Genomic DNA, 115,343 nt, shown 5'->3' on the forward strand with positions numbered 1-115,343 from the left:
CCTCGGTGGTTAGTAAGTTGAACAGGCGTAAGTTAAGTTTAAGTGAAACGAACCACAGAGTACACAGAGTTAACGGAGGGGGAATCAAGGTTTGAAAAAAGTGATCCGTAACCCTCTGTGTCCTCTGTGTCCTCGGTGGTTAGTAATCAGTGGTTAATAAAAGGAAACGAGGTGATTTTATGCTGAGGATTGAGAATCTGCATAAACAGTTTGGCGATTTAGCGGCTGTTGACGGGCTTAATCTGCAGGTCGGGCGAGGGGAGACCGTTGTTATGATGGGGCCGTCCGGCTGCGGGAAATCGACAACCATTCGTACGGTCAACCGGCTGGTTGAGCCGGACCGCGGCCGGATTATGTTTGGCGATATCGATATTACCAAACTAAATGCCGATGAATTAATGGCAGTCCGGAAAAAAATCGGTTTTGTATTTCAACAGTTTAATCTGATTCATCGACTGACAGCCCTGGAAAATGTTATGCTGGGACTGGTTATGGACGGTATGCCGCGGGAAATTGCCCGGGCTAAGGCCGGTGCGGCCCTGATCAAAGTCGGTCTGGACAAGCATTTTCAGCATAAGCCTGGTGAAATGTCAGGCGGTCAGCAGCAGCGGGTGGGAATCGCCAGAGCTTTGGCTTTTGAGCCGGAGCTCATGCTGTGGGATGAACCGACGGCTTCACTTGATCCCATTTTAGTCCGGGAAGTGCTGGTCGTCATGGAGGAACTGGCCAAATACCGGGCCAGCACGATGCTGGTAGTAACGCATGAGCTGTCTTTTGCGTTGCACGTGGCTGACCGGATTGTATTGATGAATAAAGGCCGGGTTGTGGAAGAAGGCGTTCCGACCCAGGTCTTTGTCAAGCCGCAGTCCTCAATTGGCGAGCAGTATAAGGAGCTGATCGAGTATCAGATGAATACCAGCGCCCTGACTCTGGCCGGCAAGCGCATTGCCTAGTATTTTTATCATTTCCCCTTGCAGGAACTGCTAATATTTTGTAGAATAGACAAAGGTTATCATGTCAGGAGGATTTTCATGCAGCATCAAACTACAGTCGGCAGGGCGGTTACGTATACCGGCATCGGGCTTCATTCCGGGCGGGATGTAACCATTACCTTAAATCCCGCTCCCATTGATACCGGAATTATTTTTGCGCGGGTTGATCTGCCCGGTGCGCCGCAGGTGGCGGCCACAGCCGGAAATGTTACTGCTGCAATGCGGGCTACAACCTTAGAAACCGGGTTGGCCAAGGTATTTACGGTAGAGCATTTGCTGGCTGCGTTTGCCGCAATGCAGGTGGATAACTGTCGTGTGGCAATTGATTCAGTAGAACCGCCGGTCGCAGATGGCAGTTCATTGCCCTTTGTTGAACTTATCCGGCAGGCGGGCCTTGCGTCTCAACCTGCTTTGCGGAAGTTCATACGGGTCAATACAGCTCAGCTGGTACGGCATGAAGATAGATTTATTGCAATATTGCCCTACGATGGATTTAGAATCAGCTTTACTTCAGTTAACCCGCATCCGTTATTGGGCGTGCAGTTCGGAGATTATGAAATACATCCGGACGCTTTTATCCGGGATATTGCACCAGCCAGAACCATTGGCTTTATGCATGAAGTGGAGGCCCTTAAAGCCCAGGGCTTGGCCTTAGGCGGAAGTTTGGAAAATGCGGTGGTGTATGATGACAAGACGGTATTAACCCCGCTGCGTTTTGCCGACGAACTGGTACGGCATAAAATACTGGACGTCATTGGCGATCTGGCGCTGGCCGGCTGCTTACGCGGCCATGTGGTGGCCGTCAAATCAGGCCATGCGTTAAATACGGCGCTGGCTCAAAAAATATTAGCTAGTCAACAAGCAACCGTTAACGGTTGATGTGTAATTTGCGAGGGAGTTGAATATGATAATGCTATCGGCGACTGAAATACAAAAAATCATTCCACACAGGTATCCAATGCTACTGGTTGACCGTATTCTTGAACTGGAACCAATGAAGCGGGCGGTAGGAATAAAGAATGTTACGATTACCGAACCTTTTTTTCAAGGACATTTTCCCGGGCAACCAGTAATGCCGGGCGTACTCATTTTAGAGGCTATGGCTCAGGTTGGAGCGGTAGCCACGCTTTATCCGGCGGAGAACCGGGGCAAAGTGGCGCTGTTTGCCAGCATTGACCGGGTAAAATTCCGTAAACCGGTAGTGCCCGGCGATCAATTGCGGATGGTAGCCGAACTGATTAAAATTCGCGGCGGCATGGGTAAACTATGGTGTGAAGCATTTGTTGACGACCAATTGGTAGCCGAAGGTGAGCTAATGTTTGCTATGGGCTGATAAAAAGGCTTTTTGTTGAAAGAAGTTGAAAAATAGTTATAAATGCCTGTAATAATGAGAAATATTGCGTTATTTCGGCAAAATGACTGAATATGGTAAAAAATGACCTGTTAAAATTAGACTGACCGGCTGGACTATATATACAGATATTGATCCATAAGGCTGGCTTCAAGCTGCGGAAAGGTTATTGCACTGAATCCGGCCGGTGTGATCCAGGTCTAACCATGCTTGACAGTGTTTCCGAAGGACGTAAATCCTGTAGACCGGTTTAGGTAATGGATAAATGATAACTTATACTACTAGTTTGATCGTTAGGTAATGAAAATTACCGCGTTTAGAAGGAGTTGATATGCTGATGAAACCGGAAAAGGTTGTGATCGCTTTACGGAAGATACATGAAACAGCGGTCGTTCACCCTGGCGCCCGCATCGGCAAAGATGTTGAAATTGGTCCCTATGCTGTTATCGGTGAACATGTCCTGATTGATGACGGAACAAAAATCGGCGCACATGTGGTCATTGACGGCTGGACCAGTATTGGTAAGAATTGTGAGATTTTTCCGAGTGCTTCGATTGGCTCTGAACCGCAGGATTTGAAATTCCGCGGTGAAAAAAGCTATGTTTTTATTGGCGACAATACGAAAATAAGAGAATTTGCCACCGTGAACCGGGCGACCGGTGAAGGTGAGGAAACCCGTGTTGGCTCCAACTGTCTGCTGCAGGCTTATACTCATGTGGCCCATAATTGTGTTGTTGGCAATCATGTGATTATGTCCAATGCAGCCACTTTGGCCGGGCATGTTACGGTGGAAGACCGGGTAGTGATTGGCGGTCTGGCCGGTGTACACCAGTTTGTAAAGATCGGCCGCAACGCAATGATTGGCGGTTTGACTAAAATTGTTCAGGACGTCCCGCCGTTTGTCATTGTTGACGGGCACCCGGCCAAGGTATCGGGCCTCAACAGTGTCGGCATGTCCCGGGCGGGCATTGGCGCGCCATCCCGCAGCCTGATTAAGAAAGCTTATAAGCTGTTGTATCGCTCAGGCTTAAGCCTTGCTCAGGCCATTGCAATGATTGAGCAGGAAGTCGATTCCTGTGAAGAGGTCGAACATTTTCTGCGGTTCCTGCGTAATGCCGAACGGGGGATTTGCAGGGGTCGCAAAGCGTCCGGCGATTAGACGCTTGTTGCAGCCGGTACCGGAGGGAGAACTGTTCATGGAAAAAATTGGTTTATTGGCCGGCGTCGGAAGATTGCCGGTAGAATTTGCCCGTGCCGCTCGCGGCATGGGCTTTGGCGTAATCGCGGTGGCCGTGGTGCCTGAGGTGGATGAAGAACTTCAGCAGGTTGCCGATAAAACCGTACAGCTCAATATTGGTGAACTGGACCGGGTCATTCGCGTGTTGAAGGAAGAAGGGGTCAGTCAGGTCACGATGTTGGGCAAAGTAACGAAAGAATTGCTGTTCAGCGGTTCGGTCCGGCTCGATGACCGGCTGCAGAGAATGTTTGCCGCGCTGCCTGATAACCGTGATGATACGATCATGCTTGGCTTGGTGCGTGAATTGGCGTCTGAAGGGATTGGCGTTTTCGATCAGACGGCTTTCATCCGTTCGCTTATGCCTGCGCCTGCTATTTTGACCAAGCGTGAGCCTTCGGCCGCGGAGCGGGCTGATATGGAGTTTGGCTTTAACATGGCCAAAGCCATTGGCGGTCTTGATATCGGTCAAACCGTTGTTGTGAAAAATCTGGCGGTTATGGCGGTGGAGGCCATTGAGGGAACCGACGCCTGTATTTTGCGGGGCGGCCGGCTGAGCTGTGGCGGGGCTACCGTGGTCAAGGCCGCCAAACCGGATCAGGATCTCAGGTTTGATGTACCGGCCGTGGGGGTAAACACAATTCGGGCAATGTGTGAAGCGCAGGCCAAAGCTCTGGCGATTGAAGCCGGCAAGACACTTTTGGTTGACCGGGATAAAGTAATTAAAATTGCGGATGAATGTGGAATAACTATTGTTGCTATGTAAATATTAATAACAAGAACGCGAAGGGCGCGGAGGATGTTTGTCACTGAGCGTCTTCGCGTTTTTATCTATCCTTAAGGCAAACTATTGTTTCATTGTATTATGGCGTTTATGGAGGAAGATTATGGTCAAAGTCATGATTTCGGCGGGCGAGGCGTCAGGCGATTTACACGGAGCCAGTGTAGCCGCAGCGTTAAAACAACTCCAGCCAGGCATCAAGCTGTTGGGTATGGGGGGACAGGCTATGCGGTCAGCCGGAGTGGATATTGTGCATGACATCGCCGATTTAGGGGTGATTGGCTTTGTCGAAGTAGTAAGAAATTTGCCCAGATTATTTAAGCTCCGCGACAGCCTTGTCGAAGTGATGCGGCTGGAACGACCTGACGTGCTGGTGGTTATCGATTATCCCGATTTTAATATGCGCCTGGCCGAAAAAGCCGGACAGCTGGGCATTCCGGTAGTTTCCTATATTAGTCCTTCCGCCTGGGCCTGGCGGAAGGGCCGGGCGAAAAGTGTCGCCAAAGTGGTAACCCGCCTGGCGGCAATATTTCCGTTCGAGGCCGATGTTTACCGGGAAGCCGGCGCCAATGTTGCTTTTGTCGGTCATCCGTTGTTGGATATTGTAAAGCCGGAAATGTCCCGGCCGCAGGCCTATGCTTTTTTTCAGGCCGAGCCATCCCGTCCGGTCGTTCTGCTGTTGCCGGGCAGCCGTACGCAGGAAATTGGCAGTTTGCTGCCGGTAATGCTGGCAGCCGGCGAGAAGATTGTCGAAGCAGTGCCTGGTTGTCAGTTTTTTTTACCGCTGGCCTCGACAATTTCCCGGGAAATGCTGCAAGATATTTTAAATAATTCCCAGCTTAATGTTACAATAACGAATGAACGGACCTATGATTTAATGACCATTGCCGATGTCGCCATTGCGGCTTCAGGCACTGTGACGCTGGAGGCGGCGCTGTTGGGCCTGCCCAGTGTGGTTGTTTACAAGGTTGCGGCTTCCTCGTATTGGCTGGCTAAATTGCTGGTGAAAATTCCTCATGTCAGTTTACCGAATATTGTCGCCGGCCGCCGGATTATTCCGGAGCTGCTGCAGGCCGACGCCAACGCCGGGGGCATTGCCCGCGAGGCGCTGGCCATACTGCTGGACCCGGCTGAAAAAAGACGCTTGCAGCAGGATTTGCAGGAAGTACGGTGCAAACTCGGTGAACCGGGTGCAGTCGAACGGGTTGCTAAAGTTATTCTAGAGGTTGCAGCTGCCCAGCCAGGAGGCGCCAATGAACACTTATAAACGTCTAATCAGTTATATTAAACCTTACTTGCCGCGCCTGGCGGTAGCCATTGTCTGTATCATTGCCGCCGCCAGCGCTAACTTATATGTGCCGTGGGTCATTAAGGAAGTTATTGACAAGGTGCTGGCCGAAAAAGATATGATGATGCTCAATGCCATTGCCGCCGCTATTGTCGTGGTTTATCTGCTGCGGGGAATCTTCTATTACGGTCAGACTTATCTGATGTCTTATATCGGACAGCGGGTAGTCATTGATATCCGGCAGGCAGTTTACCGCCACATGCAGCGGCTTTCCCTGTCTTATTACGAAAAAAGGAAAACCGGCACCATGATGAGTTACATCACCAATGATGTCGCCGCGCTGCAGGGCGCACTGGTCGAAAGTGTGATTGAGATGGTAACTGAGGCGGCTATTTTGCTGGGGTCACTGGCAATGATGTTTTACCTGCATTGGAAACTGACGATGTTAACCCTGATCACTCTGCCGATGGTCGGGGTAACCATCAATTTATTTGGCCGGAAATTGCGGAAAACCAGCGCAGTAATGCAGGAACGGGCCGCCGATATCACTTCAGTGCTGCAGGAAACGATTTCGGCGGTCAGAGTGATAAAATCTTTTGTCCGTGAAGAATACGAGAGTGAACGGTTTGGGCGGGAAAATTTTTCGAATTTCCGGGCGCAAATGAAAAATGCCCAGCTCATGGCTACGTTAACGCCCGTTATTGAGTTTTTGGCGGCAATCGGCGTTACGGTGATCATCTGGTATGGCGGCTGGGAGGTCATTAACGGCAGCCTGACGGCGGGAGCGTTAATCGCCTTTTTGGTCTATACGGTCAATTTGTCCAATCCGATTAAACGCCTGAGCCGGGTCTATGGCAATATTCAGAAAGCGATGGCTGCTGCTGAACGGGTTTTCGGCGTATTGGATACCGTACCGGAAATTCAGGATATACCCGGCGCTGTGGAACTGCCTGTGATTAACGGCGAGGTGGCCTTCCACCATGTCACTTTCGAATATAAACCGGGCGAACCGGTGCTCAGTGATATTTCGCTGACGGCAAAACCGGGCCAGATGGTAGCCATTGTCGGGCCAAGCGGCTCCGGAAAAACGACCATTGCCAACCTTATCCCGCGTTTTTACGAGCCGGTGGACGGCTATATCAGCATTGACGGCACTGACATTAAAACAGTGAAACTGGATTCGCTGCGCCAACAGATTGGCATGGTGCCTCAGGAAACGGTGCTTTTTAACGGAACGGTTTACGACAATATCTTATATGGAAATCTTATGGCGGCTTATGATGAGGTAATTGAGGCTGCCAGGGCCGCTAACGCCCATAAGTTTATTATGGATATGCCTGACGGCTATGACACGCAAATTGGCGAGCGCGGCTCCAAACTATCCGGCGGCCAGCGGCAGCGCATTGCGATTGCCCGCGCCATTTTAAAAAATCCCCGGGTGCTGATCCTGGATGAAGCAACCTCGGCCTTGGATACGGAAAGTGAAAAACTGGTGCAGGAAGCGCTGGATCAGCTTATGCTTAACCGGACTTCTTTTGTCATTGCCCATCGTTTGTCAACCGTTTTACGGGCCGACATCATTCTGGTGATGGAAGGCGGCAAAATTGCCGAAAGGGGCACCCACGCCGAATTGTTAAGGCTGGGTGGTATCTATAGCAAGCTCTATCAGGTGCAGTTTAACAGCAAGAAAGATGAATGATGACGCAAGGTACTAATTAGAAAGAGGTATCGTCAATGCATTTTTTATATAACTTGGTGGTTATTCTGGTTGTTATACTGGCGATGCCGGTTTTTCTGATCAGGACAGTCCGGGAAGAAGGCTTTTGGGAGCGGGTACGCCAAAGTTTCGGTTTCTTGCCGGAGGAAGATCTCGCGCCTGTGGCGAACAAGGACTGCATTTGGCTGCATGCCGCCTCGGTAGGCGAAATTGTCGCCGCCAGTCCGATTGTGAAGGAATTCCGCCGGGAAATGCCTGATACACCCATTCTGGTGTCGGTGGTAACTTCCAATGGCTATGCTATGGCCAAAAGGATCGTGAAAGATGCCGACAGTATCATTTATTTTCCGCTGGATCTGCCCTGGCTTAGTTCAAGTGTGGTCAAGCGGATCATGCCCAGGGTCTTTTTGCCTGTGGAGACGGAATTATGGCCGAATTTCCTCAAAGCAGCCCGCAAATACCGTATTCCGGTGATGATGGTCAATGGCCGCATCAGTGATAAAAGCGTAAAACGGTATCATTATCTGCGCAGTGTGTTAAAAGATATGATCGGCACTGTAGTCACCTTCTGCATGCAGTCGAAAATCGACGCCGATCATATTATCCGGCTGGGGGCTGATCCGCAGCGGGTCGTCATTACCGGCAATACGAAATTTGATCAAACCTATACCGATGTCAGCCAAGCCGAAAAACAAGCGCTGCTTGCTTCCATGGGGCTGGCTGATCATTACCCGGTCCTTGTCGCCGGCAGTACGCATAAGGGCGAGGAAGAGGCTGTGCTGGCGGCGTTTGTTAAAGTCAGGGAGACCTTCAGCGATGCCCGGCTGGTTTTAGCGCCCCGGGAAATTTTACGGGCTGATGAACTGCAAAGCCTTGCCGAAACCTATTGTTTAGCCGCCGGAAAGCGGACAGCGGTGCAGCAGGCCTGCAGCCATGAGCATGACGTGATTGTTTTAGATACCATTGGTGAATTGGGCAAGATCTATAGTCTGGGGGACATCATTTATGTCGGCGGCAGCCTGGTGCCGCGGGGCGGACATAATATTTTGGAGCCGGCCGCTCACGGCAAACCGATTATTGTCGGGCCGCACATGTTTAACTTTAAAGATACCTATGCGCTTTTTTCCGGCCGGTCGGCTTGTCTTACCGTCAACAACGCCGCCGAGCTGTCGGAAAAAATCACCTTTTTGCTGAACAATGACGGCGCCCGCCAGGCCATGGCCCGGGAGACCCTGAACATTATCGGCGAAAACAAGGGGGCGGCCAGCAAAAGCGCCGCACAGTTGAAGCATATGCTGGTCAAACTGGACAACATCAAATCCGGTCCCCGCCTGGAGCATATCCTGCGCAAGCGCGAGGCTGTGCAGACCTATCTGTATGCAATGATTCATGGCGCACAGCCTAGTTTTATCAGTGATATCCTGTTATCGTTGCTGTACCTGCTGTCGCTGCTTTATGGCTACGGAGTTTCGCTGATGCTGGCCATGTACAGGCATGGCCTGATCAAACAGCATCAGCTGGGCTGCCGGGTCATCAGCCTGGGCAATATTACGGTAGGCGGCACTGGAAAAACGCCGACGGCCCAGCGCCTGGCTGCGGTCATCCGGGAGATGGGCTACCGGGTTGTCATCCTGAACCGCGGCTACCGGGCCAGTTGGCAGGAAGACGTGGGCCTGGTCTCCGATGGCGAAAAAATATACATGTCGGTGTCCGAGGCTGGCGATGAAGCCTATCTGCTGGCGAAAAACGTGCCCGGCGTACCGGTGGTCATCGGACGGGACCGGACGGTTACCGGTGAATATGCCGTCAGCCAGCTCCGGGCCGATGTTGTTATTCTGGATGATGGCTATCAACACTGGAAGCTGGCCCGGGATATTGATATTGTACTGATTGATGCGCTGAATATTTTTGGCAACAATTATCTGCTGCCGCGCGGTACGCTCAGGGAAGAACTGAAGAACCTTGACCGGGCCAGCGTTTGCCTGCTGACCAAAGTTGATCAGGCGGCGCCGGAAGCCAGGAACCGCATTCGGGATACCATCGCCAGCTATAATGAAGACGCCTTAATTGTTGAAAGTATCCATAAACCGCAGCGCTTTATCGAAATCGCCGAATGGCACAAAGGTCTGCGCTGCCATAATATTTCGCTGGAAACGGTCAGCGGCCAGCCGGTTTTTGTTTTTTCCGCCATTGGCAATCCCCAGTCTTTTGAACAATCGGTCTTGGATATCGGGGCTCAGGTGGCGGACAGCCTGCGCTTTCCCGATCATTATGACTATAAGATGGCCGAGATGCAGGAAATGATGCAGCGAGCGGTGGAAATTGGCGCTTGCGCCCTGGTTACCACCGAAAAAGATGCGGTAAAGATTCCGGCTGAATTTATTCACTCCAACCGGCCGCTGCCTCTCTATGTCCTGGGTATTGAAGTATGCTTCCTGGAAGGGCAGGAACAACTGATGGAATTGATTGAAAATACCATGAAGCGACCGGTTTAACCGCAAAGTACCCGAAGTAAGCAAAGGGACCGCAAATAACGGGGCGATTTGAGCGCTTCGGGTTGATCGGGGCTTTTACGGTATTACAGGAGGTTTTTCGATGAATATTCTTTGTGTTATACCAGCCCGCTATGCGTCTACCCGGCTGCCGGGCAAGCCGCTGCTGGATATTGCCGGCCAGCCGATGATTCAGCGCGTTTACGAACGGGCCAAACAAGCTAAACGTCCGTCAACTGTGCTGGTGGCGACCGACCATCAGGCGGTTTACCGGGCCGTAGAGGCTTTTGGCGGGGCGGCAATGCTGACTTCACCGGAGCATCCCACCGGGACCGACCGGCTGGCGGAGGTGGCTGTCAGCTTTCCGGCGGCCGATATTATCATCAATGTACAGGGTGATGAACCATTAATCGAACCGCAGGTGATCGACGACCTGGCCGCCGCTTTTGACGATGACCAGGCTTTGGCAATGGCAACGCTGATGACTCCCCTGAGCGAAGCCGAACAGCATAATCCCAATGTGGTAAAAGTTATTACCGACCTTAAAGGCTACGCCCTTTACTTTTCGCGCTCACTCATTCCGTATCCCCGGGTAAGGCTGAATGACGCACCGGTATATAAGCACCTGGGCCTTTATGCTTACCGCCGGGAGTTTCTGCTTAAGTACGCCCGGCTGGCGCCAACGCCTTTAGAAAGTGTAGAATCACTGGAACAGCTGCGGGCGCTTGAGCATGGCTATCGAATTAAGGTCATCAAAACAGACTTTCAGACGGTTGGCGTAGATACGCCCGAGGATCTGGCGCTGGTGAACAAGCTGCTGAGCGGCAAAGGCGGGTAACCGGCGTCAAGTAGGCGCAGGAGCGCAAAAAGTTTGTGTCCTGCGGGTACTTTGCGGTTCAGCCGTTCCACGCTTTTCCATTCAATATTAAGGAGGTTTTTCGAATGAATACCGTTAATATCGGCTCTATCACGGTGGGAGGCAGACAGCCGGTGGCGCTGATTGCCGGACCCTGCGTAATAGAAGGTTATGAACGTTCCCTGAAGATTGGCCGGGCGATTAAAGATATCGCCACTCGGCTGGGGATGCCTTATATTTTTAAAGCATCCTTCGATAAGGCCAACCGCTCTTCTTACGCTTCATTTCGCGGCCCCGGCCTGGAGGAAGGCTTAGCCATTCTGCAAAAAATCAAACAGGAGCTTGGCGTGCCGGTTGTCAGTGATATTCATGATGTTTCCCAGGTTTCAGCCGCCGCAGGTGTGCTGGATATTTTGCAAATCCCGGCTTTTTTGTCACGGCAGACCGACCTGGTGTATCAGGCGGCCCTGACCGGGAAAGCCGTTAATGTAAAAAAAGGTCAGTTTTTAGCGCCAAACGATATGAAAAACGTCATTACCAAGATGCGCGAAGCCGGTAATGAAAACATCCTGCTGACCGAACGCGGCGCCAGCTTTGGTTATAACAATCTGGTGGTCGATATGCGCGGCCTGGCGATCATGCGTTCTTTTGGCTATCCGGTGGTATTTGACGCCACGCACAGCGTGCAGCTGCCCGGCGGGGCCGGCACCAGCTCGGCCGGACAGCGCGAGTTTGTCAGCTATCTGACCAGGGCTGCTGTGGCGGTGGGCGTTGACGTCCTGTTTATGGAAGTCCATGACAACCCGCCGGAGGCCCTGTGCGACGGACCCAACATGCTGTATGTCGACCAGCTCGAGGATCTGCTGCGCGACGTACTGGCCATCGACAATGTAATCAGACGGCATAAATAAAACATGGACGAACCACAGAGTACACGGAGTACCCAGAGGGAACGTAAAACCCGGTGCGATAATTATCGCACCAAATCTTTCGTTAACCCTCCGTGACCTCTGTGACCTCTGTGGTTAAAACAATGATTTAATGATTAATTAATAAGGAGGTTTTCTTTTATGATTATTGAACAGGCAAGACAAGTGTTGAAAACAGAGGCTGCGGCGATTGAGCGGCTGATTCCGCTGATCAACGGACAATTTACGGCAGCAGTTCAACTGATTCTGGAATGCAAGGGCCGGGTGATCGTTACCGGGATGGGCAAACCCGGTTTGGTGGGCCGGAAGATTGCCGCTACGATGGCCAGTACCGGTACGCCGGCTTTTTTTCTTCATCCGGCGGAAGGCATTCATGGCGATCTTGGCATGGTAACCGCCGAGGATGTCGTGCTGGCTTTATCCAACAGCGGCGAGACCGGAGAGATTGTCGGCATACTGCCGACGCTGAAGCGCATTGGAGTGCCAATTATTGCCCTTTGCGGTCAGGCGGAATCCACTTTGGCTAAAACGGCCGACATTTTTCTTGATGTCAGTGTTGAGCAGGAGGCTTGCCCGCTGGGGCTGGCGCCCACTTCCAGCACGACGGCAACGATGGCCATGGGCGATGCCCTGGCGGTGGTGTTATTGGCTGAGCGCAAGTTCACCCGGGAAAATTTTGCTCTGTACCATCCCGGCGGTTCACTGGGACGCAAGCTGTTATTGACGGTCGAGCGGGTGATGCACAGCGACGAGGATAACCCGGTTGTCACCCTGGATAAAACAGTCAAGGAAGCTTTGTTTGTGATGACCGCCAAGGGGCTTGGCGCTACCTCGGTGGTGGATGATCAGGGCAAACTGACCGGTCTGGTGACCGATGGCGACATCCGGCGCGGTCTGGAAAGAGGCCATGAGTTTTTGGATAAGCCGGTGACCGAGCTGATGACGAAAAATCCCCGGACCATTACCGCCGATAAGCTGGCGGCTCAGGCTTTGCATGTGATGGAGAAAAATAAACCCCGTCCAATTACAGTATTGCCGGTGGTTGACGGGGAGGAGCGGGCAATTGGTATTATTCACCTTACTGACTTATTACGTCAAGGAGTGGTATAATGGATAGTAAGACCCGGGCCCGCCGCATTAAACTATTGATTTTTGATGTTGACGGGGTATTGACCAACGGCCGGATTATCATTGGCCGGGACGGTGAGGCCGCCAAGGAATTTTACGCGCAGGATGGCCTGGGAATTGCAATCGCTCACCGGGCGGGTCTTAAAACTGCCATCATTACCGGTCGCACAAGTGACATGGTTCGCTTGCGCAGTACGGAACTGAAAATAACCGATGTTTATCAAGGGACAATGAGCAAAACAGCAGCCCTGCAGGAACTGGCCGCCAAATATCACCTGAATTTGGCTGAAATTGGCTATGTTGGCGATGATCTTATTGATCTGCCAGTGATGGTTCAGGTCGGTTTGGCTTGTGCGGTGGCGAATGCCGTTCCCGAAGTCAAGGCCAGGGCCCACTATATTACCGGCAGCGCCGGCGGCAATGGCGCGGCCCGTGAAGTGATTGAGCTGATTTTAACCGCCCAGAATAAGTGGGCCGGGATCATCGAAGCCTACACCTGTTCAGTACCGGCTGATTCAGCGCAATAACCGGACGCTTGATCACACATCAGCATGAGAGGAGGAGGGTGCGTGCAATATAAAATTCTAAAATTGCTCAGCTATCTGATCTGTTTATTGCCCTACCGGCTTATTTTACTGCTGGGGCAGGGGTTTGGCCGGCTTTATTACCGTATTGCCGCCCGTCAGCGTAAGCGGGCGGTTGCCCAGATGCAGGAAAGTCTTCAAATCTCCGCTGAACAGGCTGAACGTATCGCGGTTAACCTCTTTGAAAATCTTGGCCGTACTTTCATGGAAGTCATGTATATGCCGGCATTTACCGCCGAAAAAATGAGACGTTATGTTACTGTGGAGAATAGGCATTATCTGCAGGAGGCTTTGGCTGAAGGCCGCGGCGTAGTACTTTTAACCGCCCATATCGGCAATTGGGAATGGCTGGGGGCTGCGCTGGCAATGTTAGGCCTGCCGATCACCACGGTCATTAAACGGCAGCCAAACGATCAGCATACGCAGATCTTGAACGAATACCGCGAGATGGCGGGCATTGAGGTGTTCGCCAGCGGGACAAGCGAGCTTGTCAGCGCCGCCAAGGCCCTTAAAAAAGGCAAAATCCTGGGGTTTTTAGCCGATCAGGATGCGGGGCAGCATGGCGTGTTTGTCGATTTTCTCGGCAAACCGGCGTCAACTCCTCTGGGGCCGGCGGTCTTTGCCAAGCGGTTCAGAGCACCGGTTGTACCGGTATTCATTGTTCGTGAGCCGGCCGGCGGCCACAAAATACTGGTAAGCCAGCCGCTGTATTATCAGGACACCGGCAATGAAGCGCAGGATCTTTACCGGATTACGGAACAAATGACCGGGATTATTGAAGCGATGATTCAACAATATCCCGATCACTGGCTGTGGTTCCAAAAACGCTGGAATACGCCGCCGGAAGCTGTAAAAGCCTCTGAGCAGCAAACCGCTGCCGCGGCCCGGAGAGGACAGGGGGCATGAGAATGAAGAAAGCCTATCTGCTGATTGCCTGCCTGGCTGTGGCGGCAGGGCTGGGCCTGTACTATTTCTTGCAGGATGAAGCGCCGCCGGTTCAACAGCCGGAGCCGGTTCAAACCACCAGCAATATCGTATATTCCGGCAATTCTATTGTGGAGGAACAGGATGGCAAACGGTTATGGGAGCTAAGCGCCGGAACCATTGAAATTGATCCCGCCGCCAATCAGGCCAGGATGAATGATTTGAAAGGCGTATTTTATCAGGACAATGGCGGTAAGCTGGAGATTGTTGCCTTGCAGGCGGTATATGATCATAAGAGCAGGGATATCACGATGAATGGTCAGATAAAAGCGACAACAACCGATGGGGCGGCTTTTACGGCCGGCAAAGCCCGCTGGTCAGGGGCTGACCGCCGCTTTTACGGGTCGGGCGGCATCATGATGACCAGAGATGATACCGTTATTGTCGGCGATCAAATGGAAAGCGATGTCGATATGAACAAAGTAACCGTAACCGGCAATGCCCGTATTCGTAAAGGAGGTGCCGGCAATTGAAGCTTGGCAGACTATTATTGGCTTTGATCATGGCTGCGGCAATGGCGATGCCTGCTGCTGCAGCCCAGCCTCAGCCGGTGGAAATGGCGGCTGAGGTCATAGAATATAATTCAACAACCGGCATTATGACCGGCACGGGCGGCGTCCGGTTCACCCGGGACGGGGCCGTGCTTACCGGCGCAGCAGCGACCTATAATACCCGGACCAAAGAAGGGCATGTTACCGGCGGCGTCAAAATGGTTCAGTCTGACGCAGTTCTGACAGCGGAGGAATTGCGGTCTTATGACAATAACCGCATCACTGCCAGTGGCGGAGTGCAATTAACCAAGGGAGAGAGCGTGCTGACAGGCCCTCAGCTGGACTACTACACCGATAAAGCTTATGCAGTGGTCAATGATCAGGCCCGTCTGGTGATGCAAGACGGCGTCATGACTGCCGGTAAGATTGAAGCTTATTTGGATGAAAGCAGAATTACCGGGACAGGCAGCGTTCATATCGTTAGTCAGGCCAGGCAGCTTGATGCCACGGCTGATCAGGCGGTTTACTATGGCGCTGAACCCGCCAGGGCGGTTCTGACCGGCAACGCCAGGGCGGTCCAGGAAGGCAATATCTTAACCGGCAATAAATTGACGATTTATCTGGACAACCAAACGGTAAATGCCCAGGGCCGCACGCAGTTGGTCATCCAGCCGCAGTAAACCGCATGGATTTACACTGAAATGAGGAACAGGCCATGTTTATTGAAACACATCATCTGATCAAAACGTATAAAGACCGTAATGTGGTCGATGGCGTCAGCATACGAGTGGACAAGGGTGAGGTGGTTGGCTTATTGGGACCGAACGGCGCCGGTAAAACCACTACCTTTTATATGATCGTAGGGCTGGAGAAACCGGACAGCGGCCTGGTGTGCATTGGCGGCGAAGACGTTTCCGATATGCCGATGCACAAACGGGCCAATTTTGGCATTGGTTATCTGCCGCAGGAAGCGTCGGTATTCCGGAAGCTTACCGTGGAAGATAATCTGATTGCCATTCTGGAGACAACCGATTTAACGCCCAGCGGCTGCCGGGAAAAAGCCGCCAGTCTGCTGTATGAATTCAATATTGCGCATATCCGGGAACGAAAGGGCTCAGAACTGTCGGGCGGCGAACGCCGCCGGGTGGAGATCGCCCGCTGTCTGGCGACAGACCCGTTATTTATTCTGCTGGACGAGCCATTTGCCGGTGTCGATCCCATCGCTGTAGCGGACATTCAGGCAATTATCGGCTATTTGCGCCAGCGGGGTATCGGCGTATTGATTACCGATCATAACGTTCGTGAAACACTCAGCATTGTTGACCGGGCCTATATCCTTAATGAAGGCCAGATCCTGATTGAAGGGGACAGCGCTACCATTGCCGCCAGTGAAACAGCCCGCAAATTCTACCTCGGCGAAAATTTCAGCTTATAACAATGTTTGAAACAGGAGTACCCGCAGCAGTCTGGAAAAGGTCCGCTCCGGCATCAACCCGCTGCGGCCCAGGCGTACTTTTTACCGCAGCTCTTAACCTCACGATTATGTGCAGAGGAGAAAACAATGCGTATATTAGATAAATATATCATCAAAGAATTACTGGGACCGTTTGTTTTTGGCATTTGCGCCTTTTCCAGTGTGTTTATTGGAACCAGCACCTTGTTTAAAATAGCCCAGTACATTACCAAATATGGCGCTTCGGTTACGGCTGTTGTCAAGCTGTTCTTTCTCAGCTTACCCAATATTGTTGTGCTGACTTTTCCAATGTCAATGCTGCTGGCGGCGCTTCTGGCATTCGGCCGGCTGAGCGGGTCCAGTGAAATAACGGCGATGCGTTCAGGCGGTATCAGCTTTTATCGCTTAACTGCGCCGGTACTGATCGTAGCATTGTTTGTCAGTCTGTTTGCGGTAGCGTTTAATGAGTTTATTGTACCAAGAGCCAACACGGCCTATAACCACATTGTCCGGTATGAGATCGAACGGAATACCGCGCCGAAGTCCCAGGAGCATATTATTATTAAAGAGGTAAAAGACGGCAACATTGAGCGGCTGATGTACGCCCGCAAGTATGACGAAGCGACCAATACGCTGCAGGCAATTTCCATTCAGGAATTTGAAAACGGCAACATTGTCCGGGTTCAAAATGCCGAAACCGCGCAATGGCAGAACAGCCACTGGATTATGTACAACGGTACAATTCATGACCTGTCAACCGCAGGCAATCTGCAGCGTACCATGAAATTTGAGCAGCAGGTTATGCCGATCACCAAAAATCCAACATCAATCAAGCGTGAACAAAAAGATGAGTCTGAAATGACGATTAAAGAACTAAAACAGCAAATCAAGGTGCTGCAGAGCGAGTATGTAAAGAGCAGCAGCTATGAGATAGAATTACAGCAACGGGTATCCATTCCGCTGGCCAGCTTTGTTTTTGCCCTTATCGGGGCGCCGCTGGGCTTGCAGCCGCAGCGTTCCAGTTCCTCCATTGGCCTGGGGCTAAGCATTATCGTGATTTTTATCTATTACAGCATTATGACCGTTACCTCAGCCTTAGGGCAGGGCGGCGCGCTGCCGGTCATAATTGCCGCCTGGATACCCAATATCACCGGCGTTATTGCGGGCTGTTATCTGATGCGCAAAGCAGCCCGGTAACCCCGTAAACAAGCCGGCCGGCGGGAAGGTTCCGGCGGCGGCTCCGTAAGCGAACATTTTGTCAGTAGAGGAGGAGTGTACTGTGTATGGAATCGTATTAATTGCTGTGCTGGCTGTTATGGGCGGAGCCATTGCTTATATCGGCGATAAGCTTGGCACCAAAGTTGGTAAACGCAAGCTTTCCATGTTTGGTCTCAGGCCTAAGCATACTTCGATCATTGTTACCATCATTACCGGTATACTGATTGCATCCTCTACCCTGGGGATACTGTCACTGGCTTCCCGGGATGTCCGGACGGCTTTGTTTGGCATGGAGGAGTTAAAAGAACAACTTTCCAGCCTGTCACAGGAAGTTCTGGCTAAGAATGTGGAGCTGGAAGCCAGCCGCAAGGAACTGGAAGCTAAAACAGCCGAGTATTCTACTTTGAATACCAAAATTAAAGAAACTGCCGCCAAGCTTTCGGCAATTACCGCCGAGCTGTCCGCCGTCAGCGCTGAGCGTGACCGGACGGCCGCGGCCTTGGCGCAGGTGCAGTCCGATTATAAGACTGTGCAGGGTGATTTGAAAAAATCACGCCTGCAGATTGGGCAGCTGCAGACGACCAAGAAAGAACTCGATGACCGCGTAGCCGAACTGAATGAGGCTAAAACGGTTCTGGAAAAAGATGTAACCCGGTTAAATGATTTAACAGCCAAGCTAAATAAAGGGATTCAAGTGGTCCGGGAAGGCGATATTATTTACCGGGCGGGGGAAGTGCTGTCAACTGCCGTCATTAACGGCAACGACGCTAAAGAGAATATTACGGCAAACTTAACCGGCGTTATTCTGAAAACCAATCAGGATATCCTCAACCGGCTGGGCGTGGAAGACAAGCAAACGGAAGCCCTGTGGATCGCGCAGGCTGATTTTGATCAGGCCGTGTCAATCATTGCCGGTAATAAAGAGGATGTTATTGTCAGAGTCTCTTCAGTGGGCAATATTGTTTATGGTGAGCCGGTGATTGGCCAGATTGAGCTGTTTTCGAATAAAAGAATTTATGAGAAAGACGAGGTCGTTCATTCCGAAGTAATGAATGCCGGCCGTACCGCCAGTTCGGCTGAGGAAACCGTGCTGACATTTTTGCAGAAGGTGAATGCCGCGGCTATTCAGGATGGCATTATCGCCGACCCCATCCAGGGAACGGTAGGGGTAATGAGCGGATCCGAGTTATACGGCACAATCAATCGTGTGAAACGCTATTACGGCAAGGTTGAGTTAACCGCTGTAGCCCAAAGCGACACCTATGTTGTTGGGCCGCTGAAAATTGATATCCGGGTCAAAAGTGTCCAGTAGTTAAGCGGCCTCAGCACTGTCCTTAGTAAATGAAGGCAGTCTCTCTGGCGCCAGCAGAGCGCAAATGTAAAATGCCGTCAGGCGTTTTTACATTTGCGCTTATTCATTTTGCCCCGCAGCTTCCGGCGGCATAAAGTGGGCATTGGGGCTGCCCAATTCATTCCAGCAGAGGCAACCATAGTCATTGCTGGGCACCTGGATATGAAGCTTAGGCTGCGGAGAGCTTTGCTTGCAAAATGCCTTTAATTATGTAAACTATAATAACAATGTTAATATAGTTGCCGCGTGACCTTTATGCTTTGGTTATTAAGGGTTATGGAAGGATTTGCATAGCTGATAACAGCAGGAATTTAGAAAAAGTTAAAGAATTATGTATAGTGTAAAAGTCATATGGCGACACGCAGAACTGATCCGGAGAGGCGATCAGCTGCAGCTGCCGGATAGACCTTTTCACCACTGCATGACTGAGTAGTCAATCTTAGTGAAACGAAGTAATAATGGCAAAATTTACACGGGGCTTTGCAGCAGGACTATCTGAAGAACTATAGAATTATGTAAATATCAAATTTTTTTTGATATTGCATGACTGGATAGTCAATAGCTATTATAGCTGGGAAATGGTAAAAAATACACTAGCGTATACAGCAGGAATATCAAAAGTCATGCAGAATTATGTAAACTAAACCTGCGAAAAGCTGCAGGGGCATCAGTGGTTGGAATGAGCAACCGGAACTTATGAGGAAACGTGGATACTCATCAGCAGTCTGGTTGACGCCAGCCCCTACAATGCCGGTGACGAACACCAGCGCAAATTAATTACCTTAAGGGGGAGCTTCCAGATGAAAAAGAGACTTCTAAAAGTAGCTGTTACCACTGCACTTACTGTAGCATTTGCTGTACCGGCCTTCGCCGCGTCAGCCAATCCTTTCTCCGATGTACCGGCGAATCACTGGGCTTATGATGCTGTAAATAAATTGGCGCAAGCCGGTGTAGTTGACGGTTATGCCGATGGTACATTCAAAGGCGACAAAACAATGACCCGCTATGAAATGGCGCAAATCGTAGCCAAAGCAATGAACAAATCGCTCAATGACGATCAACAGGGAACCGTAGACGAATTGTCGCAAGAATTTGCCGCAGAGTTAAACAACCTGGGTGTGAAAGTCGACAGCTTGCAGGAACAAGTAGACGACATGGTTAAAGTATCCGGTGATGCCCGCGTTCGTTACTTTGCAGCTGAGGATGCCGGCGACAACACCGATTTCCGGGCCCGCGTAAACTTTGACGGTAAAATCAGCGACAACCTGAAATTTAATGCCCGTCTGACCAGTGGAAACATGAACTATGACGGCGGCAACGGCGATGCCGGTATCAATACAGCCAACGTAACTTTCGATGCCCTTGGCCTGACCAATACCATTGGCCGTCAGGATGTAATACTGGCTGAAGGTTATCTGTTTGACACCCAGATGAACGCTGTCGCCACTGAAATCGGCGGCCTGAAACTGGTAGCCGGCAATACCGATGCCAACCGCATCTACGCTGCCGAGTACGGCTTCAATGCCCTTGGCACTGACTTAGTGGCCGACTACTACAAAAATGACACTGCCGATCAGGAAATTTATGGTCTGAGCACTGGCTTTAAATTAACCAAAAACCTGGCCATCAATGCTTCCTACTATGACAATAACGACGCTGATGCAACTGCTGTATCTTACGGCGTAAAATTGAACAAGCTTGGTCTTTCCGCAACTTATAGAGATGTTGAAGCCGGCGCTTACACTGGCTTCGGCGCTCTGGCCAACGATCAGCAGCCGTCTACTTTAGAAAGCGGCTTCAAAGGAATGGAATATGCTTATGACAGAGCGTTGGACAGAAACACTGCGCTGAATGTTAAATACCAGGACTTCGAAGATCAAGACGGTATTGATTTAGGCGCCCGTACCCAGGCAACCGTAAGCGTGAAATTCTAGTTCCCGATTTAGACTTAAACCCCTGCCGCTCCGGCAGGGGTTTATTCTGCTAAAAGCATTGCCTGTCCCAATCGTGCTATGGTAAAATAGCAGCAGGGAGCGTGAACGGAATGGAAGTATTGTTAAAGCAGATACTGGCGGAAATACAAGGGCTGAAAGCAGATGTACAAGAGTTAAAAGCAGATGTGCGGGAGCTGCAAACAGATGTAAAAGAGTTGAAAACAGACGTACAAGTTTTGAAAGCGAATGTGCAAGTTTTGCAGGCAGATGTGCAAGGTCTGCAAACAGTAACGCATCAGTTGCAGGATGGTCAGGCAGAGTTAAACTTGCGGCTGACTAATGTCGAAGGCCAGATTGGTGAAAATAGCGCCTATATTAAGGCCGTATTGCACCGCTCGGAAGAACTGGACGCCAAGTTCGACGGCTTGCTCAATACCACGGCTACCCAAGAATCCCTGGCTGTTTTGGCCAGCAAGCGTGATATCGCTGAACTTGACGCCAAAATCAATGTGAAGTTTGAACTCCTAAATGCCCGTATCTTCAACAACGAGACTGACATTAAGCTGCTAAAAGCAGTTGAGTAGGAATAAATTGCCGGCATTAGAATATACTAACCATAGATGGAGGTTGTACTGTGAAAGAAGTTGTTGTAGCGGTCGACCCCGGTCGCGAGAAATGCGGCATAGCGGTAGTACATAAGGATAAAGGCGTACTGTATAAAGCGATTGTCGACACAGCAGAGCTCGCGCAAACAGTCCGCGCGGCCATGCAGGACTATGCTGCGGGAGTGGTGGCGCTGGGCGCCGGAACCTCCAGCAAAAAAGCCGGCGCTATGATCAGCGCAGCCAATAAGACAATCCAGATTGCTTTGGTTGATGAATACCGGACCACTGAGGCGGCCCGCAGGCGTTACTGGCAGGAAAACCCGCCAGGCGGGCTGAAACGTTTCATTCCCGTATCGATGCTGGCGCCGCCGGTGCCGGTCGATGATTATGCCGCTGTTATTATCGCCGAAAAGTATTTGTCGCAGCGACAGGCAGCCGCCAATATACTGTGAATTAAGTATAATATTAGGGAGAAAAGCCAGCTGTCCGAAAAAAATTATAAAAAAATAAAAAAAAGAAGGAATTTTGTAGCCGGCGAAGAATATATTACCATGTAACAATATAGGTATCCTAACTGTAAAAACTATAATAGTTCTTGCAGTTTTGATAAATTTAGTGAGTACTAAGAACCGTGTGAGCTGAGGAAACGTGGATACTCGCAGCACCTTCTTAGGAATAGCTAAACAAAAATCAACCAAAAAACTAAGGGGGAAATTCTAATGAAAAAAAGATTAGCCGCTGCAATCACTACTGCACTGGTAGTCGGCGTAGCCAGCACTACCTTTGCTGCCGCAAATCCATTCGTCGATGTTCCTGCAAAACACTGGTCCTATGACGCTGTGACCAAATTGGCCCAAGCCGGTATCGTTGACGGTTACGGCGACGGCACCTATCGTGGCGACAGAACCATTACCCGTTACGAAATGGCGCAAATCGTGGCCAAAGCTTTAACCAAAGCTGACCGTGCTGACGCTGAACAAAAAGCAGCTCTTGACAAACTGGCTGTGGAATTCGCTGCCGAATTGGATAATTTAGGCGTACGTGTAGCTAAACTGGAAGCCAACCAATCCAAAATCAAATTGACCGGCGATGTTCGTCTGCGTTTTGTAGATGATAAACTGAATGACAAGTCTGCTTTTGCGCAACGTTTCCGTTTGAATTTGAATGCTGATGTAAATGAAAATACCAGCTTCTATGGACGTTTTGTTGGTTTGAATCACAATGAAACCGGTTCAAGCACAAAAGATGGCGCATTCGTTGCTGATGCCGCTTTAACTACAAAGAATCTATTTAACACAGGCTTGACTTCAACTGTAGGTCGTTTCAGCCAATACCTCGGTTCAACCGGCCTGCTCGCTGACACCACCGGCGGCGTTGATGGTTTGAAACTGTCTGCCGGCAATACATTTAAAGTAACTGCAGGTATTGCTGATGTTAGTGAACGTGCTGGTTTTGACGCCGATACCTGGGGCACAGATGAAAAAGAAGTAGTATTTGCCGAAGCCAAGTATGATTTAAGCAAAGCTACCAGCGTTACTGCTACTTATTTTGCACAGACCGGCAGCTATGACAGCTTTGATATCTTCGGCGGTGGGTTTAAAAGCAAACTCAGTAAAAACTTTGCGATTGCCGGAGATTACTACAAAAACTCTTCTGATGTAAATGACGGGCAAAAAGCGTGGATTGCTCAAGTAAACTATAAGGGCGCTAAAGCCGTCAATCCTCAAAGCTGGGGTCTGGGAGTCGCCTATCACAAAATTGAAACCGGTGCAATCCCAACCGGCTTAACTACTTCGTCGGTACCTTTGGCAGATTCGAACGATAATGGTCTGAAAGCTTGGACCTTAAGTGCTGATTACACTTTATCCAAGAATATTGTTTTACAAGCATTCCAAACGTTTGATACTAAATATACTGACGGCGGGGATGCCGACGATTATACCAGAGCTCAAATTAACTTCTTATTCTAAAAAATTATTAAAAAGATCCGCTTTTATAAGCGGATCTTTTTTTTTAGAATCTAGAGCTGATTCAAGCGAGTCTGCCTAATTAAGTAAGAAAGACATCAGAATTCTGTTTACCGAAATGATCGTATAAAACAGACCTTTCAAAATGCATCTCTTTTTGTAAGCACTGTTTTCTTTCTGTCCTTTTGTAAAGCAAGCTAATGGACACAACTGTTATAGTGAACTGACGCCAATGATCATACTTACTTTTGTTAAATAAATATTAAGAAAATTTCTTATATTAGCAGGGATTTCGGATTTTTCATAGAATCTCCAAACAGAGAAAATTTAACAGAATGTTAATAATACCACATTTAACTTCTAACATTAAACGAACAAGCCGGTAGGACTGTGATTGAGTACACAGGGACTGCAGCCCGGATAAGGAAACGTGGATACTTGTCTGCATTGGCTGGCTGAACTGTGTTATCAATAAATAAATTGCTCTAATTTAGGAGGGTAACACATGAAAAAGAGATTGCTTGCAGCAGCGGTTGCTGCATCCCTGACACTCTCGCTGAGCGCGGCATTGGCTGCGCCGGTCGAGTTTGACGGAGAGGTTGAAGTGCATTATCAATGGGATGACCATGACGCTGACGGCGATGCCGAAGGCGCCCGCAACACGGTGATTTTAAATGCGAAGACCGCTTTAACGGAAAACATTGATTTTTATACCCGCTTTGCGGCCCAGCGCTATCATGGCGATGATATTACCGCCGATTTCAACACCAGAAATGGCACGCGTAAATCAACGGCCACGATTGATCGCTTTGGCTTCATTTTAAAAAGCGATGCCGCGACTTACAACCTTGGCCGCCAGGGCGCTGATCTTGGTCCAAACGCCTTGTTGTACAGCACCAGCGGCAACATCGGCAGCAGTACCACATTAGTGGACGGTTTAACTGCCGACGCCACTGTAGGGGCTACTGCGCTGAACTTTATTGCAGGCCAGGAAACCGATACGGAAAACAATGTGTATGCGCTGCATGCGGCCTATAATCTGAATGATGCCTGGACCGTTGGCGGAACTCTGGCCAAATATGATAAAGACGCAGCCGGTGAGAAGGATACCAATCACTGGGGCCTAGATACGGCCTATACGAATAAAAACATCACTTATTTTGCCGAATATGCCAAATCCAATGCCAATGACAACGACAAAGCGTTTGTTGCCGGCCTCAGTTATGAGCTGGATGACAAAAATTCTTTTGGACTGGCTTATGCTAAAGTAGAACAAAATGGCGATATGGGTGGAAACACCGACTTCGATAATGGTTATAAGGGCTTGTATTTTAGTTATGACCATAAGCTTACTGACAATACAACACTAAGCTTTGCCTACTCTGATCTAAAAGATGTTGATACAGATGATAAATACAATTATGTTGAAACTACCGTTAATTTTGCTTTCTAAAACTTCACGTAAAAAAGGCTTCCTATTTCTAGGAAGCCTTTTTTTATTGCCGCTAAACCGGAAAATTTCCTTTACGTACCTAAACCAGTGTCAGCTATGTACTAAATTTTAACGTCAATTACGGCGGACAGGCCGACACCGTTCACTCGGGAGAAGTTTACGGGGTTTTTGCTGTCAATCGGAATAAGTGCTTTCACCCGGAATTGCTTGCCATTGAAGTTTCCTTCCACCTGGAGCACAGCCTGCGTTTTATCAACTAGCTCCTGCGGTCCGATGACCTGAGCAGCGCCAATATAGCCGCCGCTGCCTAAGGTCACAATTGGTACTACTTTGGTAGCGTAATCATGACTGCCGCCATGCTTAAAAGTCAGAGTATTGACAAAGTTATTTAACGGAGTCGCAAACTTATCAACCAGGAAGCCGATACCGCCGACTTTTAAAATATCTCCAACACTGAAGGCATTGGTAGCTGGAATTGCAGCAAGCGATAAGAAACATACTAACAATAAGCCCACAATCAGACGTTTTTTCATGGTTTATCTTCCTTTCCCAGGATAGTATAGGATTATCCTGACACAATTGTACCATAAATTGACTGGTTAGTCCAACACGAAGTTTTATTTACCAAAATGTTTTTATTGTATTATCAGATATGATATTATTACTGAGAGGTTTGGTATTAAAGGCAAGACTGCGCAGCATTAAGTTATATTGAGAAGGTGCCGTTAGTGAAAAGTAAACATTTTGTAACAACATTGAATCCAATTTCGAAAACCTGCTTATTTCTATTGCTCCTTTTAATTCCAGTGGCGTTTTTGCTGCCGGCGGGGTGGGGGCGGGAGAATCAACCGGTAGAAAATATACAAGTGCTGGTGCTGCTTGCGATCGGTGTGGTGATGTACAGGGCTTATCGCTCCGGCGCCGGTTCTATGGCGACGAAAAAACTGATTTTGTGGGCGATTCCTCTGCTGGGCATCGTACTTTTGCGCGAGCTAAGCTGGGGCCGGGTTTTTTACCCAGATGGCAGTGGCGGCTTTTTGCCCCTGGAAAAAGTGTATTTTGGCCATTATGTTTATCCGGCTATTGGCGCAATCGCTATTGCCGTAGTTGCAGGGATTTTCCGGCAGAAGCTGCACCAAGAATTTGTGCGCTGGTTTAAATATGGAAAATTCCCGCTGGTCGACATTTTGCTGATTGTTGGTTGTTTCTTTGCCGCTGATTTTATTGAGCATAGTAAAATCTTCCGCGGACAACGTCAGGAGTTATTTGAGGAACTATTGGAATTGGTGATGTATATAGCTGTCATGAGCCTGTTTTTTAATCTCGGCTTTAATAAGGATATGCAGCCTGCCTCCCTGGAGTCTGAAGCTGAGAAGAAGTAAAAAGCAGCCCTTTGGTTTTTGATCCTGCCATCCCGATGGCAGGATTTTGTATTTTCATCCCGAAATATAGCAGTATCAGACTTTAGTTTGTTATAGGAGGTTATTTCATGTTGCGCAAGTTGATGATCTGCACTTTACTAATGACGTTTTTACTGACTTCGTTGGTATCAGCTCAGAGTTTTCAGGAATTAACGGTTTTAGATAAGACCACAGCCGCCGAAAAGATTATCTATGGCAGTGACCAGACTGGCTCGTTAATTGAGCGGGCGAATAAAATGGAACAGGATCTTTTTGGCGATACCACTTCGGACGCACTCACCGCCAGGCTTGATATAATCTATGCCTATTTGACTGAGAACTCATCAACTTCGCCGTCTTTTCAGTCCAAAGTTAACGCGGTGGAGTGGACGATCAATCATAATGTAACTGCTCAGCCGGCAAAAAGCAAAATTGAAAATATGGAGCTTACGCTTTTGGGGAATTCCGAAACGGGAAATTTAGATGACCGTGCCGATAAGCTGGCCCAAATAGCTTATCCCGGCGGACAGATCAATGTAAGCCCGACCACGGTATATCAGGATACGCTTATTAAGATAAAAACAGTAACGGAACTGGACAGCCGCAAAAACCGCGTGGGCGATTCGGTTGTTTATCAGACCGCCGAAGATGTATCGTCCAACGGTCTGCTGGTTATCCCCCAAGGCACGCTGGGAAGTGGAAAAATAACCAAAGTACGTCAATCCCGCAATTTTGGCCGTGATGCGGTTCTCGAAGTCAGCTTTGACGATATCACCGCTTTTGATGGCAGCCTGATTCAAACCGAAATGGGCGATAAGGCGAAGGAAGAAACCAAATCACTGGTTAAAGCGGCCGGGGCATCCGTTGCCGGCATAGCCCTGCTGGGACCGATCGGTGTTGTGGGCGGCGCGTTCATTCGGGGATCGGATATCACCATTCCTGCCGGCACTGAATTATATATTCAGGTTAAGGCTGATGCCAGTGTGTATGGATTACAGATTGACTAGCCAACCAAACCGGTAACCGTATTGCTTTGAAACTGCTGTGAAAATCTCCCGCTTTGACGGGAGATTTTACTTTTTTTGCTCTCTAAGCCAGCTCAAAGAATCATGGTATATACTCTAGAATTGCAGGTGAGACTAATTTTTGTAAATAGTTCTTTGCCAGTAAGGCGACGCACGAAGCCGGGCGGGAAATATCGCGCCAAGAACACGGAGGATTTGGACTTGGTGAACTACTAGATATTGCCGTAGCAATTTGGGCAGGAAAAGCGGTATAATTGTAGAATAAAGTCTATTTGAATAATACTCAAAAATAAATTGCTGCACGAATAACCGCAGGAAATAGCCTGAGATAGTGAAGGAGAAGCTATGAATAACGCCAAAAAATATCTGTTGGGATTATTGGCTTTGATTGCTGTAGTCAGTACCGCTTTGCCGGCCGGCGCGGCTGATTCAAATACTGCTCCAGGTCAGGCTCCCATTGTTTTTGAGGGTGATGACCTGTCCTTTAGTGAGCTGACCGGCGAAGTTTTTGCCAAAGGCAATGTCAGAATTCAGAAGGATCAAATGATAATAACCACGGAAGAGCTGCGCGGCAATACCAGACAAAGCCAGGTCTGGGTGGATGGCCTGGCGCAGGTTTCAGAGCCGGGGTTAAATCTGGCGGTTAACGGAGTTGATTATAATTACCGGGACCGGACCGGTACAATGGCTGGTGTCAGGGGAACCATCGACAAAGAAAATATCAGCGCTCAGAATATCCATCTGGCGCCTGATGAGTATATTCTCTATAATGGCACAATCACCAGATGTCCGGCCAAAGTGCCTGACTATCATGTCAGTGCGGATAAAATAGAGGTATGGCCTGGCAATCGGATTGTTGCCCATAATGCCAGGTTCTGGATTAAGGATAAAGTAATCTTTGTTTTACCGAAGTACCAGAAATCACTGAATTCGGAAGCCGCCTCAGAATCAAGCTTCCCCCGTCTGGGGTATGATTCCGACAATGGCGTAATGATTGCCCAGTATCTGGAGTTTCCGCTTAACGATCATTTAGCGGTTTACGGCGATGCGGCCTATTACAGCCGAAGCCATTTCAAACCCAAAGCCGGGCTGATTAACCGGGAGAAAAATTACACTGCCAGCATTGACTGGGGTTATGCCGAAAACTCGGATAATGACTGGGTCAAGAAAGAACCGGAATTTGCCTTTAAATTAAATCCTTACCGGCTTGGGCATTCGCCTGTTACCGCTAACTTTTTCGTAAGCGCCGGTAAATGGATTGAGGGTGATATTTCCGGCTGGCGGCAGGACTACAACTTGTATTTCAGGCATGATCCGATCAAACTCAGCGATAGGTATACGTTGAATTTTGGCGCCGGGTTTGAAAAGATTAAGTATGGCTATGACAAATCGACCAATGATATCTGGAAATATGATATCAAACTGAAAGCCAAGCCCAATGACCGTTTGGAATGGTGGACCGGCTACAGCTATCGGGACCAGTCCGCGACCAATCTTTATAAATATGACGAAATAGATACGCCGAAGGAATGGACGACCGGGTTTATGTATAAAGCGGATAAACTGAACAGTCTCGGCGTCGAAGTGAGCTATGACGTTGAACAAAGCAAGGTGGAAGACATCGACTATACCTGGCGCCGGAATCTGCATTGCTTTGAGGCCGATATTATCTACCGGGCTGAGCGGGATCAGGTAAAAATCAGGGTGTCAACGCTGGAATGGTAAAATGCTCAAAGGAGTCTTGTACTTGGATAATCTTCTTTTTAAAATAATCAAGGGTTTTCAACAGCAAAAGATTATGGTTGTTGGCGATATGGTGGCCGATGTTTACCTGGAAGGCCGGATTGCCAGAATCTCCCGGGAGGCCCCGGTATTGATCCTGGAGCACGAGTCCGAAACCGTTCTGCCTGGCGGCGCGGCCAATGTTGTTCATAACGTTACCACGCTCGGCGGGCAGGTATATGCGGTCGGCGTGGTTGGAAATGATGCGGCCGGCCACGAATTGATCAGAGTGCTGGCCGGTAAGTCGGTCGACACCGGCGGCATCATTGTTGATGATCTGCGGGCAACAATCACCAAGACCAGAGTTATGGCCGGCGGACAAGCCACCGTCCGGCAGCAGGTGGTCCGGGTTGACCGGGAAAGCAAAACAGCGCTGGATTCAGCGGCCGAGGCCAGGCTGCTGGCGTATGCGGAAAACATTCTGGCCAAGATGGCGCTGGTTGTGATCAGCGATTACGGCGGGCATACGGTTACCAACAATATTATTGAATATCTGATTCAGCGGTGCAGGCAGCTGGGCATCCCTTGCATGGTCGATTCAAGGTATAATGTGATGGCCTATAAGGGTGTGACAATTGTCAAGCAAAATGAGTCGGAAGCGGCTGCGGCTATTGGCCTGAAAAATCTGGATGACGATGGGATCATTACTGCCGGGCAGGCCATTCTGACCCAATTGGAGGCCGACGCTGTACTATTGAGCAGAGGTCCTGACGGAATGACCCTGTTTGAACGTTCGGGCCGCTATACGCACATTCCGGTTAGCAATAAAAGTGAAGTGTATGATGTTACCGGGGCCGGCGATACCGTAGTGGCCGCCGCCGTCCTGGCCTTAGCGGCCGGCGCTTCTTATCTGGCCGCCGCCCGGCTGGCTAATTTGGCCGCCGGGGTAGTTGTCCGCAAACCAGGGACGGCCACCGCAACGCCGGAGGAATTGGTCACCGCGATTGGAGAGCAGCATGAAAATTTTGAAGTCTGATCAGCTTGCCGCTGCAGTTGCCGCAATGAAAGCCGCCGGTAAGACCATTGTATTTACCAACGGCTGTTTCGATATCCTGCATGCCGGACATGTGCGGTATTTAACCGCAGCCCGTAAATTGGGCGATTGCCTGGTTGTCGGCTTGAACAGCGACCAGTCGGTGCGCTGTTTGAAAGGTCCCAACCGGCCGGTTAATCCCCAGGAGGACCGGGCTGAAGTGCTGGCTGGCCTGTCTGCTGTGGATATTGTGACAATCTTCGAAGAACAGACTGCCGAAGAACTGGTCAGGCGGATCAAGCCGGCAGTTTATGTCAAAGGCGGCGATTATCAGGAAGATCAGCTGCCTGAGGCGCGGCTGGCCGCGCAATATGGCGGGAAAACGGTACTTATTCCGGCTGTGCCGGGACGTTCCTCCAGTAATATTATTAAAAAAATCAAGGGGTGAGCAAATGCCCTTTCAGCATATTCTAATTGTAAAGCTCAGTGCAATTGGCGATGTCATTCATGCTTTGCCTGTTGCGCAGGCGTTAAAACAGTGTTATCCCGCTTGCCGGATTACCTGGATTGTTGAAAAGCCGGCGCTGGATTTACTAACCAGTCATCCGGCCGTTGATGAGGTGATTGTTTTTGAAAAGGCCAAATTCAAATCATTGCCGGGAGCGCTGACCAATATTCCGGCGTTTGCGGCCCGGCTGCGCCAGTATCAGTTTGATTTGGTTTTGGATTTGCAAGGCTTGTTTAAAAGCGGGATGATTTCTCTGCTGAGCGGGGCGGCGACGCGCCTGGTTTATGAAAATGCCCGGGAGGGCAGTCAATTGGTCAGTAAACGCATCAGTGGAGCAATGTCCGGCAAGCACGTGGTCGAGCGTTATTTGGATGTTGTGCGCCATCTGGGCTGCGCGGTAGAAAAGCCGGTGTTTAATATTGGCATTGCCCAGGAACAACAACAACAGGCCCGGCAAATTTTTCAGCAGGCCGGTTACCGGAACAAGGAGCCTTATATTGTGATGGCGCTTGGCGCAAATTGGCCCAATAAAATCTGGCCTGCCGAGTATTTCGCCCTCCTCTCCGACCGTATCTATGACCGGGGCCTGGTGCCGGTCGTAACCGGCGGGCCTGGTGATGGATACCTGCTGGAGCGGCTGCTGCAATATGCGGCTGTTCCGCCAATTAACCTGATTGGCAAGACTTCCCTGCCGCAGCTGGCGGCGATTATCCGGGGGGCGCGGGCCTTTGTGGGCGGAGATACCGGACCTATGCATCTGTCGGCGGCGCTGAATACCCCCACAGTGGCGTTGATGGGTCCTACAGATGCTGAGCGCAATGGTCCCTATGGCGAAGGCCACAAGGTTCTGCTGGCGAATCGCGCCTGTATCGGCTGTTGGCGGCGTAAATGCGTCAAAGGGGTGGATTGCCTGGCCGCCATTAGTGTCGAGGCGGTATCTGCGGCGTTAGAGCAGCTTTTCTGTAGGGAGGATGCGGAGGGTTAGATGAACATTCTAATACTTTTTTCCCAGCCCTGGAAGGTTGGCGGCGCGGAAACGCATGTCCAGGCCTTCATCCAGGGGGTATACGGGGAGCATGAGGTTTCTCTGGCGGTCAATACAGGCAGTGATCCGGTCCGCCTGCAGGAATTGGGAGAGCGGTTTCCCCGGTTGACCATTCTGACGATTCAGGCCAGAGGCATAAATATTTTCCGCTGGGCGGCGGATATTGTGAAATTGGCTAAACTGCTTAAATCGCAAAACATTCAGATTATCAGCGCCCAGCAGCGGACAGCCGGGTTATGGTCCTGGATTTTAAGGAAACTGACCGGCGTTCCGTTTGTTGTCACTATGCACGACTCCTGGCACCGGGCCATGGGCAAAAGGTACTATGGCGCGCTGTTCGACCGGATGATTGTTGTCAGCAGCAGTCTGGCTGAGCGGCTGCGGTCCGACTTTGCCATTGCCCCTGATAAAATCGTGCAAATTCATAACGGCATTGATTTCAGCCAGTTTATTCCGCTTGATCAACAGCAGGCCCGGCTGAAACTGGGGCTTGACCTAACCTGCAAGCTGATTTTGCATGTCAGCCGGCTTAGCTCCATTAAAGGCGCGGTAGCCCTGGCGATATTGGACAGCATTCCCCGGCTTGCAGATTATTGTCAGACGGCCAAGCTTGTGATTATTGGTGAAGGCCCGCTGCGGGCCGAACTGGAACAGCGGGCATTGGCAGTAAATAAGAAATATGATAATATAGTTGAAATAAAAGATTTTACGACCGATATTGTGTGCTGGTACTCCGCCGCCGATTTGATTATCGGCGAAGGCCGGGTGGCCATTGAGGCTTTGGCTTGTTTAAAGCCGGTTGTCGCCATCCGCAACAGCGAATTTTTTTTCGGGGCGGTCACGGCTGATAATATTCATTCCGCAATGGCAGTCAATTTTGACGGCCGGAATTTACCGGTCAAGCCTGAGCTGCTGGTCCGGGAAATTGCGAAAGGCTGGCAGCTGACGGCCGATTGCCGGGCTGAGATCCTGCAGGCCATTCAACAGCAAATGAGCATCCCGGTGATGACCGCTCAATATCTGCAGGTGTTTCGGAAAACACTGGCGCCTGGTGGCAATAGTGTTAAAAATGAGTCTTGCTGACTATAGAGTCAGGCGGTTGCTGCCAGAAAAATGGCTGCCTGGTTAACTTGGATTGAAGGGAGTTCAAATATGATCAAAACAGCAATCGTTGTTACGGCCAAATTATTGGAACGAATCGTTTATCTTTTGGCAGGCTGGCTGGTTATTATTCCGCTGACTTATCTGATCCCGAAAGACAATAAACTGATCTTGTTCAAAGGTACTTCCAATAACGTTAAATATCTCTTTTTCCATGCCTGCCGGCAACCGGCCGCTGACGGCGCAAAACTGTATTTTATGACCAGGAACAAGCAGCTGTCCGGGCAATTTAAAAAATACGGTTTGCCGGTATTGGAGTATCCCAGTTTACATAGTTTTTGGAAAATGTTCCGGGCCGGTACTTATATTGTGGATAATCACATTTCGCCATTGAATTATTATATTTTCTATCGCATCCACAAGGTACAGTTATGGCATGGCATTGTGGTCAAAAAAGTTGGCCCGTCTTCAATTAAAGGCTTGAAAAAGCTGCCGCCCAGCTGGCTGAAAACACTGGGTATGAAGCTGGTCTTTTATCCGACCTATGATGCTTTTATTTCCAATTCAGAGTTTTGCACCAGGGAAATTTTTGGTCCTACTATTAAAGCCCGCCGGTTTTTAGACTACGGCTATCCCCGCAACGATGTTTTGTTTGGCAAACCGTCTGTCGCCGAGCCGTTATGGGGAACGGATGAAATAAGCAATCAAAGGATCGAGAGCTTTAAAGCCAAGGGCGGTCAGGTGGTATTATTTTCACCCACCTGGCGGGATACCGGCGGGGAGCTTATTTCCGATCAGGCGGTTGATTTGGCAGGCTTAAATGCGTTTGGCGCTGCACACAATATTTTGTTTGTGTTCAAATTTCATCCCTCAACCCGGAGCGGGGCTGTCATTACAGACTATTCCCATTGTATGGAATATATCAAAGGGCGGGATATTTATCCGGTCATGTCACTGATTGATCTGATGATTACCGATTATTCCTCGATTTATCTGGATTATCTCCTGTTAAAAAAACCACTGGTCTTTTTTCCGTATGACTATCAAAAATATACCGAAAAAGACCGCGATCTTATTGTTGACTATGAGTGGTTTACACCGGGGCCCAAATGTTATACCCAGCCCGAACTGGAGGCTGCCATTGCCCGCCTGCTGGTGGAAAAACAGGATGATTATACGGCCAGAAGGCAGGAAATCCTGGATGTTGCCTGCACCTATCAGGATGGCAATGCCGCGGAGCGGGTTTGGAGCTTTATTAAGGAACAGGCGCGGCTGGACAGCCCCCGGCCGGTTACGACCGGGCGCCTGACCGTGCGAGGCCGTGAAGAGCATGCCTAATACAGCGCCAATTCTGATGTACCACCGGGTGGATGTGGTATCAGATAATCGTAATACGGTAGCCCTGGAGCAGTTTCGCCGGCAGCTTCAATTTTTACATGACAACGGTTATACAACCATCAGCATGAAAGCGCTGTATGACCATCTGACGGCAGACACGGCGCTGCCGGCCAAGCCGGTGCTGCTGACTTTTGATGACGGTTATGAAGATAATCACAGACATGTATTGCCGTTATTGCAGGCCTATCGGATGAAGGCCATTGTATTTCCTGTTGCGCAGTGGGTAGGCGCAGCCTGCGGCTGGAAAAAAAATCCGGCTGCCGAGCGGCTGATGAACTGGCGGCAGCTGCAGGAATGGCAGGCCGCCGGCCTGGAAATTGGCGCCCATACCTTTTCGCATGGGCGTCTTAGTACAATGACGGATGAGCAAGTGGCGTATGAACTGCGGCAAAGCAAAGCCGTCCTGGAGGAACAGCTCGGCCGGCCTGTGGATTTTTTATGCTATCCTTATGGCGATTTTGACGCCAGGACCGGGCAGCATGCCGAGCAGGCCGGCTATAAGGCCGCTTTAGGCATATTTAATGGTACCGGGCAGACGCAGCGGTATGCATTGCCGCGCATTGGCGTGTCGTCCCGGACGGCGCTGTGGGAATACCGGTTGAAGGTTTCAAAACTATGGAAGGCTTTTGTTGCCGCCCGCCGGCTGGAGGGAAGCGTAAAAAATATCTTCCGGTAAGGAAGCCTGGCTGGTACGTTCAACGGCAGGCCGGGGGCAATAAAAAGTACTGAGGAAAATGAATGGATACATTGAAAGTTTTGCTGGTTGTGCCGCGGCTGAATATCGGCGGCGCGGAATCATATGTTATTACAACCGCTCTGGGCCTGGCTCGCCGGGGGATGCAGGTGGTTGTCGCATCCTGGGGCGGTAAATTGGCGGGGCTTTTGGCCGAAGCGGGCATTGCCCACTACCTGGTTCCGGTGCGCTTAAGCAGTTATCTGACCTCGCTGATGCTGGAATATATCGTTAGAAAGCACGGGATCCAGCTTATTCATGCCAATTCAGCCGCCGCTGGTTATGCCGCCCTGCAGGCAGGCCAACGGCTGCATTTGCCTGTAGTCTATACTGCTCATGGCGTTTTCGGGCATGAACCGAAAGAAATGGTCCTGGCCCAGGCGGACAAGATTATCTGCGTAAGCAATTTTCTCCACCGGCGTTCGCTGGAAAAAGGGGTGGCGGCGGAAAAACTGGTTACTATATATAATGGGATTGATTTAACTAAGTTTGCGCCCCGGCCGGCTGAGACGGCTATGCTGAGACGGCAGCTGGGGCTGGGCGAAAAGGACTTTGTCATCGGCATGGTTTCCCGGATCAAAAACCTAAAGGCCAAAGGCCATGGGGATCTTTTGACCATGCTGGCCAAATTCCAGGGGCAGCAGCCTGACTGGCGGGTGCTGGTCGTAGGCAAGGGCAATGGGCTGCGCCGCTTCAAAGCCGAGGCCCGGCAGCTGGGGGTGGGCAATCAGATCTGCATTGCCGGCCACAGCACCGAGGTGCCGCAGCTGATGCAGGCGATGGACGTACTATTGCTGCCGTCTGATTTCGAAACGTTTGGACTGGTGCTGGTAGAAGCCATGGCGATGGCCAAACCGGTAATTGCCTATGCCGTCGGCGGCACGCCCGAAGCAATTGAGGATCAGGCTACCGGATTTTTAATACCCAAGGGCGATATTGACGCCATGTACGGAAAATTAAACCTGTTGTATGAGCAGCCGGAAGTGGCGGCGGCAATGGGCGACACAGGCGTAAGCCGGGTAAAACGAATGTTCAACAGTGACCAGATGCTTGATCAGCTGCTGGCTGTTTATGCCGAGGTGTTACAGGCCAGGCAGGATAAAAATTAAAGGGCTTATGCTTTCGGCTGAAGGGATCTGCTTATGAATAATGTATTTCTTGTTGGTACGCCCCTGCAGCTGCTGGCGGCCTATATTATGGCCAGTGAGCTGTTTGGTCAGGCGACGAATCAATTGCTGCTGATTCATCCTCAAAAGGACCAAATCTGGCGCAGCAGTGATTCGCTGCGCACCATGACGGAGGACCAAGCGGTCTGGCGTCAGGTCATTAGCCGCGACAAGTGGCTGAGCGGCGATTATATCTGGCGGTATCCCCGGGCAATGAAGCTGCTGCAGCAGCGGGTGCTGTCCTTTGGCAAAGTGGATAACGTCTATCTCGGATCAGATAAGATTATTCAAAATCAGCTGTTCGTCGAACTGCTGGGCTGTAATTCTTATGCCCGGATTGATGACGGCATTTGGTCTTACCACAACCGCGACCGGCGAAAACTTAGCAAACTGTGGCAGCTGGCCCGGATCAGTTTTTTTCGCAGTATCGGCGGAATTAGCGGCAATTTGCAGTACAACCTTGGCGGACTGGGCCATGGCCTGGCGGCTACCGCCGATTATCTGTTTAAACCGCAGCTGCTGGAAAGGCCTTCGCCCAATGCCGTCTGCCTGGAACGGAGTATGGTGCAGCGGGTTATGGCAAGACTTGTTGCCGGGATGAAACCCCTGCCGGCCATGTCGGCCGGTAATTGCCTGTTGTTTTTAGGCAGTACCTTTGTTGAGCGGAAAGTGATCACCGGACAAGAGGAACAAGCGATGCTTGGTGATATTTCCCGGCTGGCGCACGATTACGGGCTAAGGCTGATTTATAAACCTCACCCCGGCGAATCGTCCGCTAAAATAGCTGACTATAGCGGCCGGTTCCCCGCAATGACCATTGTTCCCGGCAAGGATCCCATTGAAGTCCTTTATGCCAAATACAGCAGCCTGAGATGGGCGGTAAGCATTAGCTCGTCCGGCTTGCTGTTTGCGGATGTATTTTCCGAAACTATCACGCCAATTGCGCTGTTTAAGCTGTATGCAGTGAGTACAAATGACCGGATCTTAGCGCGAATGATGGATAAGGCCGGTGTAAGCATTCCGGACAGTATCGGCGAATTGCGCAGGATGATCGGTGGTCAGGCAGCTTGTACGTAAATATAATTTCCTAATACCGTTTAAACTAACTCCAGCGGGCTTATGCCGTAATTTGCGTAAGGAGTGAGTGCTTGTGGATACGATTCATATCGGCTTATGCATTGATGAACAATACGCCCAGCATGCCGGCGTGACCATGGAATCGGTTTTATACAATAAAAAGTCGCGGAATCCCGTGGCCTTTCATATCATCAGCGACAGCCTGTCCGCCGGGACCTGCCACAAGCTGCGGCAGATTGCCTGCAAGTACGGGGCGGAGGTATTCGTTTATCCTGTCGCTGCGCAGGATTTTGCTCAGCTGCCGGTAAGCCGGCATATCAGCAAAGCGACCTATTATCGCTTAACCATTGTCGATATTGTACCGGCGGCAATTGAGAAGATCATATATCTGGATGTTGATTTACTGGTCCGCGCGGATATTGCCGGGTTATGGAACGCCGATATTTCCGGTTACCTGGCCGGAGCGGTAGTGGATAGCGGGATCGAAGCGGTTGACCGGCAAAAAGGCTTGCGGAAAATTCTCGGAATGCCGCCGCAGGAGCCTTATTTTAATGCCGGGGTATTATTTATCAACGCTGAGCGGTGGCGGGAAAAACGCACCGGGGCTGAAGTCATCCGCTATATTAACGAAAACGCCGGCAGAATCGTTTTTGCCGATCAGGACGGCCTAAATGCCGTGCTCTGGGGAAAATGGCTTGCGCTTGATCCCAAATGGAATGTCTACCGGTTCTTGTTCAGAGTCTATTATAAGCTGAGTAAGGAAAAGCAGGCGCTTAGCCAGGCTGTCGTCCAGGCGCTTAAAGACCCTGGCATCGTTCATTTCACCGGGGCGCACAAGCCCTGGAAAAATGGCTGTACTATGCCTTATGTGAATGAATATTATTTTTATCTGGCGCGGACGCCCTGGCAGGGCTTTCAGACTCCGCAGCCCGCGCTGCGGGAGAGTTTAAAAGCGTACCGCTGGAAACTCCGCCGGATTTTCTTTGATTTTCTGGACCGGTTTCAGGTCCTGGCTTAGTACCGTAAGGAGTTCGCTGTGAAAAAAATTATGATATTTACACCGGCCATAGCCGCGTCCAATATTGGTGATGAAATTATCTATGAAGCGTGTGATAAGGTAATCAAATCCCTGTATCCTGACGGCTTTTATGTCAATGTTTCAACCCATCTGCCGCTGGATAGCTGGCTGGAGCAGTTTCAGGACGCCGATTTGAAGTTTGTCGCCGGTTCAAATTTGCTGGGCCGGCAGCGCTGGCGTAAACGCAGCCAGTGGAATTTGCATCTGTCTGCGCTTTCCTGGGCAGCGCCCAGTATTTTAATGGGCGTAGGCTGGCACCGCTATCAACGGAAAAGCACCGCCCTGGTCAGCAAATATGTCTATCGCCAGGTCTTGTCCAGGGACTATATCCATTCCGTAAGGGACAATTATACCCTGGAGAAGTTAAAAGAAATCGGTTTTGACAATGCGCTGAACACCGGATGCCCCACGATGTGGGGCCTGACGCCGGAACATTGCCAAACAATACCGCTGAAAAAAAGTGAAAAAGTCCTTACAACAGTAACCGACTATCATCAGGATCCGCAAAAAGATGCTGATATGCTCGATGTCCTGACCAGAAACTATCGGGAAGTTTATGTATGGCTGCAAGGCTATCATGATTATGATTATTTACAGGCGCTGCATGTTTTGGATAAGGTTAAAATCGTTCCGCCTAATTTAGCGGCCTATCAGTCGTTTTTGAACAATGAGCAGGTCGATTACGTTGGTACGCGACTGCACAGCGGTATCAAAGCGCTCCAGTGCGGGAAAAGAACGGTCATTATTGGTATTGATAACCGGGCCAATGAGAAACAGAAAGATTTTAACCTGCCGGTGCTGCGCCGGGAAAATATCACGGAGCTGGAAGCTCTGATCAATACAAGCTTTATAACGCAAATCCATTTGCCGGCCGAGCACATTCAGCAATGGAAAAATCAGTTTGCCCAGGGGCAAGGTTAGGATGATTTGGTGTGAGACTGTTACTCGTTTTACTAGTTCTGCTGATCATGAGCACGATCTTTTATTTTTCCAGCATTCCCGACCTGCATTTTATCGATCATGAGGCTCTGCCGGCCTGGCTGAAGTCCTGGATCAACCAATATTCACTGAAGCTGGGCGGAGAGGGCTTCTTTTCTTATACGCTCAGCCTGCATCCCGACTTTATCCTCCATAAGCTTGGCCATATTGCTCTATATGGCCTGCTGGGCAGCTGCTTGTTTCTGGCGACCAACAGATCGGTAGGCTGGAGCGTATTTCTTACAATAATCTTTGCGGTAAGCGATGAGTTGCATCAAGGCTATGTTCCCGGCCGGAGCAGCCGGTTCGGGGATGTGGCGTTGGATGTGGCCGCAGCGGTCCTGTCTATTTTACTGATCCGTAAGCTTAGGCAGAAATAATGGTCTGACAACTAAGAGTAGTACCTTGACCGAATAGGAAATGGTTGAACGATTGTCGAACTAATGAGGAAAGAGCAATGGCAAGGAGTAACTGACGAATGTTTGATCTGCATATTCATATCATTCCCGGCATTGATGACGGGGCTAAAGACGAGAAGACCACGCGCGAAATGCTGAAAATTGCCGCCGCCCAGGGTACAACCCATATGGTGGCAACGCCCCACGTCATTGAGGGGGACTGGCTGCCGGACTGGGAAACGATTCTCAGCCACTGCGAAAATCTCCGGCAAGCGGCAGGAGACCTGGGCTTGAATTTAACACTGTATCCCGGCGGCGAAATTGCCATGAGCATGGATATCCTGGACTTGATCAAAGGCCCCGGCCCTTATTGCCTCAATGGCGGGCGGTATCTGCTGGTGGAATTTCCCGCGGCTGAAATTCCTGATTTTGCCGATGACTTTTTCTTTACCCTGCAAACCCGCGGGGTTACCCCGGTAATTGCCCATCCGGAACGGCATCCGGTCATCGCCCGGCAGCCGGAGCGACTGGCCCAGTGGATCAACCGGGGCATCCTCACCCAGGTCAATTGCACCAGCCTGGCGGGCAAGATGGGGGAGCGTACCAGGCTGACGGCTGAGCTTTTAGTAGCCAATCAGATGATCTATAGCCTTGGCTCGGACGCTCACGGCCTGCGCACCCGCAATCCCGGCATGCGGGAAGGCGTTGCCAAGCTGGAAGCCCTGCTCGGATCGGCCGGAGCCCGCCGGATTATGTATGAACAGCCCCTGGCAATCGTCAACAGCCAGGAGGTGGCCATCCGGGAGATCAATCAGATCGTTCAACAGTCCAGGCCTAACCTGCTGACCCGCTTGATCCGGAAATATTTTTAGGACAGTCGTGTTACACTGTGGGAAAATGTCGGGAAATAGTTGAAAATAGTGAAAAGTTTCTCTTTCCAAATGTTAGGCTAAATGATAAAATAAAACTAGGACTTTAGTCGCGTGTTAGGAAAAAGGTCCTAGCGACTGATTTGCCTGGGGGTTAAGGCAAACGACTACCCTCTTGATGTATTTAATATCATTTCTTCAGGAGGGGTCATATGGATAAGTTGGCACAAATTCAACATTTGCGAATTCAGCTAGGCGCCCTGGGGTATCATGATTTTCAGATTGACAGCATGATAAAAGAAGAAATTGGCACTGCCAAGCTGACGGGGCTTTCAGAGGAACAATACGAGCAATGCATTGAAACTTTGCAAGGCTATATCGAATTTGCCAGCAAATGTCAGAAGAAGAAATAAAACGCAAAGGGTAAAGTAACCCATCTTACCGTGGTACAGGTGGAAGGGTTACTTTATTCTTTTTGTTCCGATGTTATTAAGACGAACTGCATTTTCTTTATTGTTTTGAAGTTCTCTCATGTATAGGGATAACAGTAAATTTTACACCGTTTATCTATGTAAAAATTATACTATTTTCCATAATTTTCTAAAGAAATTCTAATAAACTTTATGTACGATAAAAATCTAACAACAGGGTAATGCAGCTTTTAAGCACCCTCTCGCGCCAGTCGTACATCTTTACATAAATTCCATTTTTTGTCGGCTTATCCGCCTCCTAAATATGGGTTTATGGGATTTATTTGTCATTTTAGCAGGAGAGAATGATTTTGTTGACGAATAATAAGTTACAAATAATGTGAAATGGGAGGATTGGCGTGAAGTATTTTGTCAAGTTGACTCTGGTCGTTTTCGCACTTATGTTTAGCTGTTTGCCTGCCAATAGCGCTATAGCCCAGGAGTACAAGCTGGGGGCTAACGATATTTTGACTATTGGCGTGTGGGGTTATGAAGAACTAAAGCTGGAGGAATTGGCGGTGCGCCCGGATGGAAAAATTGCATTTCCGCTGGTAGGCGAAGTTGAAGCCGCGGATAAGACGGTAAGTGAGCTAACCGATGCTTTGACCACCGGCTTGTCTGTTTATGTCAAAGAACCAATTGTAACCGTTAATATTTTAAAATTCCGGACAACCAGGGTCTATGTGCTGGGCGAAGTCCAGAAGCCGGGAATGTATGAGATTGAACGAAGCCACAACCTGCTCGACGCCATCGGCATGGCCGGCAGCTATACCAAGAATGCCGCCAAGAAAAAAGTCCACATTATCCGCCAGGATAATTCAGCTGAACCGATCAAAGCCAATCTGTTGAATATCCTGACCAAAGGCGATATGTCGCAGAACTATACCTTACATGACGGCGATGTTGTTTATTTAAGCGATAATGGCCGAATCGATTTCGCCAAAGATATCTTGCCATGGATTTCCGCAACTTATCAGATCAGTGAAACACAAAACAACTAGTTGAATGACAGCATGGAGGGTAAATCGTGGACGAAACGACTCTGGACTTAAGAGATATTCTAAAAACTTTGAAGAAACGCCGGAAACTTATTGGTTATATCTTTGTCGGATTTGTAGTGCTCGCAGCATTGCTCAGCTTTCTCTGGCCGCCGACCTATGAATCGGAAACCAACCTGCGAGTAAAGCAGCCGCAAGGTCTGGCCGATTCGCTGTTAAGCAGTCTGCCGACAGGCAATGCATCAGCCACTAAGCAGCTCATGTCGACTTATGCCGAAATTCTGAAAAGCCGTACTGTGGTGCAGGAAGTGATTGATAAGACCCAGGCCGATAAGGAAGAAATTCCGGATTATGAGAATATGCTTGACCGAATTACTACTCAGCCGGTTAAAGATACCGAAATTCTTAGGGTAAGGGTTACGGCAAAAACGCCGGAAGAGGCCCAACTGGTGGCTGATACACTGGTCAATACATTCAATGCTCGTTTAAGCTTTTTGACCAGATCGGAACAAACTGTTGTCCGCCAGTTCATTGGGGAACGTCTGCAGGAGTCCAAGGCCGACGTGGAAAAGGCTGAGGAGGAACTTCAGAAGTATAAAACCGAACAAAAAATTACCGATCCGGATGTTGAAACCAAGGCTCTGGTCGACGCTTTGACTGAGATCAATAAGCTGGCGGCGGAGAATGCCGTAACCATGGCCGCTGCCCAGGGCAAGCTGGCCAGTACCCGGCAGCAGCTTGGGGCTGAGAAAGAAGGCTTTATTGCCGATAATCCTTTAATTCAGCAATATAAAACCAAACTGGCCGAACTGGAAGTCAGTCTGGTGGAACTTACAGAAAAATATACCGAGCAGCATCCGCAGGTCAAAGCCACCAGGGCGGCTATCGGAGAAACCCAGGCTAAGCTGGCGGCTGAGGTCGGCCGGGTAATTACGGCCGACGCGCCGTCTATGAATCCAATCCATCAGGGATTGCTGCAAAGCCAGTTAATGGCTGAAGCGCAAATTGCCGCATCGACCGCCCAGCAAGTAGCCATTGTTGCAATTGTCGAACAAGGGCAAGCCGATCTTGGTAAGTTGCCGGTCAAGGAACAGGGCTTAGCCAAAGTGATGCGGGATGCGGAGGTAGCCAGGGAAATTTATGTTATGCTGGCTAAGCGCCATGAGGAAGCCCGGATCAGTGAGGTGATGCAGCCAACCGATATCCAGGTGATTGATGTGGCGACACTGCCGGACGAGCCGATCAAACCGAAGAAAGCGCTGAATATTGTCATTGCTGCCATTCTGGGTTTGTTTGCCGGGCTGGGAGCGGCCTTTATTGTAGAGTATTTGAATAAATCGATTCATACCGTTGAGGATGTCCGTCAATATCTTGACCTTCCTGTGTTAGGCAGTATTCCTCATTTTGACAATGAGTATAAAGAGTCTGAACCAAGCTTCTGGGATAAGCTGAAACAATTGTTATCTACAAACTCGCAAAGGGGGCAGAAACGCGATGTCTAATAAGCGCCGACTTATTGTTCAGGAACAGGCCAAGTCCCCCATTGCCGAGGCTTACCGCACCTTGCGAACCAATATCCAGTTTTCCAAAAGCGATGGGGAACTTAAAGCAATCATGTTCACCAGCTCCGGTCCTGGCGAGGGGAAGTCAACCACTACCTCCAACACGGCGGTAGCTATGGCCCAATCCGGCAAACGGGTCATTCTGATGGACTGTGACCTAAGAAAGCCGGTTCAGCACAAGATTTTCACAAAACGCAACAAAGGGGTTACCAATGCGCTGGTGGAAGAAGTCAATCCGCTGGATTTACTGCAGGAGACCGAAGTGGATAATTTGCTGCTACTCCCCAGTGGGCCTATACCTCCTAATCCTTCTGAATTACTAGGAACTGTCCGCATGCAGGAGATTGTCGAATGTTTAAAGGAAAACTGTGATTTGCTAATTATTGATGCGCCGCCGGTGGTGGCGGTTACCGACGCTTCGGTTTTGGCCGCTAAGGTCGATGGGATTGTCCTTGTCGTTAATGCCGGCAGCAACCGGCCGGAAATGGTGCAAAAGGCGAAAGAATTATTGGCTAAGGCCAAAGGCCATATTTTAGGCGTTGTGTTGAATCGCGTGGAGATTGAAGAGGAACATGCGTACTATTACTATTATTATGGTAATGAGAACAAAAATGCAAAATGAGGAGTGAGTGGAGTGTCATCTAGTAATCCCGATTTTCCAATTCGACAAAAATCTCTATATGATATTTCAGTTGCAAGTCGTATTGGAAGATGGCTTGCTCCATTGATGCTAATTGTAGCAGATTATCTAGTAGTAGTTTTAGCATTATTGACTGCCTATTATTTTCGCGATTCTTTTTTGCGTACGCTGTTTCCTGGTTTAAGTCCATTAACCGTACCATCTAAGTATGTGTATATAATCATTCCATTAATCTACTTGGGCTTGTTTTTATATGAACGTTTATATACAAAGCGTCTTCCTTTTTGGCAATCTGCAGAGTTGGTTTTTAAAGTATCGCTGTTTACTATGGCAATTACAACAGGATTGTTATATTTTTCTGGCACAGCAAAGGAAATATCTCGAATATTTATTATTTCAAGTTGGGTATTTAGTTACCTATATATTGTATCTGAAAGATATTTGCTGAAAAGACTGCTGGTACATATTGGTTTGTGGCAAAAACCTGTGGTGGTAATCGGCGCCGGTAAAACTGCGGAACTAATTTCGCAGGTATATGCTGACGAACCAGGTATGGGCTATAAAATTGTTGGTTTAATTGAAGACAACTTTAAGGAAAGACCTTTAATAGGAAAATATTCTCTTTTAGGCAACTTCAATAATGTCGAAGAAGCTTTGCTTAAAAGTGGTGTAAAGGATGTCATCATAGCTGCTCCTGGATTGGAACGGGGAAAAATGGTCGAATTGGTTTATCGCATTCAACCACTAATTAAAAATATAACTATTGTTCCTGATTTGTTTGGAGTACCAATGGCGAATATTGAGGTTGAAGCCTTTTTTAATCAGAAGGCAATCATGTTTAAAATACGCAACAACATGGCAAGAGGGTACAACCGCTTTCTTAAAAGGACTTTTGATTTAACCGGTAGCTTAATTGGTGGACTGTTGATACTCCCGGTTGTTTTGGTTATCGCAGTCCGTATATATTTGGATTCACCAGGGCCGATTATATTTGCTCATAATAGAATTGGCTTCAAAGGTAAAGTTTTCCCTTGCTATAAATTTCGTTCAATGGTACCAAATGCTCAAGAAGTGCTTGATAAATACCTACAAGAAAACCTAAGTGCGCGTGAGGAATGGGAACGTGACTTTAAATTGAAGGATGATATTCGTATAACTAAGATTGGTAATTTTCTCCGAAAAACTAGTCTTGATGAACTGCCGCAATTATTAAATGTCATAAAAGGTGAAATGAGTCTGGTCGGACCACGCCCAATCGTTAAAGAAGAGATTGAAAAGTACGGGCAATATATTAATGATTATTATTTAATTCGACCCGGGATGACTGGGTTTTGGCAAGTTAGTGGTCGAAATGATGTCGATTATAATTCCAGAGTTCAAATGGATTCATGGTATGTGCGTAACTGGTCATTATGGCAGGATATAGTCTTGCTTTTTAAAACTATAGTCGTTGTAATAAAAGGAAAGGGAGCATATTAATATAGATAGTTAAGTGAAAATATGGATAAATAATTTTATGATTTTGACTTGGAGTGCATATGCAAACATCTAAAGTTTATATCATTATTTTAAATTGGAATGGTTGGCAAGATACAATTGAGTGTTTAGAAAGTGTTTTCCGAAGTAATTACCCTAATTTTACGGTAATTGTTTGCGATAACGCATCCATAGATAATTCATTGGATAAAATTAAACAATGGGCAAATGGACATATACAGTCATATGTTACAGATGACTCTAAAATATCACTCTTGACTACACCTCCTATTAAAAAACCTCTACCTTATGCCGAGTATACACGCATTCAGATAGATCAATGTGCGGTAGATAATGAGGAAAATTCACCTTTAATTTTAATTCAAACAGGTTCTAATCTTGGTTATGCTGGTGGTAATAATGTTGGAATTCGATATGCATTAATTCAAAATGATTTTGAATATATTTGGCTTCTCAACAATGATACGGTAGTTGATTACACAGCATTAGCCCAGCTTATAAAGCGGATGAAAAATAAACCTAGTGCAGGAATATGTGGTTCTACATTATTATATTATGACAATCCAGATAAGGTACAGGCATTAGGCGGTGCCCGATATAATAGATGGTTGGGGACAAGCAAACATATAGGTGCACTTGCTAACTTTGAATCTTTAAATATTGATTGCATTTCCGTAGAACGAAAAATTGACTATATTGTAGGTGCTTCTATGCTGGTGTCAAAGAAGTTCCTTAATGACGTTGGATTAATATGTGAAGATTATTTTCTCTACTTCGAGGAAATTGATTGGATTACTCGTGGCAGGGAAAACTTCGAATTAGCATATGAATATCAAAGTATTGTATATCATAAAGAGGGAAATAGCATTGGCTCCAGCAATGACTTTAAAGAACGAAGCTTTACGTCTGATTATTATGCAATTAGAAATAGACTTATATTTACTAAAAAGCATTTTAAGTATGCACTAATTTCTGTTTATATTGGTTTAATACCGACGATCATGAATCGTATAAAACGAAAACAGTGGAATCGAGTGACCATGATTTTTAAGGTTGCGTTAAATGCGCTAAAGCCCATTACTAAATATTAAAGGATACTATCTTGCATATGTATTAAAAATGAGGAGTAACTATGAGCAAAGTTAATGGTACAAAAAAGAAAGTTTGTTTGGTGAGTTGGTTTCAGTCTCATAATTATGGAACAAATCTTCAAGCGTATGCACTCATTAAGGCGCTAAATAATTTAAATTGTGAATGTATTTTGAATGATTTTGTTTATAAGAATATAGATTTCTTTAATATTAACTGGGTTTGGATCAAATTTTGTCAAAAACTTAATTTAAAGAAGAAAAACATTCTACATAGAAAATTAAGAAAAAGTGTCAACTCTAACTTTAGTGATAGGTTAGATAGGCGAGAAAACTTGTATAAAAAATACATGTTAGATAATTATAAATTTGCTGGAATCAAAAATAAAAAGGGACTATTAAAATTATGTGAATGGGCAGATTATTTTATTTCAGGAAGTGATCAAGCATGGAACCCATATTATTTGAACCGTTGCTATTTATTGGATTTTGTTAATGATTCTACCCCCAAAATATCGTATGCTGCCAGTTTTGGAGTTAATGCTTTGCCAGCTTGGTCAAAATCAACTTATAAAGATTTGTTAAATAGGTATAAAAGTATTAGTGTCCGAGAAAAGCAAGGTATCTCAATAATTAAGAACGTGGTTGATCATGAAGTGGAGCATGTTGTAGATCCTACGCTACTAATCACACGAAGAGAATGGCAGAATTTTGCTTTAAATGCAGTAATTAAGGAAAATGTTAGAAACCTAAAAGAAGGATATATTCTTTGTTATTTTGTTGGCGATAAAGAACAGTATTGGAAACATGTTGATGAAATAAAAAATATGACAGGATTGACCCTAATTGTTATTCCGCTTTGTTTAGAAACCTTTTTTAGGAAAGACCAAATTTATATTGAAGTTGGACCTTATGAATTTGTGTGGTTAATAGAAAATGCATCAATTATTTGTACAGACTCATTTCATGCAGTAGTTTTTTCACTTATTTTTAATAAAAATTTCTATGTATTTAAACGCTTCTTAGATGATAATAATGAATCTCAAAATTCAAGACTATATAGCTTATTGGAAATTCTTGGATTAGAAGATTATTATGTAGATCCAAATAGCAATTGCATTAGTCAGATTAAAGGAATTGAGTATACAATTATAAATAAAAAATTAGAAGATATGAGAAAGCGTTCTCTGATGTGGTTGAAAAATGCACTTGATATTGATGTTAATTGAGTATTGTAACTTGGAAACTTTAAAAAGTAAATTTAACTTTTTAATAAAAGATGGCTATGATTTGTCATTTTATACGTAATTTTTGTTTAATGCAATGTTTTTGTATAATTAAGAAAGTATAGAAAATAAATAATTTTATCTATGAAGGAATGAATGGGCACCTATGATATGTAAAAAAAGTATATGTACAGGTTGTTCGGCATGTTTAAATATTTGTCCAAATGATTGTATTGAAATAAGGGAAGATGAGTATGGTGAAACCTATCCTCAAATAAATGATAGTTGCATTAACTGTAATTTATGTAAAAAGATATGCCCAAATAATAAAGAGGTTTTAATGAATGCTCCCCGAAAAGCTTTTGTTTCATGGAGAAAGGATGAAATAAAAAGTTTAAGTAGTTCATCCGGTGGTATTGCGGCAGTTATGGCCGAAAAAATTATACATGAAGGTGGAATTGTTTATGGGGCAAGTTATAATAAAGAGTTGGATTTAGTTTGTACGAGAATTTCAATTCTTGAAGATTTAGAAAGACTTAAGGGATCAAAATATGTCCAAAGTACAATTGGATATATTTTCAGGGAAATAAAAAGTGATTTACAGAAAAATTATAAAGTTTTATTTATATCAACTCCATGTCAGGTAAGTGGGCTATATACTTATCTAGGAGATACAGAATACGATAATTTATTGACTTGCGATTTAGTTTGCCACGGCGTTTCCCCAAATAAATATTTTAAAGATGAGGTTTTGTATCTAAAGGATAAATATAATCTTAAATATGTTCATGAAGTGAAATTTAGAGGGATTTTCGATTTCTGCTTTACATTATGGAATGAGAATAATGAATTATTGCTTAAATTATCTTCAGGAATTGATTATTATTTTATGCCATTTTTAAAAGGAATAAATCTTAGAGAATCATGTTATAGTTGTATTTATGCTCAGGATAAGCGGGTAAGTGACATTACGTTAGGAGATAGTTTTCAGTCAATTAAAACAAAACTTCAAATTAGTCGAAAAAAATCATCAAACGTATTAATAAATACTAATAAAGGAGAAGAACTTTTTGATTCTATTAAATCAGAATTATTCGTAAGAAAGTGTAATACTGAGGATATTATAAAAGATAGCATTAGCTTACAATGTCCTTTCCCAAGACATCATAAGTCGAAAATTTTCAAAGATAATTTTCAAAGATTTGGGTACTCAAAAGGAATTCGAAAAACTATAGGTAAGGGAATTTTAATATGTCATATAGAAAGAATAATTGGATATTTTAAGCGAAATTTTTTTAGTAGATTTGCTAAATATAATAAATGAGGCAGCTTAAAGTGAATGAGAAAGCGAAAACTTTTCTTGAAAACTTTTCCTATACATTTGTTTCAACTTTAGTTTCATTACTTATTTCTACTTTAGTAGTGATCATTTTACCTAAATTGTTGGGAATACAAGAGTATGGTTATTGGCAATTGTATTTATTTTATGCCTCATATGTTGGGATGATGCAATTCGGATGGAATGATGGAATATATTTAAGATATGGTGGCAAGGAATATTCTAAATTAGATAAGTCGTTATTCTTTTCACAATTTTGGCTACTAGTTATTTCACAGCTTCTAATCGCGTGTTTTATAATTATTATTACTTTTAGTCTTGTTAAAGAGTTAGAAAGACAATATATTTACGTTACGGTAGCTATATGTATGATAATAATGGGTATTAGAGCTATGCCTTTGTTGATTTTGCAGGCTACAAATAGAATTAAAGAATATGCCAAAATAGTCATGGTTGATCGAATATCATATTGTTTTTTAATTACTGCTTTTTTGTTTCTAGAAATTAAAGAATATAAATTAATGATTATAGCTGACCTAATTGGTAAGTTGATTTCTTTGTTATACTCTATGAATTTTTGTAAAGATATTGTGTTTCGTGGAATTTCAACATTTTACTTTGATTTTAGAGAAATTCTAGAAAACATTAAGGTTGGCATAAAGTTGACATTTGCCAATATAGCAAGTATTTTAATCGTTGGTATAGTTAGATTTGGGATAGAATATTCGTGGGATGTAAAAACTTTTGGAAAGATTTCACTTTCTCTTAATGTATCTAATTTTATAATTATATTTATAAATACTTTAGGAATAATTATGTTCCCTATATTAAGACGGACTAATAAAAAAAATCTATCAGGGGTATATGTTATGATGAGAGATGTCTTGATAGTAATTTTGTTAGGGCTTCTTACTATATTTTATCCACTAAAACTTATTTTAATGTCTTGGTTACCACAATATATTGATAGCTTTATGTATATGGCATTAGTTTTTCCTATGTGTTTATTTGAGGGAAAAATGGCATTACTTATAAATACATATTTAAAAACATTGAGACGAGAAAACTTTATGTTAAAAATAAATATAATTTCCCTTATTTTGAGTGTATGTATTACGATTATTACTACAGGATTGTTAGTAAATTTAAACTTAGCTATAGCTTCAATTGTTTTTCTATTAATATTTAGATGTATAGTGGCTGAAATTTATTTATCTATACTTCTTAAAATTTCATTATATAAGGATATATTAGTAGAATTATTTATGACATTAATCTTTATATTGGTAGGATGGTTTATAAATTCTTGGCTTACATTTTTTATATATGCATTATCTTATCTAATATTCTTAATTACAAAACGAAAAGATACTATTAGTGCAATCAAGAATTTAAGATTATTGATGAAAGTTCGTGAAACTCCCATTAATTGAGCTTTTTTTTATGAGTTTACCATTTGATAATATATGGCATAAACTATTATGTAGCTGCAGGAGTTAATATGGAAACAATTATAGGGTTATTTTGTTTTGGATTAAGTATTTTAATTTATTTACTATTAAAGGGTCGGTTTTCTTTTCTTTTACTTTGGCCGTATATAATATATGGTTTCGGTTTAATTATTGCAATGTATTCACTTGAAACAGGGTCTCTAGATTTCAGCAATATGTTAGACGAGCGCTCTATAGTTTTAAGCATGTATTATATGTTGAGTTTTCTAATAATAATTACTTTGATTGATTTTAAATTTTTATCAAGTAATATGATAAATAAAACCATGGATCCAAGCAAATTAGCGACTATAAAAAGAATTGTAGACTCTCCAATTTTTTTATGCTATTTATTTATACATATAATTGCCTTTTTAATACTTTATTATTTAAGTTATAGATCAGGAGAATTAAATATTGGAGATTACAATTATTCTGAACTTGAGATGCTAAGGTATTGGGGGCCAATAGCCTATTTAAGTGAAAATATTGCTACATTATTTTTGTTGTTTATATCGCGAATGATGATATATGAAAAGTGGACTAAAAGTAATTTATTAACAGTTATTCTATTTTTAATATTTATAGTGTTAAGACTCTCAATGGGAACACGTATGTTTATTATTAAAATAATTGGTGTTACACTAATAATGTTTTTAATACGTTATAAGAAATATTGGAAAGTCAGTCTATTTGCAACTACTACATTAATAGTTGGTAATATAGTTGGTTATATAAGATCCGGCAAAGCACTTAGTGAATTTGATATTAGTCAGATGTTTTATTCACTTAATGTAGAAGCGTACTTTAATGATTTAACACTAATTGTTGCAACAAACGCTTTAGCACAGGAGAATTTTATTTATCAACCTGGTATGTTATTAGCAATACCTTTATATAGTTTACCGCGATTTTTAGTAGACAGGAATGAATTTATAAATTTGCTTTATGATAGAAATCTTATGCTGCCTTTTTTAAGTTCGGCAATTGAATCAGTATCACCGGTAGGAGCAATGTCTTTTTTAGCAGATGCTATATATGCTTTCGGGGTATTTTACTGGATTTTTTTGATGATAGTTTTTACTTTGATTTTATCATATATTGCTAAACTAAAAGGATCATTGCAGTATTTTATATGTTATTTGTTAGGTGCAGCAACTCTAAATCTGTGGAGGGATTCTTTTTTTATAACTTTTAAGATTGTATTTATTCATGGGATAATGAATATTTTATTATTATTAATTATTATAAAATTACTTAGTCGACCAATTAAGCAAAAGAATGATAGTTGTTAAAAAAATAAAGGTGTGATTTTCTTAAAATGACTGAAAAAATATATATTAATTTAACTCGGATAGGGAAAAATGGTTCTGGATTATTCAGATATTCAGATAACTTTATAAACTGTATTAGTAAAAACTTAAAGAATAGTGATTTACATATTATTCACGCGGACAACTTTAAATTTAGCAAAGCTAAATCTGTTAGTGTACCATCATTTATATCTAATACACCTAGTGTTTCTTTTCTTAGACCAATGCTATGGTACATATATTCGTTTGTATTATTTCCCAAAATAGATGGGCGGGTAATAACTACAACACATCATGTGGTGCCTGGGGTCAAGAAACAAATAATCACAATTCACGATTTGCGTCCGTATTTTTATCCAGATAGTTTTCTTCAAAAGGTGTATTTTCGTTACATATTGCCCTATAAAATTAAACAGGTTGATGGTATTATAACAGTTTCTAATACAACAAAGGATTTAATTGTAGATTGCTATAAGGTAGATCCATGTAAGGTTTGCGTTGTTTCTAATAGTGTAAATATTACACAATTTAAACCCTCAAATAATATTAAAAATATAAATCCTTATTTGTTGATGGTTGGAGCGACATGGCAGCATAAGAATGCACAAGAAGTTATCGAAATGTGCGAAACATGGTCACATAAATATGAATTGAAAATTGTGGCTAATAGAAGTGCGTATATTGATGGTCTTAAAAATATAGTGAATAGTCGAAAGTTGAACGATAGAGTCGAGTTTATTGAAAGATATATAAGTGAGGAAGAACTTGTTGAATTATACCAAAATGCAAAAGCGTTGGTATACCCTTCTCTGATGGAAGGATTTGGAATTCCTCCTATTGAAGCTATGGCATGTGGTATCCCGGTCATTGCATCAGATATAAAGGTTTTTCGTGAAATATGTAAGGACATACCGATATATATAAAGAATGGTAATAAAAAAAGCTGGTATACTGCCATTGAAATGTTAGATGATTTTTCAATTATTAATAATAAAATTAAGTCTGGCTTAGAAAGAGCAAATTATTATAGTGATGAACAAATGGATACTAGTATTATTAAAGCAGTACAGAATATATGGAATGATGTTAAACTTTAAATAAGGCTGTAGATAGGCTAAAAGCTAATTATCTGAGGTGAATATGAAAAAAACAGCAGTTATTATTCCAACATATAATGGAGGGAGGATTTTTAAAGATTTATTAACGTCATTAAAGCAACAACGACACCAACCGCTTTATGTAATAGTAATAGATTCGTCGTCTTGCGATGGTACGGACAAATTAGCTGAAAGCTTTGGTATAAATGTCATAACAATTTCTCAAGCTGATTTTAATCATGGTAAAACAAGGCAAAAAGGTGTTGAGATATGCTTACAAGCAGAAATTCTCGTTTTTCTTACACAAGACACAATCTTTACATCTAATAATTCTTTAGGTGATATTATTAGGTGTTTTGATAATTCTAAAATAGGTGTTGCTTATGGACGGCAGTTACCACACAAGAATGCTAGTCCACTTGGGGCACATGCGCGCTTCTTTAATTATCCCGAGAAAAATGAAGTAAAGTCAATGGACAATGCAAAAAAATTAGGAATGAAAGCAGTTTTTATTTCTAATTCTTTTGCGGCATACAGGAGAGAGGCTTTAATTGCCATAGGGGGATTTCCAACACATACAATTCTAGGTGAGGACATGTATGTTGCAGCAAAGATGCTACTAGCAGGTTGGAAGATAGCATATTGTGCAGACTCTTCTGTATATCATTCACATGACTACAACCTTTTGCAGGAATTCAGAAGATATTTTGATATTGGAGTTTTTCATGCAAAAGAGTCTTGGATAAGAGATCAATTTGGCGGGGCAGAGGGTGAAGGATTCAAATTTATATTGTCAGAAATGAAATATTTATTAAATAATAATAAATGGAAATTTATACCTTCTGCATTTATTCGAACGGGACTTAAATTTATGGGTTATCGACTAGGCCTAGGAGAAAAAAAAATACCTATAAGTATCAAAAGGCTTTTTAGTATGCATTCAAATTATTGGAACTCTAATATAAGAAGTGTGAAGAGTAAGTAATTCCTATATTTAGTAATTGGGAAGGGGAAAGAATTTTGTGAGGTCTTTAATAGTTACCGGCGGAGCTGGTTTTATTGGGAGTAATTTTGTCCGTTTTATTTTGAACAATTCTGATATCCATATTGTTAACTTAGACAGGCTTACATATGCAGGTAATTTAGACTCATTACAAAGTTGTGAAAGTAATTCACATTACACATTTGAAAAGGGAGATATCTGTGATAGTGGGTTTGTAAAGAATTTACTAACTGAATATCAGCCTGATGCAATTATTCATTTTGCTGCGGAATCTCATGTTGACCGTTCTATTGATGGACCGGCAACCTTTATTCAAACCAATATAAATGGAAGCTTTAATCTTCTTGAAAATGCAAAACAATATTGGTCTAGCTTGGAGGACACGATGAAAGCCCAGTTCCGCTTCATTCATATTTCCACCGATGAAGTATACGGCTCATTAGGGCCATCCGGCTATTTTACCGAAGAAACCCCCTATGCCCCCAATTCACCGTACTCGGCATCCAAAGCGGCAGCGGACCACTTAGCCAGAGCTTATTATCACACCTACGGCCTGCCAACAATTATCACCAATTGTTCAAATAATTACGGGCCCTATCATTTCCCTGAGAAATTAATTCCGCTAATGCTGCTCAATGCGCTGGAAGGCAAGCCATTGCCTGTCTATGGCAATGGCCGGAATGTCCGGGACTGGCTGTACGTCGAGGATCACTGCCGGGCGGTTTTAAGGGTGTTAGAGAAGGGGAAGCCAGGAGAGAAATACAACATTGGTGGTCGTAACGAAAAGACCAATCTGGAAATTGTTCATACGTTATGCGATATTTTAGATCAAAAACGTCCCCGTGTTGACGGTAGATCATACCGGGAGCAGATTGCCTTTGTTTCGGACCGGCCGGGCCATGATCTGCGTTACGCCATTGATGCTGCCAAGATTGAACGCGAATTGGGCTGGGTTCCGGCGGAAACGTTTGAAACCGGCATTGTCAAGACAGTGGACTGGTATCTGGCGAATTTAGACTGGTGCCGCAGAGTGACCGACGGCAGCTACCGGCGGGAACGGTTGGGCAGCGGCAAGTGACGGGAGGCAGAGCAATGACGATAAATAAAGGCATTATTCTGGCCGGCGGCTCGGGTACGCGGCTGTACCCCATTACCAAAGCGGTGAGCAAGCAATTAATGCCGGTGCATGACAAACCAATGGTGTATTATCCGCTGACCACGCTGATGCTGGCTGGCATCAGGGATATACTTCTGATTACCACGCCTGAGGATCAGGACAGCTTTGTCCGTCTGCTGGGCACTGGGGAGCAGTGGGGGCTTAATCTGTCCTATGTTGTCCAGCCCAGCCCGGATGGTTTAGCGCAGGCCTTCCTGCTGGGTGAGGCGTTTATCGCCAACGAAAGCTGTGCGCTGATTCTGGGCGATAATATTTTCTATGGTCATAACTTCAGCCAGTCCTTGCAACAGGCGGCGCAGCAGGCGCAAGGGGCGACGGTGTTCGCTTACTGGGTGAGGGACCCGGAGCGTTACGGCGTGGTGGAATTTGACGCCGCCGGCCAGGCGGTAAGTCTGGAGGAAAAACCGGCAGCGCCTAAATCCAACTATGCAGTCACCGGGCTGTATTTCTATGACCGGCAGGTGGTGGAGCTTGCCAAATCGCTGAAACCTTCGGCCCGGGGGGAACTGGAGATTACCGATTTGAACCGGCTGTATCTGGAGCAGGCCAGCCTGCGGGTGGAAACGCTCGGGCGCGGCCATGCCTGGCTGGATACCGGAACCCACGATTCGCTGCTGCAGGCCGCCAACTATATTGCCACCATTCAGGAGCGGCAGGGATTGATGGTCGCCTGCCCGGAGGAAATTGCTTACCGGATGGGCTATATCTCGCGGGATGAGCTGGCGAAGCTGGGGGCGGTTATGCGGAAAAACGGCTATGGTCAGTATTTGCTGCAGCTGGCGGGAGAAAGATAACTTCGACTAGACTTAGGAGTGGTGGTTAAGATGAAGGTCATACCGACGAAACTCGAAGGCGTTCTGATTGTTGAACCGAAAGTATTTGGCGATGCGCGTGGTTTTTTTATGGAAACCTGGCGGCAGCAGCGTTATGCGGAGCTGGGGATCAAAGAACCGTTTGTCCAGGATAATCTGTCTTTTTCCACGCGCGGCGTGTTAAGGGGCCTGCACTATCAGCAGCCCCATCCGCAGGGCAAGCTGGTGTCGGTGATTCAGGGCGCGGTGTTTGATGTCGCGGTGGATAGCCGGTATGGCTCGCCCACGTTCGGCGAGTGGGTGGGTGTCGAACTTTCCGGCGACAACCATCAGCAGCTATGGGTGCCGCCAGGCTTTGCCCATGGCTTTTGCGTGCTGAGCGACAGCGCCTATTTTACCTATAAATGCACCGACGTTTATACGCCTGCCGCTGAAGGCGGCATTATCTGGAATGATCCCGATATCGGCATCAAATGGCCGATCGCCGATATACAATTATCAGACAAGGATACAAAGTATCCCCGGCTGGCGGCGGTTGCGCCGAATCAATTGCCGGAATACCGGAAGTGAGCAGAAAGGGAAAGGACGGCAGCTATGCGAATATTGGTAACAGGAGCTAACGGTCAACTGGGCCGGGAGGTTGCCCGGCAGGCGGGTGACCATGAGCTGGTGCTGGCCGACCGCCGCCGCCTGGATATTGCCGATGAAACGGCGGTGCGGGCGTTACTGCGGGAGATAAAGCCGCAGGCGGTCATTCATTGTGCGGCTTATACCAACGTGGACGGAGCGGAGAGTGATGCCGACGGTGCTTTCCGGGTGAATGCCGCCGGTGCGAGGAATATCGCCGCCGGGTGTCTGGAGCAGCAGGCCCGGATGGTCTATGTCAGTACCGATTACGTGTTTGACGGTCAAACGGCGGCTGCCTACCGGGAGTTTGACCCGGTCAATCCGCAGACGGTGTATGGCCGAACCAAATTTCAGGGCGAACAGCTGGTGCGGCAGATCCTGGGGCGGCACTATATTGTGCGCACCGCCTGGCTGTATGGCGACGGCGGCAATTTCGTCCGGACGATGCTAAAGCTGGCTGAAGAGTGCCAGGAACTGCGGGTGGTTGCTGACCAGACCGGGACGCCTACTTCGACGGTTGATCTGGCCAGGGTGATTTATCAACTGCTGGCCAGCGATGCTTACGGGACCTATCACGCGACTTGCCAGGGACACTGTACCTGGTACGAATTTGCCTGCGAAATCTTTAAACAGTCCGGCAAGAAAGTCCGGGTAACGCCGGTCGCCAGCGGGGAGTTTCCCCGTCCGGCCAAACGGCCGGCCTATTCGGTACTGGACAACTATCTGCTGAGAATGACCCTTGGCGACCCGATGCGCCAGTGGCAGGCCGCGCTGCAGGAATATTTAACGCTGGTCTGACGATACGTAACAATATTGAGGAGGCTGAAAGAATGCTGTGGAAAAAGCTGTTGCTTGCCGGTCTGATGACCGCAACCCTGTCGTCAGGCGTCCAGGCTGCGCCGTCTGACTTTGTTTCACCCAATGTGCCATTATCCAGCCCGTTATATGATTATATCGAAAAGTTTGACGGTTTGGGCTATCTCCGGTCAATACCGGATGGCACCAAGCCTTACAGCCGGATGCAGATGGCCCAGTGGCTGACCGAAATTCAGGCTGAGGTGGAGCAGCGCCCCCTGCCCGGATTTTTGGCGGGCATGAAAAGCGAGCTGGAGCGGGAACTGGCTCCGGAACTGCAAGTGCTGGCCGGGGAATCGTCCGATATGTCGCCGGCGCTGAAGGAAGTACGGCTGGAATTGAGTACCTATGACGGTGATTCGCTGCGATACCGTATGAATGCAAGTAGTGGACCCCGAGCCGGCTATCAGCCTCTGAATGGCAATAACAACGGTTATCGTTACGGGCAGGACGGCAATATCATCGGCTCTGCCCTGATTACCGGCAAGCTGGGTGAAGATCTGGCTGTCGCGCTGGAGCCGCGGTTTAGCTATGATGACGATCAGCAGGGCGACGCCGCTCTGACCAGCGGCTATATCAAAACCAGAATTAACGGCACTGCCGTACAGGTGGGTAAAGACCCGGTCTTCTGGGGTCATGGCGCGACTGGTTCTTTAATTTTAGGCAATAACATGACGCCGCTGACCTCCATTCAGTTTTCCAACCTTGAGCCTTATACCAGCCGGGGCTTCTTTCGTTTCCTCGGTGACATGAACTTTACCGCCCTGTATAGCGAGCTGGAAAGCAACCGGACCAGGTTGAACGAGAATGAAGTGGACAACCCTTCGTTTGTGGGCTTGCGGGGCACGTTTACGCCGCAGCGAAACTTTACTTTCGGTTTGTCATTTACGTCCATGCTGGGCGGCAAAGGGAAAGGACTGAGCAGCGGCGATTATGGCGACTGGCTGTTGGGCCGCAATTCCGATGCTGCAGAGGACAAATGGAACAACATTGCCGGGCTGGACTTTAAAGTGCGGGTGCCGAAATGGAATGGCATTCAGATTTATGGCGAGCTGTATGGCGAAGATCAGGCCAACTATCTGCCGTCCAAAATTGCCGAGCGGGTCGGCGTTTATGTCCCCCGGCTGAATAAGGACGGCGCCTGGGATATGAAGGTGGAGTACGCCCATACCAGCAACTGGTGGTATGGACATCAGCTCTATACCAATGGCTATGTTTATAAAGGCGACATCATTGGTGATCCGCTGGGCCATAACGCCAGTCAGTATTATATTCAGTTTGGCCGTCATTTGGACAAGGACAGCAAGATATCGGTCAATGCCAACTATCTTACCCAGGACCGGGATGCGGCGGTCCAGCAGAAGGTCAAAGCTTTATGGCTGCAATATGAGACCAAGCTGCGGAACCAGGTCTTTTTGGACAGCCAGCTTGGCATTGCGCGGATCGATAATGCCAACTTTACCGCTGGCAGCGATGAAACCAATCATTTTGCCGGCGCCAGCGTACGGTGGTTATTTTAACCCAGCAATCCCACGGAATTACATTCTTTCCCTTTTTGAACTTAAAGGACAATAAAACTTGCCGCTAGAAAAGAGCATTATGGCAAGAAATAAATCCAGTTTAAGTTTAGAGGAGAATGAACAGTGATTAGTATCATCATGCTTGTACACAATGCCCCGTTATATACCGCGCACTCTTTGAAGACGCTCAAACAAGCGGGCGCTGAGGATTGCGAGCTGATCGTTTTAGACAATGCGTCCGGGCTGAAAACGAAAAAACTGCTGACAAACATGCAGCATAGCGGCTACATCGATAAATTGGTATTCTTAAATCAAAATACCTTATTTGCTAAGGGCAATAATATTGCCGCCAAACTGTGCAGTGCAAATAGCCGGTATATTCTTTTATTAAATTCCGACGTGGAGATCAGACATAAGGCCTGGTTAAAAACGTTACTGGATCTTCATCAGCGCGGGGCGACCGCTTTCGGGGTATGTGACGATTATCCCTATACCCGGGGCGACGGCTATTGCTTTCTCATCGACCGGGATTTATATGACACGTACCAGCTGGATGAAGAATTTGAGTGGTGGTGGTCTGTCACCAAATTACAGGCGGAATTGCTGAATGCTGGTCATCGGGTGGCGGCCGTGCGCAATCATGAACGGCTCCTGTATCACTACGGCGGCAAGTCCGGCCGGGCCTGGAAGAATTCCAAAGGCATGCAGGTCGAGGGCGAAACGGTCGTAAAGTGGTTTAAGGCAAATAGCATTATGCTGATTGATTCGGTGGCCACGGATGAACAAGGCAGCATTTATCAGCCGTATGCGCCCATTAATATTTGGCTTAAGCTCCAAAAATTCCGGAAAAGCGCTTCAAAACGGTTAAGGAGCTGCTTGAAAAAGGAGAATTAACCAATGAAGATTATTATTTTGGCCGGCGGGGGCGGCTCACGGCTGTTTCCGCTGTCGCGCACGTGTTATCCCAAACAATTTTTAAATATTGGCAACGAGCAGTCTTTATTGGTGCAAACAGTGCAGCGGTTTCTGCCGCTGGTAAAGCCTGAGGACATTGTGGTAATCACCAACCAGGGTTATTTGCATCATGTCAAAGCTGAATTAGCCGCCTGTCAGGCTGAGGCGGCGCATATTGTACTGGAACCGGTGGGGCGCAATACCGCCCCGGCCATTGCCCTGGCCGTTCGGTATTGCCTGGATGAGTTGAAGCTGGATAGTGACGAGGTATTGCTGGTTACGCCCTCCGACCATATTGTCCAGGGCAGCAAGAGCTTTATCGAAACCGTGCGTAAAGCGGCGGGGCTGGCGGCAGCCGGTAAGCTGGTTACATTCGGAATCAAGCCGGATAAACCGGAAACCGGTTATGGTTATATTCAGGCCGGGTCAGCCTGCCAGGGCGGTTATGTGGTGCAGGCTTTTCAGGAAAAGCCTGACCGGGCGACTGCCGAAAAGTATCTGGCCGCCGGGAACTATTTTTGGAACTCCGGCATGTTTGCGTTTTCCATTGATTGCATTATGCAGGAATTGGCCAGCTATCAGCCGGAAATAGCTGAGCTGGCCGCAGGCGGCTATGCCGGACTGCTGGCTGATTTCGCCGCCCTGCCGAATATTTCCATCGACTATGCGGTGGCGGAAAAATCAAACAATGTGGTAACCGTACCGCTCACTTCCTATTGGAATGATATTGGTTCCTGGGATGCCATTTATGAGGTTCTGGACAAAGATGAGCAGGGCAATGCCGTACACGGTGATTGTATGCCGGTTGATTGTTCCAATACCCTGATGCTGGGCCGCAGCCGCCTGATTGCGGGCATTGGGCTGGAAGACCTGCTGGTGGTGGAGACCGACGATGTGATTTTGGTGGCCAAGAAAGGCGAGTCGCAAAAGGTAAAAGCTCTGGTCGAAAAACTTAGGCAGCAGGGACGCAAGGAAGCCAATGAAAACACCACTATGTATCGCCCGTGGGGCAGTTATACGGTATTGGGCGAGGGTCCGGGCTATAAGATGAAAAAGATTACGGTCAGCCCGGGCCAGCGCTTGAGTCTGCAGCTGCATTATCATCGCAGCGAGCACTGGATTGTAACCGGGGGCGCGGCCAGAGTGACCATTGGCGAAGAAGAGAAAATGGTGCATGAAAACGAGAGTGTGTTTGTGCCGCAGTCGACCAGGCACCGGCTGGAGAATCCGGGCCGGATACCGTTGGAGATCATTGAGGTGCAAAACGGCAGCTATCTGGAAGAAGACGATATTGTCCGGTTTGATGATATTTACGGGCGGGTATAGGAGCGTGGAGATGCAATTGTTACGCAATGCCTTTAAGGCTTATGATATTCGCGGCAAGGTGCCGGAAGAACTCAATGAGGAAATGGCTTACCGGATTGGCCGGGCGTTTGTGGCTATTTTCAAGGCCGGAAAAGTGGCTGTCGGTCATGATATCCGACTGTCCGGCCCGCTGCTGCGGGCGGCTTTGGTCAGAGGCCTGACCGAAGCGGGCTGTGATGTTGTTGATATTGGGGTATGCGGCACAGAGCAAATTTATTTTGCAACCGCTCACTGGCAGTTAGATGGCGGCATAATGATCACTGCCAGTCATAATCCGCAGGAGTATAACGGCATGAAGCTGGTCCAGGCCGGGGCCCGGCCGGTCAGCGGCGACAGCGGGCTGAAGGAACTGGAGGAAGCGGTGATTGCCGGGGCGTTTCCCACGGTACCCACGGCGGCAGGCCAGGTCAGCCGCCGGGAGATCCTGCCGGAATATATCCGGCATTTGCTGGGGTATGTGGACAAGGCGGCGTTAAAGCCGCTGAAAGTGGTGGTCAATGCCGGCAATGGCGCGGCCGGACCGGTCATTGACGCTTTGGAGCGGCAGCTGCCCTTTACTTTTGTTAAAGTCAATCATGAGCCTGACGGCAATTTTCCCAATGGCATTCCCAACCCTTTGCTGGTCGAGAACCGGGAAGCTACGGCTAAAGTGGTGCGTGAAACGGGAGCCGATATTGGAATTGCCTGGGACGGCGATTTTGACCGCTGCTTCTTATTTGATGAAACCGGCGCTTTCATTGAGGGCTATTATCTGGTGGGTTTTCTGGCGCAGGCTTTTTTACGCAAACATCCCGGCGCGAAAATCGTTCATGATCCCCGTCTGACCTGGAACACGATTGAGGTTGTCACCAAGGCGGGCGGTATTCCCATTCAGAACAAAACCGGTCATGCGTTTATGAAGGAACGGCTGCGCCGGGAGGATGCCGTATATGGCGGGGAGATGTCGGCCCATCACTATTTCCGCGATTTTGCCTATTGCGACAGCGGTATGATTCCCTGGCTGCTGGTACTGGAGATCGTGAGCCTGTCCGGCAAACCGCTTTCTCAATTGCTGCGGGAAAGGGTAGCCTGCTATCCGGTCAGCGGCGAAATCAACCGTCAGGTAGCGGAACCCGCCGCAGTGATCAGGAAGCTGGAAGAAATTTATGCCCCGGCGGCGCTGGTTGTTGATTACACCGACGGGGTCAGTATTGAATTGGCCGACTGGCGGTTTAATGTCCGCATGTCCAACACCGAACCGGTATTGCGCTTGAATGTGGAATCACGCTGCGATGAACGGCTGATGCGGGAAAAGACGGCCGAGCTGCTGGCCTTGATTCGGGAGACGCGGGTTTAGAGTCATTGACCAGGTGGACTGATAAGCGGCAGGCTTTCTACGTGAATTGCCTAATGGCAAAAAAGAGCAGAACCTGAAGTATCCTGATACTCAAGTTTTGCTCTTTTTACAGCTCTTTTTAATTTAAGGATGCTGAATCACCGCGCCGAAACGTGAATAGGTTCAATTGTACTCTTGTGGCGGGCTCGTCATTTGCAGTTTAGTTACTGCTTAAAAACAACGTTGCATTTGGACAAGAAATCGCCGCTCTGGGTATTGGCGGCAAGCAGCCGGTCGGCATCGGCCTTGCTGATAATTAGATTATTGTCATTATCACGCAGTCCCCAAGCTTTTATGATCAATGGTTTTTTTCCGGCACGCGAAAGACCGGCATCTACCTGGTAAATATCTTCTGCTGTGGCGGCATAGTCAACCATACCATAAGAAATTGCAAACTGGGGGTCAATATTCATATGGCCATAGATTGCCCGCCCGGTGTCGTCATAAATAACCGGGGAGAAGGTACGGTTTAACGGCAAGCCGGCGGTTTCAACAACCAAACCTGTATAGTCTGCCGGAGATGAGCCGGAGGCGGTTTCGCCGGGGGCAGCTGGCCTTACAGCGTCAGAACTGGGAACCGGCAGTGGCTGACGGGGCGTGTGTTCCGTAATTGTACCGATTACGGCTTGGGAAACATTCGGGTACATTGGGATAGCCAGGGTGACTTCCCAGATATCGCCGCCCAAATCCTTACGGTCAATTTCAATTGCGCCTTTAATAACACCTTGAACAGAAGTGATAATTTCGTCTTTAATCAACTGATTATTATGAATAATTGTTGTAGATAATACATTAGCGCCTTGAATGGCTTCTAACAAATTTCTTTGGGCAACTACTTTGGCGGCAGTAAGGGCCTGGCCTTTTCTTAAGACCGGACTTTTACTTCCTTCAGCAGGTGCACCGATGCCTTTGGCAATGATTACTTTTTGGCTCCAGTCAATATAAGCGCCACTACCGGTGGCAGGACTGACACCAAATGTGTCAACGGCAGGGCTTGTCTCATTGACTGTGATATTTACAGTTGCAGCCCCTGTTAGGAGCGGGAATAGCATAATCATGAAGGTTAGAAGCCCTGTAAGTACAAACTGTTTTTTCTGCATCATTTTAGCCTCCATTTTTTAGAGTGTGTCAATATACTATTGATACGTGAATTGCACTGTTTGATACAGCTGTAATTGCTAAACCTGGTAAGCTGATTTGTTTCAAAGCATTGGCTAGTGTAAGGGGAGTTCCGGTGTAGTCCAGATCGATTTTAGCCGTTCCATTATTATAATCACGGATATAGGCTTTTTTAACTCCCTTTATGTGTTCCAGTTCTTTTATCAGCAGAGAGATTTTGGAAAAACTGGTCGCATGAAAAACCGTTAGCTGTATCCCTGTTTCAGTACTACCGGCATAGGCCAGCAGTTTCTCTATCATGTAGTCACCCATAAGTTCGCCGGCATTGTTCAGTGCTTTTTTGGCAGCCGTAAATTCGGTAATGTCGGCCCCGCCTGCATGAAACCCCTGGGCTGCGACAATTTCACCGGTGTCGGCTTTAATTAATTTTGCTTCTACCCGGGCCCGGCAGGAGTGCATGCCGCTATTTCCAATGTTGCCTGCATACTCGCTGAATGCTTCTCCCACCAATAAGTAATCGACATTGTAGCTGGTTGCCAGTGCAATTGCTTCACTAGTTTCGCCGCGGGTTAGTGATTTAATGACATTTGTGTAACGAATTGCCTGTATTTGTTGTGGATCAACAACACGGGAAAAGCCGGCCTCGGTTAACTTGCGAATGACAGCAGTTTCTCCTGCCGGATCGGGAATCCTGGCCGTCAGGTGGAATTCGGGAATGATAACCGCAATCCTGGGGTCTTGCAGGCTGTGTTTGATCAAATTAAGGCGCTGCAGTTGGGAAACCAGCGCGGAGTTTGGGGTGGTGTCAACATTTGCTTTAATTGTAACTGTAGTGCCATCGAAACTACGGTTTTCACTAAGAATTTCGAATCCGTTCACATATCCTTTGGAATTAGTATAGATTTCGTCTTTGACCATACGCATGTTTTTTACGAGTGTTTCGGCGCTTACTAAGGTTCCAACGGTTTGCTCCACTGCATTACGGAGCGCGTCATTAATCGCTTCCTCACGGTTTAGTCCAAATCCCTGTACGGAAACTTCTTTGGCCATTGCTGTGGAGGCAAGCAGCCCTGTCAACAGCATAATTACCAGCAACATCATAAACTTTTGCTTCAATTCACTCACCACTAACTTTAATTTATTTGATTCTTCTTACTTTATCTCCCGGTTTTATGGCTTTCGCTGCCGATTCTTTAAGTTTCCCTGTCGCAGTAGTTGCTTCGGCGCCGGTGATCGTAAATGAAGCCAGATCAGTTTTTTCTATCGCCACAAGAGCACCGGTAAGCGGGTGGTAGATGGGATTTCCTTCACGCATGATGAGGTAGGTTTGACCGGCTTCCACACCATGCTCACGGCCAAGATCAATCATTACTTTATCGCCCTGGACTAAGATTACTATGCCTTCTAACGGATTAATCTCATTTATTTTAAAGGCAATTGCCTCAATGGCTCTGCGAGCCGCTGCCGTAAATACAGAAGGATCCAAGCGGGGATTGCTGTTATTCCCCGAAAAGGCGGCCGATTTTTTGCCTACTGTCTGATCGGCGAAAATTATCGTTCCGGTTTGGGCGTCGATCATTCGTACCGATACTACGACTTTGGCTTTAGTTGAAAAAAAATCCTGCTCAACGCCTGCTTCCACTATAGTGCCGGTTACCAGGTAGTCTAATCCTAACAGCTTGCCAATCTGTGCAGCTGATTGTCCATCAATAATACCGCTGGCGCCGCGTACTTGTTCCTTCAAAAGTGCATCCAGCCTGTTTCTTTCTACTACTTCATAGTTTTTGTTTTGTACAAGTTCAGCAATCAGAATATCCGATATGCCCCGTCCCATCGTATAATCGGAAACTTGTGAGGCGTTTTCGAAAGACACTACTCCAATACGTTTTTTTGCAGCTTCTGCAGCCAGGGGATTGATCACTTGTGATACGCAGAATACGAAAAATAAAATCATGGATAGAGTGCAAATACGTGCTGTCTTCATCGGCTAGTCATCTCCTAATTATATAGTTGTAAAGAAATTTAAGCTTTACGTGCTATATTTCCACATATTTCTTGAAAAAACCTCCAAATAACAGTAAAGGTTTCTCAATTTTGGGACAAAATACATATTTAATCCATTAGTCGGGCATGACGCGGAGACAGGTCCGGTGTACGGTTTGAAATGGTATGCTGGCTGCTTTTCTGCCGTTAAGGCCCGACGCAAGCCGGGTTTTCCGTTGCTAGCCATACGCGGCTGGCCTGATTTCATGTTGTAGCTGCAAGCAAAACCATGTTAGAATAGCGGTAAGGAGAGTGAGCGGCTGATGGAAAAATTGTTACAGCAGGTGATTAATCGCCTTGAGCGCATGGAACAGGGGCAGCAAAAGCTGCAAGAAGATGTTAGCGGTCTTAAGGGAGATGTTAACGGCCTCAAAGAGGATGTTGGCGGTCTTAAGGGAGATGTTAACGGTCTCAAAGAAGATGTTAACGGTCTCAAAGAAGATGTTAACGGTCTCAAAGGGGATGTTGGCGGTCTCAAAGAAGATGTTAGTGGCTTAAAAGAGGATGTTGGCAGCCTCAAGAAAGATGTTAACGGTCTTAAAGAGGATGTTAACTTTTTAAAAGTAGATGTTGGCAGTCTAAAGAGCGGGCAGCAAGAACTGCAACACAGTCAGCACAAGCTGGCAGCCGGCCAGACTGAATTACAGCAAGTGGTTGCGGGTCTTAAACAGGGTCAGCAGTCTTTGCGGGAAGAGGTCGGCAATTGCAAAGGCCAGCTCACTGAGAATACGGCTTTGCTTCAGGCGCTGATGCATAATGTAGAGATGGTGAATGCCAAAGTTGACGGTTTAACGGTAAATTCGTTGAGCAAAGAGGCTCTGACTGATCTGGCGACAAAGGAAGATATTAAACGTCTTGATACCAAATTTGAAATTGTCAATTCCAAACTGTTCAATCAGGAAGTGGAGATTTATCAGCTCAAGGCTGTTAAATAAACGGAAGCTCGAAGATACCGCTGCCAGGCTGGATGGGCTGGCAGCCAATACGGCAAGCCGGGAACCGGTTGATGAACTTGCGAAAATGTTGGACAGGATGGCGGCGGTATATCCTTTCTGGCGTGCAAGGCCATTGAACATGATGATGCTAGCCGATTTGGCGGCGGCCCCGGAGTTGGGCAAGCAGTTCATTATCGCTGGAAAGGATTTGAGCAATGAGTAAAAGTCAGAAAATACGCAAGGCCATTATTCCCGCGGCCGGCCTGGGGACGAGGTTTCTGCCGGCAACCAAGGCGCAGCCCAAGGAAATGCTGCCAATTGTTGATAAGCCGGCCATCCAGTATATTGTGGAGGAAGCCATCCAGTCCGGTATTGAAGAGATTTTAATCATCACCGGCCGCAACAAGCGGGCGATTGAGGATCATTTTGACCGCTCGGTGGAGTTGGAGTTGCAGCTTAAAAAACAGGGGAAATACGACCTTCTGGGGCTAGTGGAGGAAATATCCAAAGTAACCATTCACTATGTACGGCAAAAGGAGGCCAAGGGACTCGGGCATGCGGTGCTTTGCGCCAAACAGTTTGTCGGCAATGACCCGTTCGCCGTGTTGCTGGGTGATGATATTGTGGATGCTGCTGTGCCCTGCCTGAAGCAGCTGATTGATGTCTATGAGGATTACCCTGGCACTATTTTGGGGGTTCAGGAGGTTCCTAAGGCCAAAGTAGCCAGTTATGGAATTGTGAATCCTAAGCCTGTCAAGCATAACTTATGGCAGGCCGTTAATTTAGTTGAAAAGCCTGCGGTGGATGAAGCGCCTTCGCTCCTGGCGGTCTTGGGCCGGTATATCATTGAACCGGATATTTTTCCGTTATTGGAACAGACTGAGCCGGGGCTGGGCGGGGAAATTCAGCTGACTGACGCTTTGTGCCGTTTGGCTGCCGTCAGTCCGGTGTATGCCTATCATTTTTATGGCCGCCGTTATGATGTCGGCGATAAGCAGGGCTATCTTGAAGCAACCGTGGAATATGCTTTAAAACGGCCGGATCTGCGAGAGGCTTTTTTGAAATATCTGCTCAAAACGGTTGGTCCGCTTGTTGGCAATGAACAGGCCGCAGCGGCTGTCACCGATGAGTGGCCGGAGAAAGAAGCCAAACAAATCTAGCAAGCGCCGCGCCTGGACAGGCGCGGTTTTTTCGTTGATTTCAGACCAAAGGCATATTCTTATGTAACTGCTCATATACATAGAGGAGAGCAGCGGAGTCTGGCGGGGGTTATGCGAATATTTTGACTTCACCGGCAGGGAAACCAATGATTGCAGATGAATAGTAATAAAAAGAATCATTCATTTGGAGGTGTGCGGATGGATAAGAATAAGGCCAAAGTTGTGCTGGATTCGGGAATTACCTTCGATTATACCAATCTGTATGGCGATACCAAGGTAACCGATGCCGATCTGGCTGATGTAGCGGCGAAACTGGCCAGGTCTCATCAGGCTGTGGCTGAGATGCGGCTGAATGGCGAAGTGCGGGGCCATGTATCAAAAGACGGCAGTCCGGAAAAGGTCTTATTTACCGAGCTGCCCTATGTGAAGACCGGCAACCTGAATTCACCGGAATCGATCAACCGCTTAAAGCAGTTTGGCCAAACGGTGCGCAACCAGGTGGATGCGGTGATCTCTTTTGGTATTGGCGGTTCTTATCTCGGCAACAAGGTATTGTTTGATGTTCATTGCGGCGAGTTTTGGAACAGCAAAAGCACTGAGGCCCGTCGGGGTTATCCCAAACTGTATTTTAGCGGCAATAATATCGATCCGCGGCGGACTACCGAGATCATCGAGCAGCTGCAGGCCGATGCCGCCTGTTCCTTGTATGATTTAACCACCAGGCCTTACCGGGTGATGCTGATTGTTATTTCCAAATCAGGCGCAACCTTGGATACCATGGCCGCTTTTATGGTTATTTATGAAGCTTTGCAACAGCTGCCGCAGATTAGCGTGGAAGTAGTTGCCGTAACCGGGCCGGCTGCCGGCGGGGCGCCTTCATTGCTGGGCCGGCTGGCGGCTGAGTATGACTGGCCGGCGTTCCAGGTCCCGGATGGCGTCGGCGGACGGTTCAGCGTTTTTTCCGAAGTTGGCTTAATCACAGCTGCCTGCATCGGCTTTGATATTGATCAGTTCCTGGCCGGAGCCCGGTCGATGGATGAAGCCTGCCAGTCCGGGGAACTGTGGCGTAACCCGGCCCTGCTGAATGCGGCGTTAAAATATATCTCAGCAGTGAAATACGGGCGGAGCTGTGAAGTTTTTATGCCCTATGCCGATTATTTAAAGTCAGTGGCCGAATGGTATGTTCAGCTGCTGGCCGAATCGCTGGGCAAACGGTTTGATAAGGATGGCGGCCTGAAATTCTATGGCCGCACGCCGGTCGTTGCTGTCGGAACTACCGACATGCATGCCCAGACCCAATTGCATCAGGACGGCCCCAGAGATAAAGTAATCCAGTTTGTGGCGATTGGCGAGTGGAATAATGATCCGGTGATACCGGATGCTTTTCCTAAGGCCGCAGGTCTTTCCGCACTTGCGGGGATCGGCATGAGCGCCGCGCTGGAAGTTGCCCGGTCCGCCAATGCCGAGGCTTTGGCGCGGGATTGCCGCTTTAACGCGACAATTGTTTTGCCGCGTCTCAGCGCTTTTTATTTGGGGCAGCTGTTGTATATGCTGGCCTTGTCGGTCGCTTATGAGGGGGAACTGGCCAACGTGGACGCGTTTGATCAGCCCGGAGTTGAAGCCTATAAGCGCTTGATGGGACCCAGCCTGAAGCAGTTAAAACTGACGTCCAAAAGATAATGCTTTCTCCTGTAAATCCTGCCAATTCCTGACAGGATTTTTTTGTATTTATGTAGAAGTTTAGAAAGTATTGATGAAAAAGGGCGGTAGTTGGTTCAATGACTGTGAATATTAGGGAGTTCTGCGCCAAATTGCCGCCGCGGCAGAAGGCTTTGGTCATTGTCGGCGCAGCGGCGCTGCTGCTGGCGGCAGTAAACTTTTTTGCTGCTGCCGGAGAGTCGGACAGCCATCAGGTTTCCAGCGCTTCCGTACCGGCCCGGTCCGGCCTGGCGGTGTCGCAGCCGGTGATGCCCCGGGGTTTCCGGCGGGAAGCTGTGCTAAAAGACCCGTTTGCCGTACCGGCGGCTTATCAAAGACCAACACTGCCGGTAAATACTGCCCGGCAGCCGGCAGCCGGGCTCCAAACGGCTGAAACTGTCCCGCCGGTATTAACCGGGGTGGTGTCCGGCAATTCAAAACGCCTGGCCATCCTTGAGTATCAGTCCGCAAGCCGCGCTTATCAGGCCGGGGAGCAGGTCGGGCCGTTTCTGCTGGCAGCAGTTTCGGATCATTCCGTTATCCTGACCGGTCCTGACGGGAATCTGACGCTTACACTGGGAAGGTGATAAGGGTATGATGGCAAGAAAGACGGGCTTACTGCTGCTGATTATTACACTGCTGCTGACTTCGGCGTCAGCAGCCGGTTCCCTGGTGAATATGAATGTAACCAATGGCGAGGTGCGGGATGTACTGACCGCTTTGGCTGCTGTCGGCGGCGTCAGCATTGTGGCTGATGATACGGTAAGCGGTAAAATCACCGTCCGGCTGAATGCTGTTCCCTTTGCCACAGCGCTGGATATTGTCACGAAAACCAAAGGCCTCAGCTATCAGCGCTTAGGCGATATCATCATTGTCGGCAGCCCGGAACAGCTGCAGCGCGGCTTTGGTGAAATTGCCATCTTCCGGCTGCAGTATGCTGAGGCTGCCGAGGCAGCGGGGCTGCTGGGCGTGGTGCTGGCCCGTCAGCCCGCCTCCGCCGGGGCGGCGCTTTCCCACCGGTTAAAGGTGGATGCGGCGACCAATTCTCTCATCTTTTCAGGTACGCCGGGCGAAACGGATCAGATTCGCCAGGTACTGGCCGCCATTGACATTCCCTGCCAGCAGGTTGTGCTGGAGGCCCAGGTTTTAGCAATCAATCGTGATGCTGCGAAAAGTCTGGGCGTGGAATGGGAATGGTCGAAGGGACCCAATTACCCGGACTACAGCAAACAGGATGACGGCTCCTGGAGGGTTGAGCGAAAAACAACGGCCGACAATGATAACATACCGGGAATCATTCAGTTTGGCCGTACGCCGGAGGGTTTTTCTTATGAAATGTACTATCAATTTAAGATTAATGCCCTGGTGACTGAGGGTAAGGCCAGTGTTTTGGCTAAACCGAAGATTATGACAATCAACGGCCGTGAAGCGGTGATCAATATCGGCGGCGAGCTGCCGGTGTCGGTAACGACAATTACCGATCATGCCACAACTGCGTCCGTTGAGTACAAGAATGCCGGAATTATCTTAAAGTATACGCCGCGGGTCAATGCTGACGGATATATCACCGCGACTGTACATACGGAGGTCAGCTCACCGGCCTATGTTCCTGAGTTAAAGGCTTATAAATTCAACAAGCGTTCCGCCAGCACCGAAGTACGGCTTAAGGATGGAGAGACAATGGTGATCGGCGGGCTGATCGGCAAAGATGAATTTTCATCAATGCGCAAGGTCCCGTTGTTAGGTGATCTGCCGGTGATTGGAGCATTGTTCCGCAGTGTTGGCAATTCGCAGAACGAATCGGAAGTGGTCATTTTCTTAACAGCGCACATCGTGAAATAAAAAGGGGGGAACGGTCAATGCCCATTAATGTTCTGATCGCTGACGATCATATGCTGTTGCGCAAAGGAATTAGGAATGTACTAGAATTTGAAAAAGATTTGACCGTTATTGGTGAGGCTGAAGACGGTGAAGCGGCGGTGGAATTGTCCTTGCAGTTAAGGCCTGATATCCTGTTGCTGGATATCAACATGCCGCGCCTGAACGGGCTGGAAGTTACGAAAAAGCTGCGTACCGCCAACAAAAAAATTAAGGTTTTAATATTGACCATCCATGATGATGAACACTATGTCATTGAAGTGATCAAGTCCGGCGCAGCGGGCTATCTGTTAAAGGATGTTGAACCAAGCATGCTGGTTAAGGCGATCCGGACCGTTTTTGATGGTGAAACCTTTATCTATCCGACGCTGGCCACCAGGCTGTTTGGTGAAATCAACCGCCGGGAGGAACGCAAGCAGGAAGTTGTTTCGATGCTGGAGCGGCGCAAGGAGGAACGGTTAACCTACCGCGAAATTGAAGTAATGGAACTAATCTGTAAGGGACTGAGCAATCATGACATTGCCAAGCAGCTGTTTTTGAGTGAGAAAACGGTAAAGAACCATCTGACCAATATTTTCCGGAAAATCAATGTCAGTGACCGGACGCAGGCGGTTATTTACGCCGTGAAAAACAGGATTGTATTTTTAGAGTAACCGGAAGCTGCCGGCCGGCGTATAATATTCTATCCCAGGTAAAGGGGGGTGGATATTTTGGTTTTTACTTATACCGCCAGCGTTTTTTTAGTGGCCTTGGCGATGTTTGGCAGCTGGTGTTTGCTTAAGGAGCTGTGGGGCTGTCTGCTCAGGCCGGGTTTAATGCGGCTGCCAAGCGTCACCTTTCTCATTATGGTTAAAAATATTGAACAGGATGTCGAGATCATGCTGCGCCACCTGATCCGGCAAATTGAAGATACCGGCACAGACTGTGATGTTGTGGTGGTGGATTGCAACTCGGACGATCTGACGGGAAGTATTTTAAACAGGCTGGCTGTTGAGCTGCCGGGGATCGTAATTTGCAGCGCCGTCGCTCCGGTCCGGTCGCTGGCGGCTGGTATTCCGCTCTGCCGGGGCGCTGTCATTCACGTGCTGGATACGGTTCACCGGTTGAATTGCGACGAATTTATGGTTACTGTCTGCAGCTTGCTGCAGCGGGACAGTCTGGAAATAGCCGTAAGGCAGCGCAGCTAGTCCTGATTGGCGCAGTACTAGCGGCCGCGTTTCAGGTTCAGCAAATCATAGATAACGTCAATGATTTTTGTGGCGATTCCGGCAATTGCCGCATAGCTGGCCGGACTATCGGTAAGTTCAGGGCTGAGTACCAAATGATGTAGCGCCAGGCGGGCGTGCTGCAGCTGTTTGTTCACTGTCGCCGGCGACCAGAGCACCGGCAGTTCAGCGCCGCCGGTCAGCTGCAGGGTGGAACGGTAAGGCTTGTTTGCCGTGCTTTTCACCCCGGTGACCGCATGCATATTGACGTAGCCGGTGCTGGTGTCGCCGGCTACTCTTGGTTTTCTGACTTTAAGCGGAACCAGGACAAGACCCGGAGCCAGCAGCAGCGGCTGCAGGATGGCCCGGTTGGTAAGTTTGGCCGTGCGGGCTTTGAGGGCCGGCAGATCGGTGGACGAGCTGCGGGCCAGCCGTTTGATGAGGGTGCGGACATTGTTGTCAACAGCGGAGGTCAGTCCGTCGGTGGAGATGATGGCGGACTGATCGCCAAACGGCGAATAACTGGGAACAATGGCCGCAATGTGTTCATAAGCAGGCAGACGGTAAGACACATTGACACCACCTTTTTGAACCGGTGTTCGCTAGCCAGTATATGTAGGGGAAGCCGTAGGTATGATGAAAATTTTGTTTTAAAATTTTGCTAAACGCGCCAGGTAGGTTTAATGTCGGCAGGAAAATTAATATTATTGACGAAACAGGTAATAATATCCTAAGAATAATGGTAAGATTGTTGATTTACAAAGGAGGAATGCATGTGGCATATGGAAAACCGGAATCAGACAGTGTTCAGGCTTCTCAGCTCGAGCAGCTGCTTATTTGGCTGCGTGAGGATTTAATGGGCGAATTACAGGCAATCAATCAGTACCAGGCGCATATTGACAATATTGATAATGCTGAAGTAAAAGACCTGCTGGCGCATATCCGCGACGACGAGAAAGAACATGTCGCTGAAATTACGCATCTTATTTCCCGGATTGATGCGATTCAACGGGAAAAATTCCTGGAAGACCACACGGTGGAAGGCGACGAACGGGTTGTCAGCGGGGAGCCGGATAACCGGGTACCTACCGTGGGCAGCATGTTTGGTCAAAAATAACCGCTGGTAACCAGTTTTTTTAGGAGGGATTTATTGTGGACTTTTTAGATCGCAACGCTGCGCCGCTGAATGAAGGCGAATGGCAGCGTATTGATGAAGCTGTTGTCAGCACTGCCCGCCGTACCTTGGTAGCCCGGCGGATCATTGATGTCCTGGGACCGCTTGGTTCGGGCGTGTATAGCATTCCTTACTCGGTCTTTAGCGGAAAATCCCCGACAGGAATTGATATGGTTGGGGAAAATGAAGAATTTGTCGTTGAAGCCAGCCGGCGGGCGACGATTAATTTACCTATTTTGTATAAAGATTTTAAAATTATGTGGCGGGATGTTGAAGCTGACCGGCATTTGGGCTTGCCGATTGATGTAAGCACTGCCGCCGTTGCCGGCAACTTTGTCGCTGTGCAGGAAGATCATCTGATTTTTAACGGCAATGTCGAATTGGGGCATGATGGCCTGTTTACTGTAAAAGACCGTCAGACTGTAGCGATCAGTGACTGGAATGAAACCGGCGCCGCTCTGGCCGATGTGGTCAAGGCAGTCGGTGCTTTAAGTCAGGCTGGTCATTACGGGCCTTATGCCATGGTAGTAAGCCCCGTGCTGTTTGGCCGGATGATCAGAGTGTTTGGCAATACCGGCATGCTCGAGCTTGATCAGGTCAAAGCGCTCATCACCGGCGGGGTTCATTACTCTAATGTCATCGGCGGTTCCAAGGCCGTAGTGGTCGCCACCGGCTCGCAAAACCTCAATCTCGCCCTGGGTCAGGATATGGTAACCGCCTACATGGGTCCGACCAGCATGAATCATGTATTCCGCGTACTGGAAACAGCAGCTCTCCTGGTACGCCGTCCGGACGCCATCTGTACAATCGAATAACCTATTGCAATAAAGCGCGATTAGCTATCGCGCTTTTTTTATTGTATAATTGAACCACAGAGGACACGGAGGACACAGAGGGTTTAGGGGAGTAATGATGGATAAGCGGTTAGATGAACGTATGGATAGTTTAACTGGTCGTGTTATTGGAGCTGCTTTAGAAGTACATAGTATTTTAGGGCCTGGGTATTTGGAAAGCATCTATGAGGAAGCTTTGGCTAGGGAATTTAACATATGTGGAATTGCGTATGAAAGGCAAAAGCCTGTTGCAATCGATTACAAAGGCTATGCGGTGGGAGCGGGACGGCTTGATTTTTTAATTGAACACAAAGTTATCCTGGAACTAAAAGCAGTTGAATCAATTGCGGCCATTCATACGGCGCAGATATTATCCTACTTAAAAATGACCGGGCTAAGAGTTGGTATGATTATCAATTTTAATGTGACAAGTTTACGCAGCGGTATCAAACGAATAATAAAATAACCTTTCCTGAGCGATAACATCGCTCAGTCGTAAACCTCTGTGCCCTCTGTGTACTCTGTGGTTCAATCGCATTTATTTTTTGAGGTGAGCATGACATTGTTAAAAGTGGAAGGACTGTCGAAGGCCTTTGGGATAGAGACCTTGTTTAGCGGGGTCAGCTTTGAGGTGCGCCGGGGGGATAAGGTTGGGCTGATTGGCGCAAACGGTACGGGTAAGACGACCCTGATGCGCTGTCTGATGGGGCTGGAGCAGGCTGACGCCGGTACGATCGGGCTGCCGTCCGGCGGCAATATCGGCTATGTTGAGCAGGAGGCGGCCTTGGGAAACGGCTGCTTATATGATGAATTATGTGTCGCCTTCCGGGATGTGCTGGCCTGGCAGGCGGAAATGAAGGAACTGGAGCAGGTGATTGCCGCCGAGCGGGACGAGGCTGCGCTGGAGGGGCTGATGAAGCAATACTCGGCTATTGTGGAGCGTTTTGAACGCGCCGGCGGCTATGCTTATGAGAGCACTGTCAAGCGGGTGGCGTTTGGCCTGGGCTTTGCCGAAGCCGATCTAACGCGTTCGGTCGCCGCTTTTTCCGGCGGCCAGAAAACCCGGATTTGTTTAGCCAAAGCGCTGATTCGCCAACCGGACTTTTTATTTTTGGACGAACCCACCAACCACCTGGACATTGGCATGGTTGAGTGGCTGGAGGAGTTTCTGGCCGGTTATCCCGGCGGGGTGCTGGTTATTTCCCATGACCGCTTTTTTCTGGATAAAGTCGCCGGGCGGATGCTTGAACTGGAAAACGGTACAGCTGCTGTTTACCACGGCAATTACACCAGGTATCTGGCCTTAAAGGCCGAGCGCCTGTCGGCTTTATCCGGCGCCTTCGCCAGACAGCAGCAAAAAATCGCCCAAACCGAGGAATATATCAGACGGTATAAGGCCGGTATTAAGTCCAAGCAGGCCCGGGGCCGGGAAAAACAACTGCAGCGGCTGGAGCGGATTGTGCTGCCGCCGGGCAGTGCCAGATTCAACTATTTTGCCTTTAATCCGCCCAGTGAATGCGCCGAACGGGTGGCTGAACTGGAGGACGCGGCGGCGGCGTATGGTTCCAGGACGATCTTTGAGCACCAGTCGCTGCTCATCCGGCGCGGTGACGGCATAGCTTTGGTTGGCCCCAACGGGGCTGGCAAAACAACCCTGCTCAAGCTGCTGATTGGCGAATTAACTCCCGCCGCCGGCAGGGTCAAACTGGGTAGCCGGGTGCGGCTTGGCTATTTTTCCCAGCAGCACGAAGGACTTAACTCCGCCAACCGGCTGCTTGATGAAATTATGCAGGAATATGGCTTGAGTGAGGAACGGGCCAGACATTATCTCGGCGCTTTTTTGTTCTGCGGCGACGAGGTGTTCAAGATTATCCGCGATTTAAGCGGCGGGGAAAAGTCGCGGCTGGCTTTTTTAAAGCTGATGCTGACCGGGGCCAATTTTCTGGTATTGGATGAACCGACCAATCATTTGGATATTCCGGCGAAAGAGGCGGTGGAAGAGGCGATCATGGCCTTTCCCGGAACCTTTATTGCCGTATCGCATGACCGCTATTTTCTGGACAAGGTTGCCAACTGTGTGGTGGAGCTGGCTGACGGCTGTCTGGTGGAGTATGCCGGGAATTACAGCTACTACCGCGAGCGGCGGCAAGCGGCGCAAAAAGCCGTTCAACCGGCGGAAAGACCGCTGGACAAGGCCGCTGAGCCGGTGAGAAAAAGCAAGCCCCGCCAGCAAAGAGCGGGCGATAAAGAAAAGCTGGCCCAACGGCTGGAAGGCGAAATCGCCATGCTGGAAGCCGAACTGAAAGCGTTGGAATTCAGGCTCAATGATCCTGCCAGCCATGTCGATCCGTCGGTTAGCCAAAGCCTTGCCGATGAACATCTGCGGGTACAGGCCGCGCTTGAGGCCAAGTACAATGACTGGCTGGAACTGCAGTAGCCCAAATATAATATCAACCACAGAGTACCCGGAGGACACAGAGGGTACGATATATTAATTTAGCAGTACCTCAGTGAACTCTGTGTCCTCTGTGGTTCAAATAACGTTATAAGTAAAGCCGGCTGGCGCGTTGAGTTGCGCTCAGCCGGCTTTTGCCGTTTAGGGGAGCCGGTGGTAAATTAATGATCAGAGAGGAGGTGATGACTGATGGCAGTGATAAAAATACCGCAAAGCTCCCGGTTAATTATTAAGGTGCAAACCGGAGTCAACACCAGCGGCAATGCCGTTTACCGGCAGCGCTCCTTCAATAACCTGAAGGCTGATGCGGCAGATGCCGATATTCATGCCGTCGGGCTGGCTTTGGCCGGTTTACAGGTGTATCCGGTTACCGCTGTTGGGCGTATTGATGATGTCGAACTGGTTGAACAGTAAAACGCGGTCGGCAGCAACCGAGAAGAAAGGAGGCAGCGCTTATGACGAAAACGTTGGAACTGGTCTTTCAGAGTGCGGCGGGCAAAGAAGTTACCCTGAATTTGGCCGATCCCCAGGAAGGCCTGACCAAAGCCGTCGTTGATGCGGTGATGGCTGAAATCATCAGCCGGAATATCTTTATCACCGCAACCGGTGAATTGACGCAAATCGTCGAGGCCCGGATCAAAACGACTGAAGCCGTCGTATTGGCGTAATCCAGGGATAAGGAGGCAGGCTGGATGGAACAAATGCTGGACTATGCGGTAAATTACGGCTTTGCTATGGCTGTCGCGGTTTATCTGTTGGTGCGCATGGAAGGCCGGCTGGATCAGCTGACGGTCAGCATTAACGAGCTCAGCAAGGCCATCACCGCTAAATTGTAAAACATAAGCAGCCGGTTGAACCGCAAAGTACACAAAGGGTTCTCAAAAATTCCCGGGCGCGATCATAATCGCGCCTTGGTTTTTTGCGTCCCCTTTGCGTCCTTTGCGGTTCAGCGATGTTTTACCAGCTCTTCCAAAGCGCGGGCGAGCTGGTCCGGACAGGAGGTCGGCTTGCCGCTGCAGGTAATGCCTTTTAACCGCTTGATGACCTCGCTGACCGGCATTCCTTCGACCAGCTTGCTGATGGCCATGAGGTTGCCGGGACAGCCCCGGTCAAATTTGACGCTTTTGACAATATCGTTTTCAATTTCCACAGAAATTCCTTTGGAACATACACCCCGGGTATTGTAGTAGCTCATCGGTTTAGCTCCTTCCCAATATAGTATAGTCCAGTATATGATCATTATAATTTTAGTGATTTCACTGCAAAATGTAAAGAGGCGCCGGCCAATGAAAAGAGGAATTGACCGGCTTATTTGCGAATTAGAGCAGTATAGACACGGGCGTGCGTGATTAAAGGAGTAATTGAGTGGAGCATTTAGCGGGGATTGTTGAAAATATCGTGTTTCAAAATGCGGAGGGCAGTTTTGCTGTGTTTAAGCTCAAGCCCGGTGAGGACCGCAGCGCAGTAACAGTGGTGGCCGGCATGCCGGCGCCGCTGATTGGCGAGCAGCTGGAACTGAGCGGTGAATGGGTTGAGCATACGAAATTCGGTCAGCAGTTCAAGGCCACCGCCTGCAAGCGGATCGCGCCGACCAGTATAAAAGGCATTGAACGCTTTTTGGCTTCCGGGGCAATCAAAGGCATCGGTCCGGCGATGGCGGCCCGGCTGGTTAAGCATTTTGGCCTGGAAACGCTGGCGGTTATCGAGCATAAATCCCACCGGCTGGTGGAAATCGAGGGCATCGGCAGCAAAAAAGCGCAGACAATCCATGAGGCCTATGTTGAGCAGGCCGAAATCCGGGAGTTGATGCTGTTTTTAGAAACCAATGGCGTGTCAGGCGGTTACGCCGGTAAGATTTTTGCCCAATACGGCTCGTTTGCCATTGCGGTATTACAGGAAAACCCCTACCGGCTGGCGGAGGAAGTAACCGGTATTGGCTTTAGAACAGCCGATCAGATTGCCATGTCGCTGGGGTTGGAACGCAATCATCCCGACCGGCTGGCTGCCGGGGTTAATTTTGCCCTGCTGCAAATTGCGCAGGCCGGTCATTGTTGTGTTCCCGAAGAAGCGCTGGTCGAACAAACCGCTAAACTGCTCCTGACCGACCGGAATGAAGTAGCCGCCAGACTTAAAGCGCTGCTGAAAGAGGAAAAATTATGCGTAGAAGACCTTCATGGCATGACCCTGATTTATCCCCGTCACTTATATTATGCCGAGAAAAATGTAGCGCAGCGTCTGCTTAAGCTGAAGGATAAGGCCAAATTGGTACCGGACTGCGATTTTCCGGCTGCTGTCGCCGGATGGGAAAGCGCCGCTCAGCTGGTACTGGGGGAAAGTCAGCGGGAAGCAGTCATTTCAGCTCTGGCTCACGGGGTTTTGGTTTTAACCGGCGGGCCCGGCACAGGCAAGACTACGGTGGTCAAAGGAATGCTGGCGGTGCTGGAGGCGCAGGGCTTTCAGATATTGCTGGCCGCGCCGACCGGACGGGCGGCTAAACGGCTGACGGAAGCCACCGGCAAAGAGGCGGTCACCGTTCATCGCTTATTGGAATCCACCGGCGGCGGTGAGAGTGCGCCAAGATTTACCCGCAATGAAGATGAACCGCTGGATGCCGATGTTATTATTATTGATGAAGCGTCCATGATGGATATTTCACTGATGAACTATTTTCTGCGGGCTGTTCCGGATGGCTGCCGGGTAATTTTAGTGGGGGATATTGATCAATTGCCGGCTGTCGGTCCTGGTTCAGTCTTAAAAGACATTATCCGCTCATTAACCATTCCCCTGGTGCGTTTGACCGAAGTCTTCCGTCAGGCCGGCGAGAGCATGATTGTGCAGAATGCCCACCGGATTAACCGGGGAATGCTGCCGGACTACAGCGCCAGCGCTGATTTTCAGTTTCGGGAAATCGGCGACAGCGCAGCGGTGTCGAGGGCCATTGTAGCGCTTTGCCGGGACGGTTTGGCCGAAGAAGGCTTTGATGTGCGGCGGGAGGTACAGGTCCTGTCGCCGATGCACCGGCTGGACTGCGGGGTAGAGAACTTAAATAAACTGCTGCAGGAGGCGCTGAATCCGGCCAGTGAGGACAAACCCGGCCTGAGTGGTCCGGGCAATAGCTTCCGCCTGGGCGATAAGGTGATGCAAATGCGCAACAACTATGAAAAGAATGTATTTAATGGCGATATTGGCTTTATTGTTGAACTCGAGCCAGGCAAACTCAGGGTCGGGTACCCTGACAATGCCGTATGGTATGAAAAAAATGACCTGGACGAACTGCATCTGGCCTATGCCATGAGTGTCCACAAAAGTCAGGGCAGCGAGTATCCGGTCATTGTCATGCCGCTCATCCCCGGTCATCATGTCATGCTGCAGCGCAATTTATTATATACGGCTGTGACCAGAGCCAAAGAGCGGGTGATACTTTTGGGCAGCAAGGCGGCCTTACATACCGCCGTAGCCAATGACCGGACCAAGCGGCGTTACTCGCTGCTGGCGGAAAGGCTGCGCGGCGAAGGCCTGGGCTGCTAGTAGGGTAGGGGCTAATAGGAGGGAGGAAGACAATGCTGGATTGGTTGTGGTCAACGCTTCTGGACTGTTTGTATCCGCCCAAATGCCCGGTTTGCCGGACCGGCGTTGCGCGGCATGGCGCCTGGTGTTCGCCGTGTGCGGGGCAGGTGCTGGCGGTCCGGGAAATAAATGTTGTTCAGCACCGGCTGCGTTATCTTGATTCCTGTCTCGTTCTTTGCGAATACCGGGGCGCGGTCAAAAAAATCCTGTATGATATCAAATTTAACGGCAGTTTGAAATATGCCCGGCATCTGGCCTGGCTGTTGGACTGTTACGCCGATCCCGTCAGGCTGGGCCGGATTGACCGGGTGATTCCGGTGCCGTTGCACAGCAACCGCCGGAAAGAACGCGGCTACAATCAGACGGAACAGATCTACCGGAACTGGGTGCGGGAAAACGGCTGGAACTGGTCGGCGGCTGCGTTAAGCCGCAGTAAGTCTACTGCGCCGTTGTGGGGCTTGCCGCTTCAGGAACGGCGCAGGGCGGTTAAAACAGCATTTCAGGTCAGCGATGACCAAGCCGTCTCCGGCGCCGCCGTTTTGCTGGTTGACGATATTTTTACCAGCGGCGCAACCATGGAGGAATGCGCCAAAACCCTAAAGCAGGCTGGGGCTTGCTGCGTCAGGGGGCTGGCCATTGCCGGCGGGACAGGCGATCATTTACCGCAGCAGTGCTTCCGGGATAAAACGCAGAGCGATTAAGCGAAACAGACCCGCTGCACACCGGCAGCGGGTCTGTTTCGCTTAATTAATGTATTAAATATCTTCCGGTTCAGCGCCCAGCGCTTCAATAAAAGCCCGGACAACCTCGGGGTCAAAGGCCATGCCGGAGAGACTTAAGAGCTCCTTTACGGCCTCGCAGTTGGTCTTTTGCCAATTTTGCGTACAGGGATTGATAAAACGGTCATAGTGATTGACAACGGCGATAATTCTGGCGCCCAGCGGGATATTTACGCCTTTCAGGCGCTTGGGGTAACCGGTGCCGTCCCAGCGTTCATGATGATAGCGGATGTAGGGGATCAATTCCTGGCAGGACGCCATATTTTCCAACATGTAACTGCCGGCATTGCAGTGATTTTTAAAGATACTCTTCTCGCGGGTCGATAAGTACGGCAGCTTCATCAAAATTGCCGTAGGAACCGTGACCTGACCGAGGTCATGCAACAAAGCGGCAACACGAATACGCTCTATTTCCTCACGCGGCAGACGCATTTTAGCTGCAACACTCACAGCGTAATTAGCTACTTGCTGACTGTGTAAATAAAGTTTGGCGCTTTTCAGTTTAATCAGTTGTAGTAAATTGGCGATGATTTCATTTGTTTCCTCAGTTCCGCCAGCATACGTTTCAGGGTCTTGCATTAGAGTTAGCATAAACACGAAAAACTGCCTTTCGTAATATATAGTGCGGTATAGTTAATTTAGGCAAAAACAGACATAATCCTGCCGGTATAGTGAAAAATGTTTTAGCTAATTTAGAGAATATTCGCAGTTGATGTCTTTTAAATTCGAACCAATGCCGCTATAATAGACATATAGTGAGTAAGATTATTTACGGTTATTTCAATCGATCTATTGTGTGGTATCTGGCGCCGAAAATATGGTGCTCGGACTGAGGAGGTAGGATGATGGGACTTGCCAATTGCCCGGAATGTGGAAAGCTTTATGTTGAGAACACCAGCGGACTTTGTCCCGCCTGTTATGAAGTGGAAGAATATGAAGAATTGAAAATAGTTGAATTCCTGCGGGAGCAGGGCAAGGCATCAATTGAAGAAATATGTAAAGCCACCGGCGTCAGGGAAAAAACCATTTTACGAATGATGAAACGGGGCCGGTTTAAAGGTACCTTCGATATTACCTATCCTTGCGAAAGCTGCGGCGCAAACATCAGTGAAGGCCGCTTATGCCCGGCCTGCAGCAAGAATATCACCGATCAGGTAAAAGAAAGCAATGAACGGCGGCAGGAGCAGGACCGGGATGGTGTGCGAATTTATACCAAAAGTTTTTTCAAAAAATAGCAAGATAATATTCCGGTAGGCGTGCGAGTGAGAATAATGGCGAAAAAGCAACTATGATAGCCAAAATAGCTTGAGAAACCGAATGGCGGGGATTAATGTCCCCGCCTTTTTTACCGATACTACTGACGAGGAAATCCCAAAGGTGGGTGTCGAGAATGATTATTTCAGGGAAACAAATTCAAAATGTATTGAAAGTATATAGTGACAATCATCAGGTGAAAAAAACGAAACCGGACAAGGCCGGCCAGGCGCAGGGCAAGGACGAAGTGGTATTGTCCTCTCAGGCGCAGGAGTTTGCGCAAATTCTGCAGGATATCAAAAATCTGCCGGACGTCCGCGAGGAAAAAGTGAAGGAAATTACCGAACGCATCGCTTCAGGCAATTATCGGGTTGAGGCCGGGGTTGTCGCCGAGAAAATGATTGGCCGGATTATAGCGGATAAAATGCAGCAGGAAGGGACGTAAAAGGCATGTGGGAACAATTGGTTGGCGTGTTAGCCAATATGTTGACATTGTATCAGGAGCTTTTGGCTATCAGCAAACAGAAGAATGCCGTTTTGGTTAAAGCCAGAACGCAGGAACTGGAAACGCTTACCAAACAGGAGGAACTGTTGATTATCCGGATCGGCAAGCTGGATCATGCCCGGGAGAAGCTGCTGCAGGAAATTACCGCAGCCAACCGCCTGCCGGGTGAAGCTTTGCCAATGTCCCGGCTGGTCGCTCTCGCTGAAGCAGATATCGCTGAGCAGCTTAACGAACTTTGGCGGAAGCTTAGCAGTATCACCGCCGAGCTGGCCAAGGTGAATGAAGTGAATACAAAACTGATAGACCAGGCTTTATTTTTTATCAATTATAACATTAACTTACTGACGCAGAGCGCCACCAGTCCCACCTATGCGGCTCAGGGGCAGCAGGGTCAGGCGGCGCCGGCCCGAAAAGTAATAGACCGTAAAGTTTAGAAGACGAATAATGGAGTGGTGATATGAGATCGACTTTCGCCGGATTAAATACTGTAGTGCGTGGCTTGTATGCCCAGCAGGTCGGGCTGGATACGGTCGGCCATAATATTTCCAATGCGACCACGGACGGTTATTCGCGTCAGCTGGTCAGTTTGGCGGCAACCAAGCCGGAGTCGGTGTACGGCGGTTCAGCTATGTTTGAAATCGGCAGCGGCGTTGATGTGACGGCCATAAAACGCGCCCGGGATACCTTTTTGGATCAGCAGTACTGGAAAGAAAACTCTTCGCTGGGCTATGGCGAAACAATGGAGACCACTTTGGGGAAAATTGAAGGCGTATTTGCCGAACCAACCGAAAATGGCATCCAGAGTGTGCTGGATAAATTCTGGAGTTCCTGGCAGACGCTGGCTACCAACGCTTCGGACAATGCCTCCCGGACCGCAGTCCGGGAACGCGGCGTGGAGCTTGTGGACGCCATCCAGCATTCGGCGCAGCAATTGAAGGATATGGTGACCGATGTCAATACAGTGCTGAATTTAAAGCTGGACAGCCTTAACCAGATGACCTCGGAAATTCTCAGTCTCAATAAACAAATTATGAGCGTTGAGGCCGGCGGTCTGAGCAACGCCAATGACTTGCGGGACCGGCGCGACTATTTGGTGGATCAGATCGCCAAAATGGCCGGCATCAATGTATCGGAAGATAAAGCCGGCAACTACACCGTTCAGTTGAACGGGATAACCCTGGTTGATGGTTACAGCACTACGCAGCTTACGACCAAATCGTCAATTGATCCGGACTACGGTTATGAGGTTCGCAACATTGTGGTTGCGGGCAGCAACCAGCCGGTTACCGTCACCAACGGTGAATTGAAAGGTCTGGTGGATTCCCGGGATTCGGCGGAGAAAGGCGCTAAAAAATATCTGAACGAACTCGCCAATATCAGCAAGTTTTTGTTGCAGGAATTTAACGCGGTGCATCGCTCCGGGCTGGGCACCGATAACAGCACCGGAACCAATTTCTTTGGCGAGGGCGGGACAAATCCCGACTATCAGGCATCTGCGATGACCAATGGCGACTGGATCAAGCAACTGGCCGTGAACACGGATCTGTTTGCCACTGACGGGCTGGCGAAAATCGCCGCCAAGACCAGTGCGGACAGCGTGGCTGTGATTTCGAACGGAACAGCCAGCGTTACCACTACCGGCACTTATACCGGAACTGCCGATACCACCAGCATTACCGTCACCATGACGGCCAGCGGATTTGACTGGTCCTATGTGGACAGCTCCGGCAATACGCAGACCGGCAGCAGTACCGCCGGCCCGGCTGGCTCAATCACCGGCGTCGAAGGACTGACTGTTGCAGTGGATTTTACCGGCAGCATGGCCGGCGCCAAGTATACTTTCGCTGTTTCTAAAGATAATAAGGTCAGCGATATTTCCAAGGTTATTCCGGCGGTGCCGGCTACGGTTACGACTACCGGCAGCTACACCGGCGGGGCAACGCCAACCCCTGTTGCCGTCAGTGTCGCCGGTGGAAATATTACCTATTCCTATGACGACGACGGCACGCCTGTTTCGGTCACGGTAGCGTCGTCGCCGCCGCCGGAAATTAATGTAAAAGGGCTGACGGTTACGCTGGACTTTTCCTCCTGCCCGGACGGCGATTATACGCTCTCCCTGTCGCAAGGCAATAACGCCAGCGGCGACAATGCCGTTAAGCTGGGCAATCGGCTGAAAGTCGACACCAGCGCTTCGCTGGGCAATGCCTCTTTGGATACGTATTACTCATCGATGATCGGCGCGCTGGGGATTCAAAAACAGAATACCAGCCGGCTGGCTGACAATCAGCAGGCTCTGATCGACCAGGTTAATAACTCCCGGGAAAATGTTAAGGGCGTTAATCTGGATGAGGAAATGACCAATATGATTCGTTTCCAGCAAGGCTATAATTCAGCCGCCAGGGTAATTACCGTGATTGATGAAATGCTGGATAAGCTAATCAACGGCACCGGCGTGGTGGGAAGGTAGGTTATTGAACAGATGAGAATATCGAACAGCATTATCACCTATAACTTTTTATCAAGTTTAAATAAATCGATGGAACGGAAAAACGCAATCCAGGAACAATTGTCTGATGGCAAGGCCATCCACCGGCCCTCGGATAACCCCATTAAAGCGGTGCGCAGCCTGCTGTATAATTCCAATCTGGGTCAAAATCAGCAGTTTACGCAAAACCTTAAGGACGCCCAGTCCTGGATGAATACGACCGACAGTGCGATGTCGGACTTAAGCTCGATTATGATTGACATTAAGGAGCTTGTACTCGGGGCCAGCAACGGCACCAATCCGTCGGACGTGGTGCAGACGGCGGGCAAATCGCTGGATAATCTCATTAACCAAATTGTTTCCCTGGGCAACACCAAGCTGGGCGACCGCTACGTTTTCTCCGGGCAGAATGATAAGACCCAGCCCTTTGAGCGCAATGGCGATGTTATTACCTACAGCGGCGATGCCAGCAAGATCTCCATGCCGGTGCAGCAGGGGCTGGCAGCGCCCACGCGGGACAGCGTCAATTTAACCGGGGTTGACGTATTTGGGGAAAACGGGACGGCAATGCTGGACCGTCTGATCCAAATCAAACAGCATTTGGATTCCGGGACGCCGGAGGATCAGAAATGGTTATCTGAGACCGGTTTAGCCTACATTGATCAGGATCATGCCAGTATTTTACAGCAGCATACGGAAATGGGCACCAGGATGGCGGCTTATGAGATGACCCTCAACATGATGGAGGATCAGAGCGTAGTCATTACCGAGGATATTGCCAATACGGAGGATTTGGATATTCCCCGGGCGATCATTGATTTCCAGAACAATGACGCCATTTATAAAGCGGCCTTGTCGGTCGGCTCCAAGATTATGCCGCTGTCCCTGGTGGATTTCCTGCGGTAGCTGGTGATGGGAGGCTGGATTTGTGCTCAAACTGAATATAGCGCAGCAATACGCCAAGCTGGCGCTTGCTATTACCGAGCCGGCGGTCAATCTTGACGTCAAACCGCCGCAGATTCAGCTGGCGACTGAACCGGCGATTGTGGAGATCCGGCAGGAACAAGGCCGGCTGTCCATTGACGGCGAGGCTTTCCGGCAATCGCTTGGCTACCGGACCAGCGGCGCTTTGTCCAAGGAGCTTGCCCGGCAGGGCAAGCAGCGGGCCGACGAAACCATTGCCAAGTATGTGGCTGAAGGCAACCGGCTGGGCCGGATAGAGAGCGGCGAAAATGCCGTAGCCAATATGGCGGCTGAAGCGCTGCTCGAACAAGCGCCGCAGGTTGTCCTGAAAACAATGGCCGCGCCCGAATTTTATTATCAGCCGGCCAAAGTGGAGTTCAGCGCCCGGCGGGGCCAGGTAAATCTGGCTGTGGAGCGCGGTTCGGTTGAAGTCGATTTGCAGCGCGGACAAGTGACCGGACGGCTGTCCCAGTATCCGAATGTGCGCTTTTGGACTACGGAAGGCAAATATGATATATCGGTTTAAAGAAAGAGGTTCTAACATGATCGTAGCATCAACCCGGCTGGGGCGGCAATGGGAAGTGGCTGAGACGGATATTATTCATTTCCCGCAAGGGTTGCCCGGTTTCGCCGATGAAAAGAAATTTATCCTGCTGCCAGGGGAACCTGACAGCCCCTTTGTTTTTTTGCAGTCAGTCGCCGAGCCGGACCTGACGTTTATTGTGGTAGATCCCTTTGCTTTTTTTAAGGATTATGAGTTTTCCCTGGATGACCGGATTGTGGCCGAGCTGAAGCTTTCCGACAAGAACCTGCCGCAAATCTTTAATATTGTTACAATTCCGGACAAGGCCGAACTGATGACGGCCAATCTTTTGGCTCCCGTTATTATCAATCCCGTTCAGCGGGTAGGACAGCAAATCGTTTTGGAAAAGGTTGACTATACTACCCGGCACCGTCTGTTTCCCAACGGCTTTCCCCAGGCGGAAACCAAAGGAGGCAGATAAATGCTGGCTCTAACGCGTAAAATTGGCGAACGGATTGTAATGAACGACCATATTGTCGTTACTATTGTTGACATAAAAGGGGACAGTGTTCGGCTGGCGATTGAGGCGCCGCAGACGGTGAAGATTTTCCGCGGCGAACTGTATGATTCCATTATTGCCGAAAATAAACAGGCTGCGGCCGGACCTCATTCCGGCAATCTCGATATTCTGAAAGGTTTGGGCTTGCCAAAGCAGCGTGAGTAAATAAAACTGCCTCCGTACGCATGGTGTACAGGGGCAGTTTTATTTGCCTATTGTTCTCTTTTTGAAGGCTGTACAGAAATATTCGGCTTTCAGACTCATTGAAGCTTTCCTGTGTCATCAAGGAGAATTGAAAAAATTTGATTTTCCGCTAAAGTTTCCGGCTGGTTATTACGATAAATTAATAAAGATTGTAACGAGAGGTGTATACCATGTCAATTAGCGCTAGCGTTAACCTGATTTCCAACGGCATACAGCCAGCCGCCGCTGCCAATGCGCAGGTCGGCGGGAGCACCGGCAACGGCAACGTTCAGCCCGAAACCATACAGGCTGTGGCTGCGGAAAACCGGACCAACTATTCCCCGACTGACAAATCGCTGAAAAAACTTACTGAGGAGGAAATGGATAGTCTGACCCAAAAAATGACCAAATTGATGGAACTGATCAACAGCGACATTCATTTCCAGCTGCACGAAGAGACCGACCGCATAATGGTCCAGGTGATTGACACCAGGGACGGCACAGTGCTCAAGGAATTTCCTCCTCATGAACTGTTGGACACTTTGGGGAAAATCAAGGAATATGTTGGCATTTTATTGGATAAAAAGGCTTAACCGGCGTAATTTAAAACATTATTTACAGATGCAGTATTTATCCTGCATACATAGTATGTTAAAATGAATTATCCACTTAATACGACATTAAATGGCGATTCTGGTAAAACCCGGGAGGAATAAAGTGATGAATGCCGCCAATACAGCGAATACCTATAAAACGCAGCAAATTATGACCGCTTCGCCGGAGGAGCTTACCCTTATGCTCTATAACGGGGCGCTTAAATTTGTCGCGGAAAGCATGTTGGCCCTGGAACAGCAAGACTATGAAAAATCCCATAATGCCAACCTGCGGGCCCAGGCGATTGTCCGCGAATTTGCGGCGACTCTGGATATGAAGTTTGAACTGGCGTCAAACTGGCTGGATTTATATGAATATATTGAGTACTGCCTCATTCAGGGCAATCTGAAAAAAGATCCGGCAAAACTGGCTGAGGCCAAGGAAATGCTGCAGGAATTCCGCGATACCTGGTATCAGGTCATCAAGCAGACCCGGCAGCAAAAGGCAGCTGCCAGATAAAATAGCTTAGGCACAAAACTTGTAAAAAAACCGAAAAATATGCAAAAAAATGCTTAAGCTTTTGCTGGAACCTAACGATATTATAAATGAGTCAAAAACAGGGACAGCCTACTGAACCGGCCGGAAGTAAGCGTCCCTGGGCAAAATATCCGGGCATGGATGCCCGGACTTAACATCAAGGAGGAATAGAATCATGATTATTAACCACAATATCACAGCGTTGAACACGTATCGCCAATTAACCACTAACAACAACACCGCTTCCAAATCCCTGGAGAAATTATCCTCAGGTCTGCGCATCAACCGTGCTGGTGACGATGCCGCTGGCTTGGCCATCTCCGAAAAAATGCGCGGCCAGATCCGCGGCCTGGACAAAGCTACCACCAATGCCCAGGACAGCATTTCGCTGATCCAAACCGCTGAAGGTGCATTGAACGAAACCCACAGCATTCTGCAACGTATGCGTGAGCTTGCTGTTCAGTCTTCCAATGACACCAACACTGATTCAGACCGTAAAGCTCTGAATGACGAAGTAACCCAGCTGAAAAAAGAAATTGACCGTATTGCTAATACCACCGAGTTTAATACTAAAAAATTATTGGAAGGCTCAAATAGTGGTATCCAGGATGAAGTGAACGGTACTGTTCGCATTAATAATAACAGTTCGTATAATTTTGCAGCTGCAGATACTGATAAAATTTCGGCTTCTAGTACACTTTCCGGTGCTTACATCATTACTCGTACGACTAAAACCGATTCTTCCGGTACTGAAGATGCGTTCAAAATTATTGGGCCGAATGGTTCCTCTACTACTGTTACTACAACTGCTGGAGCAGGAAGCGTGACTCTTAACAATGGTGTAACAGTTGCTGTAAGTGCTGATAAGGTTACTTTTACCAATAATGGTCAAGATTTTGAATTTGACATTACTGATGCCAATGGTGATGCTGCTACTGAAGGATTGAATGGTTTAGGTGTTGGCGATGGAGTTACTTTTGTATTTAGCGAGCACAAAGATGCCACTGCAGACTTGAATAGCTCTTTACTTACTCAAATTGGTGCCAATGCCGGACAAACTGCTTACATTTCAATTGCTGACATGCGTTCCTCGGCAATCGGTGTTGGCGATGTCAGCATTGAAACAAGTGAAAAAGCACAGGTTGCTGTTGAAACCATCAACAGTGCAATTGAAAAAGTATCTTCACAACGCAGTTCGCTTGGTGCTGTACAAAACCGTTTAGAACATACCATTAACAACCTGGGTACATCTTCTGAAAACCTGAGCGCCGCCGAATCCCGCATTCGCGATGTCGACATGGCCAAGGAAATGATGAACTTCACCAAGACCAGCATTCTGCAACAGGCTGCTACCGCTATGCTGGCTCAGGCAAATCAACAACCTCAGGGCGTTCTGCAATTACTGCAATAATTGCCTTGAAGACAAATTTACTATATGCTTTACGGAAAGGATTGGATCCATGGATCCAATCCTTTCTAATATACTTTTAGGATGAAGCTGACTTGAATTTTATGGAGTGAGCAATTTTGGATATTTTATTAACTAACATTGAAGAACTTCAAAACGCTATTTTTGCCTATGAGCAAGAACAGTTTACCAATCAATTTGTAAAACTGACTGATTTGTTGATTGCCGGGATGCAGGGGTTATCCATTCAGGATCAGGCGATATTGAATCCGGTACTAAATGCCGTTCTTACCAGCTATGAACAGAGAGATTACTTATTACTTGCCGATTTATTGGAATATGAATTGAAGCCGCTTTTGACGGTTTAAGACAGGAGCGTCAGTTGATGAAGTATTATAAAAAAAACCTGCAAGTTATCAAGCAGGGAAGTGGGGCGCTCTATAAAACGGTTACCGCTTCTCTGCCACTGTACCGAGCGAATACACAATATATTGCTGAAGCGGATAATTTACTTGTTAAGACAACTTCAGGACAGTGCTATTTGCACAGCCTGTATAATAAAGATCGTGAGCTTAAAAACTTATTTTCTAAACTGGCGGATGATACAAAAATTATTATTTTGTTCGGTTTGGGGCTGGGGCATTCCTTAGCCTTTCTAGCCAGTCAGTTTCAGGAACTGGAACACCTTATTGTGATAGAACCAAATCTTGATGCCTTCAAACATTTTTTGATGCAAAATGACCTTCCAAAAGTCGGTGGAAAGTTTAAAAGGATATCGTTTATTGTCAATCAGAGTGACGAGTCAACTGCTACAATGCTGGAAGGATTGCTAGGCGACGAGCTATACCGGCAGCCGGCTTTGATTGCGCCTGTTTCTTATCGGACTTTATACGCTGATTATTTCCGGGACGTACAGCGAGGCTTAACCAGAGTGGTCAGAAGAATGCTGATCAATTTATCTACCCAGCGTTACTCCCTGGAGAAATGGCTGACCAACTCCTGGCGAAATTATTGGCAGGAAAGTCTGCGGCTGGAAGATATTGCCCCGCATATTACTTCGCTGCCTGTCATCATTGTATCAGCCGGGCCGTCACTGAATAAAAACATTCATTTATTGAAGGAAGCGAAAAACAAGGCAATGGTTATCGCAGTAGGCAGTGCCATTTCTATTCTGGATAATTATGGAATTATACCGCATCTGCGCATGGCTTTTGACGGAAATAGAGAGAATGAACTGGTATTTAACGGTGTTGATACTATGAAGTGTCCTTTGTTATATTGTGATGCTTTGTATCATGAAATTTTGCCCAATTATCACGGCCCTAAAATTAAAATGACGCTGATGAATGACTTTTTAACCAGATATCTGGATAAGTTGCAGCAGAGAAAAACCTTTTTGCTGAACAATGGCTTTTCCATTGCCAATGTGGCGTTTGATTTGGCTTGTAAATTGAATTCTTCTCATATTATTTTAATGGGACAGGACTTGTGCTATACCGATGATAAAATGCATGCTGACGGCAGCTGGTCGGATGGCTTTATCCAGGGGAAAGAGGGAATGATCAGGGCTGAGGATATCTATCAGCGTCCGGTGATGACTTCACAAGAATATCTGGGAATGAAGAATGTATTTGAGGATTTGATACGGGCGTATCGAATGAAATGTATTAATTCGTCTGAAGGCGGTCTGGCCATCCTGGGGAGTGTCAATAAGCCCTTGCGTCAGGTGCTTGATGAAGAGTTAGCTAAGAAAATTGACATTACGGGTATAGTTGAGCAGGCAATCGTTCGGGCGGAAAAGAAACGAAAAGATACTGTCGACAAACTAACGGAATTAATGGCGAAGGTGGAGTGTGATCTGCAGGAAGTGAATCTGATTTACCAAGAGCGGCTGACACTTTTACGGGAAGTACGGCAGCTCGAGGCGGAGAATGAAGGGGTTGAATCTATACTGGCATTGTTAAAAGAGATTCAGTCCGGGGCAAATCAATTGCAGTCCATTGCCTATTATCAGGAAGTGATATTGCCGTTTATGCAGTATATTTTGCAGGCTATTCATGGCAGTTTTGCTTATAATGGCTCCGATAAAACTAAGCAAGCGGATGCATTAAGCCGTACTTACGGCGGTGAAACGGCTGAAGTACAGCGGTTGCTGCGATTAAGTGAAAAGTTACTTGAGGAAGCCAAAATGGCGCATACCGATCAAGAGGCTTTATTTACGGAATATTGTCTGGGATTGCTTGTTTAAATACAGTTAACATTTTTGCTGACAGAGATGGAGTGAAGATCTTGTTTAATCAGAAAACGATATTGATTACCGGTGGTACAGGCTCGTTTGGGCGGGATTGCGTTAAGGCATTGCTGGATCGGTATAAACCCAAAAAAGTAATTATTTTTTCCCGGGATGAATTAAAACAGTACGAGATGGCACAGCAGTTCGGCTCACCGGTGATGCGTTATTTTATTGGCGATGTCCGTGATGTACAGCGATTGATTCAGGCTTTTAACGGTGTAGATTATGTCATCCACGCTGCTGCACTTAAACAGGTGCCGGTTGCTGAATATAATCCGATGGAGTGCGTTAAAACCAACATTAACGGTGCGGAAAATGTTATTCGGGCAGCTTTGGACACCGGGGTGAAAAGAGTAATAGCGCTTTCTACCGATAAGGCGGCTAATCCGGTGAATCTGTATGGAGCCACCAAACTGGTGTCAGATAAATTGTTTGTGGCAGCGAATAATATTGCCGGTGGACATGCCACGCGTTTTGCGGTGGTTCGTTATGGCAATGTACTAGGGTCGCGCGGCTCAGTGGTACCGTTTTTTAGAAAGCTGGTTGCCGAGGGAGCACATACTTTGCCGATTACCGATGCTACAATGACCCGTTTCTGGATCACTCTTTCTCAAGGGGTGGAATTTGTATTGAAGGCATTTCAGCGGATGCAGGGCGGTGAGGTTTTTGTGCCCAAAATTCCATCAAGCAAAATTATTGATTTGGCTAAAGCCGTTGCCCCGGGACTATCACAGACCATTATTGGCATCCGTCCAGGCGAGAAATTGCATGAAACCATGTGTCCGGCTGACGACAGTCACTTGACCTGGGAATTTGATGATCACTATGTCATTCAGCCAGCCATTACATTTGTTGAGCCAGTTAGTTATGCAGTAAATAAGCTGGGTGAAAAAGGCAACAAGGTGGAGAAGGGATTTGAATATAATTCCGGAACCAATCCTAACTTGTTGACAGTGGAAGAAATCCGGGAGATGATTTAAATGGCTTTTATTCCTTATGCCAGGCAATGTGTGGATAAAGATGATATTCAGGCAGTGGTTGATATTTTACAGTCCGACTGGCTGACACAGGGACCGGCGGTTGAGCGGTTTGAGCAGGCGGTTGCCGAATATTGCGGTGTTGAGCATGCTGTGGCAGTGAATAGTGCTACTGCTGCTTTGCATATAGCTTGCTTGGCCGCTGGACTGGGAGACGGGGATAGTTTATGGACTTCGCCCAATACCTTTGTCGCTTCAGCCAACTGCGGACTATATTGTGGGTCTAAAGTGGATTTTGTTGATATTGACCCTTTAACTTATAATTTAAGTCCGAAAGAGTTGGAGCAGAAATTAAGTAATGGACAGGCCGCCAGGGATTTACCTAAGGTCGTTATCCCGGTCCATTTTGCCGGGGACTCCTGTGATATGGCGGCAATTCACAGTTTGGCGCGACAATATCATTTTACCGTTATCGAAGATGCTTCCCATGCTATTGGCGGGAGGTATAAGGATAAAGCGATTGGCTGTTGCGCCTATTCGGATATGACTGTTTTTAGTTTCCACCCGGTCAAAATCGTAACTACAGGTGAAGGCGGAATGGTAGTTACAAACCGGCGGGATTTATACGAGAAACTCTTGCTGCTGCGCAGCCATGGCGTTACGCGGGATGAGTCGCAAATGACTATGTCCGGTCAGGGTCCGTGGTATTACGAGCAGATTGATTTAGGATTTAATTATCGTATCACCGATATCCAGGCCGCACTGGGCTGGAGCCAATTGAAAAAGATCGACGAGTTTGTTGCGCGGCGTCAGACAATTGCAGGGCACTATGACGAGGGATTGGCTGGGATGCCGCTAACCTTTCAACAGAGAAGGTCTGACATTTATTCTGCGTTTCACCTCTATGTTATTCGGCTGAAATCCGGTGAAATAAAAAAATCCCACCGGCAGGTATTTGAGGAATTACGGCAGGCCGGTATTGGCGTTAATCTCCATTATATCCCAGTCCATTTACAGCCCTACTATCAGCAAAGGGGGTTCTGCGCGGGAGATTTTCCGCAGGCTGAACAGTATTATCGTGAGGCGATCAGCCTGCCTATGTATTACTTATTAAGTGAAGAAGATCAAAAGTATGTAATTAACACAATAAGACAGGTGTTAGCATGAATATAGTGATCATTGTTCAGGCTAGAATGACCTCAACCCGATTACCCGGTAAAGTGCTGAAAAAAGTTTTGGGAAAACCGTTATTGGAGTATCAGCTAGAACGACTTAGTCGTGTTGAAAATGCAGACGGGATTGTAATTGCCACAACCACTAACCATACAGACGATCCGGTTGTGGAACTTTGCCAGAGATTACAAATCCCTTTTTGGCGGGGGGCGGAAGAAGATGTTCTTGCGCGGTATTATGAAGCGGCCAATTATTTCAGAGCGGATGTTGTTGTCCGGGTAACGGCGGACTGTCCCGTGATTGATCCGGCGATAGTAAGAAAAGCGATCGCCTGCTATATGGAAAACAAACAGTGTTATGATTATGTCCGGCTGGAAAACTATCCAAGGGGATTAGATACGGAAGTGTTCCCGGCATCTGTTTTGGCGGATTGTTATCATGAGGCAAGTGCACAGCCTGACAGGGAGCATGTAACGCCATTTATTTACCGGCACCCAGAAAGGTATCGCGTAAAGAAACTTTATTGTAAACAAGACTATAGCCATCATCGCTGGACGGTCGACACGCCGGAGGATTTTGAGCTTATCCGCCGGATTATTGCTGAACTCTATTCGGTTAAGCCTGAGTTTGGCCTTGCTGATATGTTGGCAGTGATAGCGGAGCATCCTTATTGGTGCGAAATTAATAAAGCTGTTCAGCAGAAGACATATGGACAATAAAGGCGAGGCTGAAAACCATAACAATGCTTGGTGTGGAAATCACAATAATTTAACTTAAGATTTTATATAGTTATGTCGATATATATAATGTCTTAGTTTTCCTTTAAGAACTGAGTATAAAAGGAGATGCCCTGTGACTCAAGCCGTTCTTTTACATACAATACAGGATGCGGAGCATTATCTAGAGAGTGGTTTGTTCGAAAATGCCCAGCTATTTTCCGCAAATATCCATGTGGTATTTTATTTAAAACATCAACATGGCCGCGAGTGCCATGATCTTTGTTCCTATATTACTCCTCAGGAAGTGGCGCAAGTTCAGGAAGTATCCATTCGGCGAAATGGTCGGTTGCTACAGGAATTGGATCAGAGGTTAGCACCTGAGATTAACCGGCAGCTGAGGCTTTTTATTTGTTATTTTGAACCGTTGTACAGTTTTACCGGAGCTCGTCAACTGGTTCTTTATGTGTTGTTAGAATTGATGTTGCAGCGAATGATGCTATCGTGGAATTTGGATATGCTTGTAGCTTATGAAGGCCGGTTGGGATTTCTTCAGAGTTCTATCAGTGAATTTTTGCGGCAAGCATTTCCGGATCTCCATTTTATTATGTTGCGTTATGATTTTCCCAAGGGTGGGGAAAAAACCACTATTCATGGTGGATCGCTGGAGCAAATTTCTGATTTTTTAATGTCAGGCTATAATACTTTTAACGAATTCCAAATCCGTAGCATTAACCAAGAGGTACATTATGACCGAAATATTTTAGTATTTGGACCAATGAAACAAATGCACTGTATTGACCAATCAAATGAGAAGGCGATTGTTCATGTGTTTCAGCCGCAACCTAAAGAAGTAAAAACATTATTTGATTATCGGATTGCTCGGGAAAATTTACCTAAATATAGTGATTTAAGCACAGTGGGTAATGAAGATAAAGAGAATCAACAACGGCTTGCTTTCCTATATGAAGTGATTAGCAGGCATTTTTGCCATCATTTTATTCAGGAATTGCAGGTTTTTTCACTTTATCGAAAATTACACGAAGATAATATGCCGTTCTCTCAGGTCTTATGGGAAAATCCTCCATATACAGGCGCGGGAGCCTTGTTAGTTGAATATTTTCTAAAAGCAACTTCCGCAGAGGTGTGCGGCATTCAATCCAATGTCACTGCTTTATTAGGGAAAATACCGGCGCCTTACGCACCTGTCAGTATTTATAATCGCTGTAATCGCTTTATTACTAACGACAGAACACTTGAAGGCACTGTTAAACTGCAAAAGGCAAAGATAAGTCACTGCAAGTTGCCGCAAATAACAGTTATGGATAAATTAAGAACGAAGAACAAGTTCTTAAAAAAAAGAACAGTGGTAGATATTGCGTTATATTTAACGCCGACAATAAATTTTTTGAAGACAGGCAGAATATCGTTTGAGGTACGTTGCCAGGTAGAGTTGTTACACCTTTTAGAGTCTCTGACCGATAAAAGTATCCATGTGATTACTCATACGAATGCTACCCAAGAAATTTGTGCTGTAGTATCTTTGCTGAAGAATGTGCAAAACATTGTATGGATAAAAGCATGTTCCTTAAAAGACTATTTAACCAAGTATGAACCGCAAGTCATTTTATCGGGTGCGTTATGTCCGGAATTTGAATTGGAAGAATGGATCGATGACAATTGCCAAGTGATTGTTATGGGAGACAGAGACAGCATTCCAATCTATAGAGAAGAAGTGCAGTGGCAGAGTATGGTGATTTATGCCAATACTGTTGACGAGGTCAAGACATTGTCCGGCATATGAAGTAATAAGAGAGTGTTTGCGGTAGAAAGGAAGAACATTATGGCGAAAGCGGTCATTTTACATACCATTGATGATGTGAAGCATTGCGTGAGACATCAATTGCATAAGGATGCAAAGCTATTTTCGGCCAATGTGCATGTGGTTTATTATTTACGATATCATTTCGAAGTGAAGTGTGAAGATTTATGTTCTTATATGGATACTCAAGATTATCTGGGAATAGAAATGGCCGCATTTAAAGCAAGCGGTTTATTGTTAGATAAATTAGATCAAAAAATAACTCCGATATTGAATGAACATTTGGATCTTGCTGTGAGGTATTTTAACCCCCTCTATTCTTTCACGGGCGGTCGGCAATTATCCCTTTATATGATACTAAAACACTGTTTAAGCCTTATGTTGGAGCAAAATTGCTTTGAAACAATTTTAGTGTATGAAGGGGCTTTAGGGCCGCTAAAGGCTGACTTGAAAGCGTTTCTAATTAGAATATTTCCTGATAATAAGTTTTACATAATTAATTATAAAAAATCTAGTGAAATGCCGACTGGAGTTGTGATTAGCAATAATGACATACGTGCTTTAGGCAGACAATTGCAGAAAAATGCCGACAATGTACTCAATAATCCAACCTTAATTCAACGAGGAACGACAACTAAGAATGTATTGGTGTTTGAACCGGCGGACAAGTTAATAAAATTTCTAAAAGATAAAAATGTCTATTATCTCGAGTTGAATAAGACTAAGGATGCTTTATGTGAGTATTGGATTAATCAAGATATATTCTCAATCGACGATAATTGGCCAAATGCAACTTTTTTTCAGCAAGACCAAGGTGATTTGTTGCTTTTTTTGTATGAGACACTTAGGATTGATTTTAGCAAAAATATTGCACAATACTTACCGCTATTATATCAGTGTAAAAACTTCCATATCCAAAATTTTATAAATAATGTTTACTGGTCAACTCCTTTTGTCAATGGTGTTGGCGCTTTGCTGTTTGAGTTTTTTATAACTAACGGATTTACTCGAGTTATTGGTGTGCAAGCTCAAAGTACATTTTTTGCTGGACAGTTGTTAGGTGCTTATTTTGCAGTGACAGTGTTTAATCGCTGCCATTGCTATGTCACGCAGGGAGCCACCCAAGCAGATATGAAGATTCTGGGGCTGGATGAAGTGGGAAATAACACTGTCGTTTCTCCTAATGTTGAAGTAACAAAGCAATTCGAATCAATGTCTCTTTATGATAATAGAGTGGTAGTAGATATAGCTCTTTTTTTAAGAACAACAAAATCGTTTCTGCAAGTAGGTTATATATCTGCCTGCGTTAAAGTACAGGAAAGACTATTAGAATATTTAAAAGACAAAATGGATATACAAATCCATATTGTTACAGATGAACAGCCGAGTTTTGAAAACTTCGCCATGCTAACAATGTTAAAAAAACAAAAAAATATTACCTTAATCAAGGAAGGAGGAGTAAACAATTATCTAAAGAAATACGCTCCTAAACTGTTTTTTATGGATTCGCATTTGGCGCTTACTAATGATATGCTATGGAAAGATACAGTACTGATTTTATTAAAAGATCCTTTAAATGTATTTTACGGAAGAGCACTTGAAGCACTGCACAAAAGCATTTATTTTGCTGGAAATTATCATGAATTAGAATGCTTGCTGCAGCTTTATTTTGAGGGTAAGTTAGATAAAAAACAAGATTCAACCTACTTACTTCAGTTTGCCAAGCACCAAAATGTAGAATAGCAACAGATGAGTCTGTTGCTATTCTGAAAATGATTGCCATGTAAGATTTTTTCGCGAAAGTTATAGTTCTTTTAAAAGGATGGGAAATATGATACAATTGCCGAATTTTTCGAATCCGTATGAATATGAAAACAATTTTTATTTTACCTGTGATAGTTCAAGGTTAGGAAAAATTTTTGCCCACTATGAATTGTTTAAGAAAGTCTTGGATGTTCCTGGCGAGATAGTGGAGTTTGGCGTATTTAAAGGCGCGTCATTTTTGCGGTTGGCTATGATACGAGAATTATTAGGTGCAAAGTTTTCAAAAAAAATAATTGGATTCGACACATTTGGGGAATTTCCTGAAACAAATTATCAAGAAGATGTGCTATTTAGAAAAAAATTTCTGGAAAACGCAGGTACTCAAAGTATTTCCAAAGAGCAATTGGAAGAGATTCTACAAAAAAAAGAGATTCTTCGTTCTATAGAATTGATTCAAGGCAATATTTTACATACCTTGCCTAATTATATAATGAATAATCCTCACTTTAAGATTTCATTTTTGAATTTAGATACCGATATATACGAGCCAGCAATATGCGTATTAGAAAATTGTTGGAATAGAATAGTTCGTGGAGGCGTACTGGTTTTGGATGATTATTGTTTTTTTGCAGGAGAGAATAAAGCAGTAGATGACTTTTTTGAGGATAAAGATGTGCAGATAAAATGTTTTGCTTTTGCAAAATCTCCAAGTTATATTATAAAAAAATAATAGTGAGATTGAAAAATGTGCTGGAGGAAATTTTTTATGAAAGTTGTAGCTTTTTTACCTGCGAAGGGCTCAAGTGAGCGTGTTGAAAATAAAAATACGAAACTTTTAGATGGGAAGCCTTTATTTTTGCATACACTAGAAAAACTTATGCATTGTGATTTTATTGATGAAGTTTATTTAGATTCCGAGTCAGAAGAAATCTTTGCTTTAGCCTCTAATGTCAATGCTAAGTTTTTGCGACGAGATAGAACTTTGGCATCAAATAAGACAGATGGTCATCAATTGTTTCATAATGAAGCGAAGAAAGTTAGTGCGGATATTTACATTCAAATACTTTGTACTAGCCCGTTTATTAAAATTGAAACAATTAAAAAAGGGGTTGAAGTTTTAAAGAATTCTTCAAATTATGATTCAGTTGTGTTAATGAGAAAAGAAAAACAATATCTCTGGAGTAATGGTCAGCCGTTATATGATAAGGATCATATCCCCAATAGCATCGATTTACCTGATAGTATAATTGAAACAATGGGTTTATATATTGTCCGTAAAGAAATTGCCTTATCAAAAAAAATGAGATTTGGCGACAATGTTTTCTTCTTAGAGGCCGATGCGACAGAAGCAATTGATGTAAATTATCCTGATGATTTTATTTTGGCAAGTTTTATAGCGGCAGGAATGCGTGAAAAGGAAAGACAACTTTTTAAAAACTTAAATAGTCTGCTGACGAGTAGCATACTTTCAGATATTTTAGATGATTTAGGCATGCCAGATAATATTACTAGTAAATTAAGCCTTAACTTACCCAATAAAAAGATTTTGGGAAGAGCAAAGACTTTAAAGTTAAGAAGGTTAGAAGAAAATGAAGATTATCAAGGGATTTACAGGGCATTGGATTCTTACGCAACCATTATCCCTAATGATATAATTGTGGTAGAAAATGAATGCTCTGAATTTGCTTATTTCGGAGAATTGAATGCAAACCTGGCAATAAGGGCAGGTGCTGTTGCAGCAATAATAGATGGGAAAACACGTGATACTAAAGGAGTCAGCGATTTGGATTTTCCTGTTTTTGCAAAACAGACAACTTGTAAAGATGTAAGGAAAAGAGCAACGGTAGAAAGTATAAATAAAAAAATTTCTTTATGTGGAATTGAGGTTACACCTGGAGATTTAATTTTTGGTGATAACGACGGGATCGTAGTAATCCCTTCTAAATATGAAACTTTAATCATAAATAAAGCATTGGAAACGCTTAATAAAGAAAAAAATGTGTTATTGCATATCACAACGGGTTATAGCACTGATAATATTTTAAAGAATACGGGAGGGTTTTAACTGAATATTTTATTTTATGTTGAACCTTTAATTGAGAAAAATGAACCTTATTTTAAAGAGGGATGGGTCACGGGAGTTTGTCATAATTTAATTAATACATTAAGACAATCAAATTTGAATTGCAATTATGCTATTGTATTAAATGAAGCTTTAGCGCAGCGTTATTATGATGATAATGTTCCTTTTTTTGTTCTTACACAATCTGAATTATTGGCACCTTTTCCCCATGGCTATTTAGAAGCGTCAATTGCTTGGTATAACAAAACATATACAGCAGAGCAAATGTGTTATTATATGTCGCTTATGGCGAAAAAAATGGAAAGTTTTATTCCAGATGTGATTATAACATTTACACCAGTTCCTTTTTTTAAAAAAATATTTCCGAATGCTTTAGTATTACATCATGAATATAGCATTTATTCTAGATTACCGTTTCCGCAATGTTGGTTTTTAGATCCGGTTGGAGTTTTGGAAAATTCTTTTATTAATCATTTTCAAGAAGAAATAAAACAGATTTTTTTAGACGATTATCAAATGGATATGTTAAATCAGTTTAAAGCTAAATGCAATAATATTTTGGTTGAAAATAATCCATTTATAAAAATCATAGAAAGCTATAAACAAAGGTATAAGTATTTAATTTTGTTGCCGTTACAATTTTCGTCTTATTATGCTTTTGATGCATTAATCAGCAAGAGTCAGTATGAGTACTTAACTTATGTTCTTGAGGCGATACCTAGCGACATCGGTGTAGTTGTAACTAAACATCCCGAATACTCTTTAATCAGTGATTCTGCTTTTAGCTTCTTAAAAACAAAATATGCTAATTTATTATATTCACAAGAATTTGACCAGGTATATGCTTCATCCCAGTATTTTTTGCCTTTTATTGATATGGTTGTAACCGTATCTTCTTCAGTGGGACTGCAAACCTTGCTATTTGATAATAAATTAATTACTTTGGGTAAAAATTGTTTTAGCTACATATCAGATGGTCAAAATTTAAAAGATATACATGAAATTTTGGAAAAAGAAAATGAAGATAAAAGTAAATATTTGTATTATTTTTTAACTAGATATTCAATCCCTATGGATTATATTTACAATCCTGGCTGGCTTTCCAACTTTCTAAAATATTCTGTAGAATACTTTAGAAAAAAACATAAAATTGATTTCGACTTTTATCAAAAAATTAGTTGTAGTACAGAAATTTTTAAGTATTTAAGTTTAAGGTTAGAGGAGAACCGACAATTTATTCCGCAGGTTTTTGAAAAGCGCAGTACCCAAAAAAGTGAACAACAAAATACTTCGCTTTATTGGAAAAATGGTGCTAATTATGAACAGGTTTTGATAGAGCTAACTCGTATGCATGAACAAATTAGAAGTCTCAAACAACAATTAGAAATTCAAAGTGAATTTATAAAGGAATATCTGCAAAATAAGCTAAAAGATAAAAAAGTGGTCTTTTTTGGTTCGGGAACCGCTGCCGAGCGAATTATTAAACAAACTTTGATTTCAGCGGCGTACTTTGTGGACAACGATAGCCAAAAATGGGGGCAGGTCTTGGGAGAAAGAAATATTTGTTCTCCCCAGGAACTTTTAATTGAAAATAAAGATAAGATAGCTATTATTGTAGCCAGTCAGTACTATAAATCCATTAGCTACCAGCTTAGGCAAATGGGCTTCAAGGAGAATATCCACTATTGGAGCGGGTATGACATCTTCCTGCGCCATCTTGAATAGTTCTTAACTCTATGTTATAAAATAAAAGGAATTTCAAAGTATTTTGTAGTGGGTTTCAGTTATTTAAGAATTTTTTATTTTAAAGACAATGGGGATTTTAAATGAATAACAATCAAGAAACTAAATGTAATCCGTTGCAAGAGGTAAAATCTAATCTTTGTAAAATCTTAAAAAGCTATATTAATCAAGGTGACTTAGATAAATATAATATGGGGATTTATATTTTTGGCACAGGGCAAGGCGGACAAGCTGCCTTAGAATATTTAAAATTGACTGAGTGGCATTATAAATACAATATAAGAGGTTTTTTTGATAACAATATTGCACAACAGGGTGAAGAAATAGCAGGGTTACCTATTTATGTTCCTAATAAAGAATTAATTACCGATAATGACGTTATTATTATTGCATCATTTACTCACTATGAGGAAATGGAGCTACAATTGCTGGAGATGGGGGTAGCTAAAGAAAATATTATTTTACCAGGTAATTGGCTAAAAACCTTGTTGCCTGAGAATAATTTTAACTCAACGCTGCAATATCGTTATGTTGAGAATGAACCGCAAAAAAACAAATTTTATATTGAATATGTTAGAAATATATTTTCAAATGCAATTTCTAAATCCTCGGAGTTTGTCGAATATGACAACAACCTGAACATTAGTTTGACTGAACAGGATGTGAAGCTAATCGCTTTTTATCTTCCGCAATTTCATTCAATCCCGGAGAATGATCTTTGGTGGGGAAAAGGCTTTACTGAATGGACGAATGTTACGAAAGCAGTTCCGCAGTATATGGGACATTATCAGCCGCAACTTCCCATCGATCTAGGTTTTTATGATCTTCGAAATATTGAGGTAATGAAACGGCAAATTGAACTTGCCCGAAAATATGGTATTTTCGGCTTTTGTTTTTATCATTACTGGTTTGCAGGAAAAAGGTTACTGGAAATGCCAGTCAATAAGTTATTAAATCATTTAGAATTAGATATACCCTTTTGTCTTTGTTGGGCTAATGAAAACTGGAATCGTCGTTGGGATGCGAAGGAGAATGAGCTGCTAATAGCACAGAATCACTCTCCAGAAGATGACGTGGCCTTCATTGAGGATATAAGCAGACATTTTAGCGATACAAGATATATTCGAATACAGGGGAAACCGCTGCTTATCATTTATCGTCCCCTGCTATTTCCTGATATTACAGCAACAGTTGAACGATGGCGTACTTATTGTATTCGGGCGGGGATCGGTGATTTGTTTATTATTGGTGTAAAAAATTATGGGTTTAACAATCCGCGGAAATACGGCCTTGATGCGGCAGTGGAGTTTCCACCTCACGATTTTTGCCGACATAATATAAGCAATGACATTTTGTTAATGAATCCTCAATTTAAAGGATTAATCTATGATTATCAAAAAGATATAGATAAAAGGTTGGAAATCATTAAACGTAGAATGCTTGTAGAGAAGAACCAAAATGATGATATAACATTTAGAACCGTTATGCCAGGGTGGGATAACACCGCAAGAAGACCTAACAATTCTCTTATTTACCATGGTTCCAGTCCTGAGAAATACCAGAAATGGTTGGAAAACATTATTTTATTAAGTAAAAGTCAAGCATCGATTGATACGCAAATGGTCTTTATAAATGCCTGGAATGAATGGGCAGAAGGTGCTCATTTGGAACCTGATCGTAAATACGGGTATGCATATCTTCAAGCGACTGCCAACGCGCTTATTCGTACAAGGGAGGAAAAGTTTCTCAGCTTATAACACTTATATTGATTTAGTTCCTGTACTGCAACTGAAGGAGAGGGAAAGCGTGGGCGTATTAAGAAAGGCAATAAATTTTCAGCATCTACTTGATCGCTTAACAGGTCAGGAGAAAATAGGTATTTATATTTTTGGTACAGGTTATGGCGGGAATTTAGTATTAGAAAATTTAAAATTATATACTTCGTATGATCTATATGAACTAAAGGGCTTCTTGGATAATGATTCGAAGAAAAATGGCATTATGCTTAAGGACCTTCCTGTAACAACGCCAAGTAGTGATATAATTGATGCGAACGATTATATTTTCATTGCCTCTGATAAATACGCTGATGAAATGAAAAATCAGTTGTTAAGCTTGGGGGTTAACGAAGCTAATATTGTTCATTCTGATCAATATTTAGAAGAATTATTGCCACAGAATGCTTTTAAATATGACCTTGAAATGCAAATGAATGGAGAAAGTTCACATTCATTAATACTTAGGCAAATTAAGCCTAAGTCGGTAGTTTTAGAAATCGGCACCGCTACCGGTTACATGACGAAGTATTTAAAAGAAACATTGCAATGCTCCGTTACTGGGATTGAAGTAGATCAACTATCAGCAGCTAAAGCTGCCGTATACGCTGACAAAATGATTGTTACAGATCTAAATAATTTTGAATGGGTTGGTAAGCTATCTAATAATAAATTTGACTATATTATTTTGGCAGATGTTTTAGAGCATTTGCAGAACCCTTATGAAGTCCTTCAGCGAACAGTAGGTTTTTTGAAAGAAAATGGGAAAATAGTAGCCTCTATTCCTAATATCGCCCATAATGCAATATTGATGGATCTTATGCAAGATAAATTTAAATATCATTCATTTGGATTGCTTGATGATTCGCATATTTTCTTCTTTACAGAAAATACAATTCGCCATTTGTTTCATAGTAGTGGCTTAGAAATATGCCAGTGGGAAAAGATAATTGTGTCCCCCAAAAATACTGAATTTAAACAAAACTATGATAGATTCCCATATGCAGTAAAAGAATATTTGCAACAAAGAGCTACTGGGGAAATATATCAATTTATTGTTTGTGGTAGAAAAGTAGCTGATTTACTTAAAAATAAGCGAGTGGTGTTTTTTGGATCGGGTTTGTCAAACCAACTATTACTGCAATGTTTCCCTGTTAAAGTAGATTACTTTGTGGAAGACAATCCTAAAAGATGGAACAGTATAGTCAACGGGTTACCTGTATATAACTCTTCTGTTTTGTTAAAAGAAAATACAAAAGATCTGATTATAATTGTAGCAAGTCAGTTTTATACCGCATTTTCAAAGCGGTTAGAAACAATGGGATTTGAAGAAAGACATCATTTTTATAGTAGTGAGTTGTTTGATAGTTTTTTGGATATGAAGTTACATTTTAATAGAGCAATTAAGTGAATATAAGTCGAATGGTGATTGGAAAACTGTAGTTAATATAGTGATAAGTTGGTGATTTGGTGGACAATGTCAATTCTAATGTAGCCGCACTAAGTAAATTAGAAGAAATAGTACAATTAGCATTAGACAATTTAAATGTACCTAATGCTAATTGTACTAACAAATTAGGAATATATATATTTAGTACGGGACAGGGTGGACAAGCTACTTGTCGATATTTGCTTACGAATTATGTTTCCAATAATCATAAGTATTATATCAGAGGTTTTTTGGATAACAATCCAAGAAAAAGAGTTTCCACTGTGACAGGATTTACAGTCTTTTCGCCGCATAACGCAATTATTGATGGTGATGATATCATCATTATTGCCTCGTTAAATTATTGTTATGATATGAAAAAACAATTGTTGGAAAGAGGGATAAAAGCAGAGCAGATTATTTTACCGGGGAATTGGCTGACCAGAATTTTAGCAATAAACAAACAGCTGCCCTCATTAAAGTATCCTGTAAATAAACTTGATAGTGAAAAAATATATGAAACTTATATAATGAATCTCATTAGGAGTGCTAGTGAGAAATCGAAAGATTTTATTGATGATGATCCATACTTAAAGGTTGATTTAACTGAACAAGATGTAAAGTTGATCGCTTTTTATCTTCCTCAATTTCATTCTATACCGGAAAATGATTCTTGGTGGGAGAAAGGTTTCACAGAATGGACCAATGTAACAAAAACGGTGCCTCAATATAATGGTCACTATCAGCCACATTTTCCCACTGATTTAGGCTTTTATGACCTTCGTAATATTGGGATAATGAAAAGACAAGTTGAAATGGCAAAGCAGTATGGGATATACGGATTCTGTTTCTATCATTATTGGTTTGCCGGCCAGCGATTATTAGAAACACCGGTGAATAATTTTTTAAAGCATAAAGAATTGGTATACCCATTTTGCCTTTGCTGGGCTAATGAAAATTGGACTCGGCGTTGGGATGGTTTGGAAAACGAGATATTAATTTCTCAAAACCATTCCGAAGAAGATGATTTAGCTTTTATTGAAGATGCTGCTAGGTATTTTAAGTCTAAGAGATATATTAAAATTCAAGGCAGACCGTTATTTATAGTATATCGGCCATTGCTATTTCCAGATCCTGAAAAAACTATAAAAATTTGGAAAGAATATTGTCGTCAAATGGATATAGGTGATTTGTTTGTGGCAGGTATTAAGGGCTTTGGCCTTGAGCAAAATGATATTTATGGCCTAGATGCTTTAATCGAATTTCCACCTTTTGGGTTTTATTCTCAAGATATTACGGATAGCGTTATGTTAATGAATTCAAATTTTTCAGGTGCTATATATGACTATAATTTCTGCATAAACAAAGATTATTTGCATAAAGAAAAAGGCTTAATTTTCAGGGGAGTTATGCCTGGCTGGGATAATACGGCTCGACGTCCCGATGCTGCAACTATTTTCCATGATTCCTGCCCGGAAAAGTATCAAAATTGGTTGGAAAATGCGATTCGTTTCACAAAAGACAAATTACCCAATGAACAACAATTTATTTTTGTTAATGCTTGGAATGAGTGGGCGGAAGGTGCTCATTTGGAGCCAGATCGAAAATATGGTTACGGAAATCTTCACGCTACGGCCAAGGCATTAATTAAAAGTCGTACTAGGGAGTAGTTTCAACGTCAAGCAAGCCAGAGCATAACGGAAGTCAATTTTTAAAAAGCCGAAAAGTAAAGACCGATTTACATCGGGTAGCCAGTTTGCGATTAGATTTAAGTTCAAGGCTGATTCTCACGGAACCATATACCATTTCCTAGTTACAGAAAGGAATTACAGATGGAAAATAGGGTTTATGTTATATTTGGTGCAGGAAAAGCAGGACAACATCTTGCCAGGATTTTTCCTGGAAAAGTATCTTATATAGTTGATAATGACCCTGAAAAATGGGGTGCTTTCTTTAATGGGATTGCTATTGATAAGCCGGACAGGTTATTATATGAAGACAAGGAAAATTTGAGAATATTCATTGCAAGTATGTATTTTGGCCCAATTAGCGATCAATTAAATTGTATGGGATTCAAGAATAAAAAGCATTATTTTAATATAATACCTTATTATGCAATTTTAAAGGAACTTACATTTTTAAGTATGATTGATGCTGGAGTAGAAGATATTTCTGAAAAAGGGCGAAAGTCAATTCGCCTTATCGATCGTCTAGGTTTAATATCTGAAATTCAGGAAGAGGTGCTTTATAGGCAAGTTGAGGATAGAGTTTTAGGTTTACTTGATCCTGAGGCACCGGAGCATTGGGTGCATAGCCTACAGTATTGGTTTGAGCAATTGTTTAAAGTAAAGATCCGTTGGCTTTCACTTGATGTTTTAAATGAGAATAACCTAAAATATAATGCCTGGAAATATAAAAAGACCGGTTATTCTAGATTAATGTATTTGGGAAATTCTTCAGACAGGGTAATGGATTTTATTAAGTATTTCGATTGTTTTTATGCAATTAACACTTTAGAATTAAATGATAAAAAAAATTGGATTGACTATATGTATGAAATTGCGAATAAGTTGGGATTGGCTTACAAAAAGATAAGTGTTATCGTCCCCAATTATAATTATGAGCAATATCTTTCTAAACGTCTGCGAAGTATTGTAAATCAATATTATCCTGTTTATGAAATTATTTTTCTTGACGATGCATCGAGTGATGATAGCGTGATGATTGCAAGGGAGCTTCTTTGTGAATATGTAGGTCTTACACAAATCATTATAAGTGACCGAAACTCTGGATCCGTATTCAAGCAATGGAAAAAGGGGATAGAAGCTGCTCGCGGCGATTATATTTGGATTGCTGAAGCGGATGATTATGCTTCGCCCATTATGTTGAGGAAACTGATGTTAGCTTTTTCAGCAGATAAAAAGGTTGTTTTAAGTTTCTGCGATTCACTATTGGTGGATGAAAACGAAGAATGGCAAGGGTTTTGTTCAGATACGCATATTGGGGATAATCCATATAGTGGTTTAATACAAGAAGGTATCTATAATGGAAAAATATTTGTGCAGGAATATTTGTCAACATCTAATTTAATCCAGAATGTTTCGGCAGTAGTAATGAAAAAAGAGAGTTTGGGCCAAGAAATTCTAGATAATCTTGAGACATTCAAACAATGTGGTGACTTATATTGCTATATCCGCTTGTTAGAGGAAGGGAATGTAGCCTTTACTATAACACCAATGAATTTTTTCCGCAGGCAGTCCAGGGCATTGACGATGACTTCAGGCAGAGAAGAACGACAACGGGAGATGGATATCATTACGGAAACTATAAGGAATATAACTTAAGGTGTTCCTTTGAACTGGAGCATATAAATGGATAAACAAAAAAATAAAGTAGTAAATGGAATAAATACAGGTATGCTTTCTTCTGCTGTTGTCCCCATCCATAATGCGGTTTCCTATATTTGCGAAACTCTTGACAGTTTATTGCGGCAAGAAGAAGCGCTTGACGAAATTATTGTTGTTGATGATGCAAGTACGGATGGTACTTGTCAAATTGTCGAACAGATAGCATCACGTGATTCCAGGGTGAAATTACATCGATTTTCTTCAAAGCAGGGGGTTTCCGCAGCAAGAAACTATGGTGTCCAAATAGCAAAAAACGATTGGATTTTATTCATGGATGGGGATGATGTTGCTTCCTTGCAATTACTGTCAGAGCAATTGAATCGTGTGAAGCAACTTGAAAATACGGGTTTTGAAAAGGTGATTTTGATTCATAGTGCCTACCAGCAAATTGATCAGGACGGAAAGAAAATAGGTGGGGTTTTTCGTTGGAAACAGGTTTTACCTCACGAGCTATTTGGCTACTTTATCTTGCGAAATCACATTATTACTGTCTCTGGGGCTTTGGTGCGCAGGGATGCTTTATTGGAAGTTGGCGGGTTTAATCCCCATCTTCATTTTGCCGAGGATTGGGATTTATGGTTGCGTTTGTCACTGCGAGGAGCTTTTGGGTATGTGGATACACCATTAGTCTTAGTACGCCGACATCAGTGTAATACCTCAAAAACGATAACTGTTATGAGGGGCGGCGAACTAGCTGTATTAAAGCAATATAGGTATTCAGAAATTGAGAAAGCAATTTTTCGGCGGAATTTGAGTTGGGAAATCAATGCAGTTAATTACGCAGGGATATTGTTGCAGCTGGATAAATGCGATATTGGATTACCTTTTATAGAGCAAGCCCTTTGCCGTAATCCGTTGTTAATGGCCGGACATTTTTTACTGGGTTTATATAATGTAAAGCAGAAGAGCTGGGAAAAAGCGAAAGCAAATTTTGCTCAAGTACTAGAAATAGATGGGGATCATGGTGCTGCCTGTAATAATTTGGGGGTGCTGTTGGCGGTTAGTGGAGAAATGAAGGAAGCATTACATTATTTCCACAGAGCAGCGACTCTTTATCCGGGATATTTGGATGCTGTTCAAAATATGAAACTTATTCTCGGCAAGGAGATTAGGAACCTAAGTTATGAGCAATTTCATATGACATGGCGCGAGTTGCGGCCAGTATTGCTTCGCTATGAAGAGTAAATTGAGCTTAGGTTGTATGGCGGCGGTAAGTTTATTTTGATATTTTTAGTAAAATGCTATTACGTGATAGCACATATTTCAACATCTCTTTATTTTAGGGTTCCTGTTTAGAAGGTGAGACTAATTTCGCGGAAAGTATGTTGAGGTGTGAACGTACTTAAATGGAAATATTGATATGAATATATTGTAATTCTACAAGCAGGTGATACCTATGCAAATTGCAATACGCACCGATTCCTCCGTCCAAATTGGCACAGGTCATATGATGCGTTGCTTGACTTTGGCCGAAAGTTTGCGGGCTGCCGGAAATAAAATTGTTTTTATCTGCCGCAATTTGCCGGGAAACGTTGCTGGGTTGGCAAAACTGCGAGGATTTCCGGTTTTTTTGCTGGAAATTGCCGATACAAATCCCCCCTTTTTCTCAGATGCTATAGTGACAAAGCAGGTATTGAACAGCATGCCAGTACCGGTAGACTGGCTGATTGCCGACCATTACCGGCTGGATGCGTGTTGGGAAAGCACAATACGGCCGTGTGTGGGAAAAGTGATGGTTATCGATGATTTAGCGAACAGAAGGCATACGTGTGATTTGCTTTTGGATGCAAATTATGGGCAGGCTTTAGACCGGTATAGTAACTTAACCTCATCAGCGACAAAACTGCTGCTGGGTCCCGAGTATGCATTGTTGCGGGAGGAATTCTCACTTGTTGCCGGCAGAATACGCACTGCCGAAGAAGTCAGGCGGGTCCAGATATTTTTCGGCGGCAGCGATCCTACAAATGAGACTGGAAAGATCTTAAAGGCGTTGGCAGGCTGGGAGGATCGCCGGTTTCGCGTTGAAGTAATTGTTGGAGCGGCGAATCCTAATAAAGAAGAGATCCGCCGGTTGTGCTTATCGCTGCCAGAGGTAGAGCTTTTCTGCCAGGTGTCAAATATGGCTGAACGCATGAACCTGGCTGATCTGGCAATCGGGGCGGGTGGCACTGCATTGTGGGAGCGCTGTTATTTAGGATTGCCGTCAATTGTGATTAGCGTTGCCGATAACCAGGTGGAAGCTTCGCGTGCTTTGGAGCGGGCAGGAGCCATCTGCTATTTAGGAAAGCACTCTGAAGTTGACTGCCGGATGATTAGGGCGTCAATCAAGCAGTTTATTGCTGTTCCTAGGTTATTGGCTGAAATGTCGCACAAGGCACGGGTGATTGTGCCACATAACGGGACAGAGAAAGTGGTGGACATATTAATGCAAATGGGATGTGCGGGAAAGCAAGGCAACATTCTGGTTTCCAGTGCCGCAAGAAAAATTCCCTTATTACAGGCAGTCAGGCAGGCAATGGACAAGCTCTGCGGCAATGGCAAGGTAATTGCCGCAGACTGTGACGCGAAATGTTCGGCAAAGTATTTCGCTGATGATTTCTGGCAGATGCCGCTGCTTTCTGCGATTACGAATCAAAAGCTGCTTGCTGGTTTACAGTGCCGTGATGTGCGCTATATCATTCCCACTCGTGACGGAGAATTACTTTTCTGGAGTGAGCGTAAGGCATGGCTGCACAGTCATGGGATCGCAGTCATGGCGGCAGGAGTGGAGCCCACAGCGGGTTCACTGGATAAGTTGGCATTTTACGAGCATTGCCGGGCGTTGGATATTCCTGCGATTGAAACCAGGCTGAAGCCGGACGGTTTGAATGCAGACTGGTATGTGGTTAAAGAGCGGTACGGAGCTGGATCGCGCCAACTGGGGCTAAAGTTATCGCAGCGGGAGGCTGAGGTATGGGCTAGGAAAATGGAACAGCCTGTTTTTCAGCCTTTCGTCAGTGGAAAGGAATACAGTGTTGACGCCTATGTCGATCAATCCGGCAGGGTAAAAGGTGCGGTCTGCCGGACAAGGGATGTTGTGGTAAATGGCGAATCTCAGGTAACCACAACAGTCAATGATGCGGTTTTGGGAAAAAAATGCACTGAGTATATTGAACAGCTAGGCTTGTACGGGCATGTTGTTTTACAGGTGCTTGTTGATGGGACGAATAAAATTGTCGTGATAGAATGCAACGCCCGTTTTGGCGGCGCATCAACCTTGAGCATTGCCGCAGGACTGGATAGTTTGTACTGGTTTTTGTTAGAGAGCCGCGGAGAAGATTTGCGGCAATATCCGTTTAAGTGTAGGGAAAAGGAATTAAGACAAGTCCGTTATCCGCAGGATTTGGTTATGGAAGTGGATGAATGAAAACTATATTGGCATTTGATTTAGATGATACGCTTTATGATGAGCTGACTTATGTAGATAGCGGCTTTGCAGCAGTTGCCAGGTTTTTGGAACAGGAGAAGCTGGCTGGTTTTGCGGAAACCTATGCTTTTATGCAAACCCGGCTGGCCGGGGGCCGGGGCCGGATTTTTGATGATTTATTATTGCATTTTGGCAGTTACTCACGGCGGAATGTGCGACGCTGTTTAACGGCTTACCGGTTGCATAAACCGGCCATTCAGTTATACCCGGAAGCGGTTGCCTGTCTGGCCCGGTTTAAGGCCTACCCATTGTATATTGTGACAGACGGCAATAAAGTGGTGCAATATAATAAAATAATAGCGCTCGGTTTGCCGGCGTTGGTTGACAGGTACTTGATTACGCACCGGTTTGGCGTTCATCATGCCAAACCATCGCCTTATTGTTTTACGCGAATTTGTGCATGGGAGAAGGTTGAACCGGCACAGGTGGTTTATGTTGCCGACAATCCCCGCAAAGATTTTATAGGAATTAAGCCGCTGGGCTTTCGCACTATCCGGGTATTGACAGGGCAGCACCGTTCTGTTGAAATTCCGGAAGAATATCAGGCCGAGCAGCAAATTGTTTCTTTAAATGCGTTGGATGATGCTTTAGCCAGTTTATTTCGAAGGAGGGAGCCGCACTTATGCAAGCGGTGAAGATTGGTGGTTTTTTTGTAGGCTCCAGATATCGTCCGTTCATTGCCGCTGAAATGTCCGGCAATCACAATCATTCTCTGGAGCGGGCTTTAGCTATTGTAGACGCCGCAGCCGCAGCCGGGGTGCAGGCGGTGAAATTGCAGACCTATACGGCCGACACTATGACTCTCAACTGCCGGGACGGGGCCTTCATGGTGGAAGACCCGCAAAGCTTATGGAGCGGCAGGTCATTATACGATCTTTACAGTCAAGCCTATACGCCTTGGGGCTGGCATAAGCCAATTTTCGACCGTTGCCGGGAACATGGTATAGTAGGCTTCAGCAGTCCTTTTGATGAGACTGCCGTGGATTTTTTAGAGGAACTGGCTGTACCCTGTTATAAGATTGCTTCATTTGAAGTTACTGATCTGCCGCTCATCCGTAGGGTCGCTTTGACAGGTAAACCGCTGATTCTATCAACTGGTATGGCCACTCTGGCTGAGATTGATGAGGCTGTCAGAACAGCCAGGAGTGCCGGCAATGACCAATTGGTTTTATTAAAGTGCACCAGCACTTATCCGTCCAGTCCGGTCAATTCGGATTTATTGACCATTCCCCATCTGCGGGCAAGCTTTGATTGTGTCACCGGTCTGTCCGATCATTCCCTGGGAATTGGTGTGGCCGTAGCGGCGGTGCCCTTGGGAGCGTCGTTTATTGAGAAGCACTTTACACTTGCCAGAGCCGACGGCGGGGTTGATTCGGCATTTTCACTGGAACCAGCCGAATTGAAGCAGCTGGCTGAGGAGGCCGAACGGGCGCATCAGGCGCTGGGGCGTATTCATTATGGCCCGTCGGCCGCGGAGGCGCAGTCGTTGATGCATCGCCGGTCATTGTATATAGCTCAGGATATCAAAGCCGGAGAGGCGTTAACTCCGGAAAACCTTCGTATTATCCGCCCTGGTCTGGGCCTGCCGCCCAAGTATTGGGATGTAGTGTTGGGGAAGCCGGTAGTTTGCGACCTGAAGCAAGGCACTCCCCTGCGTTGGAAGCATGTATAGCATCAGCTATAAATATTTTGTGAAATTTATTTAAAACAGCCAAACCGGCTTAAGGTTTGGCTGTTTTTTGTCGATAAAATATAAGAGAATATGTTAAAATGTGTGAAAAACCGCCGGCAGCTGTCATAATTACCGGCAAATTGATAGAATGGGAGTGGATTTACGATGGCAATACGGACCTACGGCTTAAGCGGCTCAGGCATGGATGTTGACCAGCTTGTCAAAGATATGATGAAAGCGCAGCGAACCAGATATGAGAAGGTTCAGCAGCAAAAAACGCAGGCCGAATGGAAAAAGAAGGATTATAATACCATTTATACGTTGGTTGACGATTTCCGCAATAATACGTTGAACACTTTCCGCCTGCAGTCGACGCTTTCGCCCAAGCAGGTGACCTCCTCTAATGATGCGGTGGTTAC

Annotated in this window: 111 protein-coding genes (1 of these 111 running past the window's edge); 104 read left to right on the top strand and 7 right to left on the bottom strand. The window is 46.3% G+C overall.

Going from position 1 to position 115,343, the window contains the following annotated elements; genetic code table 11:
• The first annotated feature begins 179 nt into the window (after window positions 1-179).
• The 23 genes from BLR06_RS14035 to BLR06_RS14145 all read left to right on the top strand — a co-directional run bounded on the left by BLR06_RS14035 (window position 180) and on the right by BLR06_RS14145 (window position 24,808).
• The gene (locus BLR06_RS14035) at window positions 180-953 is read left to right on the top strand and encodes an amino acid ABC transporter ATP-binding protein (protein ID WP_092074228.1); all 774 of its coding nucleotides are present in this window, start codon (window positions 180-182) and stop codon (window positions 951-953) included.
• A 78-nt stretch (window positions 954-1,031) separates the two neighbouring features.
• A complete protein-coding gene (gene lpxC, locus BLR06_RS14040; protein ID WP_092074229.1) occupies window positions 1,032-1,871 on the top strand; it encodes a UDP-3-O-acyl-N-acetylglucosamine deacetylase in 840 nt (279 codons plus the stop codon).
• A 31-nt stretch (window positions 1,872-1,902) separates the two neighbouring features.
• A complete protein-coding gene (gene fabZ, locus BLR06_RS14045; protein ID WP_092074365.1) occupies window positions 1,903-2,325 on the top strand; it encodes a 3-hydroxyacyl-ACP dehydratase FabZ in 423 nt (140 codons plus the stop codon).
• 355 nt (window positions 2,326-2,680) lie between these two features.
• On the top strand, window positions 2,681-3,502 hold the full coding sequence (lpxA, locus tag BLR06_RS14050; protein ID WP_092074366.1) for an acyl-ACP--UDP-N-acetylglucosamine O-acyltransferase: 822 nt from the start codon (window positions 2,681-2,683) through the stop codon (window positions 3,500-3,502).
• A gap of 37 nt (window positions 3,503-3,539) precedes the next feature.
• A complete protein-coding gene (locus tag BLR06_RS14055) occupies window positions 3,540-4,343 on the top strand; it encodes an LpxI family protein (protein WP_092074230.1) in 804 nt (267 codons plus the stop codon).
• A gap of 121 nt (window positions 4,344-4,464) precedes the next feature.
• Window positions 4,465-5,625 (top strand): lipid-A-disaccharide synthase, encoded by a 1,161-nt coding sequence (lpxB, locus tag BLR06_RS14060; protein WP_092074231.1) that lies wholly within the window; start codon window positions 4,465-4,467, stop codon window positions 5,623-5,625.
• Entirely contained in the window at window positions 5,612-7,345 is a 1,734-nt protein-coding gene (gene msbA, locus BLR06_RS14065) for a lipid A export permease/ATP-binding protein MsbA (protein ID WP_092074232.1), read from the top strand. The genes lpxB and msbA overlap by 14 nt, the downstream gene beginning before the upstream one ends.
• A 35-nt stretch (window positions 7,346-7,380) precedes the next feature.
• On the top strand, window positions 7,381-9,858 hold the full coding sequence (gene lpxK / locus BLR06_RS14070; protein WP_092074233.1) for a tetraacyldisaccharide 4'-kinase: 2,478 nt from the start codon (window positions 7,381-7,383) through the stop codon (window positions 9,856-9,858).
• A gap of 100 nt (window positions 9,859-9,958) precedes the next feature.
• Window positions 9,959-10,693: a 3-deoxy-manno-octulosonate cytidylyltransferase gene (gene kdsB / locus BLR06_RS14075; RefSeq protein WP_092074234.1), complete on the top strand. Its 735-nt coding sequence runs from the start codon at window positions 9,959-9,961 to the stop codon at window positions 10,691-10,693.
• Window positions 10,694-10,797: 104 nt separating this feature from the next.
• Window positions 10,798-11,622, top strand: coding sequence for a 3-deoxy-8-phosphooctulonate synthase (gene kdsA, locus BLR06_RS14080; protein WP_092074235.1), 825 nt, complete (start codon window positions 10,798-10,800; stop codon window positions 11,620-11,622).
• A 159-nt stretch (window positions 11,623-11,781) separates the two neighbouring features.
• On the top strand, window positions 11,782-12,750 hold the full coding sequence (locus tag BLR06_RS14085; protein WP_092074236.1) for a KpsF/GutQ family sugar-phosphate isomerase: 969 nt from the start codon (window positions 11,782-11,784) through the stop codon (window positions 12,748-12,750).
• Entirely contained in the window at window positions 12,750-13,295 is a 546-nt protein-coding gene (locus BLR06_RS14090) for a KdsC family phosphatase (RefSeq protein ID WP_092074237.1), read from the top strand. The genes BLR06_RS14085 and BLR06_RS14090 overlap by 1 nt, the downstream gene beginning before the upstream one ends.
• Window positions 13,296-13,337: 42 nt before the next feature.
• A complete protein-coding gene (locus tag BLR06_RS14095; protein WP_422699890.1) occupies window positions 13,338-14,258 on the top strand; it encodes a lysophospholipid acyltransferase family protein in 921 nt (306 codons plus the stop codon).
• Window positions 14,259-14,260: 2 nt separating this feature from the next.
• Entirely contained in the window at window positions 14,261-14,809 is a 549-nt protein-coding gene (gene lptC / locus BLR06_RS14100; RefSeq protein ID WP_092074239.1) for an LPS export ABC transporter periplasmic protein LptC, read from the top strand.
• Window positions 14,806-15,507, top strand: coding sequence for an LptA/OstA family protein (locus BLR06_RS14105; protein ID WP_245698160.1), 702 nt, complete (start codon window positions 14,806-14,808; stop codon window positions 15,505-15,507). Before lptC ends, BLR06_RS14105 begins: the two co-directional genes overlap by 4 nt.
• Window positions 15,508-15,542: 35 nt before the next feature.
• A complete protein-coding gene (gene lptB / locus BLR06_RS14110; protein ID WP_092074240.1) occupies window positions 15,543-16,262 on the top strand; it encodes an LPS export ABC transporter ATP-binding protein in 720 nt (239 codons plus the stop codon).
• A gap of 126 nt (window positions 16,263-16,388) precedes the next feature.
• Entirely contained in the window at window positions 16,389-17,477 is a 1,089-nt protein-coding gene (locus BLR06_RS14115; protein ID WP_092074241.1) for an LptF/LptG family permease, read from the top strand.
• An 82-nt stretch (window positions 17,478-17,559) separates the two neighbouring features.
• Complete coding sequence (locus tag BLR06_RS14120; protein WP_092074242.1) at window positions 17,560-18,810, top strand: DUF3084 domain-containing protein; 1,251 nt, start codon at window positions 17,560-17,562, stop codon at window positions 18,808-18,810.
• Between the two features lie 839 nt (window positions 18,811-19,649).
• Window positions 19,650-20,783 carry an S-layer homology domain-containing protein gene (locus BLR06_RS14125; RefSeq protein WP_092074243.1) on the top strand — a complete coding sequence of 378 codons (1,134 nt, stop codon included), beginning with the start codon at window positions 19,650-19,652 and terminating at the stop codon, window positions 20,781-20,783.
• Between the two features lie 110 nt (window positions 20,784-20,893).
• Window positions 20,894-21,367 (top strand): hypothetical protein, encoded by a 474-nt coding sequence (locus BLR06_RS14130; RefSeq protein WP_092074244.1) that lies wholly within the window; start codon window positions 20,894-20,896, stop codon window positions 21,365-21,367.
• Window positions 21,368-21,417: 50 nt separating this feature from the next.
• Complete coding sequence (locus tag BLR06_RS14135) at window positions 21,418-21,840, top strand: RuvC family protein (protein WP_092074245.1); 423 nt, start codon at window positions 21,418-21,420, stop codon at window positions 21,838-21,840.
• A gap of 267 nt (window positions 21,841-22,107) precedes the next feature.
• The gene (locus BLR06_RS14140) at window positions 22,108-23,358 is read left to right on the top strand and encodes a putative porin (protein ID WP_092074246.1); all 1,251 of its coding nucleotides are present in this window, start codon (window positions 22,108-22,110) and stop codon (window positions 23,356-23,358) included.
• Window positions 23,359-23,860: 502 nt separating this feature from the next.
• Window positions 23,861-24,808 carry a porin gene (locus BLR06_RS14145; RefSeq protein WP_092074247.1) on the top strand — a complete coding sequence of 316 codons (948 nt, stop codon included), beginning with the start codon at window positions 23,861-23,863 and terminating at the stop codon, window positions 24,806-24,808.
• Window positions 24,809-24,909: 101 nt separating this feature from the next.
• Here BLR06_RS14145 and BLR06_RS14150 read toward each other — a convergent pair whose 3' ends face one another.
• The gene (locus tag BLR06_RS14150) at window positions 24,910-25,341 is read right to left on the bottom strand and encodes a hypothetical protein (RefSeq protein WP_092074248.1); all 432 of its coding nucleotides are present in this window, start codon (window positions 25,339-25,341) and stop codon (window positions 24,910-24,912) included.
• Window positions 25,342-25,536: 195 nt separating this feature from the next.
• Here BLR06_RS14150 and BLR06_RS14155 point away from each other — a divergent pair, with 195 nt between their 5' ends.
• From BLR06_RS14155 to BLR06_RS14325, 35 genes are all read left to right on the top strand, one after another.
• Window positions 25,537-26,190, top strand: coding sequence for a hypothetical protein (locus BLR06_RS14155; protein WP_092074249.1), 654 nt, complete (start codon window positions 25,537-25,539; stop codon window positions 26,188-26,190).
• Window positions 26,191-26,297: 107 nt separating this feature from the next.
• The gene (locus BLR06_RS14160; RefSeq protein WP_245698161.1) at window positions 26,298-27,215 is read left to right on the top strand and encodes a hypothetical protein; all 918 of its coding nucleotides are present in this window, start codon (window positions 26,298-26,300) and stop codon (window positions 27,213-27,215) included.
• Window positions 27,216-27,578: 363 nt separating this feature from the next.
• The gene (locus tag BLR06_RS14165) at window positions 27,579-28,958 is read left to right on the top strand and encodes an LPS-assembly protein LptD (RefSeq protein WP_092074250.1); all 1,380 of its coding nucleotides are present in this window, start codon (window positions 27,579-27,581) and stop codon (window positions 28,956-28,958) included.
• A 22-nt stretch (window positions 28,959-28,980) separates the two neighbouring features.
• A complete protein-coding gene (locus tag BLR06_RS14170; protein ID WP_422699891.1) occupies window positions 28,981-29,991 on the top strand; it encodes a bifunctional heptose 7-phosphate kinase/heptose 1-phosphate adenyltransferase in 1,011 nt (336 codons plus the stop codon).
• Complete coding sequence (rfaE2, locus tag BLR06_RS14175) at window positions 29,972-30,436, top strand: D-glycero-beta-D-manno-heptose 1-phosphate adenylyltransferase (RefSeq protein WP_092074252.1); 465 nt, start codon at window positions 29,972-29,974, stop codon at window positions 30,434-30,436. Before BLR06_RS14170 ends, rfaE2 begins: the two co-directional genes overlap by 20 nt.
• Before the next feature lie 4 nt (window positions 30,437-30,440).
• Entirely contained in the window at window positions 30,441-31,481 is a 1,041-nt protein-coding gene (waaC, locus tag BLR06_RS14180; RefSeq protein ID WP_092074253.1) for a lipopolysaccharide heptosyltransferase I, read from the top strand.
• Window positions 31,482-32,624 carry a glycosyltransferase gene (locus BLR06_RS14185; RefSeq protein WP_092074254.1) on the top strand — a complete coding sequence of 381 codons (1,143 nt, stop codon included), beginning with the start codon at window positions 31,482-31,484 and terminating at the stop codon, window positions 32,622-32,624.
• Between the two features lie 69 nt (window positions 32,625-32,693).
• The gene (locus BLR06_RS14190; RefSeq protein WP_173812950.1) at window positions 32,694-33,980 is read left to right on the top strand and encodes a CDP-glycerol glycerophosphotransferase family protein; all 1,287 of its coding nucleotides are present in this window, start codon (window positions 32,694-32,696) and stop codon (window positions 33,978-33,980) included.
• On the top strand, window positions 33,973-34,716 hold the full coding sequence (locus BLR06_RS14195; protein WP_092074256.1) for a polysaccharide deacetylase family protein: 744 nt from the start codon (window positions 33,973-33,975) through the stop codon (window positions 34,714-34,716). The genes BLR06_RS14190 and BLR06_RS14195 overlap by 8 nt, the downstream gene beginning before the upstream one ends.
• A gap of 62 nt (window positions 34,717-34,778) precedes the next feature.
• Window positions 34,779-35,882: a glycosyltransferase family 4 protein gene (locus BLR06_RS14200; RefSeq protein ID WP_092074257.1), complete on the top strand. Its 1,104-nt coding sequence runs from the start codon at window positions 34,779-34,781 to the stop codon at window positions 35,880-35,882.
• A gap of 33 nt (window positions 35,883-35,915) precedes the next feature.
• The gene (locus BLR06_RS14205) at window positions 35,916-37,016 is read left to right on the top strand and encodes a polysialyltransferase family glycosyltransferase (RefSeq protein ID WP_092074258.1); all 1,101 of its coding nucleotides are present in this window, start codon (window positions 35,916-35,918) and stop codon (window positions 37,014-37,016) included.
• 73 nt (window positions 37,017-37,089) lie between these two features.
• The gene (locus BLR06_RS14210) at window positions 37,090-38,034 is read left to right on the top strand and encodes a glycosyltransferase family 8 protein (RefSeq protein WP_173812953.1); all 945 of its coding nucleotides are present in this window, start codon (window positions 37,090-37,092) and stop codon (window positions 38,032-38,034) included.
• Window positions 38,035-38,052: 18 nt separating this feature from the next.
• Window positions 38,053-39,015, top strand: a complete 963-nt coding sequence (locus tag BLR06_RS14215) for a polysaccharide pyruvyl transferase family protein (protein WP_092074260.1) — start codon at window positions 38,053-38,055, stop codon at window positions 39,013-39,015.
• 11 nt (window positions 39,016-39,026) lie between these two features.
• The gene (locus BLR06_RS14220; protein ID WP_092074261.1) at window positions 39,027-39,452 is read left to right on the top strand and encodes a VanZ family protein; all 426 of its coding nucleotides are present in this window, start codon (window positions 39,027-39,029) and stop codon (window positions 39,450-39,452) included.
• Between the two features lie 98 nt (window positions 39,453-39,550).
• Window positions 39,551-40,342, top strand: coding sequence for a tyrosine-protein phosphatase (locus BLR06_RS14225; RefSeq protein WP_092074262.1), 792 nt, complete (start codon window positions 39,551-39,553; stop codon window positions 40,340-40,342).
• Between the two features lie 209 nt (window positions 40,343-40,551).
• Window positions 40,552-40,752, top strand: a complete 201-nt coding sequence (locus BLR06_RS14230; RefSeq protein WP_092074263.1) for a hypothetical protein — start codon at window positions 40,552-40,554, stop codon at window positions 40,750-40,752.
• 416 nt (window positions 40,753-41,168) lie between these two features.
• Window positions 41,169-41,810: a polysaccharide biosynthesis/export family protein gene (locus tag BLR06_RS14235; RefSeq protein WP_245698162.1), complete on the top strand. Its 642-nt coding sequence runs from the start codon at window positions 41,169-41,171 to the stop codon at window positions 41,808-41,810.
• Between the two features lie 26 nt (window positions 41,811-41,836).
• Window positions 41,837-43,309 (top strand): GumC family protein, encoded by a 1,473-nt coding sequence (locus BLR06_RS14240; protein ID WP_092074264.1) that lies wholly within the window; start codon window positions 41,837-41,839, stop codon window positions 43,307-43,309.
• Entirely contained in the window at window positions 43,302-43,991 is a 690-nt protein-coding gene (locus BLR06_RS14245; protein ID WP_092074265.1) for a CpsD/CapB family tyrosine-protein kinase, read from the top strand. Before BLR06_RS14240 ends, BLR06_RS14245 begins: the two co-directional genes overlap by 8 nt.
• Before the next feature lie 12 nt (window positions 43,992-44,003).
• On the top strand, window positions 44,004-45,488 hold the full coding sequence (gene wbaP, locus BLR06_RS14250) for an undecaprenyl-phosphate galactose phosphotransferase WbaP (RefSeq protein WP_245698163.1): 1,485 nt from the start codon (window positions 44,004-44,006) through the stop codon (window positions 45,486-45,488).
• 59 nt (window positions 45,489-45,547) lie between these two features.
• A complete protein-coding gene (locus BLR06_RS14255) occupies window positions 45,548-46,597 on the top strand; it encodes a glycosyltransferase family 2 protein (RefSeq protein WP_092074266.1) in 1,050 nt (349 codons plus the stop codon).
• Window positions 46,598-46,638: 41 nt separating this feature from the next.
• On the top strand, window positions 46,639-47,823 hold the full coding sequence (locus BLR06_RS14260; RefSeq protein ID WP_092074267.1) for a polysaccharide pyruvyl transferase family protein: 1,185 nt from the start codon (window positions 46,639-46,641) through the stop codon (window positions 47,821-47,823).
• 163 nt (window positions 47,824-47,986) lie between these two features.
• Window positions 47,987-49,144, top strand: a complete 1,158-nt coding sequence (locus BLR06_RS14265; protein WP_092074268.1) for a Coenzyme F420 hydrogenase/dehydrogenase, beta subunit C-terminal domain — start codon at window positions 47,987-47,989, stop codon at window positions 49,142-49,144.
• An 11-nt stretch (window positions 49,145-49,155) separates the two neighbouring features.
• Entirely contained in the window at window positions 49,156-50,592 is a 1,437-nt protein-coding gene (locus BLR06_RS14270) for an MATE family efflux transporter (RefSeq protein ID WP_092074269.1), read from the top strand.
• 68 nt (window positions 50,593-50,660) lie between these two features.
• Entirely contained in the window at window positions 50,661-51,944 is a 1,284-nt protein-coding gene (locus BLR06_RS14275; protein ID WP_092074270.1) for an O-antigen polymerase, read from the top strand.
• A 26-nt stretch (window positions 51,945-51,970) separates the two neighbouring features.
• The gene (locus BLR06_RS14280; RefSeq protein WP_092074271.1) at window positions 51,971-53,059 is read left to right on the top strand and encodes a glycosyltransferase family 4 protein; all 1,089 of its coding nucleotides are present in this window, start codon (window positions 51,971-51,973) and stop codon (window positions 53,057-53,059) included.
• A gap of 43 nt (window positions 53,060-53,102) precedes the next feature.
• Window positions 53,103-54,044, top strand: coding sequence for a glycosyltransferase family 2 protein (locus tag BLR06_RS14285; RefSeq protein WP_092074272.1), 942 nt, complete (start codon window positions 53,103-53,105; stop codon window positions 54,042-54,044).
• A gap of 37 nt (window positions 54,045-54,081) precedes the next feature.
• Complete coding sequence (gene rfbB, locus BLR06_RS14290) at window positions 54,082-55,140, top strand: dTDP-glucose 4,6-dehydratase (protein ID WP_092074273.1); 1,059 nt, start codon at window positions 54,082-54,084, stop codon at window positions 55,138-55,140.
• Between the two features lie 14 nt (window positions 55,141-55,154).
• Window positions 55,155-56,033, top strand: a complete 879-nt coding sequence (gene rfbA / locus BLR06_RS14295) for a glucose-1-phosphate thymidylyltransferase RfbA (RefSeq protein ID WP_092074274.1) — start codon at window positions 55,155-55,157, stop codon at window positions 56,031-56,033.
• A 30-nt stretch (window positions 56,034-56,063) separates the two neighbouring features.
• Window positions 56,064-56,621: a dTDP-4-dehydrorhamnose 3,5-epimerase gene (gene rfbC / locus BLR06_RS14300; protein ID WP_092074275.1), complete on the top strand. Its 558-nt coding sequence runs from the start codon at window positions 56,064-56,066 to the stop codon at window positions 56,619-56,621.
• Between the two features lie 24 nt (window positions 56,622-56,645).
• Window positions 56,646-57,476: a dTDP-4-dehydrorhamnose reductase gene (rfbD, locus tag BLR06_RS14305; protein ID WP_092074276.1), complete on the top strand. Its 831-nt coding sequence runs from the start codon at window positions 56,646-56,648 to the stop codon at window positions 57,474-57,476.
• Window positions 57,477-57,508: 32 nt separating this feature from the next.
• Window positions 57,509-59,053: a capsule assembly Wzi family protein gene (locus tag BLR06_RS14310; RefSeq protein WP_092074277.1), complete on the top strand. Its 1,545-nt coding sequence runs from the start codon at window positions 57,509-57,511 to the stop codon at window positions 59,051-59,053.
• A gap of 123 nt (window positions 59,054-59,176) precedes the next feature.
• Complete coding sequence (locus tag BLR06_RS14315) at window positions 59,177-59,947, top strand: glycosyltransferase family 2 protein (RefSeq protein WP_092074278.1); 771 nt, start codon at window positions 59,177-59,179, stop codon at window positions 59,945-59,947.
• Between the two features lie 3 nt (window positions 59,948-59,950).
• Window positions 59,951-61,333: a mannose-1-phosphate guanylyltransferase/mannose-6-phosphate isomerase gene (locus BLR06_RS14320; RefSeq protein WP_092074279.1), complete on the top strand. Its 1,383-nt coding sequence runs from the start codon at window positions 59,951-59,953 to the stop codon at window positions 61,331-61,333.
• Between the two features lie 10 nt (window positions 61,334-61,343).
• Window positions 61,344-62,708, top strand: coding sequence for a phosphohexomutase domain-containing protein (locus BLR06_RS14325; protein WP_092074280.1), 1,365 nt, complete (start codon window positions 61,344-61,346; stop codon window positions 62,706-62,708).
• Window positions 62,709-62,911: 203 nt separating this feature from the next.
• On the opposite strand, the gene BLR06_RS14330 is transcribed toward BLR06_RS14325, so the two are convergent.
• The 3 genes from BLR06_RS14330 to BLR06_RS14340 form a co-directional block, all read right to left on the bottom strand.
• Window positions 62,912-63,850: a hypothetical protein gene (locus BLR06_RS14330; RefSeq protein WP_139164501.1), complete on the bottom strand. Its 939-nt coding sequence runs from the start codon at window positions 63,848-63,850 to the stop codon at window positions 62,912-62,914.
• A gap of 25 nt (window positions 63,851-63,875) precedes the next feature.
• On the bottom strand, window positions 63,876-64,916 hold the full coding sequence (locus BLR06_RS14335; protein WP_139164502.1) for a hypothetical protein: 1,041 nt from the start codon (window positions 64,914-64,916) through the stop codon (window positions 63,876-63,878).
• 88 nt (window positions 64,917-65,004) lie between these two features.
• Window positions 65,005-65,850 carry a CsgG/HfaB family protein gene (locus tag BLR06_RS14340; RefSeq protein WP_092074283.1) on the bottom strand — a complete coding sequence of 282 codons (846 nt, stop codon included), beginning with the start codon at window positions 65,848-65,850 and terminating at the stop codon, window positions 65,005-65,007.
• 322 nt (window positions 65,851-66,172) lie between these two features.
• Here BLR06_RS14340 and BLR06_RS19590 point away from each other — a divergent pair, with 322 nt between their 5' ends.
• The 7 genes from BLR06_RS19590 (at window position 66,173) to BLR06_RS14380 (ending at window position 72,767) form a co-directional block, all read left to right on the top strand.
• Window positions 66,173-66,844: a hypothetical protein gene (locus BLR06_RS19590; RefSeq protein ID WP_173812955.1), complete on the top strand. Its 672-nt coding sequence runs from the start codon at window positions 66,173-66,175 to the stop codon at window positions 66,842-66,844.
• A 215-nt stretch (window positions 66,845-67,059) separates the two neighbouring features.
• Window positions 67,060-68,004, top strand: a complete 945-nt coding sequence (gene galU, locus BLR06_RS14355) for a UTP--glucose-1-phosphate uridylyltransferase GalU (protein ID WP_092074285.1) — start codon at window positions 67,060-67,062, stop codon at window positions 68,002-68,004.
• A 198-nt stretch (window positions 68,005-68,202) separates the two neighbouring features.
• Complete coding sequence (locus tag BLR06_RS14360; protein WP_092074286.1) at window positions 68,203-69,684, top strand: glucose-6-phosphate isomerase; 1,482 nt, start codon at window positions 68,203-68,205, stop codon at window positions 69,682-69,684.
• Between the two features lie 98 nt (window positions 69,685-69,782).
• Window positions 69,783-70,289: a hypothetical protein gene (locus BLR06_RS14365; RefSeq protein WP_092074287.1), complete on the top strand. Its 507-nt coding sequence runs from the start codon at window positions 69,783-69,785 to the stop codon at window positions 70,287-70,289.
• A 7-nt stretch (window positions 70,290-70,296) separates the two neighbouring features.
• Window positions 70,297-71,544: a secretin N-terminal domain-containing protein gene (locus BLR06_RS14370; RefSeq protein WP_092074288.1), complete on the top strand. Its 1,248-nt coding sequence runs from the start codon at window positions 70,297-70,299 to the stop codon at window positions 71,542-71,544.
• Between the two features lie 17 nt (window positions 71,545-71,561).
• Window positions 71,562-72,233, top strand: coding sequence for a response regulator (locus BLR06_RS14375; RefSeq protein WP_092074289.1), 672 nt, complete (start codon window positions 71,562-71,564; stop codon window positions 72,231-72,233).
• Between the two features lie 57 nt (window positions 72,234-72,290).
• Window positions 72,291-72,767 (top strand): glycosyltransferase family 2 protein, encoded by a 477-nt coding sequence (locus BLR06_RS14380; protein WP_092074290.1) that lies wholly within the window; start codon window positions 72,291-72,293, stop codon window positions 72,765-72,767.
• A 17-nt stretch (window positions 72,768-72,784) separates the two neighbouring features.
• On the opposite strand, the gene BLR06_RS14385 is transcribed toward BLR06_RS14380, so the two are convergent.
• A complete protein-coding gene (locus BLR06_RS14385; RefSeq protein WP_092074291.1) occupies window positions 72,785-73,357 on the bottom strand; it encodes a hypothetical protein in 573 nt (190 codons plus the stop codon).
• A 197-nt stretch (window positions 73,358-73,554) separates the two neighbouring features.
• Between BLR06_RS14385 and BLR06_RS14390 the strand changes: the two genes are divergently transcribed.
• The 7 genes from BLR06_RS14390 (at window position 73,555) to BLR06_RS14420 (ending at window position 78,083) form a co-directional block, all read left to right on the top strand.
• On the top strand, window positions 73,555-73,902 hold the full coding sequence (locus tag BLR06_RS14390; RefSeq protein ID WP_092074292.1) for a ferritin-like domain-containing protein: 348 nt from the start codon (window positions 73,555-73,557) through the stop codon (window positions 73,900-73,902).
• A 35-nt stretch (window positions 73,903-73,937) separates the two neighbouring features.
• The gene (locus BLR06_RS14395) at window positions 73,938-74,774 is read left to right on the top strand and encodes a family 1 encapsulin nanocompartment shell protein (RefSeq protein ID WP_092074293.1); all 837 of its coding nucleotides are present in this window, start codon (window positions 73,938-73,940) and stop codon (window positions 74,772-74,774) included.
• Between the two features lie 94 nt (window positions 74,775-74,868).
• Window positions 74,869-75,258, top strand: a complete 390-nt coding sequence (locus BLR06_RS14400) for a GxxExxY protein (RefSeq protein ID WP_245698164.1) — start codon at window positions 74,869-74,871, stop codon at window positions 75,256-75,258.
• Window positions 75,259-75,348: 90 nt separating this feature from the next.
• Window positions 75,349-77,229, top strand: coding sequence for an ABC-F family ATP-binding cassette domain-containing protein (locus BLR06_RS14405; protein ID WP_092074295.1), 1,881 nt, complete (start codon window positions 75,349-75,351; stop codon window positions 77,227-77,229).
• Between the two features lie 207 nt (window positions 77,230-77,436).
• Window positions 77,437-77,661, top strand: coding sequence for a DUF1659 domain-containing protein (locus tag BLR06_RS14410; protein WP_092074296.1), 225 nt, complete (start codon window positions 77,437-77,439; stop codon window positions 77,659-77,661).
• A gap of 41 nt (window positions 77,662-77,702) precedes the next feature.
• A complete protein-coding gene (locus BLR06_RS14415) occupies window positions 77,703-77,915 on the top strand; it encodes a DUF2922 domain-containing protein (RefSeq protein WP_092074297.1) in 213 nt (70 codons plus the stop codon).
• 24 nt (window positions 77,916-77,939) lie between these two features.
• Window positions 77,940-78,083: a YvrJ family protein gene (locus BLR06_RS14420; protein WP_092074298.1), complete on the top strand. Its 144-nt coding sequence runs from the start codon at window positions 77,940-77,942 to the stop codon at window positions 78,081-78,083.
• 110 nt (window positions 78,084-78,193) lie between these two features.
• Here the strand turns inward: BLR06_RS14420 and BLR06_RS14425 are convergent, their stop codons facing one another.
• Window positions 78,194-78,442, bottom strand: a complete 249-nt coding sequence (locus BLR06_RS14425; RefSeq protein WP_092074299.1) for a TIGR03905 family TSCPD domain-containing protein — start codon at window positions 78,440-78,442, stop codon at window positions 78,194-78,196.
• Window positions 78,443-78,612: 170 nt separating this feature from the next.
• Here BLR06_RS14425 and recD2 point away from each other — a divergent pair, with 170 nt between their 5' ends.
• Together recD2 and BLR06_RS14435 are read left to right on the top strand one after the other, a co-directional pair.
• Complete coding sequence (recD2, locus tag BLR06_RS14430; protein ID WP_092074300.1) at window positions 78,613-80,775, top strand: SF1B family DNA helicase RecD2; 2,163 nt, start codon at window positions 78,613-78,615, stop codon at window positions 80,773-80,775.
• Window positions 80,776-80,807: 32 nt separating this feature from the next.
• On the top strand, window positions 80,808-81,515 hold the full coding sequence (locus BLR06_RS14435) for a ComF family protein (protein ID WP_092074301.1): 708 nt from the start codon (window positions 80,808-80,810) through the stop codon (window positions 81,513-81,515).
• Window positions 81,516-81,569: 54 nt separating this feature from the next.
• On the opposite strand, the gene BLR06_RS14440 is transcribed toward BLR06_RS14435, so the two are convergent.
• On the bottom strand, window positions 81,570-82,184 hold the full coding sequence (locus tag BLR06_RS14440; protein WP_218039595.1) for an HD-GYP domain-containing protein: 615 nt from the start codon (window positions 82,182-82,184) through the stop codon (window positions 81,570-81,572).
• 251 nt (window positions 82,185-82,435) lie between these two features.
• Between BLR06_RS14440 and BLR06_RS14445 the strand changes: the two genes are divergently transcribed.
• The 30 genes from BLR06_RS14445 to fliD all read left to right on the top strand — a co-directional run.
• Window positions 82,436-82,828: a flagellar protein gene (locus BLR06_RS14445; RefSeq protein ID WP_245698165.1), complete on the top strand. Its 393-nt coding sequence runs from the start codon at window positions 82,436-82,438 to the stop codon at window positions 82,826-82,828.
• 155 nt (window positions 82,829-82,983) lie between these two features.
• Entirely contained in the window at window positions 82,984-83,292 is a 309-nt protein-coding gene (flgM, locus tag BLR06_RS14450) for a flagellar biosynthesis anti-sigma factor FlgM (RefSeq protein ID WP_092074304.1), read from the top strand.
• 5 nt (window positions 83,293-83,297) lie between these two features.
• Window positions 83,298-83,786, top strand: coding sequence for a flagellar protein FlgN (locus BLR06_RS14455; RefSeq protein ID WP_092074305.1), 489 nt, complete (start codon window positions 83,298-83,300; stop codon window positions 83,784-83,786).
• A 23-nt stretch (window positions 83,787-83,809) separates the two neighbouring features.
• The gene (gene flgK, locus BLR06_RS14460) at window positions 83,810-85,819 is read left to right on the top strand and encodes a flagellar hook-associated protein FlgK (protein ID WP_092074306.1); all 2,010 of its coding nucleotides are present in this window, start codon (window positions 83,810-83,812) and stop codon (window positions 85,817-85,819) included.
• Window positions 85,820-85,831: 12 nt separating this feature from the next.
• Complete coding sequence (gene flgL / locus BLR06_RS14465; protein ID WP_092074307.1) at window positions 85,832-86,743, top strand: flagellar hook-associated protein FlgL; 912 nt, start codon at window positions 85,832-85,834, stop codon at window positions 86,741-86,743.
• 22 nt (window positions 86,744-86,765) lie between these two features.
• Window positions 86,766-87,326 (top strand): DUF6470 family protein, encoded by a 561-nt coding sequence (locus BLR06_RS14470; protein WP_092074308.1) that lies wholly within the window; start codon window positions 86,766-86,768, stop codon window positions 87,324-87,326.
• 16 nt (window positions 87,327-87,342) lie between these two features.
• Entirely contained in the window at window positions 87,343-87,804 is a 462-nt protein-coding gene (gene fliW / locus BLR06_RS14475; RefSeq protein ID WP_092074309.1) for a flagellar assembly protein FliW, read from the top strand.
• Window positions 87,805-88,047, top strand: a complete 243-nt coding sequence (gene csrA, locus BLR06_RS14480; RefSeq protein ID WP_092074310.1) for a carbon storage regulator CsrA — start codon at window positions 87,805-87,807, stop codon at window positions 88,045-88,047.
• Between the two features lie 209 nt (window positions 88,048-88,256).
• Window positions 88,257-88,658, top strand: coding sequence for a flagellar protein FlaG (locus tag BLR06_RS14485; protein ID WP_092074311.1), 402 nt, complete (start codon window positions 88,257-88,259; stop codon window positions 88,656-88,658).
• Between the two features lie 127 nt (window positions 88,659-88,785).
• Window positions 88,786-89,178, top strand: coding sequence for a flagellar export chaperone FliS (gene fliS, locus BLR06_RS14490; RefSeq protein ID WP_092074312.1), 393 nt, complete (start codon window positions 88,786-88,788; stop codon window positions 89,176-89,178).
• 193 nt (window positions 89,179-89,371) lie between these two features.
• Window positions 89,372-90,607, top strand: a complete 1,236-nt coding sequence (locus BLR06_RS20265; protein WP_092074313.1) for a flagellin N-terminal helical domain-containing protein — start codon at window positions 89,372-89,374, stop codon at window positions 90,605-90,607.
• 116 nt (window positions 90,608-90,723) lie between these two features.
• Complete coding sequence (locus BLR06_RS14500) at window positions 90,724-90,972, top strand: hypothetical protein (protein WP_092074314.1); 249 nt, start codon at window positions 90,724-90,726, stop codon at window positions 90,970-90,972.
• 17 nt (window positions 90,973-90,989) lie between these two features.
• Window positions 90,990-92,852 (top strand): motility associated factor glycosyltransferase family protein, encoded by a 1,863-nt coding sequence (locus BLR06_RS14505; RefSeq protein ID WP_092074315.1) that lies wholly within the window; start codon window positions 90,990-90,992, stop codon window positions 92,850-92,852.
• A 41-nt stretch (window positions 92,853-92,893) separates the two neighbouring features.
• Entirely contained in the window at window positions 92,894-93,877 is a 984-nt protein-coding gene (pseB, locus tag BLR06_RS14510; protein ID WP_092074316.1) for a UDP-N-acetylglucosamine 4,6-dehydratase (inverting), read from the top strand.
• Window positions 93,878-95,041, top strand: coding sequence for a UDP-4-amino-4,6-dideoxy-N-acetyl-beta-L-altrosamine transaminase (pseC, locus tag BLR06_RS14515; RefSeq protein ID WP_092074317.1), 1,164 nt, complete (start codon window positions 93,878-93,880; stop codon window positions 95,039-95,041).
• Entirely contained in the window at window positions 95,038-95,766 is a 729-nt protein-coding gene (locus BLR06_RS14520) for a cytidylyltransferase domain-containing protein (RefSeq protein ID WP_092074318.1), read from the top strand. The genes pseC and BLR06_RS14520 overlap by 4 nt, the downstream gene beginning before the upstream one ends.
• Window positions 95,767-95,899: 133 nt before the next feature.
• Entirely contained in the window at window positions 95,900-97,567 is a 1,668-nt protein-coding gene (locus BLR06_RS14525) for a hypothetical protein (RefSeq protein ID WP_092074319.1), read from the top strand.
• A 39-nt stretch (window positions 97,568-97,606) separates the two neighbouring features.
• Complete coding sequence (locus BLR06_RS14530) at window positions 97,607-99,328, top strand: hypothetical protein (RefSeq protein ID WP_092074320.1); 1,722 nt, start codon at window positions 97,607-97,609, stop codon at window positions 99,326-99,328.
• Between the two features lie 88 nt (window positions 99,329-99,416).
• A complete protein-coding gene (locus tag BLR06_RS14535) occupies window positions 99,417-100,079 on the top strand; it encodes a TylF/MycF/NovP-related O-methyltransferase (protein WP_092074321.1) in 663 nt (220 codons plus the stop codon).
• Window positions 100,080-100,115: 36 nt separating this feature from the next.
• Window positions 100,116-101,414, top strand: a complete 1,299-nt coding sequence (locus BLR06_RS14540; RefSeq protein WP_092074322.1) for an RraA family protein — start codon at window positions 100,116-100,118, stop codon at window positions 101,412-101,414.
• Window positions 101,415-101,528: 114 nt separating this feature from the next.
• Complete coding sequence (locus BLR06_RS14545; protein WP_092074323.1) at window positions 101,529-103,157, top strand: capsular polysaccharide export protein, LipB/KpsS family; 1,629 nt, start codon at window positions 101,529-101,531, stop codon at window positions 103,155-103,157.
• 101 nt (window positions 103,158-103,258) lie between these two features.
• Window positions 103,259-104,932, top strand: a complete 1,674-nt coding sequence (locus BLR06_RS14550; RefSeq protein ID WP_092074324.1) for a glycosyltransferase WbsX family protein — start codon at window positions 103,259-103,261, stop codon at window positions 104,930-104,932.
• A 49-nt stretch (window positions 104,933-104,981) separates the two neighbouring features.
• Window positions 104,982-106,361 carry a class I SAM-dependent methyltransferase gene (locus tag BLR06_RS14555; protein ID WP_173812957.1) on the top strand — a complete coding sequence of 460 codons (1,380 nt, stop codon included), beginning with the start codon at window positions 104,982-104,984 and terminating at the stop codon, window positions 106,359-106,361.
• A gap of 59 nt (window positions 106,362-106,420) precedes the next feature.
• Entirely contained in the window at window positions 106,421-108,049 is a 1,629-nt protein-coding gene (locus BLR06_RS14560; protein ID WP_139164503.1) for a glycoside hydrolase family 99-like domain-containing protein, read from the top strand.
• A gap of 162 nt (window positions 108,050-108,211) precedes the next feature.
• A complete protein-coding gene (locus BLR06_RS14565) occupies window positions 108,212-109,723 on the top strand; it encodes a glycosyltransferase family 2 protein (protein WP_092074327.1) in 1,512 nt (503 codons plus the stop codon).
• A gap of 27 nt (window positions 109,724-109,750) precedes the next feature.
• Entirely contained in the window at window positions 109,751-110,971 is a 1,221-nt protein-coding gene (locus tag BLR06_RS14570; protein WP_092074328.1) for a glycosyltransferase, read from the top strand.
• A 211-nt stretch (window positions 110,972-111,182) separates the two neighbouring features.
• Window positions 111,183-113,192 carry a UDP-2,4-diacetamido-2,4,6-trideoxy-beta-L-altropyranose hydrolase gene (pseG, locus tag BLR06_RS14575; RefSeq protein ID WP_092074329.1) on the top strand — a complete coding sequence of 670 codons (2,010 nt, stop codon included), beginning with the start codon at window positions 111,183-111,185 and terminating at the stop codon, window positions 113,190-113,192.
• A complete protein-coding gene (locus BLR06_RS14580) occupies window positions 113,189-113,887 on the top strand; it encodes an HAD family hydrolase (RefSeq protein WP_092074330.1) in 699 nt (232 codons plus the stop codon). The genes pseG and BLR06_RS14580 overlap by 4 nt, the downstream gene beginning before the upstream one ends.
• Window positions 113,875-114,924 (top strand): pseudaminic acid synthase, encoded by a 1,050-nt coding sequence (pseI, locus tag BLR06_RS14585; protein WP_092074331.1) that lies wholly within the window; start codon window positions 113,875-113,877, stop codon window positions 114,922-114,924. Before BLR06_RS14580 ends, pseI begins: the two co-directional genes overlap by 13 nt.
• Window positions 114,925-115,089: 165 nt before the next feature.
• Window positions 115,090-115,343 carry the beginning of a flagellar filament capping protein FliD gene (fliD, locus tag BLR06_RS14590; protein ID WP_092074332.1) on the top strand. It continues 1,300 nt past the right edge of the window, so 254 of the gene's 1,554 nt are visible here — the first part of the coding sequence; it begins with the start codon at window positions 115,090-115,092; its stop codon lies beyond the right edge, outside the window.

It is taken from the genome of Dendrosporobacter quercicolus (assembly GCF_900104455.1).
In the GTDB taxonomy this organism is placed as follows: Bacteria; Bacillota; Negativicutes; order DSM-1736; family Dendrosporobacteraceae; genus Dendrosporobacter; species Dendrosporobacter quercicolus.

What these genes read in the sequence shown, in the direction of transcription:
- BLR06_RS14035 (WP_092074228.1), top strand. Translation starts at nt 180, where the DNA reads ATGCTGAGGATTGAGAATCTGCATAAACAGTTTGGCGATTTAGCGGCT.
- lpxC (WP_092074229.1), top strand. Translation starts at nt 1,032, where the DNA reads ATGCAGCATCAAACTACAGTCGGCAGGGCGGTTACGTATACCGGCATC.
- fabZ (WP_092074365.1), top strand. Translation starts at nt 1,903, where the DNA reads ATGCTATCGGCGACTGAAATACAAAAAATCATTCCACACAGGTATCCA.
- lpxA (WP_092074366.1), top strand. Translation starts at nt 2,681, where the DNA reads ATGAAACCGGAAAAGGTTGTGATCGCTTTACGGAAGATACATGAAACA.
- BLR06_RS14055 (WP_092074230.1), top strand. Translation starts at nt 3,540, where the DNA reads ATGGAAAAAATTGGTTTATTGGCCGGCGTCGGAAGATTGCCGGTAGAA.
- lpxB (WP_092074231.1), top strand. Translation starts at nt 4,465, where the DNA reads ATGGTCAAAGTCATGATTTCGGCGGGCGAGGCGTCAGGCGATTTACAC.
- msbA (WP_092074232.1), top strand. Translation starts at nt 5,612, where the DNA reads ATGAACACTTATAAACGTCTAATCAGTTATATTAAACCTTACTTGCCG.
- lpxK (WP_092074233.1), top strand. Translation starts at nt 7,381, where the DNA reads ATGCATTTTTTATATAACTTGGTGGTTATTCTGGTTGTTATACTGGCG.
- kdsB (WP_092074234.1), top strand. Translation starts at nt 9,959, where the DNA reads ATGAATATTCTTTGTGTTATACCAGCCCGCTATGCGTCTACCCGGCTG.
- kdsA (WP_092074235.1), top strand. Translation starts at nt 10,798, where the DNA reads ATGAATACCGTTAATATCGGCTCTATCACGGTGGGAGGCAGACAGCCG.
- BLR06_RS14085 (WP_092074236.1), top strand. Translation starts at nt 11,782, where the DNA reads ATGATTATTGAACAGGCAAGACAAGTGTTGAAAACAGAGGCTGCGGCG.
- BLR06_RS14090 (WP_092074237.1), top strand. Translation starts at nt 12,750, where the DNA reads ATGGATAGTAAGACCCGGGCCCGCCGCATTAAACTATTGATTTTTGAT.
- lptC (WP_092074239.1), top strand. Translation starts at nt 14,261, where the DNA reads ATGAAGAAAGCCTATCTGCTGATTGCCTGCCTGGCTGTGGCGGCAGGG.
- lptB (WP_092074240.1), top strand. Translation starts at nt 15,543, where the DNA reads ATGTTTATTGAAACACATCATCTGATCAAAACGTATAAAGACCGTAAT.
- BLR06_RS14115 (WP_092074241.1), top strand. Translation starts at nt 16,389, where the DNA reads ATGCGTATATTAGATAAATATATCATCAAAGAATTACTGGGACCGTTT.
- BLR06_RS14125 (WP_092074243.1), top strand. Translation starts at nt 19,650, where the DNA reads ATGAAAAAGAGACTTCTAAAAGTAGCTGTTACCACTGCACTTACTGTA.
- BLR06_RS14130 (WP_092074244.1), top strand. Translation starts at nt 20,894, where the DNA reads ATGGAAGTATTGTTAAAGCAGATACTGGCGGAAATACAAGGGCTGAAA.
- BLR06_RS14140 (WP_092074246.1), top strand. Translation starts at nt 22,108, where the DNA reads ATGAAAAAAAGATTAGCCGCTGCAATCACTACTGCACTGGTAGTCGGC.
- BLR06_RS14145 (WP_092074247.1), top strand. Translation starts at nt 23,861, where the DNA reads ATGAAAAAGAGATTGCTTGCAGCAGCGGTTGCTGCATCCCTGACACTC.
- BLR06_RS14150 (WP_092074248.1), bottom strand. Translation starts at nt 25,341, where the DNA reads ATGAAAAAACGTCTGATTGTGGGCTTATTGTTAGTATGTTTCTTATCG.
- BLR06_RS14160 (WP_245698161.1), top strand. Translation starts at nt 26,298, where the DNA reads ATGTTGCGCAAGTTGATGATCTGCACTTTACTAATGACGTTTTTACTG.
- BLR06_RS14165 (WP_092074250.1), top strand. Translation starts at nt 27,579, where the DNA reads ATGAATAACGCCAAAAAATATCTGTTGGGATTATTGGCTTTGATTGCT.
- rfaE2 (WP_092074252.1), top strand. Translation starts at nt 29,972, where the DNA reads ATGAAAATTTTGAAGTCTGATCAGCTTGCCGCTGCAGTTGCCGCAATG.
- waaC (WP_092074253.1), top strand. Translation starts at nt 30,441, where the DNA reads ATGCCCTTTCAGCATATTCTAATTGTAAAGCTCAGTGCAATTGGCGAT.
- BLR06_RS14185 (WP_092074254.1), top strand. Translation starts at nt 31,482, where the DNA reads ATGAACATTCTAATACTTTTTTCCCAGCCCTGGAAGGTTGGCGGCGCG.
- BLR06_RS14190 (WP_173812950.1), top strand. Translation starts at nt 32,694, where the DNA reads ATGATCAAAACAGCAATCGTTGTTACGGCCAAATTATTGGAACGAATC.
- BLR06_RS14195 (WP_092074256.1), top strand. Translation starts at nt 33,973, where the DNA reads ATGCCTAATACAGCGCCAATTCTGATGTACCACCGGGTGGATGTGGTA.
- BLR06_RS14200 (WP_092074257.1), top strand. Translation starts at nt 34,779, where the DNA reads ATGGATACATTGAAAGTTTTGCTGGTTGTGCCGCGGCTGAATATCGGC.
- BLR06_RS14205 (WP_092074258.1), top strand. Translation starts at nt 35,916, where the DNA reads ATGAATAATGTATTTCTTGTTGGTACGCCCCTGCAGCTGCTGGCGGCC.
- BLR06_RS14225 (WP_092074262.1), top strand. Translation starts at nt 39,551, where the DNA reads ATGTTTGATCTGCATATTCATATCATTCCCGGCATTGATGACGGGGCT.
- BLR06_RS14230 (WP_092074263.1), top strand. Translation starts at nt 40,552, where the DNA reads ATGGATAAGTTGGCACAAATTCAACATTTGCGAATTCAGCTAGGCGCC.
- BLR06_RS14245 (WP_092074265.1), top strand. Translation starts at nt 43,302, where the DNA reads ATGTCTAATAAGCGCCGACTTATTGTTCAGGAACAGGCCAAGTCCCCC.
- BLR06_RS14255 (WP_092074266.1), top strand. Translation starts at nt 45,548, where the DNA reads ATGCAAACATCTAAAGTTTATATCATTATTTTAAATTGGAATGGTTGG.
- BLR06_RS14260 (WP_092074267.1), top strand. Translation starts at nt 46,639, where the DNA reads ATGAGCAAAGTTAATGGTACAAAAAAGAAAGTTTGTTTGGTGAGTTGG.
- BLR06_RS14265 (WP_092074268.1), top strand. Translation starts at nt 47,987, where the DNA reads ATGATATGTAAAAAAAGTATATGTACAGGTTGTTCGGCATGTTTAAAT.
- BLR06_RS14275 (WP_092074270.1), top strand. Translation starts at nt 50,661, where the DNA reads ATGGAAACAATTATAGGGTTATTTTGTTTTGGATTAAGTATTTTAATT.
- BLR06_RS14280 (WP_092074271.1), top strand. Translation starts at nt 51,971, where the DNA reads ATGACTGAAAAAATATATATTAATTTAACTCGGATAGGGAAAAATGGT.
- BLR06_RS14285 (WP_092074272.1), top strand. Translation starts at nt 53,103, where the DNA reads ATGAAAAAAACAGCAGTTATTATTCCAACATATAATGGAGGGAGGATT.
- rfbA (WP_092074274.1), top strand. Translation starts at nt 55,155, where the DNA reads ATGACGATAAATAAAGGCATTATTCTGGCCGGCGGCTCGGGTACGCGG.
- rfbC (WP_092074275.1), top strand. Translation starts at nt 56,064, where the DNA reads ATGAAGGTCATACCGACGAAACTCGAAGGCGTTCTGATTGTTGAACCG.
- rfbD (WP_092074276.1), top strand. Translation starts at nt 56,646, where the DNA reads ATGCGAATATTGGTAACAGGAGCTAACGGTCAACTGGGCCGGGAGGTT.
- BLR06_RS14310 (WP_092074277.1), top strand. Translation starts at nt 57,509, where the DNA reads ATGCTGTGGAAAAAGCTGTTGCTTGCCGGTCTGATGACCGCAACCCTG.
- BLR06_RS14320 (WP_092074279.1), top strand. Translation starts at nt 59,951, where the DNA reads ATGAAGATTATTATTTTGGCCGGCGGGGGCGGCTCACGGCTGTTTCCG.
- BLR06_RS14325 (WP_092074280.1), top strand. Translation starts at nt 61,344, where the DNA reads ATGCAATTGTTACGCAATGCCTTTAAGGCTTATGATATTCGCGGCAAG.
- BLR06_RS14330 (WP_139164501.1), bottom strand. Translation starts at nt 63,850, where the DNA reads ATGATGCAGAAAAAACAGTTTGTACTTACAGGGCTTCTAACCTTCATG.
- BLR06_RS14335 (WP_139164502.1), bottom strand. Translation starts at nt 64,916, where the DNA reads ATGGCCAAAGAAGTTTCCGTACAGGGATTTGGACTAAACCGTGAGGAA.
- BLR06_RS14340 (WP_092074283.1), bottom strand. Translation starts at nt 65,850, where the DNA reads ATGAAGACAGCACGTATTTGCACTCTATCCATGATTTTATTTTTCGTA.
- BLR06_RS19590 (WP_173812955.1), top strand. Translation starts at nt 66,173, where the DNA reads ATGGAAAAATTGTTACAGCAGGTGATTAATCGCCTTGAGCGCATGGAA.
- galU (WP_092074285.1), top strand. Translation starts at nt 67,060, where the DNA reads ATGAGTAAAAGTCAGAAAATACGCAAGGCCATTATTCCCGCGGCCGGC.
- BLR06_RS14360 (WP_092074286.1), top strand. Translation starts at nt 68,203, where the DNA reads ATGGATAAGAATAAGGCCAAAGTTGTGCTGGATTCGGGAATTACCTTC.
- BLR06_RS14365 (WP_092074287.1), top strand. Translation starts at nt 69,783, where the DNA reads ATGACTGTGAATATTAGGGAGTTCTGCGCCAAATTGCCGCCGCGGCAG.
- BLR06_RS14370 (WP_092074288.1), top strand. Translation starts at nt 70,297, where the DNA reads ATGATGGCAAGAAAGACGGGCTTACTGCTGCTGATTATTACACTGCTG.
- BLR06_RS14375 (WP_092074289.1), top strand. Translation starts at nt 71,562, where the DNA reads ATGCCCATTAATGTTCTGATCGCTGACGATCATATGCTGTTGCGCAAA.
- BLR06_RS14390 (WP_092074292.1), top strand. Translation starts at nt 73,555, where the DNA reads ATGCATGTGGCATATGGAAAACCGGAATCAGACAGTGTTCAGGCTTCT.
- BLR06_RS14400 (WP_245698164.1), top strand. Translation starts at nt 74,869, where the DNA reads ATGATGGATAAGCGGTTAGATGAACGTATGGATAGTTTAACTGGTCGT.
- BLR06_RS14405 (WP_092074295.1), top strand. Translation starts at nt 75,349, where the DNA reads ATGACATTGTTAAAAGTGGAAGGACTGTCGAAGGCCTTTGGGATAGAG.
- BLR06_RS14410 (WP_092074296.1), top strand. Translation starts at nt 77,437, where the DNA reads ATGGCAGTGATAAAAATACCGCAAAGCTCCCGGTTAATTATTAAGGTG.
- BLR06_RS14415 (WP_092074297.1), top strand. Translation starts at nt 77,703, where the DNA reads ATGACGAAAACGTTGGAACTGGTCTTTCAGAGTGCGGCGGGCAAAGAA.
- BLR06_RS14420 (WP_092074298.1), top strand. Translation starts at nt 77,940, where the DNA reads ATGGAACAAATGCTGGACTATGCGGTAAATTACGGCTTTGCTATGGCT.
- BLR06_RS14425 (WP_092074299.1), bottom strand. Translation starts at nt 78,442, where the DNA reads ATGAGCTACTACAATACCCGGGGTGTATGTTCCAAAGGAATTTCTGTG.
- BLR06_RS14435 (WP_092074301.1), top strand. Translation starts at nt 80,808, where the DNA reads ATGCTGGATTGGTTGTGGTCAACGCTTCTGGACTGTTTGTATCCGCCC.
- BLR06_RS14440 (WP_218039595.1), bottom strand. Translation starts at nt 82,184, where the DNA reads ATGCTAACTCTAATGCAAGACCCTGAAACGTATGCTGGCGGAACTGAG.
- BLR06_RS14445 (WP_245698165.1), top strand. Translation starts at nt 82,436, where the DNA reads ATGATGGGACTTGCCAATTGCCCGGAATGTGGAAAGCTTTATGTTGAG.
- flgM (WP_092074304.1), top strand. Translation starts at nt 82,984, where the DNA reads ATGATTATTTCAGGGAAACAAATTCAAAATGTATTGAAAGTATATAGT.
- BLR06_RS14455 (WP_092074305.1), top strand. Translation starts at nt 83,298, where the DNA reads ATGTGGGAACAATTGGTTGGCGTGTTAGCCAATATGTTGACATTGTAT.
- flgK (WP_092074306.1), top strand. Translation starts at nt 83,810, where the DNA reads ATGAGATCGACTTTCGCCGGATTAAATACTGTAGTGCGTGGCTTGTAT.
- flgL (WP_092074307.1), top strand. Translation starts at nt 85,832, where the DNA reads ATGAGAATATCGAACAGCATTATCACCTATAACTTTTTATCAAGTTTA.
- fliW (WP_092074309.1), top strand. Translation starts at nt 87,343, where the DNA reads ATGATCGTAGCATCAACCCGGCTGGGGCGGCAATGGGAAGTGGCTGAG.
- csrA (WP_092074310.1), top strand. Translation starts at nt 87,805, where the DNA reads ATGCTGGCTCTAACGCGTAAAATTGGCGAACGGATTGTAATGAACGAC.
- BLR06_RS14485 (WP_092074311.1), top strand. Translation starts at nt 88,257, where the DNA reads ATGTCAATTAGCGCTAGCGTTAACCTGATTTCCAACGGCATACAGCCA.
- fliS (WP_092074312.1), top strand. Translation starts at nt 88,786, where the DNA reads ATGAATGCCGCCAATACAGCGAATACCTATAAAACGCAGCAAATTATG.
- BLR06_RS20265 (WP_092074313.1), top strand. Translation starts at nt 89,372, where the DNA reads ATGATTATTAACCACAATATCACAGCGTTGAACACGTATCGCCAATTA.
- BLR06_RS14505 (WP_092074315.1), top strand. Translation starts at nt 90,990, where the DNA reads ATGAAGTATTATAAAAAAAACCTGCAAGTTATCAAGCAGGGAAGTGGG.
- pseC (WP_092074317.1), top strand. Translation starts at nt 93,878, where the DNA reads ATGGCTTTTATTCCTTATGCCAGGCAATGTGTGGATAAAGATGATATT.
- BLR06_RS14520 (WP_092074318.1), top strand. Translation starts at nt 95,038, where the DNA reads ATGAATATAGTGATCATTGTTCAGGCTAGAATGACCTCAACCCGATTA.
- BLR06_RS14530 (WP_092074320.1), top strand. Translation starts at nt 97,607, where the DNA reads ATGGCGAAAGCGGTCATTTTACATACCATTGATGATGTGAAGCATTGC.
- BLR06_RS14535 (WP_092074321.1), top strand. Translation starts at nt 99,417, where the DNA reads ATGATACAATTGCCGAATTTTTCGAATCCGTATGAATATGAAAACAAT.
- BLR06_RS14540 (WP_092074322.1), top strand. Translation starts at nt 100,116, where the DNA reads ATGAAAGTTGTAGCTTTTTTACCTGCGAAGGGCTCAAGTGAGCGTGTT.
- BLR06_RS14550 (WP_092074324.1), top strand. Translation starts at nt 103,259, where the DNA reads ATGAATAACAATCAAGAAACTAAATGTAATCCGTTGCAAGAGGTAAAA.
- BLR06_RS14565 (WP_092074327.1), top strand. Translation starts at nt 108,212, where the DNA reads ATGGAAAATAGGGTTTATGTTATATTTGGTGCAGGAAAAGCAGGACAA.
- BLR06_RS14570 (WP_092074328.1), top strand. Translation starts at nt 109,751, where the DNA reads ATGGATAAACAAAAAAATAAAGTAGTAAATGGAATAAATACAGGTATG.
- pseG (WP_092074329.1), top strand. Translation starts at nt 111,183, where the DNA reads ATGCAAATTGCAATACGCACCGATTCCTCCGTCCAAATTGGCACAGGT.
- BLR06_RS14580 (WP_092074330.1), top strand. Translation starts at nt 113,189, where the DNA reads ATGAAAACTATATTGGCATTTGATTTAGATGATACGCTTTATGATGAG.
- pseI (WP_092074331.1), top strand. Translation starts at nt 113,875, where the DNA reads ATGCAAGCGGTGAAGATTGGTGGTTTTTTTGTAGGCTCCAGATATCGT.